Source organism: Stutzerimonas sp. S1 (genome assembly GCF_025966695.1).
GTDB lineage: Bacteria > Pseudomonadota > Gammaproteobacteria > Pseudomonadales > Pseudomonadaceae > Stutzerimonas.
Genome location: NZ_JAOEIY010000003.1, coordinates 113,296 through 224,376, shown reverse-complemented (window position 1 = coordinate 224,376; position 111,081 = coordinate 113,296). Strand labels below are relative to the sequence as shown.

General features: G+C 65.2%; 109 protein-coding genes, 8 tRNA genes and 1 riboswitch (2 of these 118 cut by a window edge). Of the genes, 48 read left to right on the top strand and 69 right to left on the bottom strand.

Features of this window, described 5'->3' with window-relative positions:
• The 3 genes in view from N8H22_RS07770 to N8H22_RS07760 are tightly spaced (each overlapping or abutting the next) and all read left to right on the top strand, a layout consistent with a single transcriptional unit that may run on beyond the window.
• Positions 1 to 448, top strand: partial view of an iron ABC transporter permease gene (locus tag N8H22_RS07770; protein ID WP_102827323.1) — the 3' portion only. The gene continues 599 nt to the left of window position 1, outside the view; the window shows 448 of its 1,047 coding nt (coding positions 600-1,047); its start codon lies beyond the left edge, outside the window; its stop codon occupies positions 446 to 448.
• Entirely contained in the window at positions 448 to 1,284 is an 837-nt protein-coding gene (locus tag N8H22_RS07765) for an ABC transporter ATP-binding protein (RefSeq protein WP_264590045.1), read from the top strand. Before N8H22_RS07770 ends, N8H22_RS07765 begins: the two co-directional genes overlap by 1 nt.
• Entirely contained in the window at positions 1,281 to 2,225 is a 945-nt protein-coding gene (locus N8H22_RS07760) for an iron-siderophore ABC transporter substrate-binding protein (protein ID WP_264590044.1), read from the top strand. The genes N8H22_RS07765 and N8H22_RS07760 overlap by 4 nt, the downstream gene beginning before the upstream one ends.
• An 825-nt stretch (positions 2,226 to 3,050) precedes the next feature.
• Here the strand turns inward: N8H22_RS07760 and N8H22_RS07755 are convergent.
• From N8H22_RS07755 to N8H22_RS07725, 7 genes are read right to left on the bottom strand one after another with little or no spacing between them, the layout of a single operon-like run.
• Positions 3,051 to 4,496, bottom strand: coding sequence for an amino acid adenylation domain-containing protein (locus tag N8H22_RS07755; RefSeq protein WP_264590043.1), 1,446 nt, complete (start codon positions 4,494 to 4,496; stop codon positions 3,051 to 3,053).
• Positions 4,483 to 9,051, bottom strand: a complete 4,569-nt coding sequence (locus tag N8H22_RS07750) for a non-ribosomal peptide synthetase (RefSeq protein ID WP_272890734.1) — start codon at positions 9,049 to 9,051, stop codon at positions 4,483 to 4,485. Before N8H22_RS07750 ends, N8H22_RS07755 begins: the two co-directional genes overlap by 14 nt.
• A gap of 10 nt (positions 9,052 to 9,061) precedes the next feature.
• Complete coding sequence (gene dhbA / locus N8H22_RS07745) at positions 9,062 to 9,826, bottom strand: 2,3-dihydro-2,3-dihydroxybenzoate dehydrogenase (RefSeq protein ID WP_346658377.1); 765 nt, start codon at positions 9,824 to 9,826, stop codon at positions 9,062 to 9,064.
• Between the two features lie 4 nt (positions 9,827 to 9,830).
• Entirely contained in the window at positions 9,831 to 12,932 is a 3,102-nt protein-coding gene (locus N8H22_RS07740) for an amino acid adenylation domain-containing protein (protein WP_264590042.1), read from the bottom strand.
• The gene (locus N8H22_RS07735) at positions 12,929 to 13,801 is read right to left on the bottom strand and encodes an isochorismatase family protein (RefSeq protein WP_264590041.1); all 873 of its coding nucleotides are present in this window, start codon (positions 13,799 to 13,801) and stop codon (positions 12,929 to 12,931) included. Before N8H22_RS07735 ends, N8H22_RS07740 begins: the two co-directional genes overlap by 4 nt.
• A 12-nt stretch (positions 13,802 to 13,813) precedes the next feature.
• Positions 13,814 to 15,439, bottom strand: a complete 1,626-nt coding sequence (locus tag N8H22_RS07730; RefSeq protein ID WP_264590040.1) for a (2,3-dihydroxybenzoyl)adenylate synthase — start codon at positions 15,437 to 15,439, stop codon at positions 13,814 to 13,816.
• The gene (locus N8H22_RS07725) at positions 15,436 to 16,608 is read right to left on the bottom strand and encodes an isochorismate synthase (RefSeq protein WP_264590039.1); all 1,173 of its coding nucleotides are present in this window, start codon (positions 16,606 to 16,608) and stop codon (positions 15,436 to 15,438) included. The genes N8H22_RS07730 and N8H22_RS07725 overlap by 4 nt, the downstream gene beginning before the upstream one ends.
• Before the next feature lie 216 nt (positions 16,609 to 16,824).
• On the opposite strand from N8H22_RS07725, the gene N8H22_RS07720 reads away from it, so the two are divergent.
• A complete protein-coding gene (locus tag N8H22_RS07720) occupies positions 16,825 to 18,378 on the top strand; it encodes a sialate O-acetylesterase (protein ID WP_264590038.1) in 1,554 nt (517 codons plus the stop codon).
• A gap of 2 nt (positions 18,379 to 18,380) precedes the next feature.
• Here N8H22_RS07720 and hda read toward each other — a convergent pair whose 3' ends face one another.
• Genes hda through N8H22_RS07705 form a run of 3 tightly spaced genes read right to left on the bottom strand, consistent with a single transcriptional unit; the run spans position 18,381 to position 21,267 of the window.
• Entirely contained in the window at positions 18,381 to 19,085 is a 705-nt protein-coding gene (hda, locus tag N8H22_RS07715) for a DnaA regulatory inactivator Hda (RefSeq protein WP_264590037.1), read from the bottom strand.
• Positions 19,082 to 20,179, bottom strand: a complete 1,098-nt coding sequence (locus N8H22_RS07710) for an AI-2E family transporter (protein WP_264590036.1) — start codon at positions 20,177 to 20,179, stop codon at positions 19,082 to 19,084. Before N8H22_RS07710 ends, hda begins: the two co-directional genes overlap by 4 nt.
• Positions 20,180 to 20,223: 44 nt before the next feature.
• On the bottom strand, positions 20,224 to 21,267 hold the full coding sequence (locus tag N8H22_RS07705; RefSeq protein ID WP_264590035.1) for a DUF2066 domain-containing protein: 1,044 nt from the start codon (positions 21,265 to 21,267) through the stop codon (positions 20,224 to 20,226).
• 372 nt (positions 21,268 to 21,639) lie between these two features.
• Between N8H22_RS07705 and purM the strand changes: the two genes are divergently transcribed.
• From purM to dapC, 5 genes are read left to right on the top strand one after another with little or no spacing between them, the layout of a single operon-like run.
• The gene (gene purM / locus N8H22_RS07700; protein WP_264590034.1) at positions 21,640 to 22,698 is read left to right on the top strand and encodes a phosphoribosylformylglycinamidine cyclo-ligase; all 1,059 of its coding nucleotides are present in this window, start codon (positions 21,640 to 21,642) and stop codon (positions 22,696 to 22,698) included.
• Positions 22,698 to 23,339, top strand: coding sequence for a phosphoribosylglycinamide formyltransferase (gene purN / locus N8H22_RS07695; RefSeq protein WP_264590033.1), 642 nt, complete (start codon positions 22,698 to 22,700; stop codon positions 23,337 to 23,339). Before purM ends, purN begins: the two co-directional genes overlap by 1 nt.
• A gap of 8 nt (positions 23,340 to 23,347) precedes the next feature.
• Complete coding sequence (locus tag N8H22_RS07690) at positions 23,348 to 24,058, top strand: DUF3108 domain-containing protein (RefSeq protein WP_264590032.1); 711 nt, start codon at positions 23,348 to 23,350, stop codon at positions 24,056 to 24,058.
• 49 nt (positions 24,059 to 24,107) lie between these two features.
• Entirely contained in the window at positions 24,108 to 24,770 is a 663-nt protein-coding gene (locus tag N8H22_RS07685; RefSeq protein ID WP_264590031.1) for a hypothetical protein, read from the top strand.
• 53 nt (positions 24,771 to 24,823) lie between these two features.
• Positions 24,824 to 26,020: a succinyldiaminopimelate transaminase gene (gene dapC, locus N8H22_RS07680; protein ID WP_264590030.1), complete on the top strand. Its 1,197-nt coding sequence runs from the start codon at positions 24,824 to 24,826 to the stop codon at positions 26,018 to 26,020.
• A 38-nt stretch (positions 26,021 to 26,058) separates the two neighbouring features.
• Here dapC and N8H22_RS07675 read toward each other — a convergent pair whose 3' ends face one another.
• Together N8H22_RS07675 and N8H22_RS07670 are read right to left on the bottom strand one after the other, a co-directional pair.
• A complete protein-coding gene (locus tag N8H22_RS07675; protein ID WP_264590029.1) occupies positions 26,059 to 26,208 on the bottom strand; it encodes a hypothetical protein in 150 nt (49 codons plus the stop codon).
• A gap of 16 nt (positions 26,209 to 26,224) precedes the next feature.
• Positions 26,225 to 26,470: a hypothetical protein gene (locus tag N8H22_RS07670; protein ID WP_264590028.1), complete on the bottom strand. Its 246-nt coding sequence runs from the start codon at positions 26,468 to 26,470 to the stop codon at positions 26,225 to 26,227.
• A 132-nt stretch (positions 26,471 to 26,602) separates the two neighbouring features.
• Here N8H22_RS07670 and N8H22_RS07665 point away from each other — a divergent pair, with 132 nt between their 5' ends.
• The 5 genes from N8H22_RS07665 (at position 26,603) to N8H22_RS07645 (ending at position 30,199) form a co-directional block, all read left to right on the top strand.
• Complete coding sequence (locus N8H22_RS07665) at positions 26,603 to 26,932, top strand: thioredoxin family protein (RefSeq protein WP_264590027.1); 330 nt, start codon at positions 26,603 to 26,605, stop codon at positions 26,930 to 26,932.
• A 138-nt stretch (positions 26,933 to 27,070) separates the two neighbouring features.
• Positions 27,071 to 27,442 carry an ArsC family reductase gene (locus N8H22_RS07660; protein WP_264590026.1) on the top strand — a complete coding sequence of 124 codons (372 nt, stop codon included), beginning with the start codon at positions 27,071 to 27,073 and terminating at the stop codon, positions 27,440 to 27,442.
• 45 nt (positions 27,443 to 27,487) lie between these two features.
• Positions 27,488 to 28,522 carry a 2,3,4,5-tetrahydropyridine-2,6-dicarboxylate N-succinyltransferase gene (gene dapD, locus N8H22_RS07655; protein ID WP_264590025.1) on the top strand — a complete coding sequence of 345 codons (1,035 nt, stop codon included), beginning with the start codon at positions 27,488 to 27,490 and terminating at the stop codon, positions 28,520 to 28,522.
• Between the two features lie 64 nt (positions 28,523 to 28,586).
• The gene (locus tag N8H22_RS07650) at positions 28,587 to 29,792 is read left to right on the top strand and encodes an aminotransferase class V-fold PLP-dependent enzyme (RefSeq protein ID WP_264590024.1); all 1,206 of its coding nucleotides are present in this window, start codon (positions 28,587 to 28,589) and stop codon (positions 29,790 to 29,792) included.
• On the top strand, positions 29,789 to 30,199 hold the full coding sequence (locus N8H22_RS07645; protein ID WP_264590023.1) for a SufE family protein: 411 nt from the start codon (positions 29,789 to 29,791) through the stop codon (positions 30,197 to 30,199). The genes N8H22_RS07650 and N8H22_RS07645 overlap by 4 nt, the downstream gene beginning before the upstream one ends.
• A gap of 17 nt (positions 30,200 to 30,216) precedes the next feature.
• Here N8H22_RS07645 and N8H22_RS07640 read toward each other — a convergent pair whose 3' ends face one another.
• From N8H22_RS07640 to N8H22_RS07630, 3 genes are all read right to left on the bottom strand, one after another.
• Complete coding sequence (locus N8H22_RS07640; RefSeq protein ID WP_264590022.1) at positions 30,217 to 31,338, bottom strand: beta-ketoacyl-ACP synthase III; 1,122 nt, start codon at positions 31,336 to 31,338, stop codon at positions 30,217 to 30,219.
• Between the two features lie 253 nt (positions 31,339 to 31,591).
• Positions 31,592 to 32,512 (bottom strand): c-type cytochrome, encoded by a 921-nt coding sequence (locus N8H22_RS07635; protein ID WP_264590021.1) that lies wholly within the window; start codon positions 32,510 to 32,512, stop codon positions 31,592 to 31,594.
• An 11-nt stretch (positions 32,513 to 32,523) separates the two neighbouring features.
• Positions 32,524 to 33,162 carry a c-type cytochrome gene (locus tag N8H22_RS07630; protein ID WP_264590020.1) on the bottom strand — a complete coding sequence of 213 codons (639 nt, stop codon included), beginning with the start codon at positions 33,160 to 33,162 and terminating at the stop codon, positions 32,524 to 32,526.
• A 262-nt stretch (positions 33,163 to 33,424) separates the two neighbouring features.
• On the opposite strand from N8H22_RS07630, the gene N8H22_RS07625 reads away from it, so the two are divergent.
• On the top strand, positions 33,425 to 33,958 hold the full coding sequence (locus tag N8H22_RS07625) for a hypothetical protein (protein WP_264590019.1): 534 nt from the start codon (positions 33,425 to 33,427) through the stop codon (positions 33,956 to 33,958).
• 1 nt (position 33,959) lies between these two features.
• Here N8H22_RS07625 and N8H22_RS07620 read toward each other — a convergent pair whose 3' ends face one another.
• Positions 33,960 to 34,172 carry a DUF3820 family protein gene (locus N8H22_RS07620; RefSeq protein WP_264590018.1) on the bottom strand — a complete coding sequence of 71 codons (213 nt, stop codon included), beginning with the start codon at positions 34,170 to 34,172 and terminating at the stop codon, positions 33,960 to 33,962.
• A 340-nt stretch (positions 34,173 to 34,512) separates the two neighbouring features.
• On the opposite strand from N8H22_RS07620, the gene N8H22_RS07615 reads away from it, so the two are divergent.
• The gene (locus tag N8H22_RS07615) at positions 34,513 to 35,865 is read left to right on the top strand and encodes a cytochrome B6 (RefSeq protein ID WP_264590209.1); all 1,353 of its coding nucleotides are present in this window, start codon (positions 34,513 to 34,515) and stop codon (positions 35,863 to 35,865) included.
• 147 nt (positions 35,866 to 36,012) lie between these two features.
• Positions 36,013 to 36,531 carry an ankyrin repeat domain-containing protein gene (locus N8H22_RS07610; protein WP_264590017.1) on the top strand — a complete coding sequence of 173 codons (519 nt, stop codon included), beginning with the start codon at positions 36,013 to 36,015 and terminating at the stop codon, positions 36,529 to 36,531.
• Positions 36,532 to 36,547: 16 nt separating this feature from the next.
• On the opposite strand, the gene N8H22_RS07605 is transcribed toward N8H22_RS07610, so the two are convergent.
• Positions 36,548 to 37,642: a diguanylate cyclase gene (locus tag N8H22_RS07605; protein ID WP_264590016.1), complete on the bottom strand. Its 1,095-nt coding sequence runs from the start codon at positions 37,640 to 37,642 to the stop codon at positions 36,548 to 36,550.
• Between the two features lie 291 nt (positions 37,643 to 37,933).
• Between N8H22_RS07605 and N8H22_RS07600 the strand changes: the two genes are divergently transcribed.
• A complete protein-coding gene (locus tag N8H22_RS07600) occupies positions 37,934 to 38,659 on the top strand; it encodes a transporter substrate-binding domain-containing protein (RefSeq protein ID WP_264590015.1) in 726 nt (241 codons plus the stop codon).
• A 9-nt stretch (positions 38,660 to 38,668) separates the two neighbouring features.
• On the opposite strand, the gene N8H22_RS07595 is transcribed toward N8H22_RS07600, so the two are convergent.
• Positions 38,669 to 39,010 (bottom strand): hypothetical protein, encoded by a 342-nt coding sequence (locus N8H22_RS07595; protein ID WP_264590014.1) that lies wholly within the window; start codon positions 39,008 to 39,010, stop codon positions 38,669 to 38,671.
• A gap of 176 nt (positions 39,011 to 39,186) precedes the next feature.
• Between N8H22_RS07595 and N8H22_RS07590 the strand changes: the two genes are divergently transcribed.
• Entirely contained in the window at positions 39,187 to 40,416 is a 1,230-nt protein-coding gene (locus N8H22_RS07590) for a dicarboxylate/amino acid:cation symporter (protein ID WP_264590013.1), read from the top strand.
• 51 nt (positions 40,417 to 40,467) lie between these two features.
• Positions 40,468 to 41,130, top strand: a complete 663-nt coding sequence (locus N8H22_RS07585) for an ion channel (RefSeq protein WP_264590012.1) — start codon at positions 40,468 to 40,470, stop codon at positions 41,128 to 41,130.
• A 38-nt stretch (positions 41,131 to 41,168) separates the two neighbouring features.
• Here N8H22_RS07585 and N8H22_RS07580 read toward each other — a convergent pair whose 3' ends face one another.
• Positions 41,169 to 43,190 carry a methyl-accepting chemotaxis protein gene (locus tag N8H22_RS07580; protein ID WP_264590011.1) on the bottom strand — a complete coding sequence of 674 codons (2,022 nt, stop codon included), beginning with the start codon at positions 43,188 to 43,190 and terminating at the stop codon, positions 41,169 to 41,171.
• Between the two features lie 65 nt (positions 43,191 to 43,255).
• Positions 43,256 to 43,453: a hypothetical protein gene (locus N8H22_RS07575; protein WP_264590010.1), complete on the bottom strand. Its 198-nt coding sequence runs from the start codon at positions 43,451 to 43,453 to the stop codon at positions 43,256 to 43,258.
• A 132-nt stretch (positions 43,454 to 43,585) separates the two neighbouring features.
• On the opposite strand from N8H22_RS07575, the gene N8H22_RS07570 reads away from it, so the two are divergent.
• From N8H22_RS07570 to modC, 5 genes are all read left to right on the top strand, one after another.
• On the top strand, positions 43,586 to 44,818 hold the full coding sequence (locus tag N8H22_RS07570; RefSeq protein WP_264590009.1) for an MFS transporter: 1,233 nt from the start codon (positions 43,586 to 43,588) through the stop codon (positions 44,816 to 44,818).
• Positions 44,819 to 45,001: 183 nt separating this feature from the next.
• Positions 45,002 to 45,808, top strand: a complete 807-nt coding sequence (locus tag N8H22_RS07565; protein ID WP_264590008.1) for a TOBE domain-containing protein — start codon at positions 45,002 to 45,004, stop codon at positions 45,806 to 45,808.
• Positions 45,809 to 45,819: 11 nt separating this feature from the next.
• Positions 45,820 to 46,572, top strand: a complete 753-nt coding sequence (gene modA, locus N8H22_RS07560) for a molybdate ABC transporter substrate-binding protein (RefSeq protein WP_264590007.1) — start codon at positions 45,820 to 45,822, stop codon at positions 46,570 to 46,572.
• A 10-nt stretch (positions 46,573 to 46,582) separates the two neighbouring features.
• Complete coding sequence (gene modB, locus N8H22_RS07555) at positions 46,583 to 47,260, top strand: molybdate ABC transporter permease subunit (RefSeq protein ID WP_264590006.1); 678 nt, start codon at positions 46,583 to 46,585, stop codon at positions 47,258 to 47,260.
• The gene (modC, locus tag N8H22_RS07550; protein ID WP_264590005.1) at positions 47,257 to 48,354 is read left to right on the top strand and encodes a molybdenum ABC transporter ATP-binding protein; all 1,098 of its coding nucleotides are present in this window, start codon (positions 47,257 to 47,259) and stop codon (positions 48,352 to 48,354) included. Before modB ends, modC begins: the two co-directional genes overlap by 4 nt.
• A 6-nt stretch (positions 48,355 to 48,360) precedes the next feature.
• Here modC and N8H22_RS07545 read toward each other — a convergent pair whose 3' ends face one another.
• Complete coding sequence (locus tag N8H22_RS07545) at positions 48,361 to 48,765, bottom strand: RidA family protein (protein WP_264590004.1); 405 nt, start codon at positions 48,763 to 48,765, stop codon at positions 48,361 to 48,363.
• Between the two features lie 142 nt (positions 48,766 to 48,907).
• Here N8H22_RS07545 and N8H22_RS07540 point away from each other — a divergent pair, with 142 nt between their 5' ends.
• Together N8H22_RS07540 and N8H22_RS07535 are read left to right on the top strand one after the other, a co-directional pair.
• Positions 48,908 to 49,825 (top strand): LysR family transcriptional regulator, encoded by a 918-nt coding sequence (locus N8H22_RS07540; RefSeq protein ID WP_264590003.1) that lies wholly within the window; start codon positions 48,908 to 48,910, stop codon positions 49,823 to 49,825.
• 177 nt (positions 49,826 to 50,002) lie between these two features.
• The gene (locus N8H22_RS07535) at positions 50,003 to 50,395 is read left to right on the top strand and encodes a GFA family protein (protein WP_264590002.1); all 393 of its coding nucleotides are present in this window, start codon (positions 50,003 to 50,005) and stop codon (positions 50,393 to 50,395) included.
• 18 nt (positions 50,396 to 50,413) lie between these two features.
• On the opposite strand, the gene N8H22_RS07530 is transcribed toward N8H22_RS07535, so the two are convergent.
• The 12 genes from N8H22_RS07530 to btuB all read right to left on the bottom strand — a co-directional run bounded on the left by N8H22_RS07530 (position 50,414) and on the right by btuB (position 61,786).
• Complete coding sequence (locus N8H22_RS07530; RefSeq protein ID WP_264590001.1) at positions 50,414 to 51,145, bottom strand: adenosylcobinamide-GDP ribazoletransferase; 732 nt, start codon at positions 51,143 to 51,145, stop codon at positions 50,414 to 50,416.
• Between the two features lie 19 nt (positions 51,146 to 51,164).
• Positions 51,165 to 51,749, bottom strand: coding sequence for an alpha-ribazole phosphatase family protein (gene cobC, locus N8H22_RS07525; protein ID WP_264590000.1), 585 nt, complete (start codon positions 51,747 to 51,749; stop codon positions 51,165 to 51,167).
• Positions 51,746 to 52,795 carry a nicotinate-nucleotide--dimethylbenzimidazole phosphoribosyltransferase gene (gene cobT, locus N8H22_RS07520; RefSeq protein ID WP_264589999.1) on the bottom strand — a complete coding sequence of 350 codons (1,050 nt, stop codon included), beginning with the start codon at positions 52,793 to 52,795 and terminating at the stop codon, positions 51,746 to 51,748. The genes cobC and cobT overlap by 4 nt, the downstream gene beginning before the upstream one ends.
• On the bottom strand, positions 52,795 to 53,313 hold the full coding sequence (gene cobU / locus N8H22_RS07515; protein WP_264589998.1) for a bifunctional adenosylcobinamide kinase/adenosylcobinamide-phosphate guanylyltransferase: 519 nt from the start codon (positions 53,311 to 53,313) through the stop codon (positions 52,795 to 52,797). The genes cobT and cobU overlap by 1 nt, the downstream gene beginning before the upstream one ends.
• A 2-nt stretch (positions 53,314 to 53,315) precedes the next feature.
• Entirely contained in the window at positions 53,316 to 54,773 is a 1,458-nt protein-coding gene (locus tag N8H22_RS07510; RefSeq protein WP_264589997.1) for a cobyric acid synthase, read from the bottom strand.
• A complete protein-coding gene (cobD, locus tag N8H22_RS07505) occupies positions 54,770 to 55,759 on the bottom strand; it encodes a threonine-phosphate decarboxylase CobD (protein ID WP_264589996.1) in 990 nt (329 codons plus the stop codon). Before cobD ends, N8H22_RS07510 begins: the two co-directional genes overlap by 4 nt.
• The gene (cbiB, locus tag N8H22_RS07500; protein WP_264589995.1) at positions 55,752 to 56,663 is read right to left on the bottom strand and encodes an adenosylcobinamide-phosphate synthase CbiB; all 912 of its coding nucleotides are present in this window, start codon (positions 56,661 to 56,663) and stop codon (positions 55,752 to 55,754) included. Before cbiB ends, cobD begins: the two co-directional genes overlap by 8 nt.
• Positions 56,660 to 57,310 (bottom strand): 5,6-dimethylbenzimidazole synthase, encoded by a 651-nt coding sequence (bluB, locus tag N8H22_RS07495; protein WP_264589994.1) that lies wholly within the window; start codon positions 57,308 to 57,310, stop codon positions 56,660 to 56,662. Before bluB ends, cbiB begins: the two co-directional genes overlap by 4 nt.
• Positions 57,307 to 58,599, bottom strand: a complete 1,293-nt coding sequence (locus N8H22_RS07490) for a cobyrinate a,c-diamide synthase (protein ID WP_264589993.1) — start codon at positions 58,597 to 58,599, stop codon at positions 57,307 to 57,309. The genes bluB and N8H22_RS07490 overlap by 4 nt, the downstream gene beginning before the upstream one ends.
• Positions 58,600 to 58,708: 109 nt before the next feature.
• Positions 58,709 to 59,320: a cob(I)yrinic acid a,c-diamide adenosyltransferase gene (gene cobO, locus N8H22_RS07485; protein ID WP_264589992.1), complete on the bottom strand. Its 612-nt coding sequence runs from the start codon at positions 59,318 to 59,320 to the stop codon at positions 58,709 to 58,711.
• Positions 59,317 to 59,886: a hypothetical protein gene (locus N8H22_RS07480; protein WP_264589991.1), complete on the bottom strand. Its 570-nt coding sequence runs from the start codon at positions 59,884 to 59,886 to the stop codon at positions 59,317 to 59,319. Before N8H22_RS07480 ends, cobO begins: the two co-directional genes overlap by 4 nt.
• A 46-nt stretch (positions 59,887 to 59,932) precedes the next feature.
• A complete protein-coding gene (gene btuB / locus N8H22_RS07475; protein ID WP_264589990.1) occupies positions 59,933 to 61,786 on the bottom strand; it encodes a TonB-dependent vitamin B12 receptor in 1,854 nt (617 codons plus the stop codon).
• A gap of 112 nt (positions 61,787 to 61,898) precedes the next feature.
• Positions 61,899 to 62,118, bottom strand: a riboswitch (cobalamin riboswitch).
• A 144-nt stretch (positions 62,119 to 62,262) separates the two neighbouring features.
• Here btuB and N8H22_RS07470 point away from each other — a divergent pair.
• The gene (locus N8H22_RS07470) at positions 62,263 to 63,066 is read left to right on the top strand and encodes a metallophosphoesterase (RefSeq protein ID WP_264589989.1); all 804 of its coding nucleotides are present in this window, start codon (positions 62,263 to 62,265) and stop codon (positions 63,064 to 63,066) included.
• Positions 63,067 to 63,081: 15 nt separating this feature from the next.
• Here N8H22_RS07470 and N8H22_RS07465 read toward each other — a convergent pair whose 3' ends face one another.
• The 13 genes from N8H22_RS07465 to ttcA all read right to left on the bottom strand — a co-directional run bounded on the left by N8H22_RS07465 (position 63,082) and on the right by ttcA (position 72,818).
• On the bottom strand, positions 63,082 to 63,600 hold the full coding sequence (locus N8H22_RS07465; protein ID WP_264589988.1) for a C40 family peptidase: 519 nt from the start codon (positions 63,598 to 63,600) through the stop codon (positions 63,082 to 63,084).
• 81 nt (positions 63,601 to 63,681) lie between these two features.
• Complete coding sequence (locus N8H22_RS07460) at positions 63,682 to 64,311, bottom strand: NlpC/P60 family protein (RefSeq protein WP_264589987.1); 630 nt, start codon at positions 64,309 to 64,311, stop codon at positions 63,682 to 63,684.
• Between the two features lie 230 nt (positions 64,312 to 64,541).
• On the bottom strand, positions 64,542 to 64,832 hold the full coding sequence (locus N8H22_RS07455) for a cyd operon YbgE family protein (protein ID WP_264589986.1): 291 nt from the start codon (positions 64,830 to 64,832) through the stop codon (positions 64,542 to 64,544).
• Positions 64,832 to 64,936 carry a cytochrome bd-I oxidase subunit CydX gene (gene cydX, locus N8H22_RS07450; RefSeq protein WP_003292563.1) on the bottom strand — a complete coding sequence of 35 codons (105 nt, stop codon included), beginning with the start codon at positions 64,934 to 64,936 and terminating at the stop codon, positions 64,832 to 64,834. Before cydX ends, N8H22_RS07455 begins: the two co-directional genes overlap by 1 nt.
• A 49-nt stretch (positions 64,937 to 64,985) precedes the next feature.
• A complete protein-coding gene (gene cydB / locus N8H22_RS07445; RefSeq protein WP_264589985.1) occupies positions 64,986 to 66,128 on the bottom strand; it encodes a cytochrome d ubiquinol oxidase subunit II in 1,143 nt (380 codons plus the stop codon).
• 10 nt (positions 66,129 to 66,138) lie between these two features.
• Positions 66,139 to 67,722 (bottom strand): cytochrome ubiquinol oxidase subunit I, encoded by a 1,584-nt coding sequence (locus N8H22_RS07440; RefSeq protein ID WP_264589984.1) that lies wholly within the window; start codon positions 67,720 to 67,722, stop codon positions 66,139 to 66,141.
• Entirely contained in the window at positions 67,719 to 67,898 is a 180-nt protein-coding gene (gene cydP, locus N8H22_RS07435; RefSeq protein ID WP_264589983.1) for a cytochrome oxidase putative small subunit CydP, read from the bottom strand. Before cydP ends, N8H22_RS07440 begins: the two co-directional genes overlap by 4 nt.
• A gap of 422 nt (positions 67,899 to 68,320) precedes the next feature.
• Positions 68,321 to 68,875: a putative natural product biosynthesis protein gene (locus tag N8H22_RS07430; protein ID WP_264589982.1), complete on the bottom strand. Its 555-nt coding sequence runs from the start codon at positions 68,873 to 68,875 to the stop codon at positions 68,321 to 68,323.
• Positions 68,876 to 68,968: 93 nt separating this feature from the next.
• The gene (locus N8H22_RS07425) at positions 68,969 to 69,340 is read right to left on the bottom strand and encodes a DUF2946 domain-containing protein (protein WP_264589981.1); all 372 of its coding nucleotides are present in this window, start codon (positions 69,338 to 69,340) and stop codon (positions 68,969 to 68,971) included.
• A gap of 58 nt (positions 69,341 to 69,398) precedes the next feature.
• Positions 69,399 to 70,070 carry a DNA-3-methyladenine glycosylase I gene (locus N8H22_RS07420; RefSeq protein ID WP_264589980.1) on the bottom strand — a complete coding sequence of 224 codons (672 nt, stop codon included), beginning with the start codon at positions 70,068 to 70,070 and terminating at the stop codon, positions 69,399 to 69,401.
• Positions 70,071 to 70,428: 358 nt separating this feature from the next.
• Positions 70,429 to 71,508 carry a 3-deoxy-7-phosphoheptulonate synthase gene (locus N8H22_RS07415; RefSeq protein ID WP_264589979.1) on the bottom strand — a complete coding sequence of 360 codons (1,080 nt, stop codon included), beginning with the start codon at positions 71,506 to 71,508 and terminating at the stop codon, positions 70,429 to 70,431.
• A 262-nt stretch (positions 71,509 to 71,770) separates the two neighbouring features.
• Positions 71,771 to 71,896, bottom strand: a complete 126-nt coding sequence (locus tag N8H22_RS07410; protein WP_264589978.1) for a hypothetical protein — start codon at positions 71,894 to 71,896, stop codon at positions 71,771 to 71,773.
• A 97-nt stretch (positions 71,897 to 71,993) separates the two neighbouring features.
• Positions 71,994 to 72,818, bottom strand: coding sequence for a tRNA 2-thiocytidine(32) synthetase TtcA (gene ttcA, locus N8H22_RS07405; RefSeq protein ID WP_264589977.1), 825 nt, complete (start codon positions 72,816 to 72,818; stop codon positions 71,994 to 71,996).
• A 132-nt stretch (positions 72,819 to 72,950) separates the two neighbouring features.
• Between ttcA and N8H22_RS07400 the strand changes: the two genes are divergently transcribed.
• The 4 genes from N8H22_RS07400 (at position 72,951) to N8H22_RS07385 (ending at position 75,644) form a co-directional block, all read left to right on the top strand.
• On the top strand, positions 72,951 to 73,544 hold the full coding sequence (locus N8H22_RS07400; protein ID WP_264589976.1) for a DNA-J related domain-containing protein: 594 nt from the start codon (positions 72,951 to 72,953) through the stop codon (positions 73,542 to 73,544).
• 141 nt (positions 73,545 to 73,685) lie between these two features.
• Entirely contained in the window at positions 73,686 to 74,285 is a 600-nt protein-coding gene (locus N8H22_RS07395; protein WP_264589975.1) for a Yip1 family protein, read from the top strand.
• Positions 74,286 to 74,435: 150 nt separating this feature from the next.
• Positions 74,436 to 75,107: a Yip1 family protein gene (locus tag N8H22_RS07390; RefSeq protein ID WP_264589974.1), complete on the top strand. Its 672-nt coding sequence runs from the start codon at positions 74,436 to 74,438 to the stop codon at positions 75,105 to 75,107.
• A 42-nt stretch (positions 75,108 to 75,149) separates the two neighbouring features.
• The gene (locus N8H22_RS07385) at positions 75,150 to 75,644 is read left to right on the top strand and encodes a SprT family zinc-dependent metalloprotease (RefSeq protein ID WP_264589973.1); all 495 of its coding nucleotides are present in this window, start codon (positions 75,150 to 75,152) and stop codon (positions 75,642 to 75,644) included.
• A 7-nt stretch (positions 75,645 to 75,651) separates the two neighbouring features.
• On the opposite strand, the gene N8H22_RS07380 is transcribed toward N8H22_RS07385, so the two are convergent.
• Complete coding sequence (locus N8H22_RS07380) at positions 75,652 to 76,836, bottom strand: MFS transporter (RefSeq protein WP_264589972.1); 1,185 nt, start codon at positions 76,834 to 76,836, stop codon at positions 75,652 to 75,654.
• 336 nt (positions 76,837 to 77,172) lie between these two features.
• Between N8H22_RS07380 and napE the strand changes: the two genes are divergently transcribed.
• The 8 genes from napE (at position 77,173) to N8H22_RS07340 (ending at position 83,234) form a co-directional block, all read left to right on the top strand.
• Positions 77,173 to 77,349: a periplasmic nitrate reductase, NapE protein gene (gene napE, locus N8H22_RS07375; protein ID WP_264589971.1), complete on the top strand. Its 177-nt coding sequence runs from the start codon at positions 77,173 to 77,175 to the stop codon at positions 77,347 to 77,349.
• Positions 77,350 to 77,422: 73 nt separating this feature from the next.
• Entirely contained in the window at positions 77,423 to 77,683 is a 261-nt protein-coding gene (locus N8H22_RS07370) for a chaperone NapD (RefSeq protein ID WP_264589970.1), read from the top strand.
• The gene (gene napA / locus N8H22_RS07365; RefSeq protein ID WP_264589969.1) at positions 77,684 to 80,188 is read left to right on the top strand and encodes a nitrate reductase catalytic subunit NapA; all 2,505 of its coding nucleotides are present in this window, start codon (positions 77,684 to 77,686) and stop codon (positions 80,186 to 80,188) included.
• Positions 80,189 to 80,199: 11 nt separating this feature from the next.
• Complete coding sequence (locus tag N8H22_RS07360) at positions 80,200 to 80,688, top strand: nitrate reductase cytochrome c-type subunit (RefSeq protein ID WP_264589968.1); 489 nt, start codon at positions 80,200 to 80,202, stop codon at positions 80,686 to 80,688.
• A gap of 10 nt (positions 80,689 to 80,698) precedes the next feature.
• The gene (locus tag N8H22_RS07355; protein ID WP_264589967.1) at positions 80,699 to 81,295 is read left to right on the top strand and encodes a cytochrome c3 family protein; all 597 of its coding nucleotides are present in this window, start codon (positions 80,699 to 80,701) and stop codon (positions 81,293 to 81,295) included.
• A 169-nt stretch (positions 81,296 to 81,464) separates the two neighbouring features.
• Positions 81,465 to 82,271, top strand: a complete 807-nt coding sequence (locus N8H22_RS07350) for a dienelactone hydrolase family protein (protein ID WP_264589966.1) — start codon at positions 81,465 to 81,467, stop codon at positions 82,269 to 82,271.
• Positions 82,272 to 82,395: 124 nt separating this feature from the next.
• Entirely contained in the window at positions 82,396 to 82,830 is a 435-nt protein-coding gene (locus N8H22_RS07345) for a hypothetical protein (RefSeq protein ID WP_264589965.1), read from the top strand.
• Entirely contained in the window at positions 82,830 to 83,234 is a 405-nt protein-coding gene (locus N8H22_RS07340) for an META domain-containing protein (protein ID WP_264590208.1), read from the top strand. Before N8H22_RS07345 ends, N8H22_RS07340 begins: the two co-directional genes overlap by 1 nt.
• 355 nt (positions 83,235 to 83,589) lie before the next feature.
• Here the strand turns inward: N8H22_RS07340 and dinB are convergent, their stop codons facing one another.
• The 8 genes from dinB to uvrB form a co-directional block, all read right to left on the bottom strand.
• Complete coding sequence (dinB, locus tag N8H22_RS07335) at positions 83,590 to 84,654, bottom strand: DNA polymerase IV (RefSeq protein ID WP_264589964.1); 1,065 nt, start codon at positions 84,652 to 84,654, stop codon at positions 83,590 to 83,592.
• Positions 84,655 to 84,780: 126 nt separating this feature from the next.
• Positions 84,781 to 85,230, bottom strand: a complete 450-nt coding sequence (locus N8H22_RS07330; RefSeq protein ID WP_264589963.1) for a thioesterase family protein — start codon at positions 85,228 to 85,230, stop codon at positions 84,781 to 84,783.
• Positions 85,231 to 85,444: 214 nt separating this feature from the next.
• Positions 85,445 to 85,520, bottom strand: a tRNA-Glu gene (locus N8H22_RS07325).
• A 42-nt stretch (positions 85,521 to 85,562) separates the two neighbouring features.
• A tRNA-Ala gene (locus N8H22_RS07320) sits at positions 85,563 to 85,638 on the bottom strand.
• Between the two features lie 45 nt (positions 85,639 to 85,683).
• Positions 85,684 to 85,759, bottom strand: a tRNA-Glu gene (locus tag N8H22_RS07315).
• 63 nt (positions 85,760 to 85,822) lie between these two features.
• A tRNA-Ala gene (locus N8H22_RS07310) sits at positions 85,823 to 85,898 on the bottom strand.
• 176 nt (positions 85,899 to 86,074) lie between these two features.
• Positions 86,075 to 87,556 (bottom strand): glutamate--tRNA ligase, encoded by a 1,482-nt coding sequence (gene gltX, locus N8H22_RS07305; protein ID WP_264589962.1) that lies wholly within the window; start codon positions 87,554 to 87,556, stop codon positions 86,075 to 86,077.
• Between the two features lie 180 nt (positions 87,557 to 87,736).
• The gene (gene uvrB, locus N8H22_RS07300) at positions 87,737 to 89,752 is read right to left on the bottom strand and encodes an excinuclease ABC subunit UvrB (protein ID WP_264589961.1); all 2,016 of its coding nucleotides are present in this window, start codon (positions 89,750 to 89,752) and stop codon (positions 87,737 to 87,739) included.
• A gap of 238 nt (positions 89,753 to 89,990) precedes the next feature.
• Here uvrB and N8H22_RS07295 point away from each other — a divergent pair, with 238 nt between their 5' ends.
• Together N8H22_RS07295 and N8H22_RS07290 are read left to right on the top strand one after the other, a co-directional pair.
• Positions 89,991 to 91,187, top strand: coding sequence for an amino acid aminotransferase (locus N8H22_RS07295; RefSeq protein ID WP_264589960.1), 1,197 nt, complete (start codon positions 89,991 to 89,993; stop codon positions 91,185 to 91,187).
• A 92-nt stretch (positions 91,188 to 91,279) separates the two neighbouring features.
• Positions 91,280 to 91,355 (top strand) — tRNA-Asn (locus N8H22_RS07290).
• A 384-nt stretch (positions 91,356 to 91,739) separates the two neighbouring features.
• On the opposite strand, the gene N8H22_RS07285 is transcribed toward N8H22_RS07290, so the two are convergent.
• From N8H22_RS07285 to N8H22_RS07270, 4 genes are all read right to left on the bottom strand, one after another.
• A complete protein-coding gene (locus N8H22_RS07285; RefSeq protein ID WP_264589959.1) occupies positions 91,740 to 92,123 on the bottom strand; it encodes a VanZ family protein in 384 nt (127 codons plus the stop codon).
• 208 nt (positions 92,124 to 92,331) lie between these two features.
• On the bottom strand, positions 92,332 to 93,087 hold the full coding sequence (locus N8H22_RS07280; RefSeq protein WP_264589958.1) for an FKBP-type peptidyl-prolyl cis-trans isomerase: 756 nt from the start codon (positions 93,085 to 93,087) through the stop codon (positions 92,332 to 92,334).
• Between the two features lie 275 nt (positions 93,088 to 93,362).
• Positions 93,363 to 93,439 (bottom strand) — tRNA-Asp (locus tag N8H22_RS07275).
• Positions 93,440 to 93,452: 13 nt separating this feature from the next.
• Positions 93,453 to 93,528 (bottom strand) — tRNA-Val (locus N8H22_RS07270).
• A gap of 213 nt (positions 93,529 to 93,741) precedes the next feature.
• On the opposite strand from N8H22_RS07270, the gene rdgC reads away from it, so the two are divergent.
• A complete protein-coding gene (gene rdgC, locus N8H22_RS07265; RefSeq protein WP_264589957.1) occupies positions 93,742 to 94,662 on the top strand; it encodes a recombination-associated protein RdgC in 921 nt (306 codons plus the stop codon).
• Between the two features lie 51 nt (positions 94,663 to 94,713).
• Here rdgC and N8H22_RS07260 read toward each other — a convergent pair whose 3' ends face one another.
• The 4 genes from N8H22_RS07260 to N8H22_RS07245 form a co-directional block, all read right to left on the bottom strand.
• A complete protein-coding gene (locus N8H22_RS07260) occupies positions 94,714 to 96,069 on the bottom strand; it encodes an MFS transporter (protein WP_264589956.1) in 1,356 nt (451 codons plus the stop codon).
• A gap of 61 nt (positions 96,070 to 96,130) precedes the next feature.
• On the bottom strand, positions 96,131 to 96,457 hold the full coding sequence (locus N8H22_RS07255; protein ID WP_264589955.1) for an AzlD domain-containing protein: 327 nt from the start codon (positions 96,455 to 96,457) through the stop codon (positions 96,131 to 96,133).
• Entirely contained in the window at positions 96,454 to 97,170 is a 717-nt protein-coding gene (locus N8H22_RS07250; RefSeq protein WP_264589954.1) for an AzlC family ABC transporter permease, read from the bottom strand. Before N8H22_RS07250 ends, N8H22_RS07255 begins: the two co-directional genes overlap by 4 nt.
• A 170-nt stretch (positions 97,171 to 97,340) precedes the next feature.
• A complete protein-coding gene (locus N8H22_RS07245; protein ID WP_264589953.1) occupies positions 97,341 to 97,901 on the bottom strand; it encodes a GNAT family protein in 561 nt (186 codons plus the stop codon).
• A gap of 289 nt (positions 97,902 to 98,190) precedes the next feature.
• On the opposite strand from N8H22_RS07245, the gene N8H22_RS07240 reads away from it, so the two are divergent.
• Both N8H22_RS07240 and N8H22_RS07235 read left to right on the top strand, forming a co-directional pair.
• Positions 98,191 to 101,655: a PAS domain-containing hybrid sensor histidine kinase/response regulator gene (locus tag N8H22_RS07240; RefSeq protein ID WP_264589952.1), complete on the top strand. Its 3,465-nt coding sequence runs from the start codon at positions 98,191 to 98,193 to the stop codon at positions 101,653 to 101,655.
• A gap of 85 nt (positions 101,656 to 101,740) precedes the next feature.
• Positions 101,741 to 102,988, top strand: coding sequence for an MgtC/SapB family protein (locus N8H22_RS07235; RefSeq protein WP_264589951.1), 1,248 nt, complete (start codon positions 101,741 to 101,743; stop codon positions 102,986 to 102,988).
• A gap of 31 nt (positions 102,989 to 103,019) precedes the next feature.
• Here N8H22_RS07235 and rmuC read toward each other — a convergent pair whose 3' ends face one another.
• Positions 103,020 to 104,492, bottom strand: coding sequence for a DNA recombination protein RmuC (gene rmuC / locus N8H22_RS07230; protein WP_264589950.1), 1,473 nt, complete (start codon positions 104,490 to 104,492; stop codon positions 103,020 to 103,022).
• Positions 104,493 to 104,543: 51 nt separating this feature from the next.
• On the bottom strand, positions 104,544 to 104,897 hold the full coding sequence (locus N8H22_RS07225) for a sel1 repeat family protein (RefSeq protein ID WP_264590207.1): 354 nt from the start codon (positions 104,895 to 104,897) through the stop codon (positions 104,544 to 104,546).
• Between the two features lie 543 nt (positions 104,898 to 105,440).
• Here N8H22_RS07225 and N8H22_RS07220 point away from each other — a divergent pair.
• The 3 genes from N8H22_RS07220 to N8H22_RS07210 are packed head-to-tail and all read left to right on the top strand — an operon-like array spanning position 105,441 to position 108,579.
• Complete coding sequence (locus N8H22_RS07220; RefSeq protein WP_264589949.1) at positions 105,441 to 107,999, top strand: YdbH domain-containing protein; 2,559 nt, start codon at positions 105,441 to 105,443, stop codon at positions 107,997 to 107,999.
• A 35-nt stretch (positions 108,000 to 108,034) separates the two neighbouring features.
• Positions 108,035 to 108,226, top strand: a complete 192-nt coding sequence (locus tag N8H22_RS07215) for a YnbE family lipoprotein (RefSeq protein WP_264589948.1) — start codon at positions 108,035 to 108,037, stop codon at positions 108,224 to 108,226.
• A gap of 8 nt (positions 108,227 to 108,234) precedes the next feature.
• On the top strand, positions 108,235 to 108,579 hold the full coding sequence (locus N8H22_RS07210) for a YdbL family protein (protein WP_264589947.1): 345 nt from the start codon (positions 108,235 to 108,237) through the stop codon (positions 108,577 to 108,579).
• Between the two features lie 125 nt (positions 108,580 to 108,704).
• Here N8H22_RS07210 and N8H22_RS07205 read toward each other — a convergent pair.
• The 4 genes from N8H22_RS07205 to dapA all read right to left on the bottom strand — a co-directional run.
• A tRNA-Ser gene (locus N8H22_RS07205) sits at positions 108,705 to 108,794 on the bottom strand.
• A 95-nt stretch (positions 108,795 to 108,889) separates the two neighbouring features.
• The gene (locus N8H22_RS07200; protein ID WP_264589946.1) at positions 108,890 to 109,759 is read right to left on the bottom strand and encodes a phosphoribosylaminoimidazolesuccinocarboxamide synthase; all 870 of its coding nucleotides are present in this window, start codon (positions 109,757 to 109,759) and stop codon (positions 108,890 to 108,892) included.
• Between the two features lie 91 nt (positions 109,760 to 109,850).
• Positions 109,851 to 110,951, bottom strand: a complete 1,101-nt coding sequence (gene bamC / locus N8H22_RS07195; RefSeq protein WP_264589945.1) for an outer membrane protein assembly factor BamC — start codon at positions 110,949 to 110,951, stop codon at positions 109,851 to 109,853.
• A gap of 17 nt (positions 110,952 to 110,968) precedes the next feature.
• Positions 110,969 to 111,081, bottom strand: partial view of a 4-hydroxy-tetrahydrodipicolinate synthase gene (gene dapA, locus N8H22_RS07190; protein ID WP_264589944.1) — the final stretch only. 766 nt of this gene lie beyond the right edge of the window; only the last 113 of its 879 coding nucleotides appear in the window; the start codon falls outside the window, past its right edge; its stop codon occupies positions 110,969 to 110,971.

Sequence of the window (111,081 nt, the reverse complement as noted above, 5' to 3'; positions counted from 1 at the left end):
CCACTTCGCCGGCATCAGCTACCAGACGGTCAATCCCATCGCAGTGCTGCTGGCGCTGCTCTGCCCGCTGCTGGCGCTGGTCAACCGGCCGCTGGCGCTGCTGCGCTTCGGTGATGCCACTGCGCAGAACCTCGGCATCCGTGTGCCGGCGATCCAGCTTGGCGTGCTTGCCCTGGCGATTCTGGTGGCGGCCCTGGGCACGGCCATCGGCGGGCCGGTGGTGTTCATCGCCATGGCCGCGCCGATCCTCGCCTCGTGGCTGGCGCGCGATAACCTCGCACCGATCTGGCTGTCGGCACTGTGCGGTGCGGTGCTGCTGCTCGGCAGCGATACGCTGGTGCGCGTGCTCGCCCAACCCGAAGAAATCCCCACCGGAATCATGACGCGCCTGCTCGGCGGCATCCTGCTGCTCGGCCTCTTGATCAAGGACAGACGAGGAGCTGACTGATGACTGCCCTGCGTGCAGAGAACCTGCATTTCGCCTATCAGGACAAGGTGGTGCTCGACGACGTGTCCTTCAGCCTGCCGCGCGGCAAGCTGATCGGCATCGTCGGCCCCAACGGCAGCGGCAAATCCACGCTGCTCAAACTGCTCGCCCGCCAGTTACCGCTGCAGCGCGGCACGGTGGAAATCCACGGCAAGCCACTGACGCACTATTCGCTCAAGGCGCTGGCCCGCGAGCTGGCCTTCCTGCCGCAACGGCCGGTGCTGGCCGAAGGCATCCGTGTCGAGCAGCTGGTGCAGTACGGCCGCCACCCGCACCAGGGCTGGTTCAACCAATGGAGCGAGGAAGACGCCCAGCAGGTCGCCCGCGCCCGCGAGGCGATGCAGCTCGACGCCATCTGGCAGCGCAGCGCCACCTCGCTCTCCGGCGGCCAGGCGCAACGGGCCTGGCTGGGGATGATCCTGGCGCAGAACACCGATCTGATCCTGCTCGACGAACCCACCAGCGCGCTGGACATCGGCCACCAGGCCGAGGTGATGGAGGCCGTGTACCGCATCGCCGCTGCCGGGCGCACGGTGCTCATCGTCATCCACGACCTGGGTATCGCCGCGCGCTATTGCGACGAGCTGATCGCCCTGGCCGACGGCCGCGTGCAGGCCATCGGCCCGGCACGGCAGGTGATGACCAAGGCGCTGGTCGACCGCCTCTACGACACCGATGTCGACATCCTCCACGCCCCCGGCGACGGCGCCCCGGTGATCGTGCCGCGCCGCCGCCAGGGCGCCGCCACACCGCAACCGCTGCGCCACGAACACCCCGAAAAGGAAGGCATGCAATGACCCTCAAGACATCCTGGAGCCTCGCCGCCGCGCTGCTCGCCGGCCTGCTCGCCCTGCCGGCCCAGGCCGACGCTCGGCAGATGACCGATGCGCTCGGCAATACCGTCACGCTGCCGGAAGCGCCCAAGCGGGTGATCACCCTCAGCGAGATCGACCTGGATACCGCGCTGACCCTCGGCGTCACCCCGGTCGGCACCATCAACGGCCGCGGCCAAGCCGCGCCGCCACGCTATCTGGACGGCAAGCTGCCGGCCGGCATCGAGGTGGTCGGCGACATCGACAACCCGAATCTGGAGACACTGCTGGAGCTGCAACCCGACCTGATCCTCACCGGCCCGGTGAAGCCGGAGCAGTTGGCGATCCTCAACGAGATCGCGCCGACGGTGATCACCTTCAACTGGGCGCGCCCCTGGCAGGAAAGCATGCAGCGCACCGCGCAGGCGCTGAACAAGGAGGCCGAGGCCAAGACCGTGCTGGAGCGCTACTGGGCGCGGGTCGAAGAGGCGCGCCAGCGCCTGCGCGAGCATCAGGGCGAGACGCTGAGCATCGTGCGCTGGAATCCCAAGGGGCCGTCGTACATGTTCAAGGATGCCTTCGCCAGCACCGTCGCCGAAGACGTCGGGCTGCGCCGCCCCGCCCACCAGCAGGACCGCGGCCACACCCATTCGATGGCGTTGAGCTTGGAGTCGCTGGAACTGCTGGATGCCGACTGGCTGGTGATCGGCACGCTGGCGACCAGCGGCGAGGCGGTCGAGGCGATGAATCAGGCCGAGCAGACGCCGGCGTTCCGCCAGCTGTCGGCCATTCAGGCGAGGCGCTTCGGTGCGGTGGACGGGTCGTTGTGGACTTCGCTTGGCGGGCCGATGGCGGCGCTGCAGGTGATCGAGGATATCGAGGCGTTGCTGGGTAAGGGGGGTGCTGAGGTGGTGGTGAAGGATTGAGGATCGAGGTGAACTCGAAGTTTGCGTCTATGGCGATTGGCGAGTCGCTTGAGAGCTTGGTTTCGCCCTGCTGGGCGAGTGCCTTTTGGCAACCGTAGGGTGGAAAACCGCGCAGCGTTTTCCACCTTGTTTGAGGTGGGTTTCGGCGCGTGTCTCTGTGTATGACGCTGCGCTTTCCTCGGCCCGGCCTACAGGTTGCGCCTTGCACGGCGCCTCACTTTTCTTTGCACGCGCAAAGAAAAGTAAGCAAAAGAAAGCGCGCCCCTGCATCCGGCCCTGCGCTGCGCGCAGGGTTCGTTCGCTCCATCGCTGCTCCAGGGGTCGGCTTACAAGGGCCATCCCTGGCCCTTTAAGCGGGGACGCCTCAGTCCTTTCGCCGCATCCATGCGGCTCAACCCCTTACGCAGCGATTCCACTCACCCTCCTGAAGGGGAATCGGGTGCGGCCTGACAGGCCGTACAAGGAAAACGCAAAGCCAAGCCCGCTTCTCGATCTTCCAGACGACTCGGACCCCGATCCCGTCAGGAGGGTCGTGTAGGGGGACGCGAGGCATGGACGCCGAGCGAGTCACGAAGGACGGGGCCGCCTAGGCAGGGATGTCCCTTCGTGACGTGCCCCCGGAGCGGCACCGGAAGGAGGGCAGTCTGGCCGCGAAGCGGTCAGACCCGGATGTCGCGTGCCCCTCTTCTTTGGTTACTTTCTTGTTGGGCCGGGCGGCGATCCGCAAGCAACAAGAAAGTGACTCGGCCGGGTGGCCGAAACCCGGGGCATCAGCACGCGCGGTAATCGCCCATAATTCCGACCGACAAGCTACAAAACACGCCCTCAAATCACCTCCAGCAACCGCTTGCGATCAATCTTCCCGCTGGCCGTCTTCGGCAAACACTCCAGCAGCACAATCCGCCCCGGCACCATGTAGTGCGGCAGACTGCGCTGCAGCTCGCGACGGATCGCTACCCGGCTCAGCGCACCGACCTCGCACAGCTCCACATAGCCCACCAGACAGGCCTCATCGCCCTCGCCATGCAGTCGGACCGCGGCGTCCTGCACGCCGGCCAGCCGACGCAGACTGGCCTCGATCTCGCCCAGCTCGATACGAAAACCGCGCAGCTTGATCTGGTCGTCACGCCGTCCGCAGTACAGGTAGACATCCTCGCCGACGCGTCGCGCCCGGTCGCCGGTGCGATACAGCCGCCTGCCGTGCCAGTTGATGAAGGCCTGCGCGGTGAGGTCGTCGCGCTGCCAGTAGCCATCGGCCAGCGACGGCCCCTCGATGCACAGCTCGCCCTCGCCGCCCGGCGCGACCGCGTGGCCGTGCTCGTCCAGCAGCCAGTGACGGTAGCCGTCCAGCGACTGGCGCAGCAGCACGCCGGCCTCTTCGAGCGGCAGTTCGATACGCGCCATCAGCGACCACACCGTGGCCTCGGTCGGTCCGTAGCAGTTCCACAGTTCGCCCACGCAGCCGCCCAGACGGGCCGCCAGCGTGGCATCCAGCGCCTCGCCGCCGCACAGCGCCCGCAGCCCGGGCCGTCCTTGCCAGCCGGCCTTGAGCAGCATGCGCCAGAACACCGGGGTGGCCTGCAGGGTGTTGAGATCGCTGCGCCGCTCGAGCACCTGCAGCAGCTCGACCGGGTCCTTGTGGGTCGGCGCGCAGATCACCTCGACATAGCCGCCGCTCCACAGCGGGCCGAGCATCTCCAGCAGCGAGATATCGAACGCCGGGGTGGTGGTGAACAGCCAGCGCGTCGCCGGGCCGATGCCCAGTCGCGCAGTCGCAGCGGCGAGGAAGTTGGCCAGCGCGGCGCGGTTGATCACCACGCCCTTGGGCCGGCCGGTGGAGCCGGAGGTGAACATCATGTAGGCCGGCAGGCGCTCGTCCTGCTCGGGCCATTCCAGCTCGCCGGCGAGGCCCGGGCGCAGCTGCCAGGTGGGCTGCGCGAACGCCACCGGCTGGTCCTGCAGCACCAGGCTCAGCTGCGCATCGCTGGCGATGCCTTGCAGCCGTTCGTGCGGAAACTCGGGTTCCAGCGGCACGAAGCACAACCCTTCGCGCAGACAGGCCAGCACGCTGGCGACCAGATCCGGCGAGCGTTGCAGGTGGATGCCGACCCGCTCACCCGCCCGCAGGCCGCACTGGCGCAGCTGCATGGCGATAGCCGCGACCCGCGCCTGCAGCTCGGCGTAGCTGAAGCTGTCGCCCAGACAGCCCAGCGCCGGGCGCACGGCGTGGCGCTGGAACTGCTCGGTGAAATGCCGCTCAAGCGTAGGCATGGCAGTCCTCCGTTTGCTCGGCCAACTCAAGCAGATTGTCCTGCAGCAGAGTCAGCAGCTGATCGTTCAGCTCGGCGCGCAGATTGCCGATCTGCCGCAGAGTCAGGCGGCCGTCGAACACGCCGCCGTGCAGGCTGATCAGCTCCGCCGAGGGATTATCCGCCGCGCTCGGCCGGCCCGGGGCGATGGGCAGTGCCTGCCAGGCGTCCGTGCCGCTCTGGTAGACGCCAAGGTAATTGAGCGCCACCGTCGGCAACGGCAGGTGCGCCCGAAAATCAGGATTGGCGCGCAGCGGCAGGTAGCCGACACCCTTGTCCGGCACTCGCCGCAGCTGTTCGGCGGCGTGGCGCAGCAGCTGCGGCCAGTCCGTTTGGTCGTGCAGCGCCAGCGGGAACATGCTGGTGAACCAGCCGACCGTGCGGCTGACATCCAGCATCGGGTCGATGGCCTCGCGGCCGTGGCCTTCGAGCATGATCCACTGCCGCTCGCCCAGCCCGAGCCCGTGCAGCGCGCGGGTCAGTGCAGCCAGCAGCAGCTCGCGCATGTCCACGGAAAAATGCCGGGCGGCCTGCTGCAGCTGGCGCGTCAGTGCCTCGCTCAGTTCCAGCTTCTGTTCACGCGGCGCGCCGCTACCCGCCCAGCCCGCCGGCGGTGCCTCGGGCATGCCGGCCAGTTCGGCACGCCAGTACGGCAGCTGCGCCTCGGCGCGACGCGCATAGGCGGCCAGTCCCTCGCCCCACTGGCGGTAGCTGCTGGTCTTGGCTGGTAGCGCCTCGCCGCGCGCGAGCCGGCGCAGGTCATCGACCAGGATGCGCCAGGACACCGCATCGATGGCCAGATGATGCACGGCGATGAACAGCCCGCGCGCACCGCCGGCGAGGTTATCGATCAACGCCCAGGCCAGGTTGCGACCCTGCGCCGGCTGCATATGCGCCTGCAGCTCGGTCAGCGCCTGCTGCAAGCCGTCCTCGCCAGGCGTTGCCGCATCCAGCCGTGCCGGTTCGCTCAACGGCAGATGCGCCAGATAGCGCTGGCCGCGCGCATCTACCGCCAGGCGCAGCGCGTCGTGATGGCGCAGCAACTGGCGCATGAAATCCATCAGCTGCGCCACCTCGATGTTGGCCGGCAGGCGCAGCACCACGCCCTGATTCCAGTGTTGCGGGCTGGCGAACGGCTGTTCGAAGAACCACTGCTGGATCGGTTGCAGGGCGAAGGCTTCGCCCTGCAGCACGCCCTGCTCGGCGCGGATCGCCACCCGTTCGCGCGGCTGGCCGAGCACGCGGCACAGGCGCCGCACAGTGCGCGCCTCGAATACTTCCCTGACCGTGCAGGCATGCCCGGCATCGCGCAGGCGGGTGGTCAGCTGGATGCTCAGGATCGAATCGCCGCCGAGGGCGAAGAAGTCGCTCTCGACCCCCAGCGGCTGCTCAAGTACGCCCTGCCAGATCGCCAGCACCGCCGCTTCCAGCTCGTCCGCCGGCGGCACCAGGACGGCGCTGTCGGCCAGTTCCACCGGCGGCAGACGCCGCAGGTCGAGCTTGCCGTTGGCGGTCAGCGGCATGCGCTCGAGCAGGATCAGCCGCACCGGCAGCATGTATTCCGGCAGGCGCCGCGCCACGTCCTGCAGGATGGCGTCGGCGTCCGGCATGGCTTCACCCGCTTTGACCGAGGCGTAGGCCACCAGCGCCTGACGCTGGCCCTGGCGGGCGACAATGACCTTGATCTGTTGCAGCGCCGGGCAGCTGATGCCCAGCTGCGCCTCGATCTCGCCGGGTTCGATGCGATAGCCGCGCAGCTTGATCTGCTCGTCGATGCGGCCGAGGTACTGGTAGTCGCCGTTGGCGAGCAGGCGCGCGCGGTCGCCGGTGTGATACAGCCGCACCGTCACGCCGGCGATCTCATGCTCGCGGAACACCGCGGCGGTGCGCTCCGGCTGGTTCAGGTAGCCGCGCGCCAGGCCCAGTCCGGCCAGGCACAGTTCGCCCGGTACGCCGACCGGGCAGAGCCTGCCGTGCGCGTCGAGTACCAGTGCCTGCATGCCGTCGATGGGCCGGCCGATGCTCGGTGTCGTGCCGGGTTCGATGCGCTTGGTCAGCGCGGTGACGGTGGCCTCGGTCGGGCCATACATGTCGATCAGGCGGAACTGCCGGCCCCAGCGCTCGGCCAGCGCCGCCGGGCAGGCCTCGCCGCCGAAGCCGACCGCCTTCATCGCCGGCAGCGGCCGCGCCGGCAGCGTCGCCAGCAGCGCGGTGGCGAAGATCATGTGGGTGGTGCGCGTGCGCTCGATTTCGTCCAGCAGGCCCTCGCCGGGGTCGGCCCAGAGCAGGCAGGCGCCATGGGTCAGCGGCAGCAGCGCGCACATGTTGCCGGCGTCGAACGACAGCGACATGCAGTCGAGCATGCGGTCGCCCGGGCCGATCTCGAGGCGACGGCCATGATCCAGCAGCAGGTTGGCCAGCGCGCCGTGCTCGACCATCACGCCCTTGGGCAGGCCGGTGGAACCGGAGGTGTAGATCACCTGCGCCAGCTGCTGCGGCTCGTCGCTGCGCGGCGGCGCCTCCGGCGACTGGGCATCCAGCTGCGCGCACAGCTCGGGGTCGTTCAGATCGACCCAGCGCAGCTCGCCCAGCGCGAACGGCGCGGCGCCGGCACCGAGCAGCAGGTCGAGCCCGGCATCGCTGACGATATGGGCGATGCGCTCGGCCGGGTAATCCGGATCCAGCGGCACATAGGCACAGCCGGCCTTCCACACCGCGAGCGCGGCGACTGCGAAGGCGTTCTCGCGCCGCGCCAGCACCCCGACCAGCGCACCCGGCCGGCAGCCCTCGGTTTGCAGCCAGTGCGCCAGCCGATTGGCCCGCGCATCCAGCTCGGCGTAGCTGATGTGGCCTGCGCCTTCATGCAGCGCCACGGCCTGCGGCTGGTGGCGCACCCAGTCCTCGAACAGCGACAGCGGCGTCAGCCCGTGCGGGTAGCCCGCCGGCAGCGCCGCCAGCCGCTCGCCGGTGGCGCGCAGCAGTTCGTCATCGAGCAGTGGCAGTTGCCAGATGTCCTGCGCGGGGTCGGCGACCACCGCCTGCAGCAGCCGCAGCAGGCGGCTGGCGTAACCCTCGACGGTGCTGCGCTCGAACAGCGCGGTGGCGTACAGCCAGTCGATGCGCACCGCATCCATCAGCTCGGTGACCTTCACCGAGATATCGGTCTTGGCCGGCAGCGCCGGAGAGGTTTCCTCCACTGCGGCGCAACCGGGGATCAGGTCGTTGAAATCGACCCGCGCCTGGTACACCAGCATGATCTGGAAGATCGGGTTGATCGCCGTATGCCGCTCCATGCCCAGCGCCTCGCCGAGCGCCTCGAAGCGGTACAGCTGATGGTCGAAGGCCTCCAGATCGTCCTGCCGGCACTGGCGCAGGTAGTCGCTGAACGATTGCTGCTCGGGCAGCTGCGTGCGCAGCACCAGGGTGTTGACGAAGAAGCCCACCAGCGCCTCGATGTCCGGGCGTTCGCGGTAGGCCAACGGGGTGCCGACGACGATGTCGCGCTCGCCGCTGTGACGCGCCAGCAGCAGCGCGAACAGCGCGTGCAGGCCGATGAACGGCGAAGCGCTGTGGCGCTGGCAGAGCTGCTTGAAGCGCGCCCACAAGCCGTTGTCGATGGTCGAGAACACCAGCGCGCCGCCACTGGTCTGCTGCGCCGGGCGCGGCCGGTCCAGCGGCAGGCTGTGCACCTCGGGAATGCCGGCCAGGCGCTCGACCCAGAACGGCTTGTACTCGGCGTGGTAGTCGCGAAACAGCGGCGAGTTGAACCAGTGCGCGTAGTCGATGAAGGTCAGCGGCGGCTCGCCCCAGTCCAGCGGCTGGCGGTTCTGATAGGCGAGAAAGGCGATCTTGAGGTCGGCGAACATGTTCTTCACTGACCAGCCATCGGAAATGATGTGGTGCTGGTTGATCAGCAGCACGTGCTCGCGCGCGCCCAGGCGCAGCAGGTGCACGCGGGTCAGCGCGCCGCTGGCGAGATCGAACGGCCGCTCGATTTCCTCGCGCACCCGTGTGGCTACTCGCGCCTCGCGGGCTGATGCCTCCAGTCCGGTGAAGTCTTCATGGACCAGGGCGAAGCCGCGATGGGCGAGGATCTGCTGCTCGCCCTTGCCCTCGGCGTTGCGCAAAAAGCGCGTGCGCAGGCTGGCGTGGCGCCGCACCAGGGCGTCGAAGGCGAACTCCAGCGCCGCCACGTCCAGCTCGCCGTTGAGGCGGAAGAACACCGGCATGTTGTACAGGTGCGAGTGCTCCTGGTACTGCTCGATGAACCACAGCCCACTCTGCGACGAGGACAGCGGGCCGATGTCGGCGTGACGTGGCTCGATGGGCGCCTCGAACGCCTGCCGTGCGCGCAGGCAGCGGACGATGGCGTCGCGATTGGCGCGGATCAGCTGACCCAGCTCGGGCGTCAGTGCCTCCTGGCTCGATTGCGAGACCAGCTGGCCCTGGGCGTTGAGTGCCAGGTGTACGCCTTGCCCGGCGAGCTGCCGGAGCAGGCCGATGATGTTGTCGTGCATCTGCTACCTCTCAGGCTGCCAGGGTGGCACCGCCGTCGACGACGATGTCCTGCAGGGTGATGTGACTGGCCAGGTCCGAGGCGAGGAACAGCACCGTATTGGCCACCTCTTCGGGCGTGGCGATCTTCTGCAGCGGAATGCCGAGCTTGAACTGCTCGGGCAGGCCGGCGATGGTCCGCGCGCGGCCGCTGTCGTCGGTCCACATGCCGCGCTGCATGGCGGTATCGGTGGAGCCCGGCGACACCAGGTTGCAGCGCACGCCGCAGGTCGCCAGCTCCAGCCCGGCGGTGCGGATCAGGCTGGTCAGCGCCGCCTTGGATGCCGCGTAGGCGGCCATCTGCATGCGCGGCACCCGGGTCGCATTGCTGCTCACCGCCACCACCGCGCCACGGCCTTGCGCGCGAAAGCGCGGCAGCAGTTCGCGCAGCAGGTAGAACGGCCCGGAGACGTTGACCCGCAGCGAGTCGTCCCAGTCGGCCAGGCTCAGCTCTTCGATCGCGCCGAGGCGCAGGATGCCGGCGACGCTGGCGAACACGTCGATGCCCTGCCCCGGCACCAGCAGCTCGGCGCAGGCCTGACGCACGGCGGCGGCATCGCCCACATCGAGCACATGGGTGCGATAGCCGTAGTCGCACTCCGGGAACGCGCGGTCCAGCCCCACCACCTCACCGCCGAGCCGGGCAAAGCCCTCGGCCACCGCGCGGCCGATGCCTTGGCCGGCGCCGGTGACCCAGATGCGCCGCCCGCGAAAATCCATCTGCTGTGTCATCTGCATGTCCTCACCAGACCAGTTCCACCTGCGCTTCCCCCTGCCGCAGCCGGCTGTCGAGGAAGCGGCAGAAATCCGCCAGACAGGGGTTGTCGAACACATCCGAAACCTTCACCGCGGTGCCGAACTCGGCGGCCAGGCGGTTGACGATCTGGATGGTCTGCAACGACTGGCCACCGAGTTCGAAGAAGTTGTCCTGCGCCTGAATGCCGCCGACGCCGAGGATCTGCTGCCAGATGGCGCTGACCCGCTGCTGGGTGGCATCGTCCAGCACCTCCGTCGTCGCACCCTGCAGGTACTCGGCCTGCAGGCGCTTGCGGTCGAGCTTGTTGCTGCCGGTGCGCGGCAGCGCGCGGTAGTGGCGGTAGTCGGTCGGCACCATCGCCGCCGGCAGTACCTGGCCCAGCGCGCGGCGAAGCGCGCGCAGGTCGTCACACGGGCCAGCGACGAAGGCCACCAGCCGGCGCAGGCCGCCACCCAGCTCGAGGCCGAGCACGCAGGCCTCGTCGACGCCGTCCAGCGCCAGCAGGCGCGCCTCCACCTCGCCGGGCTGGATGCGGTAGCCGCTGATCTTGAATTCGTTGTCCAGCCGGCCGAGGTAGACCAGCCGGCCATCGACGCGGCGCACGCGGTCGCCGGTGCGGTACACGGTTTCCTCGTGCGCACCGATGCGCAGACGGGCAAACGCCGCAGACGCGCTGTTGATATAGCCGTTGGCTAGTTGTGCACCGCACAACACCAGCTCACCCTCGGCGGCCGGGCGGTCGCCGCGTTCGAGCACCAGTGCCTGTACGGTCGCCAGCGGCAGGCCGATGGGCAGGCGTTCGGCGTTGGCATCGACCGTCTGCAGGTCGCAGCTGCTGGCGACCACCGTGGCCTCGGTCGGCCCGTAGGTGTTGATCAGCCGCAGTTGCGGCCTCGCCACCTGTTGCCAGGCTGCCAGCTGCTCGGGAAATACCGCCTCGCCGCCGATGATCACCGTCTTCAGCCCGGCTGGAATCCGCGTCTGGCCGCTGCGCAGCGCCACCACCCATTCGTTCCAGAACGCGGTCGGCAGGTCGACGATGCTGATCGCCTGCGCCTCGATTCCGTCGACGAACGTATCGATCGACTGCAGCAGCGCATCGGTACGCAGCACCAGGGTCGCGCCGGCGCTCAGGCTGACGAAGACTTCCTCGACGCTCGCATCGAAGTTGAACGGCGCGAACTGCAGCATGCGGTCGTCCGCCGTCACGCCGTAGCGCAGGCGCGCCGCCGCGCTGAAGTGATCCAGCGCGCGATGGCTGATCTCCACGCCCTTCGGCGTGCCGGTGGAGCCGGAGGTGAACATCAGATAGGCCGCCGCCTCGCCGCTGCGCGGCGCATGCCGGCGCTCATGGCTGGCGAGCTGGCCGACCAGCTGGATCGGTCCGGCGTAGCTGTCGGCCAGGCGATGCCGATAGGCCGCCTCGGTGATCACCAGCGCCAGCTCTGCGCTGGTGCAGATCAGCGTCTGCCGTTCGGCCGGCTGTTCGGCATCCAGCGGCACGTAGACGGCGCCCGCCAGCAGCACGCCGAGCTGGGCGAGGATCGCCTCGGGCGAACGCGCGAGCATGACGCCGACCCTCTCGCCGGGTTGCACGCCCTGCTCCGCCAGCGCCGCGGCGATCTCCTCGGCGCGCGCGAGCAGCGCGGCGTAGTTCAGCCTGCGCTCGCCCTGACACAGGGCGATGCGCTCCGGCTGGCGCTCGGCGTGAGCGCGGATCGCCGCCAGCACGCTGGTCACCTCGCCCAGCTGCGCCTGTTCCGCGGCCGGCGCGCTGAGGCGCTGGCGAAATCGGTAATCGGCCATCCAGGCATCGAGGACCAGGTCGCGCGGCAGCTCGGGTGCCGCCAGCCAGCGGCGCAGCAGCGCGAACAGCTCCTCCTGCAGCGCCTGCAGATGCTCGGCGCTGTAGCACGCCGGGTTGGCGTCGTAGTCCAGCTGCGGAATGCCATCGGCACCGACCTGCACTTCCAGGGTCAGGTCCTCCACCGGCCCGGCGCTGAGGTTGAGCGTGCGTGCCGCCAGCTCGCCGTAGGCCAGCGGGCGATCAAACGGCATGATGTTGATCAGCGGGCCGAACAGCCGCTGCTCGCCACCGACGCGGCCAAGGTCGCGGCGCAGCGCTTCGTAGCGGTAATGCTGATGCTTGCGGCTGGCGCGGCGCAGCTTGCCGATCGCCTTTGCAGTGGCGATCAGGCTGGCCTCGCCATCGGCCTGCAGGCACAGCGGCGCGATGTTCATCTGCATGCACGGCACGTTGAACGCCGCCGAACCGATGCGATTCATCACCATCAGCCCCAGTACCTGAGCGTCGCTGCCGCTGACCTGGCGCAGCTGGGCGCTGAGCCCGGCCAGCAGCAGATCGGCCCAGCCGATGCCGTGGGCGTCGGCGGTGGTGCTCAGCGCCTGCCACAGCGACGACGGAAAGCGCGCGCCGTGACGCACGAAGGTCGCCGAGATCGGCGCGCTGCGCTCGCTGAAGCTGACCGGCGCCGGCAGCCGCGAGAAGGTCTCCAGCCAGTAGCTGCGTGCGGCGGCGGTCTTGTTTTGCGCATCGCGCTCGGCGTCCTCGGCGAGTACATCGGCATAACGGCCGAAGCCGCAGGCGGGTGCCAGCTCTCCGCGCACGGCAGCGCTGTAGAGTTCGGCGATGCGCTGGTACAGCAGGTTGGTGCCGTAGCCATCGAGGGCGATGTGGTGCACGCAGCTGTAGAGAAAATCCTGCCCGGCCGCGCGCAGCAGGACGAAGCGGCAGGCCAGTTCGCGCTCAAGGTCGAACGGCTGGCGGATGTCGGCCATCGCCCAGTCGCGCACCCAGCTTTCGGCGTCGGCGAACGCCGGCACCTCCAGCTGCGCTACCGTCAGCGGCAGCTTGCAGGGTTCGAAGCACACCGTCTCGCCGTCGAACACATATAGCCCGCTGAGTGCCTCGCACTCGCCCACTGCCTGCTGCACGGCGGCGATCAGCAGCGGCGCCTGCACCTTGCCGGCGAAGGCGATGCACTCGGCGGTGTTGAACATGGCGCGGTCTTCGTTGAGCAGGTAGCCGTACCACAGGCCCTGCTGCGCATTGCCCAGCGGCCTCATGCGGCACCTCCGTGCTGTTGGATCTGCGCCCACCAGCCGTTGAGCGTCGGCGTCTTCGCCAGATCGGTGAAGCTCAGTTCCAGCCCCTGCTCGCGCCACTCGCTGAGCAGCGACATCACCTGGATCGAATCCAGGCCGTAGTCGAGCAGGTTCTCATCCGGGTCGAACGGCTCGTCGATCTCATCGAGCATGGCCAGCAGGCGTGCCTGCAATGCCTCGCGGGTCAGCGCCAGGCGCGGCACCCGGCCCAGTTCCAGTACCTCGCGGCATTCAATGACCCGCCCGCAGCGCGTGGCGACGTAGTTCAACGCCATCTGGTGGTCGGCCTGAGTGAAGTCGGCAATGCCATCGGCCAGCAGGAACGGCTGGATGTCGCGCATGAAGGCGTCGCAGGCAGTCATCAGGCAGCCGATGTGGCCGTAGATGCCACCGATGATCAGCTGATCACGGCCCAGCTCGCGCAGCAGGTGTTCCAGCGGCGAACGCTGGAAGGCGCTGTAACGCCATTTGACCAGCACGGTGTCGTCCGCCGCCGGTGCCAGGCCGGCAACGATGGCCTGGCGCGCCGGATACTGGGTGATGCCGGGGCCCCACATATCGTTGAGCAGCGCCCGCTCGGCGTTGGCCTGCTGCCCCGGTTGCGCGGTGTAGACCACCGGGATGCCGAGCGCCTTGCAGCGCTCGCGCACGGCGGCCAGGCGCTCGACTAGCGCGGCGACGAAGGTGCTGCCCTCGCCCCAGAAATCGCAGAAATAGTCCTGCATGTCATGGATCAGCAGCACCGCGCGCGCGGGGTCGACCGGCCACTGGACCTTGTTCACCGCCCATTCGGTTGGCAGGTTGTAGGGCGTGAGCGTGGGAATAGTCATGGAGCGAAGTCCTTATTCAGTAACGGGCAGTTGTTCGGCGAGGCGGCGGCGCAGACGGGTCTTGTCGACCTTGCCCACCGCCGTCATGGGCAGCGCCGCGACCTGCTCGATGCGGTCCGGCAGCTTGTAATCAGCGAGCCCGAGGCCACGCAGGTACTTGCGCAGGGCGACGCCCTTGAGCGTCGGCTCGCGGCTGACGATGAACGCGCAGCTCTTCTCGCCCATGCTCGGGTCCGGCATGGAAACCAGCGCGGCGTGGGTGACGGCCGGATGCGCCATCAGCAGGTTTTCCACTTCCTCGGCGGCGATCTTTTCGCCGCCGCGGTTGATCTGGTCCTTGATGCGTCCGACCACCACCAGGTAGCCGTCCGCGCGCAGCTGCACGAGATCGCCGGAGCGGTAGAAACCCTCGGCATCGAAGGCCTGGGCGTTGTGTTCCGGGCTCTGGAAATAGCCGCGGATGGTGTAGGGCCCGCGAGTCAGCAGCGCGCCGACCTGCCCCGGCGCGACCGGGCGTCCGTCGCGGTCGACCACCCTGACCTCGTCGTCCGGGCTCATCGGCCGGCCCTGGGTCAGGTAGACGTGTTCGTCGTCATCGTCCAGGCGGGTGTAGTTGACCAGCCCTTCGGCCATGCCGAAGACCTGCTGCAGACGACAGCCGAGCACCGCCGGGATGCGCCGCGCCTGCGCTTCCGGCAGTCGGGCGCCGCCGACCTGCAGCAACCGCAGCGAGGCCAGCTCCGCCTCGTGCCCGGGCGCCGCCTGCAGCCACAGCGACAGCGCCGGCGGCACCAGCGCGGCGACATTGACCTGCTGCGCGGCGATCAGCGCAAAACAGCTCGCCGGACCGGGATCGGCCGCCAGCACCACGCGGCCACCGGCGACGAACACGCCCAGCGCGCCGGGCGAGCTGAGCGGGAAGTTGTGCGCGGCCGGCAGTGCGCAGAGGTAACGGGTGTCGCGGTCGAAACCGCACAGCTCCACACTGCGCCGCACGCTGTAGTAGTAGTCGTCGTGGGTACGGGGGATCAGCTTCGGCGTGCCGGTGCTGCCGCCGGAGAGCTGGAAGAACGCCACCTCGTCGGCGGGCGTCGTCGCAAAGTCGCGTTCGACGGCCACCGGTTGCAGCCAGGCCGCCAGGCTGCGCGCTGCCTGACCGTCGGCATGCAGCAAGGCGGTGTCGATGCCGGCCAGCTGCTGCAGCTCGGCGAGAAACAGGTCGTCGTTCTGGAACAGCGGATGCAAACGGCTGGCGATCAGCAGGCGCGGACGGATCTGCTCGGCATAGGCGCGCAGTTCCAGCCGGCTGTGGCTGAACAGCGCGTTGACTGGCGCAATCCCAGCCTTGAGCAGCGCGAAGAAGACGATGTACAGCTCGGCCTGGTTGCCCAGCTGCACCAGCGCCCGGTCGCCCTGCCCGAGGCCGTGATTGGCCAGCCGCTGGGCCAGGTTGGTGGACAATGCATCCAGCTCGGCGTAGCTCAGCTCGCGCTCGCCGCAGACCACGGCGATGGCCTCCGGCTGCGTTTCGACCTGAACCGCGAGCATGTGGCTGAGCGGCTTGCCCAGCCAGTAGCCGGCCTGGCGGTAGCGCTCGGCGAATGCGTCCGGCCAGCGGGTGAACGGAATCAGGCTCACACGGCCTCCTTGTCGAGGCCGAAGGCGGCGAGCATGGTGCCGAGCTTGGTGCCGGTTTCGCGCCACTCCGCGTCCGGGCAGGACGCGCTGACCAGACCGGCGCCGGCGAACAGACGTACGCGAGTCTGCTGGATGATTCCGCAACGGATCACCACCGCCCATTCGCCATTGCCGGCGGCATCGCACCAACCGACGATGCCGCCGAACACGCCACGGTCGAATGGCTCCAGCTCGGCGATCACCTGCTTGGCGACGGCGGTGGGAAAGCCACACAGCGCCGGCGTCGGGTGCAGCCGGCAGGCCAGTTGCAAAGCCGATAACTCCTCGTTCAGCTCGCCGTCGATCGGCGTGGACAGGTGCCAAAGCTTGGCGGTCCTGAGCAGCGTCGGCGCCGACGGGATGTTCAGCGTGCGGCACAGCGGGCGCAGCTGGCGATCGAGATCGTCGATGACCAGTCGATGCTCGTGCTGGTCCTTGGCCGAATCCAGCAGTGCCCGCGCCGCCCACTCGTCCGCCAGCGGATCGAGCACGCGCTTGGCCGAGCCGGCCAACGGATTGGTGGCGAAGGCCGCCCCCTGCTTGCGCAGCAGCAACTCGGGGCTGGCGCCGATCAGTACGCCCTCGTCCGGCAGATCGACAGCGAACTGATAGGCCTCAGGATTCTGCTGGCGCAGACCCTGGAAGATCGTCTGCGCACAGGGTGGCTCGTCGAATTCCAGCTGCAACAGGCGCGACAGCACCGCCTTGTCGATTCGGCCGTCGCGCAGCATGTCCAGTGCCTGGTTCACCGCCTGGCGAAAGCCATCGTGGCCCGGCTGTTCGACGCACTGTCGTGCCGCGCCACAAGGCAGCCCGCAGATCGCGGTGGGTGGCGCAGCCGGTGGCAGGAATGCCAGATGCCGCGGCACGAAGAGCCGCGACGGCTGCTGCTTGTCGAAGGGAATCACACCAACCACGGCAGGATTCGCCAGCCCCGCCTCGCGCGCAGCGGCGAATGCCTGCCGCACGTCTCGATCGAGATCCTGGCCGTCAGCCTCAGCCGACGCCGTCACCGTGGCGAAACAGCCCGCGGCCTCGACTCCGCCCGCAGGCGAATAGAACCGGAAGCTGGGGTCAAAGATACGGCTCTGGCAGGCGCCAGAGGGAACAGCCTGAGCCCATGCGTTCACCGCGACCTCCTTAAATAATCTTAATCAGAATTATTATCGTTTGCGATCAGGGCGAGGAATTTAGTCACGCAGGACAGATGCGTCAAATTATTTCTGGGCGTTTTGCGCAGCGCATCGACATGCCAAACAGCCACCATCGAGCGATGGTGGGAGCGGCGAACTTATCTTCGCGCCGGTCGTCGAAACGGCGTCTACTACGGGGTAAACGGAGCCGAAATGCGGTCGAAAACCGGGAAAGATTCGATTGAGACCAGCGACCTTGCAACGACGGCTGTTCGCCATTCGCCAGCGGCAGTACGGCTGCGTACTGGCCTGGTTGCACTGCTGGGAATCGGCGTCGCACTGCCCGCCGCGGCGACGAATGGCCTGTCGCTGACCGAGCGCGATGCGCAGAACAAGCGCTGGAGCGCCGCGCTGGAGGCCAAACCGAATCGCCTATCGGCAGAACCAACGGCCAAGTACAACCACATCATCACTTACGGCCAGTCACTCGCCTCGGCGGCCGAGGGCTGGCCGGCGCTGTCGACGCAGCCGCGCTACGACAACCTCATGCTCGGCCAGGCCGTACGCTCGGCGACCTACAGCGGCGCCACCTTCAAAGCGGTCGGCGAGGCAGCATTCCTGCCGTTACGCGCGGTGGTGCAGCGCAAGGACGATGCTCGAGTCCTGCTCGAGCCGTCCGACATCGCCCGGCTCGATGCGCATGCGCAGGAGGAAGGCGAGTCGGTGGAAGTCGGCGCGCTGAACATGGCCCGCCACCTGTATCTACAGCAGCACGGCCGCAAGTCCGATCCGCAGCACTTGTTCGTCGCCAGCAATGCCGCGACCTCGGGCCGCTCCATCGCCCAGCTGTCCAAGACCGGCGGCACCCATGAGTACCGACGGGTGGCACAGGCGATGGACCAGGCAAAGGCACTCGCCGACGCCGAGAACGCCAGCTATGCCATCAGTGCCTTCTTCTGGATGCAGGGCGAGTTCGACTACTCGCACACCAACGGTGGGGTGAACGACAAAGCGCGCTACAAGCAGCTGCTGCGCCAACTGCGCGATGACCTCTATGCCGACACCCGTGCCATTACTGGGCAGGCGCAGATGCCGGCCTTCATCAGCTACCAGACCGACGCCAAGTCTTCGGTGAAGGACGGCTCGCTGGCGGTCGGCATGGCGCAGTGGGAACTCGCGCAGGAGGAGCCGAACTGGTTTCTCGCCGGTCCGGTGTATCCCTATGTCGACAAAGGCGTGCATCTGTCGGCGAACGGCTATCGCTGGTTCGGTCAGATGCTCGGCAAGGTCTACCATCGGGTCGTCGTCGAGCGGCGCAACTGGCAGCCGCTGGCGCCACGCCAGGCCACCTTCGCGGGTCGCGAGATCCTGCTCGACTTCCACGTGCCCGAGCCGCCGCTGCAGTTCGCCGAGCCCTACCTCGGACATGCCGCACGGCCGGTGAAGAACAAGGGCTTCATGGTCTACGACGACAAAGGCGAAGTGCCGCTGACGGCGGTGGAGATCGCCGCCGACACCATCGTCCGTCTGCGCGCCGGGCGCGAACTGGTCGGGCAGCCGCGCGTCACCTATGCCAGTTTCCAGGTCGGCGGTGCCGGCCAACTGCGCGACAGCGATGCCACGCGAGCCGACGCCAACTACGAATACCTGCCGGAACAGGGCATGCCCGACGAGGCGAACATCCCGGCGCTGGCCGGCAAGCCCTACCCGCTGCAGAACTGGAGCATCGCCTTCGAGCTACTGGCAAGCCCCGTTCAGGCGCCCTAGCGCTACCAGCCGAGGGTTTCTTTAAGGAAGGGAATGGTCAGCTTGCGCTGCGCCTGCAGCGAAGCCTGGTCGAGACGGTCGAGCAGCTCGAACAGCGCGCTCATGCTGCGCGCCCCGCGGGTGAGGATGAAGCGGCCGACGTCGTCCGGCAGATTCAGCCCGCGACGCGAGGCGCGCAGCTGCAACGCGCGCAGCTTGTCTTCATCGGACAACTGCTGCAGCTGGAATACCAGCGCCAGGCTCAGCCGCGACTTGAGGTCAGGCAACTGCACCGCCAGCTCACGCGGCGATGCATCGGCGGCCAGCAGCAGCCGTCGCCCGCCGTCGCGCAGGCGGTTGAACAGATGGAACAGCGCCTCCTCCCACACCGCATCGCCGGCCACCGCATCGAGATCGTCGAGGCAGACCAGCTCGCACTGCTCGAGGTTGTCGAGCAAGGCCGGGCCATACTCGGCGACGTCGGCCAGCGGCAGATAGACGGCCTGCTCGCCACGCTCCTCGACACGCAGACAGGCCGCCTGCAACAGGTGGCTGCGGCCGACGCCGATGCTGCCCCACAGATAGATGAGCTCATCCGACCAGCTGGCCATTGGCGAACAGAGGCGCTCGACATAGCCGAGTGCCGCGGCATTGGCGCCCGGATAGAAGTTGGCAAAGGTGGCGTCGTCACGCAGACGAACGCCGAGGGGCAGCTGGATGGGTTTCATGGCTCAGGCGGTGGTTCGGCCGCGACGGCGGCAGGCTCTGCGTAAAGGTCCGAGAGTTTATAGAGATCATGCACATGACGCAGCAGAACCATGATCACCGCCGCCACCGGCAACGCCAGCAGCACGCCGGTGAAGCCGAACAGCTGCCCGCCGGCGAGCACGGCGAAGATCACCGCCACCGGATGCAGGCCGATCCGGTCGCCCACCAGCATCGGCGTCAGCAGCATGCCCTCGAGCAACTGCCCGACAGTGAAGACCGCGGCAATGCCCAGCAGCGGGTACGGTTCCAGGCCGAACTGGAACAGCACGGCGACCAACGCTGCGCCGAAGCCGACGACGAAGCCCATGTACGGCACGATGCTCGCCAGGCCGGCAAGCACTCCGATCAGCAAACCCAGTTCCAGGCCGACCAGCATCAGACCGCTGGCGTAGATCACCGCCAGCGCGAGCATCACCAGCAGCTGGCCGCGCAGGAAGGCGCCGATCACCTCGTGGCACTCACCGATCAGCGCGACGATCATGCCCTCGCGGCGCCGCGGCAGCAGGCTGCGCAGCTTGGCCATGATCAGGTCCCAGTCGCGCAGCAGATAGAAGCTGACCACCGGCACCAGCAGCAGGTTGCCGATCCATGCCAGCAACGCGAGGCTCGAGGCCGTCGCCTGGCTGAGGATCACACCGACGATGTCGGTGGTGCTGCCCAGATGCCCGGACAATGCAGCCTTCAATTGGTCGAGGCGCCAGAAGTCCTCTTCCAGACCCAGCTGCAATTGCAGCCACGGCAGCGCCCGCTGCTGCAGCCAATCCAGCGCGAGCGGTGCCAGCTGATACAGATGCATAAGTTGCTTGCCAAGCATCGGCAGCAGTACCAGCAGAAGCAGAAGTAGCACCAGACTGAACAGACTGAAGACGGCGATCACCGCCCAGGTACGCGACAGCTTCCAGCGTTCGAGGCGATCAACCAGCGGATCGCCCAGATAAGCGAGCAGAATGCCCAGCAGAAACGGCGAGAGAATCGGTGTCAGCAGGTAGACCAGCCAGCCGCACAGCAGCAGGCCGGCAAGCCACAGCCAGCGGTTGGAGTCGGTTATCGTCATTACGCGGGGCCTTGGGTCGGGGGATTGCGAGGCGCTTCGGGGCGCTACCAGCGGTAGCGCAGCACGTTGTTACTGTGCTCCGGTTGCGCCGCCGCAGGCTGATCGGGTGGGTTCGGAACCTGGCTGGCATCGAGCGCGGCCGGCTCGGCAGTGACCTCCTGCAGATGCGCCAGCTCCAGTTGGGCACGCAGCTGTTCGCGGCTGGCGGTCAGTCGATAGACCAGACGGTCGCTCTCGACGCGCAGCAGCTTACCGCCGAGCGGCTGCAGAAGCTGCTCAAGTTCGGCGAAACGAGAAATATCCGCGCCGACCACTTCCAGCGTAAGCGTCTCGGCGGCTCCCGATGCGACGACATAACGCGGGGCCAGATACCGGCTCACCGCCAGCATCACCGCATCGGCGACAGCTGCCGGGCTGTCGCCGTCAACTTCGCCGCCGCCCTTGGCATCGTTGAGCCAGAGGTTCCAGTTCGCCTGCCAGCCGTTGTCCGTTTGGCGCGCATGCACCGCCAGCAACGCGTCGGCAGCGTAGCGTTCAGACGGCGCACGCAAGGCCTGTTCGTCGCGCGCGGCAAACACCTCGGGTGTCGCCGCGAACTGCTCTTCGAGATCGGCCAGCGGCAACCGCAACGGCAGGCCCCGGTGCTGCGCCGCGGCATGCAGCGTCGCAGCACCCTCCTGTGCATCGCCAACCAGCTGGGCGCTACCCGGCGACTCGTTAAGCCACCAGGCCAGTACGACCGGGCGATTCGCCCCCCACAGCGCCACCCCGGCCTCACGCAAACTGCGCTCGGTGGTGGCCTGATCGAAGTCCACCACGATGTGCTCGCCTTCGTAGCCATACTTGCTGACCAGTCTTTGCGGATCCTGGCGCAGTTCGGCCAGTGCCGGCTGCTTCGCACTCTCGGCATCGCCGGTCAGCCGAAGCAGCAAGGTGTCGAAGGCGCGCTGCAAGGCCTCGCCACGCGCATCGGCCTGCTGGTTCGGCACCGGCTCACGAACCTGATACAGCGTGCGCAGCGGCTCGGCGAAGAGCGGCGAGGCCGCAAGCGCGAGGCACAGGACGAGGAAACGGGAAAACGGGCGCATAGATTATTTCTCGCGGGAACGACCGATCACCGGACGGGGAACGGAGCGCTATACCTTAAACAGCCGCCAGATACCCGGCAACCAACACACTCCCGGCCTGTCGGCTGGATCACCGCCGCACGCCACGAATCTGTCGACCTCGCCACTGGCCACCGGCGGGATGGCCGCTGCGCGGCAAGCCTGATAAAATCGCGCGCTTTCCGCAGACCGGCTCCGGCCCTCTCCAGGCCCGGAACCCAGAGCCAGTCAGACGCAGCGAGCGGGGCTGCCCGCGCACGGCCATCGAGTCTGGCGCGCGGCGTGTCCTTCACTCGTTCCGGCTGGCCAATCGCACGGTCGAAACCCCGCACTCCTTTCACAGGCCCGGACTCTATGAGCAAGCAACCCTCCCTCAGCTACAAGGACGCTGGCGTCGATATCGATGCAGGCGAAGCGCTGGTCGAACGCATCAAGGGCGTGGCCAAACGCACCGCGCGCCCTGAAGTGATGGGCGGTCTGGGCGGTTTCGGCGCCCTGTGCGAAATTCCGGCCGGCTACAAGCAGCCGGTGCTGGTGTCCGGCACCGATGGCGTCGGCACCAAGCTGCGCCTGGCGCTGAACCTGAACAAGCACGACAGCATCGGCCAGGATCTGGTCGCCATGTGCGTCAACGACCTCGTCGTCTGCGGCGCCGAACCGCTGTTCTTCCTCGACTACTACGCTACCGGCAAGCTGAACGTCGACGTAGCCGCCACTGTGGTCACCGGCATCGGCGCCGGTTGCGAACTGGCCGGCTGCTCGCTGGTGGGCGGTGAAACCGCCGAGATGCCTGGCATGTACGAGGGCGAGGACTACGACCTGGCCGGTTTCTGCGTCGGCGTGGTGGAAAAATCCGAGATCATCGACGGCTCCAAGGTCGCCACTGGCGACGCACTGATCGCTCTGCCCTCCTCCGGCCCGCACTCCAACGGCTACTCGCTGATCCGTAAGATCATCGAGGTGGCCGGTGCCGATATCGAGAGCGTGCAGCTCGACGGCAAGCCGTTGGCCGACCTGCTGATGGCGCCGACCCGCATCTACGTCAAACCGCTGCTCAAGCTGATCAAGGACACCGGCGCGGTCAAGGCCATGGCCCACATCACCGGCGGCGGCCTGCTCGACAACATCCCGCGCGTGCTGCCGGAAGGCGCCCAGGCGGTGATCGACGTCGCCAGCTGGTCCCGCCCGGCGGTATTCGACTGGCTGCAGGAAAAAGGCAACGTCGACGAGCATGAGATGCATCGCGTGCTGAACTGCGGCGTCGGCATGGTCATCTGCGTCGCCCAAGATCAGGTTGAGACTGCTCTGGCCAGCCTGCGTGCCAGCGGCGAGCAGCCGTGGGTGATCGGTCAGATCGCCGAGGCTGCCGAAGGCGCGGCCCAGGTCCAGCTGAACAACCTGAAAGCCCACTGATGCCCTGCAATGTCGTCGTCCTGATCTCCGGTTCCGGCAGCAACTTGCAGGCGCTGATCGACAATCAGAGCGACAGCAACCCGGCACGTATCGGCGCGGTGATCTCCAACCGCGCCGACGCCTACGGGCTGCAACGGGCACACGCGGCCGGCATTCCCACGCAGGTCCTGTCGCACCGGGATTTCGCCGATCGTGAAGCATTCGACGCCGCGCTGATCGAGGCCATCGACGCCCACCAGCCGGACCTGGTGGTGCTGGCCGGTTTCATGCGCATCCTCACCCCCGGCTTCGTCCGCCATTACCAGGGCCGTCTGCTGAACATTCACCCCTCGCTGCTGCCCCGGCACAAAGGGCTGGATACACACAACCGCGCCCTCGCCGCGGGCGATGCCGAACATGGCTGCAGCGTGCATTTCGTCACCGAAGAGCTGGACGGCGGCCCGGTGGCGATCCAGGCGGCGATTCCGATCCATCCCGGGGAAAACGTTGAGAAGCTGACCGAGCGCGTACACCTCGAAGAGCATCGCATCTACCCACTCGCCGTCCGCTGGTTCGCCGAAGGGCGCTTGCGCCTCGGTGAACACGGCGCGATGCTGGACGGCGAAAAGCTGCCGGCTTCCGGCCATCTGATACGAACCTAGGAGAACTTATGCGTCGCGCCTTGCTGCTCGCTCTCGCCGTGCTGACCCTGCCGGTCCACGCGCTGGAGCTCAAGCCCTTCTCCGCCAGCTACACCGCCGACTGGACCCAGGTGCCGGTCAGCGGCACCGCCGAACGCAGCCTGGAGAAACTGGCGGACGGTCGCTGGCAGCTCGATTTCGAGGCCTCGATGCTGGTCGCCAGCTTCAGCGAACGCAGCACCTTCCGCGTCGAGGGCGACACCTTCCTGCCGGACAGCTACCGGCTCAAGCGCGGCGGCCTGGGCAAGGGCAAGAAGGTCAAGCACAACTTCGACTGGCAAGCCAAGCAGGTGGTCGGCAGCGACCGCGGCGATACGGTCAGCCTGCCGCTGCATCGTGGCCTGCTGGACAAGTCCACCTATCAGCTCGCCCTGCAGCACGAGGTGGCCGCGGGCAAGCAGAGCATGAGCTACCAGGTGGTCGACGGCGACGAGATCGAAACCTACGACTTCCGTGTGCTCGGCGAGGAGAAGGTCGACACCAAGGCTGGCCAGGTCGATGCGATCAAGGTCGAGCGAGTGCGCGACCCGACGCAGAGCAAGCGCGAAACCGTCCTCTGGTTCGCCAAGAACTGGAACTATCTGCTGGTGCGCCTGCACCAGGTGGAAAAAGACGGCAAGCAGTACCAGATCATGCTGCAAGAAGGCAGCGTCGACGGCCGCGCCGTCAAAGGCAACTGATCCTCGGTGCCGGCCTGCCCGGCACCACTTCTCTCCAGCCGAGAACATCATGACCGCCGCTCGCGCCCTATTGCTCGCCCTGCTCCCGCTGTTTGCCGGCTGCCAGTCCCTGTTTTCTGCCAGCACCCCGCCGCTGCCGGCCGGCGAACGCCTGCAGGGTGCGCTGACCCTGCATGATGGCCAGCTGCAATTGCGCCCCTGCAGCTCGCTCCCCCCGCTGAAGGTCAGCGATGCCACCGCTGCCGGTGATTTGAAGGAAGCAACTTCAGCACTGCTAGATGATGGCAATCCGCAGCTGTTCGCTGACGTGCGCGGTGCGCTCGACCTGCAACAGACGACGCTCGCCGTTAGCCGTGTCTACCGTCTACAGGGCGAGGGGCCAGGCTGCGCGGATGCGAACTTTCCGCGCCTGATCGTGCGTGCCAGCGGCCATGAACCGGGCTGGAGCGTGATGATCAACCGCGAAGGCCTGTTGCTCGAACGTCAGGGCGAACCAGCCGTGGCTCTACCCTATCTGGAGGAGCAGCTTCCCGAGGGTCGGCTGGCCTTCAGCAGCGAAGCCAACCAGCAGCAGCTGCAACTCTGGCTGACGCCGCAGCGCTGCCAGGACAGCGCCAGCGGCGCACTCAGCCACCTGCGTGCCCAGCTGCGGCTCGATGACGGCCGGCTCCTGCGCGGTTGCGCCTACTACGGCGGCGCCCGCAACGACTGAATCCATTCGAGGCGCGGCGAGCGCGCCTCGCGACCTGACAAAGAAACAGAATCATGAATGACGCCCTGACCCTGCTGCAGCCCTATCCCTTCGAGAAACTCCGCGGCCTGCTCGCCGGCGTGGTACCACCCGCAGACAAGCGGCCGATCGCGCTGTCGATTGGCGAACCCAAGCATCGTTCGCCGGAGTTCGTCGCCCAGGCACTGGCCGACAATCTCGACCAGTTGTCGGTCTATCCGACCACGCTGGGCATCCCCGCGTTGCGTGAAGCGATCGCCGGCTGGTGCGAACGGCGCTTCGGCCTGGCTGCAGGCGCAGTCGATCCGGCGCGCCAGGTGCTGCCGGTCAACGGCACCCGCGAGGCATTGTTCGCCTTCACCCAGACAGTGGTTAGCCGTGCCGCCGACGGTCTGGTGGTGAGTCCCAACCCGTTCTATCAGATCTACGAGGGCGCGGCGCTGCTGGCCGGGGCCACCCCGCACTACCTGCCGTGCCTGGCCGAAAACGGCTTCAATCCGGATTTCGACGCGGTGCCGAGCGAGGTCTGGCAACGCTGCCAGATCCTGTTCCTCTGCTCGCCGGGCAATCCCACCGGCGCACTGGTGCCGCTGGAAACCTTGCAAAAGCTGATCGCCCTGGCCGACGAGCATGACTTCGTGATCGCTGCCGACGAGTGTTACAGCGAACTCTATTTCGATGAGGCCAACCCGCCGGCAGGCCTGCTGACCGCCTGCGCGGCGCTCGGTCGCCATGACTACAAGCGCTGCGTGGTCTTTCACAGCCTGTCCAAGCGCTCCAACCTGCCGGGGCTGCGCTCGGGCTTCGTGGCCGGCGATGCCGATATCCTCAAGGCCTTCCTGCTCTATCGCACCTACCACGGTTGCGCGATGCCAGTGCAGACCCAGCTTGCCAGCGTAGCGGCGTGGAGCGACGAGATCCACGTGCGCGCCAACCGCGAGCTTTACCGGGCGAAGTTCGATGCGGCGCTGGAAATCCTCACGCCGGTGCTGGATGTGCAGCGCCCGGACGGCGGCTTCTACCTGTGGGCGAAGACGCCAGGGGACGATCAGGATTTCACCCGCGAGCTGTTCGCCAGCGAGCACGTCACCGTCGTACCCGGCTCCTACCTCTCGCGCGAAGTCGATGGCTTCAACCCGGGCGCCGGACGGGTGCGCATGGCACTGGTCGCCCCGCTGACCGAGTGCACCGAGGCGGCCCAGCGCATTCGCCGCTTCATCGAAAGCCGCTGAACCCTATCCCCGGGAGCAGCTGCTCCCGGGGCGCTCACTCAGTACACGCCGGGCGGAATGCTGTCCTTGCCATAGTCGCGCAGCTTCTTCAGGTTCTCCGGCTTCATGTGCTCCGGCAGATCGGCCTTGCGCTGTTCATCGTCAGGCTCGTGGCGGTCGTGCTCGCTCTGCTTGTCTCGCTCGCTCATGCCTACCTCCTTCGCCTCAGTTGGCGTGCTCTTCCCAGATCAGCTCACCGTCCTCATTGACCTCGCGCACCTTGTTCAGCGCAGCCTCGGCCGCCGTCTCCGCTTCGGAGAACAGATCGAATCGACGGCCAGCAGCGACCTTGAAGATATGCAGGTGCTCATCGGCGCCCCGCCGCTTGACGGCGATAATCGCCTCATAGGCATCCTCTGCCGGGACCGCCGAAGACAGCGCCTCGAAGTGTTCGAAATGTTTGCGTGCCATGGATTCCCCTTGTCGTTACGGTTGTCACCAATGGACAACAGCGCCCTGGTAAAAGGTCGCAGGTCCAGCCTGAACCAGCCCCCGGGGCAGGAACTCTGAACACCATCCACTCACCACCGCGGGAGAAGCCTGATGGCCATGAACGAACATTACGCCGCGACCGAACCCAGCCGCGCGGAAGTCGATGCCCTCGCGGGCACGACCCTGCTCGAATTCGGCACACCCTGGTGCGGCCATTGCCGCGCCGCTCAGCCGCATCTGGCAGCCGTGCTGGCCGAACGCCCCGGCATCCGCCACCTGAAGATCGAGGACGGACCCGGCAAGCCGCTCGGGCGCTCATTCCGCGTCAAGCTATGGCCGACGCTGATCCTGCTGCAGCAGGGTGTCGAAATCGCCCGTCTGGTTCGCCCGACGGATGCCGAGACCATCGAACAGGCACTGGGCGAGGCCGGCAGGGTCTGACTACGCTGTCGTAAGCATAGCCACGCCACGTGGCCTGCGCCGGCAAGCGCACCGATGCGCGCGGTAACGCCGCCGACACGTGACGGCCGAGCGTGGCATAATCCGCGACCCGGTTTTGCAGGAGTTTGGAGAGTCGTTATGCCCGATGACATCAAGGGAATGTGCCTTTACGGCATCAAGGCCTGCGACACGATGAAGAAGGCCCGTAGCTGGCTCGACGAACATGACGTGAATTACACCTTCCATGATTACAAGAGCGCCGGCATCGACCGCGCTCGCCTGGAAGCCTGGTGTGCTGAACACGGCTGGCAGACGGTGCTCAACCGCGCCGGCACAACCTTCCGCAAACTGGAAGACGCGCAGAAAGCCGATCTCGACCAGACCAAGGCCATCGAACTGATGCTGGCCCAGCCGTCGATGATCAAACGTCCCGTGCTCGATCTGGGCAACCGGACCCTGATCGGTTTCAAGCCGGACCTCTACGCCGCCGCCTTGGCGATCTCGAACTGATAGCGGTCCGTCAGCACGGACCGTAACACCACAAAGGATTCTCTTATGTCTACCACCCTCTTCAGCCTGGCCTTCGGTGTCGGCACTCAGAACCGCCAGGGCGACTGGCTGGAAGTCTTCTATTCGCTGCCACTGCTGCAGCCGGCGGGTGAACTGGTCGCCGCGATCAGCCCGATCCTGGGTTACACCGGTGGCAACCAGGCCATCGCCATCACCATTAACCAGGCCGCCGAGCTGGCCGATGCGGTCAAGCCGCTCGACGCCGCGCAGCACGCCCTGCTCACCCGTCTGGCCGAGAGCCAGCGCCCGCTGGTCGTGACCCTGCTGGCCGAAGACGCTGCGCCGACCTCGACCCCCGAAGCCTATCTCAAGCTGCACCTGCTCTCGCACCGCCTGGTCAAGCCGCACGGTCTGAACCTGTCCGGCATCTTCCCACTGCTGCCCAACGTCGCCTGGACCAGCCAGGGTGCGATTGACCTCGCCGAACTGAGCGAGCGCCAGCTGGAAGCGCGCCTGAAGGGCGACCTGCTGGAGGTGTTCTCGGTGGACAAGTTCCCGAAAATGACCGACTACGTGGTCCCGACCGGTGTACGCATCGCCGATAGCGCCCGCGTGCGCCTGGGCGCCTATGTCGGCGAAGGCACCACGGTGATGCACGAAGGCTTCATCAACTTCAATGCTGGCACCGCCGGCCCCGGGATGATCGAAGGCCGCGTGTCGGCCGGCGTGTTCGTCGGCAAGGGCTCGGACCTCGGCGGCGGCTGCTCGACGATGGGCACCCTGTCCGGCGGCGGCAACATCGTGATTTCCGTGGGCGAAGGCTGCCTGATCGGCGCCAATGCCGGCATCGGTATCCCGCTGGGCGACCGCAACACCGTCGAATCCGGTCTGTACATCACCGCCGGGACCAAGGTCAGCCTGCTCGACGAGAACAGCCAGCTGGTGCAGGTGGTCAAGGCACGCGATCTGGCCGGTCAGCCGGACCTGCTGTTCCGCCGCAACTCGCAGACCGGCGCGGTGGAGTGCAAGACCCACAAGTCGGCGATCGAGCTGAACGAAGCACTGCACGCGCACAACTGAGCGCCGACCAGGATTACCGGCGCGCTTGGCGCCCGGTAATCCGCGCATCACGCCGAGGCCAGACATGATTTTGCATTCCCCCTGGCGTGCCGACTTCCCGGCCCTGGCCGTGCTCGAAGCCCAGGGCCAGACCTATCTCGACAGCGCCGCCACCGCGCAGAAGCCGCAGGCGCTGATCGACGCGCTGACCGGTTACTACACCTGCGGCGCCGCCAACGTGCACCGCGCCCAGCACCAGCCGGCCGAACGCGCCACGCACGCCTTCGAGGACGCGCGGGTCAAGGCTGCGCGGTGGTTAAACGCCGCCGGCCCGACCGAGATCGTCTTTACCCGCGGCGCCACCGAGGCGCTGAACCTGCTGGCCTACGGGCTGGAGCATCTGCTGCAGGCCGGCGACGAGATCGTCATCAGTGCACTGGAGCACCATGCCAATCTGCTGCCCTGGCAGCAGCTCGCTCTGCGTCGGGGTGCCCGCCTGGTGGTGCTGCCGCTGGATGCGCAAGGCCTTATCGACCTGCCGGCCGCTACGGCACTGATCGGCCCGCGCACCCGCCTGCTCGCGGTAAGCCAGCTATCCAACGTGCTGGGCAGCTGGCAGCCGCTGCAGGCGCTGCTGGCGCTGGCCAGGGCGCAGGGCGCGCTGACCATCGTCGACGGCGCGCAGGGCGTGGTGCACGGTCGCCACGACCTGCAGGCGCTCGCCTGCGATTTCTACGTGATGTCCAGCCACAAGCTCTACGGGCCGGACGGCGTCGGCGTGCTCTATGGCCGTGGCGAGTCGTTGCTGCAGCTCAGGCACTGGCAGTTCGGCGGTGAGATGGTGCGCGTCGCCGAATACCACAGCGCCGAATTCCACGCGGCGCCGCTCGGCTTCGAAGCGGGCACCCCGCCGATCGCTGGAGTGATCGGCCTGGGCGCCAGCCTGGATTACCTCGCCGGGCTGGACGCAGCAGCGATCGAGGCGCACGAAGTGGCGCTACACCGCGACCTGCTCGACGGCCTGCGCCAGCGCAAAGGCGTGCGCTTGCTTGGCGCGCCCAGCGTCGCGCTCGCCAGCTTCGTCGTCGATGGCGTACACCATTCCGACCTGGCGCACCTGCTCACCGAGCAGGGCATCGCCGTGCGCAGCGGCAATCACTGCGCGATGCCGCTGATGAAGGAACTGGGCCTCACCGGCGCGATTCGCGTCTCGCTCGGCCTGTACAACGACGGCGGCGACCTGCAGCGCTTCTTCGAGGCGCTGGATCGCAGCCTGGAGCTGTTGCGATGAGCGCCCTGCCCCCGCGCGCCGAACAGGCGCTCGCCGCCTTCGGCGCCGCGCCGGGCTGGGAGCAGCGTGCACGCCTGCTGATGCAATGGGGCGAACAGCTGGAACCGCTTGCCGACAGCGAGCGCTGCGAGGCGAATCGTGTCCATGGCTGCGAAAGTCAGGTCTGGCTGGTCGGCGAGCAGCGCGACGGCCGCTGGCATTTCCGCGCCAGCAGCGATGCACGCCTGTTACGCGGCCTGCTGGCGGTGCTGCTGGCCCGCGTCGATGGACTGGATGGCGGCGAACTGGCGCGCGTGGACCCGAGTGAGTGGTTCAGCCAGCTCGGGCTGGCGCGTCAGCTGTCACCGTCGCGCAGCAACGGCATGCATGCCGTGCTGCAGCGGACGCGCGAGCTGACGGCCGGCTGAAGCCGCCGTCGGCAAACTCAGCGTTTGCGCAGGATCACGCTGCCGATCGAGTAACCGGCACCGAACGAGCTGAGCACCCCGAGGCTACCGCTGGGCAGGTCATCCTGGTGCTTGTGGAAGGCGATCACCGAACCGGCCGAGCTGGTGTTGGCGTAGGTATCGAGAATCACCGGCGCTTCCTGCTCGGTGGCATCGCGGCCCAGCAGCCGGCGCACGATCAGGTGGTTCATGTTGAGGTTGGCCTGGTGCAGCCAGAAGCGCTTGACCGACTCCACGGCGATACCGTTTTCCTGCAGGTGCGCGCCGATCAGCTCGGCGACCATCGGGCAGACTTCCTTGAACACCTTGCGGCCTTCCTGGATGAACAGCTTGTCCGCGTCGTCCTTGTGCTCTTCGGCAGCGCGGTTGAGGAAGCCGAAGTTGTTGCGGATGTTGTTGGAAAACTCGGTCACCAGCTTGGTGCTGACCACATCCCACTGGTGTTCGGAGATCGCCAGATCGGCACGCTCGATGATCACCGCGGTGCAGGCGTCGCCGAAGATGAAATGACTGTCACGGTCGCGGAAGTTCATGTGGCCGGTGCAGATTTCCGGGTTGACCATCAGGATCGCCCGCGCCTGACCGAGCTTGACGCTGTTCACCGCGTTCTGGATGCCAAAGGTCGCCGAGGAGCAGGCCACGTTCATGTCGAAGCCGAAGCCCTTGATGCCCAGCGCGGCCTGCACTTCGATGGCGATGGCCGGATACGGCCGCTGCAGGTTGGAACAGGCGACGATCACGCCATCGATATCGGCGGCGGTCTTGCCGGCCCGCGCCAACGCCTCTTCGGCAGCCTTGACCGACATTTCGCAGAGGATCGACCACTCGTCGTTGCTGCGCTCGGGAATGCGCGGAACCATGCGCTCGGGATCGAGAATACCGGCCTTGTCGGTGACGTAACGGCTCTTGATGCCCGAGGCCTTTTCGATGAAGGCAACGCTCGACTCGGGCAGCGCCTGGACCTCACCGGCAGCGATGGCACCCGCATGCTCGCTGTTGAAGCGCTGCACGTACGCATTGAACGACGCCACCAGCTCTTCGTTAGAGATGCTGTTGGCAGGGGTATAAAGGCCGGTACCGCTGATGACGACGTCGTACACAGTCGCTCCTCTTGAATATTGACTGATCGTTTCTCGAACGTTCGGAGCGGCGTCGGCCAAGGCCGAGCGAGGCATTCCCAGCGCCCGTTTTTATGACGGCTATTGTGCACGAAAAGCGTAAAGATTCCGCAACCTGGCTGCGAAAGCGAAGGCAAAACCGGGCTTTAACCGCCAATTATTCGTGACCATTCAGTCGCAAAATAAAGAAGGCGCCGTTCGGCGCCCTCTTTATGTATAGCCCATCAGATCGGATTCACTTGATCCCTTGGCCCAGCAGCACGCCATTCACCTTTACGCCATAGAGGTTCACGCCATCGTTGGCGTGGTACTTCTCGCGCGTTTTCTCGATCGAACCATCGATCAGGCGCGGATCCTGCGGCCGCTCGTGGCTGTTCATGAACGCTGCGACGTTCCAGGCCTGCTCGGCGGTCAGCGACCCGCCCTTGCCCAACGGCATGCTTTCTTTGATGAATGCGGCGGCGGTATTGATGCGGTGCATGCCCGCACCCCAGTTGAACGAATCCTTGCCCCACAGCGGCGGGAACACGTAATTGGCACCGGCCTTCTGACCCTCGCCGTCGGCGCCGTGGCACACCGCACACTGCGAGGCATAGACCTCCTTGCCCTTGGCGATGTCGTAACCGCCCTTGGGTTGCGGCACCTCAGGATAGGCACGACCGGGTAGCTCCTGGCCCGTTGGTGCTCCTGTGGACAGCCAGTAGGAGTAGGCAGTCAGCGCATTGATGACGTGGCTGTCGGCTGCCGGCGGCTTGCCGTTCATACTGAACTGGAAGCAGCCCTGCACCCGTTCGGCGAAGCTGTTGACCTTGTTGTTCTTCTTCCGGTACGCCGGGTACATCGGGTAGGCGCCCCAGAGCGGCGCTGAGTTAGCCTTGCGGCCTTGATCGAGGTGGCAGTTGGTGCAGTTCATACCGTTACCGACGTAGTCGGCAGCGTACTTTTGCGTGTCGATGAAGATGGCGCGACCGTCACGCACCAATTCACCGAAAGCATTGTCCGGCAGATCCCGCTCCTGCGGCGGCTGGAAATATTGATCAGCCACGTCTTTCTTGGCGCTCGGGACGAGCTGCGACTGGTCATCCATCTTGACCTCGGCGGCCTGCAGCGGCGCCACGACAGCCAGGGCCAGGAGTGCTGGCATAAAGGTTTTCATCGGCAGCCTCCTCATTGCTGGCTCAGATTGGCGAAGTATTCCGATACCGCCTGGATCTCGGCGTCGGTCAGCGAGCGGGCGATATGGCCCATCAGATCATTCGGGTCGTTCTTGCGTGTGCCCTGACGCCATGCCTGGAGTTGGCCACTGAGGTATTGCGCGGGCTGACCGGCCAAGGCCGGGAAGCTGTCGCCCACGCCGACACCGCTGGGCCCATGACAGGACACGCACTCCGGAATGTTGCGTGCCCAGGCGCCACGCAAAGCCAGTTCGGCCCCGATGCCATCGGCCTTCTCGACGCGCGTGACCTGCGGCACATCGGCCGCTGGCATGGCGGCGAGCATATCGGTCACCGCGCGAATCTCTTCATCGCTCAGCGCCGCAATGACCGGTTGCATCACCGGCGCGCTGCGCTGGCCGCTGCGGATATCGTCGAGCTGCTTGCGCATGTACTCGGCGGAAAGCCCCGCCAGGCGAGGGAAGCCGCCAGCAGCCATGCCTTCGCCGTTGGCGCCGTGACACATCACGCAAGCCATTGCGGCGGGATTAGCGCCGCCCTGGGTATAGATCTTCTGTCCGTCGGCCGCCTGCACCTGCATCGCCAGCATCAGTGCACAGGCGCCGGCCAGCGACCCGCGGGGAAATTTCATGCAGAACCTCATCAGTCTTCTTGGTTTTATATGGCTGCCGGGGCGCAACGCTCTTCGTCATCAGCCGCCTGCGGCAGTCTGTCGCAGCATGGTGAAGCTAACATAGGCAAGGTCCTACAGAAAGTAACGGAATAAGCTTAGAAGCATCGCGCATATACCCCAACCCCATATACCCCCCACAGCATCGACCAGGCATTTCTGTATCGGTCGACGGTTCCCGCCTCGGGTATCCTTGCCGCCCCCATCCGGCAGGATCGCCCACATGAATGACCAACTTGTAGAACTGCTCCGCCTGATAGGCTCGGGCTGCATGAGCGAAGACGAGATCGCACGTATTGCCAGTGAGGCTGCCCAGGCCTATGCCGACCCGGAAGCCTTCCTGCAGGCCAATCCGGACATCAATTACGACGACAGCTTCCCGATCCCGCTGGGCGAATGGGTAGTGGTCGGCAGTCTGCCGGACACCGTACTGTTCCAGGCCGACGACTACGAGGAACTGTTCGCCCGCATAGTCAGCTCCTTCGGTCCGGAGGTGACCTTCGTACTGAAGGCCAAGCAACTGGCCAAGACCGAACCGCTGAAGGCGTTGAACCGCATCCAGGTGCAACTGAGCAGCCTCTATCCCGAGAAAGGCGGCTACGTGCTGCTGGATTTCAGCGAACCGCTGGACGACGAGTTGCAGGCGGTGCTGGTCTACACCTGCGATGTCGAACGTGCGCTGCAGCTGGCGGTGGAGATCGGCATCTATGCCGCGCCTGCGCTCGAAGCCCTGCGTGCTGAACAGGCGTGCGACTGAGCTAACGGCGGCGCAGTGGTTCGAGCAGCGGCGACAGGCCGTTATGGTCGATTTCCTGCATCAGCGCCAGCAGGCGGCCGATGTCACCGGGCGGAAAACCGACCCGCGCGAACCAGTTGAGATAGTCGCCGGGCAGGTCGGCGATCAATCGGCCTTTGTACTTGCCGTAAGGCATCGTCTGGGTCACCAGACGGTCCAGATCTTCGGGTTTCATCGGCGTGCTGCAAGCGGATGGGCGGCCGATACTGCCACATCCGCCCCGGCCGGCGTAGCGTTCGATGGCCATTGGCCTTTTACCGATTGCGCATAACGGCCCCTGCAAGGCCGCACGCGACTGATAAGGCATCGTGCCAGCTTCCGCCGCGATGCCCGCCGCAGGCGCTTCCCACTCTCCGGCGGCTGGTTCCTCGCTTTCTATCAATAGCCCCGATAGCTTTTGACTATTTTCGCCGATCCCCAGGTTGACCTAGGCCTTACAACGGCTCGCTCGCCAATAACCGGAGATCAGCAAGATGACTGCATCACTCATGCGTGGCTGCCTGGCCACGCTGGCCATGAGCCTGGCGCTGCCAGGCGCCCAGGCCACCGAAACAAACGACGTCCCCACCAGCTACTCGCCTGTGGTAATCAAGGAGCGCTTCGACGCGATCATGCAGCGCATGTCGGCCGACAAGGCCGGCATCATGGACAGACACATGGCGTTGCTCAAGCAGCGTTACGACCTGAGCGACAAGCCGGCCGAAGGCCAGACCATGACGCGCGGCAAGCCGATCCAGAGCGGCGTGCGGGTCAAACTGGCGGATGGCAAAAGCTGGGATGAGCTGGTCAGCCTGAGCCCCGAACAGATTCGCCAGCAAAAGCTCTTCCCACTCGGTTTCATGCCGCTGCCGCATCCCAATCACCCCGAAGGCGGCATGGTCTTCCCGCAGTTCCACATCGACGAAGTGAAGAAGATCGAGAACCGCGATCTCACCCGCTTCGATCTGGATTTCGACCTGCCCGACCATTTCCTCCCCGAATTTCCAGCGCCGATCTTCCTCACCACCCGCCCGGACCTGGGCGATGTCTCCCAGGGCAAGCTGGTCAACATCCGTAACTACTTCGAACTGTTCAACGGCATCCTCAATCCCAAGCAGCTCGAGGGCCTGCGCCTGTTGGTCACCACCTTTCCGCAGCAGCAGTTCAACGCCACCGACGATCGCCGCAGCGAGCATCCGCACCCCGGCGTCGCCTGCCTGGATTGCCACGCCAACGGCCACACGAATGCCGCGACTCACCTCGCCGGCGACGTACGCCCGCAGAAGTTCCGCCATCGCATCGACACCCCGACCCTGCGCGGCGTGAACATCCAGCAGATCTTCGGCTCGCAGCGTGCGCTCAAGACGGTGGAGGACTTCACCGAGTTCGAGCAGCGCGCGGCGTACTTCGACGGCGATATCGTCCTGGCGGCGAAGAAAGGTGTGAACGTGCTCGAACGCGGCAGTCAGGTGCATTTCATGGGCGAATTCCAGGCACTGCTGGACTTCCCACCAGCGCCCAAGCTTAACGTCGAGGGTCGTCTCGACCCGACCAAGGCCAGCGAGCAGGAGCTGCGCGGCGAGCAGATCTTCCATGGCAAGGGCGCCTGCGCCGGCTGCCATGTGCCGCCCTACTATACCGACCACCTGATGCACGACCTGAAGACCGAGCGCTTCTACGAGCCGCAGGAGTACCACGGCGTAATGGCGGTCGGTGACGGGCCGATCAAGACCTTCCCCTTGCGCGGCATCAAAGAGTCGCCGCCGTACCTGCATGACGGCCGCCTGCTGACCCTGGAGGACACCGTGGAGTTCTTCAACCTGGTGCTGCAGCGCAAGCTGAATCAGCAGGAAAAGGCCGACCTGGTGGCCTTTCTGCGGACACTCTGACCCTGCGGTAATCCGGCGCCCGGATGGGCGTCGGATACAGTCTGGCTATTCCCGGCATAGGCAGAGACCGCTGGCACGCGCCGCTCACGCAACAGACAATGACCGCCGACGCGATGAGCCTTCAGAGCCGCAACCGAGGAGTCGAACATGCAAGCGCCCAAGCCAACCCCCGAACTGGACGACGCCACCCTGGCCTTCGCCGAGCAGGTGTTCGACAGCGCCCGCAACGGCGACAGCGCGCGACTGGGCGAACTGCTTGCCCAGGGCCTGCCCGCCAACCTGCGCAACCATGCCGGCGACAGCCTGCTGATGCTCGCCAGCTATCACGGGCACATCGACGCGACCCGCCTGTTGCTCGAACACGGTGCCGATCCGCAGCTGCGCAACCATCGTGGTCATACCCCGTTGGCCGGTGCAGCCTTCAAGGGCAACCTGCCGATGATTGAACTGCTGCTCGCACACGGTGCGGACGTTGAAGGCACCTGCGCCGATGGCAAGACCGCGCTGACCATGGCCGCCATGTTCAACCACTGCGACATCATCGAACAGCTGCTCGCCCACGGCGCTGATCCGCAGGCGCGCGACGTCAACGGGGCCACGCCACTCGCCGCCGCGGCACTGATGGGGGCCACCGACAGTCAGGCACTGCTGAGCCGGCTCTCCTAGCGGAACAGTGCCTGCCTCACTCGGCCAACGGCTCGGCGGCATGTTCGAGATCCCACTGATCCCTGGCGACTACCACCCGGTCGCGACCGAGCCGCTTGGCTTCATACAACGCACGATCGGCTTCCTCGAGCCAGACCAGCGGGCTGTCCATGCGCGGGTCGAAGCCGGCCAGCCCGATGCTCAGACTGGCGCTGAGTGCCGGCGCATAGGGAAAGTCCAACCGGGCGATCTCGCCGCGCAGGCGCTCCATGACATCCCAGGCCATCTCTGTCTTCACCCCCGGCAACACCACACAGAACTCGTCGCCACCGTAGCGCCCCGGCATGTCCTCCGCGCGCAGGTGGCGGCGCATGCAGTCGCCCACCTGACGTAGCACTTCATCGCCGATCAGATGGCCGTGGCGGTCGTTGATGCCCTTGAAGTGATCGAGATCGACCAGCGCCAGAGTCGCGGATTTGCCCTGCGCACGGCAGTCGTCGAACGCCAGCTGCAACAGGTCGCCCCAGTAGCCGCGATTGAATAGCCCGGTGAGGCTGTCGGTACGACTCAGCGCGTGCAGGGCCTGCTTGTTCTGCGCCAGCTGGATCGCCAGGCGATACAGCACCATGCCGATGGTCAGCGGATGCACGATCAGCATCGGAATGCAGGCATAGAGCTGGGTCTGTGTGGTGTGCGGATTGAACTGCAGCCCCAGCAGCGCGGCCGACACCAGCATGCCGGCGAACTGCAGCAACACTCCCTTGACGACGAAGCGGGCGCCGCCGGTGGCAGTGTTGTTCATTGCCAGCATCGACAGCAGCATTACCGTCGGCAACACGTTGAACGCGATGGTGGCGATCCAGAAACCGCCCATCAGCGAATCGAACAACACGTGCCGGCGCTCGGCAGCGATGGGCGAACGTGCCCGCCGTGACAGCAGCAGCGCAACCAGCGGCCAGACGAAGCAGAACGCCATGAGCAGGCCCCACACCCACAGCGGTGTGGCCGGTGCCTCGCGCAGCACGCCCGCCACGCAGAAGAAGCCGACCGCCAGGCCGATGGCGCGTGGATAGAACGCCCGTCTGGCGAAGGACAGTCCCGCCTTGGCGTTCGAAGAGCGAGAATCCGACATCCGGCACCGCCATTTACAATTCGATACGTGCAATATAGCCGTTAGCCATCACGTGCTGGCCTAGCGCTTCGGTACATATTTGTCCGCGACGAACAGTGCCCACGGCGTTGCACGAGGCTGGAGCAACCTGCCGGCAATGGAGCGGCAGCGCTCCATTGCTCGCGGTCGCATCCCCGGTGGCGGCGCAACCGCTGGCATTCCCGCTCAGGCGAACTGCGTTTATCCTCCCCCGCCCTCGCTGCGCACCGGCTGCCGCTGCACGAGAGCCCGGATCATCGTGAAGGATCACCTATGCACCTGCTGCCCCTCGTTCTGTCGCTGTTCTGCGCCGCCAGTGCCGCCGAACCTCAGCCGCTTCGCTTCGCGGTGAGCGAAAGCGTTGCCATGCCCCTGATGGAAATCGACAACGGCGAGGCCAGGCGCGGCATCCTCTTCGACCTGCACCAGCGCATCGCCGAGCGGCTGCAACGCCCCTTGCAACAGCGGGTGGTGCCGCGTTTGCGCCTGCGTCAGCTGATGGATGCCGGCAAGGTGGACGTCAGTTGCTACGTCAATCCGGCCTGGCTGGCTGGCAGCGATCGGCGCTATCTGTGGACCGTGCCATTCATGACGCACCGCGACCTTCTGGTCGGCCACACGCCTCGTCCGGAGCCGCAGCTGGCGCACCTGAAAGGCGAGCGGATCGGTACGGTGCTGGGCTATAGCTATCCGGCGCTGGAGCCGCTGTTTCGCAGCGGCGAGCTGCGCCGCGACGACGGCCGGCGGCAGGAATGGGTGCTGGCCAAGCTCGCCAGCCGACGCTATCGCTACGCGCTCAGCAACGAACTGTCACTGCACTGGTTCAACCGTCAGCGCCCCGTTGCCAGCCGCCTCTGGGCCTTCGATGAGATCGACAGCTACCCGGTTTCCTGTGTGGTACGTGACGATCCGGCAGTACCTGGCCGGCAGGTGCTGCGGGCCATGCGGCAGATGCAGCAGGCGGGCGAGTTCGAGACGATCCTGGCACGCTACCGCTAGGCGCGCGCCCTACTCGCCGCCCATGCGCCGGAGCGATTCCAGGCGCAACGCCAGGTGCTGTTCCAACTCGCTGAGCCGGCCTTGCAGGCGCTGCCGTTCGGCTTCCCGTTCAGGATCGGCCCCGCAGCCAGCGAGCTGCTCACGCAAGTGCGCGCGCTGTTGCAGCAAGTCGATTTCCCGCGGCGGCACGCCGGCGCTTTTCAGCACGCTGAACGGCATGCGCAGCCCTGCCGGAGTCTGCAGCCAGCCTTCGTCGATCACCAATGGCTCGCCCTTGCCGCGTACCGTGCGCTGCCAGACGGCGATATCGCGGGCGATCCGTCGCTCGATGTCCTGTTCCAGATCACTCATGAGCCACTCCCGTTCACCGTTGTCCGAGCCGGGGAAAGAGCCACCACCGGCACGGATCCGTCAGCGCCGCCTCGACGGCAGTATGATGCGCGTCAGAACTTTTCGTTCTGACCTACATTCTCTTTAGCAACAGCACCGCGGCTATCCGCCGCCATCCGCGCAACAGGAGACATCGCTTGCCCAGCTCCAATCTTCAGATACTCATCGCGGCCTGCCTGGGCATCGCCATCGGCTGGCTGACCGGCGCGCTCCCGGAGCAGTCGAGCCTGCGCGAAGAGGTGCTGTACGCCAGCGGCCTGCTCGCAAGCATCTTCGTCGGCCTGCTGAAGATGGTACTGATACCGCTGGTGTTCACCTCCATCGCCGTCGGCGTCGCCAACCTGCAGGCGCACAAGCAGGTCCATCGTGTATGGCTGAGCACGCTGGTCTACTTCACGCTGACCACCGGCATCGCCATGCTGATCGCGTTGATCGCAGCCAATCTCGTCAAGCCTGGCGCCGGCCTTTCCATCGAACTGTTCGCCGCCAAGATGGAAGGCTTCGAAGCCGCGCAGCTGACTTTGCCGGAATTTTTCCAGCACTTCTTTGCCAATCTTTTCCAGAACCCCTTTGCCGCCTTCGCCAACAACAACATCCTCGCGGTGGTCGTGTTCGCCATGTTCATCGGCGTCGCGCTGGTGGCCGGTGGCGAGCGTTATCGGAACATCCTGCAGCTGCTGCAGGAGTTTCTCGACATGCTGCTGCGCATCGTCAGCTGGATCATGCGCCTGGCGCCACTGGGCATTCTCGCACTGCTGATCAAGCTGGTGGCCGAACAGGACATCTCGCTGCTCAGCGCGGTAGGCGGCTTCATCGTGCTGGTGTTTGCCACCACGTTGTTCCACGGCATCGTGGTGTTGCCCGGCATCCTCTTCCTGACTACCGGCCGCTCGCCGCTGTGGCTGTGGCGCGGCGCCCGCGAAGCCGTGATCACCGCTTTCGCCACCAGTTCCAGCGCGGCCACGCTGCCGGTGTCCATTCGCTGCGCGGAAGAGAATCTCAAGGTCGACAAGCGCTTCGCCGGCTTCGTCCTGCCGCTCGGCGCCACCATGAACATGGACGGTACCGCGCTGTATGAGGCCGCCGCCGCACTGTTCGTCGCCAACCTGGTCGGCATCGAGCTGAGCCTGGCGCAACAGGGCGTGGTGTTCTTCACCGCGATGATCGCCTCCACCGGCGCACCGGGCATTCCCAGCGCCGGCATGGTGACCATGGTCATGGTGCTGCAGGCCGTCGGGTTGCCGGCCGAGGCCGTCGCCATCCTGCTGCCGATCGACCGCCTGCTGGATACCGTGCGCACCGCCGTGAATGTCGAGGGCGATATCGTCGGCAGCGTGGTGGTGCAACGCTTCAGCGGCGATCACTGAGCACCGGCGTACGCCCGCGGCAAACCGCAAATCTGGATGAGCCTGACGGTCATGACGAGTTACCACCCGCTCCGCTACATCGTGCAGTACCCGTCCGCCGGACTGTTGCTCATCCAGCTGCTGGGCCTCGTGCTCTACCCGTTCATGGAAGACCTGCCGGAGCGGCGCGCCGTGTTCGGTGCGTTCGGTGCCATCGTGCTGGTCGCGGCACTGCGCATGGTGCGACGCGGCCCGACGCTGCACGGGCTGGCATTCACCCTTGCCGCAGTGATCGTCGCACTGAGCATCATCGGTGTGTTCGTCGAGGAGCCGAGACTCGACCTCTGGCTTTTCACCCTGGAGGCAGGTTTCTATTTCTACGCGACCGCCAGCCTGATCAGCTACATGACCGAAGACCAGCGGGCCACCACCGACGAACTGTTCGCCGTGGGCGCCACTTTCACCCTGCTGGCCTGGGCATTTGCCTATACCTTCATGGCCTGCCAACTGCTCTATCCCGGCAGCTTTACCGGAGCGATCGATCCGCAGGCGCCGCGCAGCTGGATGGAGCTGCTGTTTCTGAGCATCACGGTACTGTCCGGCGTCGGCATCGGCGACATCCTGCCCATGCTGCCCCTGGCGCGCGGCTTGGTGCTGCTCGAGGCAATCGCCGGGGTCATGTACATCGCGCTGGTGGTGTCGCGCCTGATCGGCCTGACCATCGTGCGCCGCTGAAGCGCTGTGCCGGTCCTGCCGACCGGCACAGCGTTGTGTCAGCTGGCCTTGAAGCGACTGACGTTATCCAGCAGCGTGCCGGCCAGATCACTCAGGCGACTAGCGGTGTGATGGTTGCTACCGACCGCCTCGCCGTTCTCCTCAGCCATGCGCGCAATGGTGGTGACCTGCTGGGCGATCTCGGCTGATGCGGCGCTCTGCTCGCGCAGCGCGTTGGAGATTTCCGCCACGGTGGACAACACCTGATTGGCCGCCTCGCGGATGCCACCCATCGCCTCGCCGGCACGCTGGGCGCGTGCCACGCCCTCGTTGACCCGTACCACGCCCTGTTCCATGCCCTGCACCGCGCCTTCGGTGCCCTGCTGGATGGCCTCGACCATCTGCGCAATTTCCTTGGTGGAATTGGCGGTCCGCTCGGCCAGCTTGCGCACCTCGTCGGCGACCACCGCGAAGCCGCGCCCCTGCTCGCCGGCGCGCGCCGCCTCGATCGCCGCATTGAGTGCCAACAGGTTGGTTTGCGCGGCGATATCGCCGATCACTCCGACGATCGCCGAGATCTGCCCGGAGCGCTCGCCCAGCTCAGCCACCGTGCGCGCCGAAGTCCCCACCGACACCGCGATCTGGCTGATCTCCTCGACCACCGCCGCGACGATCTCGCCGCCATGCCGCGACAGTTCGCCGGAGCGATGCGCCAGCGCATCGGCCTCACCAGCATTGCGCGCGATGCTCTCGATGCCCACGGTCATCTGCTCAACCGCCGCCGCCATGCTCGATGCCGCATCGCTCTGGCACTGCGAGGCGACATGGATCTGCCCGGAGGCAGTCACCAGGCTGCGCGCTGAATCGGCGACGTGGTCGGAATTGTCCTTGATGCTGCCGATCAGGTGCCGCATGGCATCGGCCATGTCGTTGAAACTGCCGGCGACGTAGCGCAGCTCGTCGCGCGCGGCCAGCTGGATATGGGTGGTGAGGTCACCGGCGGCGAGCTTCTCGCTGCCCTCGCGCAGGCGGCGAATGCTGGTCATCACCGACAGGTAGGCGCCCACCGAGAGATAGCCGATCACGCCAAGCACCACCGCCAGCACGGCGATGTTGAGATACAGCACCTGCCGGGCGTCGGCGATGCGCTGGTTGAGCAGCTGGTCGAGGGTCGGCAGCAACACGTCGTGCATCTGGCTGTAGCCGATGGCGATCGCCTCGGTGGCCATGTCGAAGAACTGCACGGACGTTGTGCTGGTGAAATCGCCGTGGAAGACCACACCCTGCACGACCTGATCGATCTTCTGGCTGCGCTCGTCCATCGCGGCGACCGCCTGGGTCAGCTGGCTGCGCGTTTCCGGACGCAGCGCGATCACCTTGTCCAGGCTTTCGCGCATGTTGCGCGCGGCCGTCTTGATCTCTTCGCTGAGCACGATCAGCGCGGTGCGCCGCTGGTCGTCGACGTTGCCCTGGGCGAGCGCCGCCGCACCGCTGCCACGCAGCTGGCCAAGCCGTTCGATCAGGCTGGGCATGTGGTTCAACGCGGCAGACATTAGATAGAAGGTTTCCGCCTCGGGATCGAAGGTCAGACCGTAGGCATCGGCCAGCTGAGTCTGGAAGCTCAGCAGATCGGCGATCAGCGCGGTATGTGCCTGGAAGTTGCGGGCCTGGGTCCAGCTCAGGCCGTCACGCCGGATTTCCGCCCAGGCGCTGGCGATGTCCTGCCACTGACGCAGCGCACGCTTGTCCTCGGCCAGGGTGCGGTTGAGCAGCGCCAGCGCGCCCTCGATATCCGCCTCGCGCTCACTGCGACGGCTGGCCAGTGAAGCGTTGCCGCCCAGCAGCATCGACGACATGCCACGGTGCTGCTGGGTCAGCTCCACCAGCTTGGCCATCGGCCGCGACAGCGCGGAGGCGACCAGCTCATTCTCCGAACGCTCGATGGTGTGGTTGAGCTGGCCGGCGAGCGTCAGCATCAGGCTGGCGAAGGCGAGAAACACCAGCAGCCCGAGCAGGCCGAACTTGATCGGATAACTGAGCCGATTCATCAGTGACTCGGCGGGCAGGAAGAGCATTTTCATGGGGAGGTCCTAGGCGATTCGCAGGATCTGCACGAAGCCGCTCGACCTCTCGTCAGAATCAAGCGCTACGCCTGTCTGTCGTGAGCCACCGGCAACTGCAGAACATCCAGTTTCAGGTCGCAAAATACGGAGGTGACCAGCCGGTCTCCCTGATCAGAATCAAGGATGGCCGGCAAATGATGGCAGCGAGCCATACCGCCTGTCCGATAGGTCAGAAAATGCACTGCCAGCACCGCTGGAATGCGACCATCCAGCGTTTTCACCCGATTGCGCCGAACTCCTGCGCGCCCATGCAATCCATTCAGCCTGAGCCAGCGGCAAGCACTGCATTCCGGGCTTTACCGGTACGCCCGCCGGTGAATAATGCCGGCCCCTTCCCATTCCTCGAGGTGACCATGACGGCGCAAGCCACCGCAACGACGCCAGCCCTTTCCGCGCGCGCCGTCCTGCTGATCGAACTGGCGCTGGCCATGGGTGGTTTCGCCATCGGCACCGGCGAGTTCGCCATCATGGGTCTGATGCCCGAGGTGGCCCGCGGCCTGGCCATCAGCGAGCCGCAGGTCGGCCATGTGATCAGCACCTACGCGCTCGGCGTGGTGGTCGGTGCGCCGCTGCTGGCGATCCTCGGTTCGCGGCTGTTCCGCCGCCATCTGCTGTTGCTGCTGATGGGCTTCTTCGCCCTGGGCAACTTCGCCAGCGCCCTGGCGCCGGACTATCACACGCTGATGGCCTTCCGCTTCGTCACCGGCCTGCCGCACGGTGCCTACTTCGGTGTGGCGATGCTGGTGGCTGCCTCGATGGTCGCACCGGACAAGCGCGCCCAGGCCGTGGCCCGCGTACTGATGGGCCTGACGGTGGCGATCCTGATCGGCAATCCGATCGCTACCTGGCTCGGCCAATGGCTGAGCTGGCGCTACGCCTTCGCCCTCGTCGGCGCGATCGCGTTGCTCACCGTGCTACTGGTGGCACTGTTCCTGCCGCTCAATCAGGACGAGCCGCGCAACAGTCCGCTGCACGAGATCCGCGCATTCCATCGGCCGCAGGTCTGGCTGGCCCTGGCGATCAGCTCGATCGGTTTCGCCGGCATGTTCTGCGTGTTCAGCTACATGGCCCCGACGCTGCTGGAAGTCACCCGCGTCAATGCCGGCTGGATTCCCTTTGCCCTCGCCGCGTTCGGCCTCGGCGGCATCATCGGCAACATGGCCGGCGGCTGGCTGTTCGACCGCCTGCGCTTTCAGGCCGTCGCCTGGCTGTTGCTGTGGAGCGCGCTGGTGCTGCTGGTATTCCCGCTAGCGGCGCATTCGACGTGGACGATCTTTCCGGCGGTATTCGCGGTGGGCACCATGGTTTCGCTGTCACCGGCTCTGCAGACCCATCTGATGGACGTCGCCACGGATGCCCAGACGCTTGCCGCAGCCTCCAACCACGCCGCCTTCAACATCGCCAACGCCCTCGGCCCCTGGCTCGGCGGGCTGGCGATCAGCGCCGGTTTCGGCTGGACCTCCACAGGCTACATCGGCGCAGCGACTGCACTCGGCGGCCTGCTGGTGTTCGCCTGGGCCTGGAAGCTCCAGACGAACGCACAAACGAGCGGCGAACCGCACACGCCGTGTTGCGGCGGAGCGTAACGCGGCCGACGACGCTGCCCCACGCTAGCGCCGGCTGACGGGTATACCTCCGCAGCGCTATATACAAAACGATATAGCGCATTCCAGAATGCCACCTTTCCCAGTAGCCGCGGATCACCCATGAGCCGTTCTTCAGGTGGCACAGGAGCGAACCGGCGACCAGCCGGTTCGACGGAGCAAACGATGAGCGATGCACAGCTGCCCCTGCGGGTGGACGGCCAGCTGTGGTTCAACCGCGGCGAGAAGGGCTATCTGGGCGGCAAGCGCATCGACCTGCTGGAGCAGATCGAGGCCACCGGTTCCATCAGCCGCGCCGCCAAGGCGATCAAGCTGAGCTACAAAGCGGCCTGGGATGCGGTGGACGCCATGAACAACCTGTCCGAGCGACCGCTGGTGATCTGCTCGGCCGGTGGCGCTCAGGGCGGCGGCACACGCCTGACTGACTTCGGCCGGGAGATGCTGCATGTCTGGCGGCGCATGCAGGCCGAGTACGAGCGCTTCCTTGCCCAGATCGCCGAAGGCATCGAGGGTTTCGACGACATCGACCGGCTGCTGAGGGCCATCGCCATGAAGACCAGCGCGCGCAACCAGTTCCGTGGCCGCATCACCGCTGTCAGCAAGGGCGCCGTCAATGGCAGCCTGAGCCTGGACATCGGCGCCGGCCAGACCATCACCGCCTCCCTGACCAACGACAGCATCGACGAGCTGCAGCTTGAGGTCGGCAAGACCGCCATCGCGCTGATCAAGGCCAGCTTCGTGCTGCTCTCGCCCGACCCGCAGGTGAAGGTCAGCGCACGCAACCGCCTCACCGGCACCATCAGCGCGCTGCTGCCCGGCGCGGTGAACAGCGAGGTCAAGCTGCTGCTGCCGGGCGAGCGCACCCTCGGCGCGGTGATCACCAAAGAAAGCGTCGAAGAACTCGGCCTGGCGGTCGGCCAGCCCTGCACGGCGCTGATCAAGGCGTCTCACGTCATCATCGCCATCGATTGAAAGGAGTCGACATGCACCCCATCCGCCGCTTCTACAGCGCCCTGCTGCTCTGCCTACCGCTGACCGCCGTCGCCGACGACGTGCAGGTGGCGGTTGCCGCCAACTTCACCGCGCCGATGCAGAAGATCGCCGCTGCCTTTGCCCGCGACACCGGCCACCGCGCCGTGCTGGCCTTCGGCGCCACCGGCAAGTTCTACGCGCAGATCAACAATGGCGCGCCGTTCGACGTGCTGCTGGCCGCCGACGACCAGACCCCGCAGCGCCTCGAAAGCGAGGGCCAGGGCGTGGCTGGCAGCCGCTTCACCTATGCGATCGGCAGCCTGGTGCTGTGGTCACCGCGTGCGGACTACGTCGACCCCCAGGGTCGCATCCTGGCCGAAGGCGACTTCCGCCACCTGGCCGTGGCCAACCCCAAGACCGCACCCTATGGCGCCGCTGCGCTGCAGACGCTGGAACGCCTGGGCCTGCGCGAGCGCCTGCAACCGCGCTTCGTGCAGGGTGAGAACATCGCGCAGACTCACCAGTTCGTTGCCAGCGGCAACGCCGAGCTGGGCTTCGTCGCCCTCTCGCAGGTGAGCGAAGGGGGCCGCATCGCCCAGGGCTCGGCCTGGATCGTACCGGCTGACCAGCATGCGCCGATCCGCCAGGACGCTCAGCTGCTCGAGCACGGCAAGGACAACCCGGCGGCGCAGGCGCTGCTCGACTACCTCAAGGGCGAAACCGCCCAAGCGGTGATCCGCGATTACGGCTACGCCGTGGAATGAGGCACTGACGATGCTCGACGGCGCCGACCTCGCGGCAATCTGGCTGACCATCAAGCTGGCCAGCGTCACCACCGTGCTGCTGTTGCTGCTCGGCACGCCACTGGCCTGGTGGCTGGCGCGCACGCGCTCGAAGTGGCGCGGACCGATCGGTGCGGTGGTGGCGCTGCCACTGGTGCTGCCGCCGACGGTGCTGGGTTTCTACCTGCTGGTAGCGATGGGGCCAAACGGTCTGGTCGGCCAGCTGACCCAGAGCCTCGGTCTGGGCCTGCTGCCGTTCAGCTTCGCCGGCCTGGTGGTGGGTTCGGTGCTCTACTCCATGCCTTTCGTCGTGCAGCCGTTACAGAACGCCTTCGAGGCCATCGGCGAACGTCCGCTGGAAGCCGCCGCGACCCTGCGCGCGAGTCCCTTGGACTGCTTCTTCAGCGTCGTGCTGCCGCTGGCGCGACCGGGCTTCGTCACCGCCAGCATCCTCGGCTTCGCGCATACGGTCGGCGAATTCGGCATGGTGCTGATGATCGGCGGCAACATCCCGGAAAAGACCCGCGTGGTGTCGGTGCAGATCTACGACCATGTCGAGGCCATGGAGTACGCCCAGGCGCACTGGCTGGCCGGCGGCATGCTGCTGTTCTCCTTCCTCGTGCTGCTGGTGCTGTACGGCAGCCGTATTCGACAAGGATGGCGCGGATGAGCCGGACGGAAAACGACAACGGGATTCACGCGCGCTTTCGCCTGGACTATGCCGACTTCACTTTGGACGTCGATCTGCAGCTACCCGGCCGCGGCGTCACCGCCCTGTTCGGCCACTCCGGCTCGGGGAAAACCACCTGTCTGCGCTGCATCGCCGGCCTGGAGCGCACCGGCCAGGGGCGACTGCAGATCAACGGCGAATGCTGGCAGGACAGCGCCCGCGGCCTGTTCGTACCACCACACCGGCGCGCCATTGGCTATGTATTCCAAGAGGCCAACCTGTTCGCCCACCTGTCGGTGCGCCGCAATCTGCAGTTCGGCATGCGCCGCGTAGCGGCTGCCGAGCGCCGCGTGGACTGGAACCACATCGTGCAACTGCTGGGCATCGAGCACCTGCTCGAACGCATGCCCGAACGGCTGTCCGGCGGCGAGCGCCAGCGTGTCGGCGTCGCCCGCGCACTGCTCACCAGTCCGCGCCTGCTGCTGATGGACGAACCGCTGGCGGCGCTGGATCTCAAGCGCAAGAACGAAATACTGCCCTACCTGGAACGCCTGCACGACGAGCTGGATATTCCGGTGCTCTATGTCAGCCATTCACCCGACGAGGTGGCGCGGCTGGCCGATCATGTGGTGCTGCTGGAACAGGGCCGCGCCATCGCTCAGGGCGAACTGCGCGAGACGCTGGCGCGTCTGGACCTGCCCACCGCCTTCAGCGACGACGCCGGCGTGGTGGTCGAGGCGGAGATTGCCGAGCATGACCAGGATTACCACCTGACCCGATTGACCTTTCCCGGCGGCGAGGTGCTGGTTTCGCTGCGTTCCGAAGCACCGGGCCAGCGGCTGCGCTTTCGCGTGCATGCGCGCGATGTCAGCCTGGCGCTGGAGCGCGCCTCCGGCAGCAGCATCACCAACCTGCTGCCTGCCCGCGTCGAGGCCATCGTCGCCGCCGATACACCGGCGCATGTGCTGGTCCGCCTGGACGCCGGCGGCACGCCCTTGCTGGCGCGCATCACGCGCCGCTCGGCGGATCAACTGGCCATCGCGCCGGGCCAGGCACTATGGGCGCAGATCAAGACGGTGGCCCTGCTGGGCTGAGCCGGGTCAACCCTCGGCCGACTCCGGCAGTTTGGCAATCACCTTGATCTCGAACTGGAAGCCGTAAAGCCAGGTCACGCCAACAGCGGTCAGCGTCGGATGCGGCGCTTCGCCCCAATACTCCGGCACCACCTTCCAGATTCGCTCGAACGTCGCCGCAGGGTCGACGAGGAACACCGTCACGTCGATCACGTCGTCGAACGTGCAGCCTGCCGCCGCCAGGATCGCTTGCAGGTTGTCGAAGGCGCGGCGGACCTGCGCTTCCAGCTCGGGCTCGGGCGAGCCGTCCTCGCGGCTGCCCACCTGACCGGAAACGAACAGCAAGCCGTTGGCGCGGATCGCCGGCGAATAGCGATTGCGTTCATAGAGCGCCTGGCGCCCAGGCGGAAAAACGACGTCACGCTTGACCATGAGTTACCTCCATCGCTGGGCCGATGCCGACCCGTTATCGAACGAGGAAGCACTGTAGGAGCGCCTGCCGTGGGGATAAACTCGCAGCTCCAACCAACACTGTTCGTAAAACCCAAACAATCACCCAACAGCGGAAGCAGAAATGGATCGTTTCGACGCGATGCGGGCATTCGCTCGTGTAGTGGAAACCGGCAGCTTCACCAAGGCGGCGCAAACCTTGCACATGAGCAAGACCAGCGTGACGCAACTGGTGCAGCAGCTGGAGGCCCGGCTGCGCGTCAGGCTGCTCAACCGCACCACACGCAAGGTCAACGTCACCGCCGACGGCGCTGCCTACTACGAGCGCGTGGTGCGCCTGCTGGCCGACCTGGACGACGCCGAGACCAGCCTGTCCAGCGCAGCGGCGTTGCCCCGGGGCCGCTTGCGGGTGGATGTGCCCAGCCCGCTGGCACGCATGATTCTGGTTCCGGCATTGCCGGCCTTCCACGCGAAGTACCCCGACATCCAGCTCGACATGGGCGTAAGCGACCGCACCGTCGACCTGATCGGCGAAAACGTGGATTGCGTCGTGCGCGGCGGTGAGATCACCGACCAGTCGCTGATCGCCCGGCACGTCGGCGACCTGCAGCTTGGCGTCTACGCCGCGCCAAGCTACCTGGAGCGCGCCGGCGCGCCGGCACACCCGCGGGACCTGAAAGACTCGCATCACCGCATCGTGGGCTTCCTGTGGGCACGCTTCGGCAAGGCCTTCCCGTACGCCATGCACTGCAACGGCGAATCGATCAAAGTGCTGGGGCGCTACGTGCTGGCGGTCGACGACGGCAACGCCTATCTCGCCGCTGGTCTGGCCGGTCTGGGGATCCTCTGGCTACCGGACTACATGGCTACGCCCCATCGGGCGCGCGGCGAGCTGATGCCCCTGTTCGAGGACTGGCAACTAGAGCCGATGCCTCTGTATGTGGCTTTCCCTCCGAACCGGCATGTCAGCGCAAAACTGCGCGTGTTCATCGACTGGATCGCCGAACTGATGGCGGAACATGCGCCGGTCATCGCGCCATGAGCGGCAATCCGCACGCAGGCGCGGCGGCAGCCGGCGGGCCCGCGAGATCGTTCAGCTTGCGATGTTCACCACCAGCGTCATGACCGGCTCACGGCAGACCGCGCACGCGCGAGACTTGCGTTCTCGACGCGACAAGCCAAGGCTGGTGCATCAACTCAACCCTAGAGGAGACGCAGCATGGAGCGATTCACCGGCGGTTGCCTGTGCGGCAACGTGCGCATTGTGGCGTCGGGCCGCCCGTACCGGGTCGGTCTATGTCACTGTCTCGACTGCCGCAAGCATCATGGGGCGCTCTTTCATGCGTCGGCGATTTTCCCGGAGGATGCGGTAACCATCACCGGCGAAACACGCGACTATGCCGGGCGATTCTTCTGTCCCCGCTGCGGTTCCTCGGTCTTCGCCCGCACGGGTGACGAGATTGAGGTGAATCTGGGCGCCCTGGATGCCCCGGATCAGCTGACGCCCACCTACGAAAGCTGGATCATCCGCCGCGAGTCCTGGTTGCCTCCGTTCCCGCTCGCCCGACACTACGAGCGCGATCGTGACGCCACCGGTCGCTTCGAGGAGTAGCTCGGCGCCAGCGAAGCGCTACAGCGTCAGCGCCAGCCCTACCAACACCGCGCATTCGAGCAGCTCGAGCAACGCGCCGGCCGTATCGCCGGTGGTGCCGCCGAGGCGACGCAACATGGCGCGACGCAGGACAAGGAAAGTCAGCACCGCCAGCACCAGCGCGCTCAGCCCGGTCATGCCGTACAGCAGGCAGCCTGCGGCGACCAATGCCAGCACTCCGCGCGCCCACGAGCGCGGCAGATTCGCCGCCAGTGCCTGGCCGAGCCCGTTGGCGCGCACATAGTCGGTACCGAGAAACAGCGCCAGTAACGCTGCGCGCCCCAGCAGCGGCGCCAGCAGCAACGCCGAATACTGCTGGGCCTGCAGCAGCGCCAGCAATGCAGCGAACTTCAACAGCAGCACCAGCACCAGCACCACCACGGCAACCGGGCCGCTGCGCGGGTCCTTCATGATGGCCAGCGTGCGCTCGCGGTCACCGAAGCCGCCCAGCCAGGCGTCGGCGCTGTCGGCCAGGCCATCGAGATGCAGCGCACCGGTTAAACCTACCCACAGCGTCAGCAACAGTGCGGCCTGCAGCAAGGGCGCCGCGCCATCCAGCAGCAGCGCGGCCAGACAAAGCGACGCCCCCAGCAACAGACCTACCGTCGGGTAATGCAGCAGTGAGCGGCCCTGCTGTTCCGGCGTCGGCATTGCGGGCAGCCGGATCGGCAGGCTGGTGAGAAACTGCGCGGCGATCAGGAAAGGCAACATGAGCGTTCCACGATTGGATTCAGGACGTGCAGCCGGCGGCGCCAACCGCACCAGGCCGTGAAACGCGCAGCGGCAGCAGTTCGCCGTGGGCGACTACCACCTCGAGCAAGCGTTCGCGCGGCAATCCCCGCTGCCGCGCCAGCAACAGCCGCATGACACCGGCATGCCCCACCACCAGCAGGCGCTGGCGCGCGAAGCGCCGTTGCAGCCGCTGCAGCGCGGCCAGCACCCGTTGCTCGAAGTGCAACAAGGGCTCGCCGCCCGGCGGGGTGTAACCGTAGGGATCGGCCCAGAAACGACCCAGGGCGTCGGCGTCGACCTGCATCAGCTCGGCGGCGCTGCGCCCTTCCCACTCACCGAAATGCAGCTCCCGCAGGTCGGCGTCCAGATACAGCGGCAGCCTGCTTCGCTCGGCAAGATCCCGCGCGAAGGCCGCGCAGCGCTGCAAGGGCGAGCTGACCAGTACGTCCCAGGGTCCGGCGCCTGCCACCGCATCACGCATCTGCTGCCAGCCGCGGGGGGTCAGCGCATCGTCGAGGCTGCCGCGAAAACCGCCGCCGCGTTCGGTTTCACCGTGGCGCAGCAGGTCGATGCGCGCCGTCATGCCAGCCGGTCCGAAACGGCTGCCTCGGCGAAGGTCGCCATCTCGTTGTGCAGTGCGCAGGCCTGCTGCAGCAGCGGCACCGCCAGCGCCGCACCGCTGCCCTCGCCCAGACGCAGGCCAAGGTCGAGCAGCGGTGCGGCGTCGAGCGCCTGCAGCACGGCCAGATGTCCCGGCTCGGCGGAGCGATGGGCGAAGATCAGCCACGGACGGCACGCCGGATTCAGGCGCACCGCACAAAGCGCGGCGGCGCTGCAGATGAAGCCGTCTACCAATACCGCAATACCCAGTTGCGCACAGGCGAGATAGGCCCCCGTCAGCGCGGCCACTTCGAAGCCACCGAGGCGGCGCAAGGTTTCCAGCGGCCCGCTGCAATGCCCGCCATGCAGGCGCAGCGCCTGTTGGATCACTTCCAGCTTGTGGCGCACGCCGCCATGGTCCAGACCGGTACCGGGGCCGACCAGCATCAGCGGCGAGCGCGGCAGCAATGCCGCGGCGAGCGCACTGGCGCTGCTGGTGTTGCCGATGCCCATCTCGCCACCGATGAACAACTGGGCCGCGCGACCTGCCGCCCGCCGTGCACTGTCGCGTCCAGCGGCCAGCGCCAGGCGCAACTGCTCATCGCTCATCGCCGCTTCGCGCGCGAAATTGGCGGTGCCCGGGCCGAGCCGCAGATGACTGACCCCGTCCAGCTGCAGCGGCTCGACGGTACCGAGATCAATCACTTCCAGCGGCGCGTCCAGCCGCCGCGCCAGCACGCTCAGCGCCGCGCCACCTCGCACGAAATTGCGCAGCATCTCGCCCGTCACCGACTGCGGGTAGGCCGAGACGCCCTCCGCCACCACGCCGTGATCGCCGGCGAACACGCTGACGTGTACACGCTCGACCTGCGGCCGCGCACAGCCCTGCAGCGCCGCCAGTTGCACCGCCAGATGCTCCAGCTGCCCGAGCGCGCCCTGCGGCTTGGTCAGCTGTGCCTGGCGTTGCAGGGCCTGCTCGCGGGACAGCTCGTCCAGCGGCCGGCAGGGTCCATTCCACCAATCGTGCATCACTGCACTCCCTTCAAGGTCATGGGCAGCCCGGCGACCATGAAGGTCACCCGCTGTGCCCGTTCGGCCACGGCCTGGTGCAACCAGCCGGCCTCGTCCACATAGCGCCGGGTCAGCTCACCCAGCGGCACCACACCGAGGCCGGTTTCGTTGCTGACCAGGATGATTCGCCCCGGCAGTTCGCCCAGGCATTCGAGGAAGGCATCGCGCTCCTCGGCCAACCGTGCATGGTCGTCCAGCATCAGCAGGTTGGTCAGCCAGAGCGTCAGGCAGTCGACCAGCAGGCAGCGCCCCGCCGCCGCCTGTTTGCGCAGTACCCGCGCCAGCTGCAGCGGCTCCTCGACCAGCGCCCAGTGCGCAGGGCGACGCTCACGGTGATGGACGATGCGCTCGGCCATCTCGTGATCCAGTGCCCGGCTGGTGGCGATATAGGTGACCGGAAGGCCGCTTTCGGCAGCCAGACGCTCGGCAAAGCGGCTCTTGCCCGAGCGGGCGCCGCCAAGAATCAGTTCGAGCATGTTCAGCCTTCCAGTCCGCAGAGTTGGCGCAGCCGCGCGGTGTCCAGATGCGCCTCGACCAGATCGGCCAGACGCTCGATGTCGCGCTCGCGCAGCGCGTGGTAGTCGATGCGCTCCACCGCCGCGAGCCCCGCCCAGCCCAATAGCGCGGCGCAGGCATCGGGACCTTCGAACAGGCCGTGCAGATAAGTGCCGAGAATCTGGCCATCGGCGCTGATGGCGCCGTCGCCGCGCCCGTCGTCCAGCTGTACGGCTGGCTGCTCGAGTGCCGGGCCACTGCTGACCCCCGCATGGATCTCGTAACCACTCACCGCGGCACCGTCCAGCCGCAGCCGGCCGGTGACGTTGCGCAGCTGCTTGTCGGCCTCGAGCGTGGTGGCGAAGTCCAGCAGACCAAGCCCGGTGCTTTCGCCCGCTGCGCCTTCCAGCCCGAGCGGGTCAGCGATGCGCGTGCCGAGCATCTGCAGGCCGCCGCAGATGCCGAGCAGCTTGCCGCCGTAGCGCAGGTGCCGATGGATCGCCGCTTCCCAGCCATTGGCACGCAGCCAGGCGAGATCGGCACGCACGCTTTTCGAGCCAGGCAGGATGATCAGATCGGCGGCGGGGATCGCCTGCCCGGGGCCGACGAATTGCAGATCGACCTGCGGGTGCAGGCGCAGCGGGTCGAAGTCGGTGTGGTTGCTGATGCGCGGCAGCACCGGCACCACCACCTTCAGTACGTCGCCGGTCGTGCTGGCCTGGCGCAGGTCGATGGCATCCTCGGCCTCCAGATGGAAATCCATCAGGTACGGCAGCACGCCCAGCACCGGCTTGCCGGTGCGCTGCTCCAGCCAGTCGAGGCCGGGCTGCAACAGCGCGATATCGCCGCGAAAACGGTTGATGACGAAGCCCTGCACCCGTGCCTGCTCGCTTTCGGAGAGCAAGGCCAGGGTGCCGACCAGATGGGCGAACACGCCGCCCCGGTCGATGTCGGCGATCAGGATCACCGGGCAGTCCACCGCCTCGGCGAAGCCCATGTTGGCGATGTCGCCGGCGCGCAGGTTGATCTCGGCGGGCGAGCCGGCGCCCTCGACCATCACCACGCGATACGCCGCGGACAGCCGCCGGTGCGAGTCGAGCACCGCCTGCAGCGCCACGCGCTTGTAGTCGTGGTAGGCGGCCGCATCCATGCTGGTCACCGCGCGGCCGTGGATGATCACCTGGGCGCCGATGTCGCTGTTGGGCTTCAAGAGCACCGGATTCATATCGGTGTGCGGCGCAAGGTTCGCCGCCTGCGCCTGCACCGCCTGGGCCCGGCCGATCTCGCCGCCATCGGCGGTCACCGCGCTGTTGAGCGCCATGTTCTGCGGCTTGAACGGCACGACGGCAACGCCCTGGCGAGCCAGCCAGCGGCACAGCGCGGTCACCAGCGTGCTCTTGCCGGCGTCGGACGTAGTGCCCTGCACCATCAGTGTGGTCATGGATGTTGCTCCCGGAACGATTGCAGCGCCTGTTCCAGCCGCGTCCAGCCCTCCGCACCCGGCAGACCGAAGCGCACGCTGGAAGGTTGTTCGAACAGGCGCGTGAGAATGCCGCGACGGGCGAGGAAATCGTGCAGCGACGGCGCATCGGCGCTGACCCACCACTGGAACAGTGCGCAGCCGCCCAGTGGCGCCAGATCATGCCGGCGCAGCAGGTCAGCCAGGCGCTGGCCATCAGCGTGCAGAGACTCACGCTGATGCTGCTGCCCCGCCCGATCGGCCAGCAGGGTCGCACCGAGCAGGCGCGTCGGACCATTGACCGTCCACGGTCCGAGCAGCTCGGCCAGCGCCCGCAGCAAGCCGGCGTGGGCGAGGACGAAGCCCAGCCGCGCGCCCGCCAGCCCGAAGAACTTGCCGAACGAACGCAGCACGATCAGCCCGGGCAGCTGGCTGTGCCCGGCCAGGCTGTACTGGGGCGTGCAGTCCATGAAGGCTTCGTCCACCACCAGCCAGCCACCGCAGGCCGCCAGTGCGGCGTGCCACTCGAGCAGGCGCCGCGGCGCGATCAGCTGGCCGGTCGGGTTGTTGGGGTTGACCACCACCAGCACGTCGAGCTGATCGAGCGCCTGCGGCACGCCGGCCTCGCTCAGTTCCAGCAGTTGGTGCCCTTCTCGGCGCCAGGCCTCGGCATGCTCGGCGTAACAGGGCGAGACGACGCCAACCCGCGCCCGCCGGCGCAAACGCGGCAGTGCCTGGATCGCCGCCTGCGAGCCGGCTACGGCGAGCAGGTCGCGGGCGCCGTAGTAATCCCGCGCCGCCGCCTCCAGGCCGTCATCGGACTCCGGCAAGCGCGCCCAGGCGCTGAGCGGAATCGCCGGCAATGCCAAAGGATGAGGCGCGACACCGGTGGACAGGTCGAGCCAGTCGGCCAACGCAATACCGTAATGCTGCGCCGCGGCGCGCAGACGTCCACCGTGCTCAAGCATGTAGCCAGGCTCCTACCAGTAGAGCCAGCAGCCAGACGCCGACGCCCGCCCAGACCAGATCCAGGGCGCGCTCGATATCCCGCGCCTGCGGCGGCTTGCCCTGGCCGAGCCGCGGCCGCGCGTGCAGCTCGCCCTGATAGATCGCCGGCCCGCCCAGCTCCACGCCCAACGCACCGGCGCCGGCGGCCATCACCGGACCGGCGTTGGGGCTGTCCCACCGTGGCGCCTGGGTGCGCCAGCAATGCAACGCGTAGCGGGTTCGCCCAAGCAGCGCATAGGTCAGCGCCACCAGCCGCGCCGGCACGAAGTTGAGCACGTCGTCGATGCGCGCCGCGGCCCAACCGAAGCGTTCGAAACGTGCATTGCGATAACCCCACATGGCATCCAGCGTATTGCTCAGGCGATATAGCACCACGCCCGGCGCGCCGGCGACGGCAAACCAGAACAGCGCGGCGAACACCGCATCGCTACCGTTCTCCAGCACCGACTCGGTGGCGGCACGGGCCACGCCCTGTTCGTCCAACTGCGTGGTGTCGCGGCTGACGATGCAGCCGACGCGTTTGCGCGCTTCGGCCAAGTCATTGCGCCACAGCGACTGCGCTACCGGCAGCGCGTGCTCGCCGAGGCTGCGCAGGCCCAGCGCCAGATAGAGCAGCACGATCTCCACCAGCCAACCGATGCCCGGCAGCAGGCTGAGCAGCCAGGCGATCCCCGTCAGCGGCAGTACCGCCAGCGCCCAGGCGGTCACGCCGTGGCTACGCCAGCCGCGGCCCTGCGGGCCGTTGAAATGCCGTTCCACGCGGTCAGCCAGGCGACCGAAAGCCACCAGCGGGTGCGCGCGCTTCGGCTCTCCGAACAGTGCATCCAGCACAACGCCGGCCAGACAGCTCAACACCATGCTCATGAGCGTTCATCCCAAGCGTTCTCGAACACCAGTTCGTGCAGTGGCCGCGGCTGCGTCCAGCCTTGCAGTGCCAGCATCGGTGCCGGATAGAATTCGTGCACTGGACCCAGGCAGAGGAGCGCCACCGGCTTGGCACCGTCCGGCATGCCGAGCAGGGTCGCCAGCGCCGCCGGATCGAACAGTGACACCCAGCCCATGCCCAGCCCTTCCGCCCGCGCCGCGAGCCAGAGGTTCTGGATCGCGCAGGCCAGCGAGGCGAGGTCCATTTCCGGCAGCGTACGACGGCCAAAGACGTGCCGCTCACGGCCATCCATCAACGCGGCAACCAGCAGTTCGGCGCAGTCATTAATACCCTCGACCTTGAGCCGCATGAACTCGGCGGAACGCTCGCCGAGCGCCACAGCCGTGCGCTGACGTTCCTCGCCGACCAGCTCGGCGATGGCCGTGCGCAACTCGGCGCGGGTAATGCGGATAAAGCGCCAGGGCTGCATCAGCCCGACGCTGGGGGCCTGGTGCGCGGCGTTGAGCAGTCTCGACAACAGCTCCGGCGCCACCTCGCCACCGGCGAAATGGCGCATGTCGCGGCGCTCACCGATGGCGCGGTAGACCGCGGCGCGCTCCTCGGCGCTGAAGGCGTGCGCGCTCATGGCTTGAACAGCGCCGCGGCCGCCGCCGGATCGGACGGCAGGTAGAAGTGGATATAGGACGCCGTCAGTCGCCCATCTCGGAAGACCGCTTCGGCCGTGCGCTTGTAGTTCGGGCACACGCCGCGAGCCACAGGCTCGAGTGGCGACTCCAGCGCGGAATGATGGAAGGTGTGGCCGCGCAGCCGCCCTTCCGGCAGCTCGACTTCCTGCAGCGCCAGGGCGGTCAGGCGCTTCTGCATGCGCGCCTCGCCGGGCAGCAGGCCGAGCATGTCGCCGCGCTCGCCCGCCGCATCGGTGAGCCCGTCGAGCAGGTAAAGCATGCCGCCGCACTCGGCGAGGATCGGCTTGCCGGCGGCATGATGCGCGCGGATCGCCTCGGCCATTGGCGCGTTGCGCGACAACGCACGCAGATGCAGTTCGGGATAGCCGCCTGGCAGATAGAGGCTGTCCACCGCTGGCAGCCGAGCGAAGCCCAGCGGTGAGAAGAACAGCAGCTCGGCGCCCAGCGCCTGCAGCAGGTCGAGATTGGCCTGATAGACAAAGGCGAAGGCGGCATCACGCGCCACGCCGATGCGTACGCCCGCCAGCAACGGCTCGAGTGGTGCGCCGCTCGGCGCAACGAACGTGACTGCGGGAGGCAGCTCGGTGTCCGCACTCTGCGCCAGGGAGTCGGCCGCAGCGTTCAGGCGGGCGTCCAGATCAGCCAGTTCCTCGGCCTGCACCAGCCCCAGGTGCCGGCTTGGCAGCTCCACCTCGGCGCTGCGCGGCAAGGCACCGTACCAGCGGATCGCCTCTGGCAGGCTGTCGCGCAGGATCTCGCCGTGTCGCGCACTGCCGACCCGGTTGGCCAGCACGCCGGCGAACGGCAGGTCCGGCTGGAAGCTCTTCAGACCGTGGGCCAGCGCGCCGAAGGTCTGCGCCATGGCCGAGCCATCGATCACCGTCAGCACCGGCACGCCGAAGCGCCGCGCCAGATCGGCCGCCGAGGGCCCACCATCGAACAGGCCCATCACGCCTTCGATGAGGATCAGGTCGGCCTCGCCCGCCGCTTCCCAGAGCAGACGCCGCGATTCGTCCTCGCCGACCATCCACAGATCGAGCTGATAGGCCGGCCGCCCGCTGGCACGCGCGAGGATCATCGGGTCGAGAAAGTCCGGTCCACACTTGAACACCCGCACGCGCTTGCCCTGCCGAGCATGCAACCGCGCCAGCGCGGCGGTGACGGTGGTCTTGCCCTGGCCGGAAGCCGGCGCAGCAATCAACAGCGCCGGGCAGTTTCTGTCATTCATCGCAGCCTCCCGTCATCGTAGGGTGGATGACGCTTCACCCATCCACCGATACAGCCGGTGGCGGATGAAAAAGGCGTCATCCACTCTACACGTCCCATGAGCGCCAGCATCAGAACTCGACGCCTTTCTGCGCCTTCACGCCCGCCTTGAACGCGTGCTTGATCAGGCCCATCTCGGTGACGGTGTCCGCCGCCTCGATCAGACCCGCCGGGGCGCCGCGACCGGTGACTACCACGTGCTGCAGCAGCGGTCGCGACTCGATGTCGGCGAGCACCGGCGCCAGCTCCAGATAGCCGTACTTCAGCGCGATGTTCAGTTCGTCGAGCACCACCAGGCCGATCTCGGGATCGGCCAGCAGCCCGGCCGCGACCGCCCAGGCTTCGCGGGCTTTGGCGATATCGCGCTGGCGATCCTGAGTTTCCCAGGTGAAGCCCTCGCCCATCACGTGGTAGCGAACCTCGCCCGGAAAGCGCCGGAAGAACGCCTCCTCGCCGGTGCTGGCCGCGCCCTTGATGAACTGCACCACGCCGACCTTGATGCCATGGCCGAGCGCGCGCGCGACCATGCCGAAGGCCGAACTGCTCTTGCCCTTGCCGTTGCCGGTGTGCACCAGCAGCAGGCCGTACTCGTCCTGCGCCTCGGCGATCTTCTCGTCGATCAGCGCCTTCTTGCGCTGCATGCGCGCCTTATGGCGATCATCGCGCTCGGTCGATTCGCTCATGCGCGGGCCTCGTCACGCTGCCCGCCCCAGGCACGCAGGCCGACAAACAGCAGCGCGGCGACGCCGACATACAGCGCCAGGGTCGACAGATAACGCGGGTAATAGGTGGCGATGCGCTCGGCCAGCAGCGCCAGCGTCGGCTCGGGATAGCGCCCGGAGAAATAGAGGAAGCCCCCGCCGGAGAACAGGTAGCAGACGAAGGCACTGGCCATCACGCACAGCGCCAGCGTCGCCAGGCTGCTGAACTGGTCACGATGCAGGCGGGCGTAGAGTCGGCCGCCCAGCCACAGCGAGCCGTAGGCCGGCACCAGCATCCAGTAGGCCGGCGACATGCACCAGTCGCTCACGCCGGCCCACTGGATGGCGGCGAAATCCAGCAGCGAGGCTTCGAGGAATAACGCCGGAAACACCCACTTGGGCCGCACGAGCACGCCGGCGAGGAAGAACACCGCCCAGGACGCGCTGGGCAGGTTGACGCTGGCGAAGTGCTGTCCGCGGGTCATGGCCAGCAGCGCGGCAAGCGCGAGGCCGACCAGCAGCTGGTATCTCGGGGCAAGCTTGATCATTGCAGTCTCCTTCTGTGGGCGCAGGCGACATGCCCGCGCCGCGGTCTTACAGCGCCTGGTAGCGCACGCTCAGGTAAGCGGCCTGGCCGGGCTGGTTGTAGCCCTCGGCGGTCTCAAAATCGGCGTCCAGCAGGTTGGCGACGCGCGCCTGCAGGCGCCACTCCGGGGTGATGCGGTACTCGCCACGCAAATCGAGGGTGGCGTAGCCGGACAGCTCGCTGGTGTTGGCCAGGTCGTCGTAGCGCTGCCCCTCGGCGTGCAGGCTGGCGCCGATGCTGAAGGCACCGAGCCGGCGATCGACGTCGAGGTTGAACAGCTGCTTGGCCCGGCGCGCCAGTTCGTTGCCGCGGTTGGCGCCGGCGGAGCGGTTCTCCGGCTCCAGCAGGCTGTAGTTGGCGTTCCAGTCCCAGCCGAACAATTGGCTGCCGAGCACCAGCTCGACCCCGCGGATACACGCTTCCTGCACGTTGGCCGGCGCGGAAATGCTGGCGTCATAGGCGATGAGGTCATCGACTACGCTGCGATAGGCATTCACCGCCCAGTGGCCCCAGCCATGCTGCCCGGCAAGGCCGACCTCGAGGCTCTCGGAGGTTTCCGCATCCAGCGCCGGATTGCCGTAGTCGGGGAAGTACAGCTCGTTGAAGGTCGGCGCCTTGAATGCCGTGCCGTAGCTGATGGTGCCGCGCAGCCAGTCGGTCAGCGCATAGCCGTAGCCGATGTTGCCGGTGTCGTGCTGGCCGAACTGCTCGTTGTCGTCACGTCGCAGCGACAGCTGCCAGTCATGGCGGCCGACCTCGGCCAGGTACTGGGTGAAGTAGCCGTCGTTGTCACGGGCATCCTCGGCATAGGCGGTGCTGCCGTTGACCTCGTCGCGCTGATGATCGGCGCCCAGGGTTAGGGTATGCCCGGCGGCCAGCTCGATATCGTTCTGCCAGCCGAACGTGTCGCGACGGCTGTCGAAGCGCGAGTAGAACCGCCCGTCCTGATAGGTATCGGATTTGTCCTCGCTGCGCCCGGCCTGCAGCGTCACCAGCCAGGGCGCAAGTACACTGAAGCGCGCACGGGTGCCGAAGACCTTCGACTCGCCATCGGCATTGGCGCCGAAGCCGGCAGTGCGTGTGCGATTGACGCTGTCGTAGTCGTTATGGGATTTGGCCTGCAGCAGGTTGGCGCCCAGCTCCAGACCGTTGTCGAAGCGGTAGCCGGCGCTCAGCGTCGCGGACAGGTTGCGATAGCCATCGGCATCGCCCTCGTAGCCGCTCGCATCCATCGGTTTGACGTTGATGCCGTCGGTGTCCGAGCCGCTGACGCCCAGGCTGTACCAGCCACGACCGTCGCCGCCGGAAACGCCGGCGCTGCCCGTGTAGGTGTCATGGGTGCCATAGCCGGCCGAGAAGAACGGCTTGACGCCCTGCCCCCGCCCCTTGCGGGTGAAGATCTGGATCACCCCGCCGATGGCTTCCGAGCCGTACAAGCTGGAACGTGGGCCGCGCACGACTTCGATGCGCTCGATCAGCTCCAGCGGCAGATCCTGCAGTGCCGCGCCGCCAGCGGTCACCGAACCGATCTTGATGCCGTCGATCATCACCAGCACGTGGTCGGACTCGGTACCGCGCATGAACAGCGAGGTGGATTTGCCGGGCCCACCGTTGTTGCTCAGTGATACGCCCGGTACCTGCTTGAGCAGTTCGGGCAATGAAGTCGCCTGGCTGCGCTCGATGCGCTCGCGATCGAGCACCGTCACCGCGGCCAGGCTCTGCTGGGCTGTCTGCGCGGTGCGAGTAGCGGTCACCACCTGCTCTTGCAGATCCAGCGGGGCGGCGGCCAGTTGGCCAATGGAAAAGGGGAAACTGCCGAGCAGCGCATAGGCCGCTGGCGTGAAACGGGGCTTGCCAGTCAAGGTTCAGGTCTCCGCCGTGCCCACCCGCACGACTGAAAGTCGATAGAGGCAGACGGAGATCGCAAAGGGAGTGCGGATGCAGGCAACCACACCCCGTTCAGCGCCCGCCGCACTGCCGTGGAATGCGACAGGCCGGTCTCCGGGCTTGCGAGCGGACGCGTTGGCATCCCGAAACCGCACCTTCCCATGCATCGACAGCACAGTGGCTTTCGCGGGTTCTTGTCTCGCCTACCGTTGCGGGGGCAGCGCCGGAATCTTCGTGAGAATGGACCGGCTTCCCTGTTTCACCCATCTGGCACAAGGCCAGGGGCACCTGAGGCGTCGCGGAGGTTAGTCCAAGCCCGGACCTCACGCAACCACGAGGTTGTCGCAGCACCCTGCAATCTGCGCTTGCATCTCGTCGCTTGGAACGGCGGACGGCGAAAGGCTTCGAATGCAACAATGCCAGCAAACAGCCAGGACCTTCAGCCACGCCCATGACCAGCATCGTGCAGATCTCCGACACCCATTTCGGCACCGAACAACCCGCCGTGGTCCAGGCGCTGGAAGAGCATGTACGCGAGCATCGCGCCGATCTGCTGGTGTTCTCCGGCGATATCACCCAGCGCGCCCGCCGCGGCCAGTTCGCCAGTGCCGCAGCCTTCGTCCGCCGACTGGAGGCCGATGGCGTGGGCAATACACTGGTGATCCCGGGCAATCACGACATTCCGCTGTACAACGTCTTCGCCCGCCTGTTCACCCCCTACGGCAATTACCGTCGGCATTTCGGTGACGAACTGGAACCGGTTTTCGAGAACGAGCAGATGCTGGTGATCGGACTCAACACCACCCATCCGCGCCGGCACAAGGACGGCGTGGTGACGGGGCGGCAAGTGGAACGGGTGGCGCAGCGGCTGGCCGATGGCGACCCTCGCAAGATTCGCATCGTGGTGGCCCACCAGCCGTTCGGCGCGATGGTGCCGAGCGATCTGCGCAACCTGCAGCACGGCGCCGAGGCGGCCCTGCAGCGCTGGGCCGAGCACGGGCTGGATCTGGTCATGGGCGGGCACATTCATCTGCCCTACGTGCTGCCGTTGTCCAGGCAATATCCCGGGCTCGCTCGCGAGATCTGGATGGTGCAGGCCGGCACCACGCTCTCGACCCGTCTGCGTGGCACTTCGCCCAACTCATTCAACCGGCTGAAGCTGCACCCGGGCGACGAGAAGAAGGTCTGCGTCGAGCGTTGGGATCTGTCGGACGGGCGCTTCGTGCTGGGCTCGCACTTCAACCTGGGCTGGTGAAGCCTTGGCCGACGCTCAAGGGTTGCGCGCCAGGCGTTCGCTGTCGAGAACGCGCTTGGCACCGAGATAGGTCTTTTGCCAGTAGCGATTGGCCAGACTGTCGAGACGAACCGTGCCGCCGGAGGATGGCGCATGGACGAAGCGCCCTTCGCCGACGTAGATAGCGGCATGGCTGACCCGGCGCCCGCCGTCGGTGGCAAAGAACAGCAGATCGCCGGCCTGCAGGGCGTCGCGCCCGACGTTGGCGGCACGCATCCGGCTCATTTCCACGGTAGTTCGCGGTAATGCCACACCTGCCGCGCCACGGTAGACATAGCCGATCAGACCGCTGCAATCGAAACCGCTATCCGGGGTGTTGCCACCGTAGCGGTACGGCGTGCCGACCAGGCCCAGAGCGCTGAACAGCACGTCTTCGGCAACCGGCGACGCGGTGTGTACGGCTGGGGCGGAAATATCGGGAGGGGGTGTGCGACCGGCACAGGCAGCCAGCAATGCAGTCAGCAGAAGCAGCGAAAGGCGAGCCGGAAAGGGCATGGCAGAGCGTTCCTGACGGTCGAGCTGTCACTCTGCCGGCACGCGGGATATTAAGCAACCCCGCGGCACAGGACCCATCGATCAGCGATGGGTGGTGGTCGGTTCAACGGAGGCCAGCGCCAGCACCCGCTTGGCTTCCATATAGCTGGCGCGCCAGTACTTGTCGTCCAGGCTGTCTACCCGTACCCCGCCGCTGCGGCTGCTGGAGGCATGGATGAACTGGTCGTCGCCGATATAGATGCCGGCGTGGCTGACCCGTCCGCGACCCCGGTTGTTGAAGAACACCACATCGCCGGGCACCAGCTCCTCGCGTTTGACCACGGGTGCGTCGAGGTCGATCAGCTCACGCGTAGAGCGCGGCAGTTCGAGGCCGGCTTCCTTGCGGAACAAGAAGCCGACGAAGCCGCTGCAGTCGAAACCGGTCTTGACCGAGCTGCCACCGTAACGGTACGGCGTGCCGACCAGAGTGAATCCGCGTTCCAGAATGCTGTCGGCCAGTTGCGGCAGCTGGTAATCGTGCCCATCGGTGAGTTCGGCCAGCGACTCTTCCTCGCTCTTGTCGAGGGCGGCGAAATCGAATTCTGCGAGCGGATGCTGCTGCGTCAGATGCAGCGAAATAGCCTGCTGCTCGTTCTGGATGGACTGCCCGGCACAAGCCGTCAGCAGGGCGATAAGTGCAAGAGGCACGAGGGGTGCGAGGCGTTGGCGCATGAGCACGACCGTGTCGGTGATTCCAAAGTGCCGGCGACTATGCCCTCTATCTCCCTGATGATCAAATTTAATCGGACGAAATGTGACGGATTGACTGCGGCAAAACGTCTGCGACCCTTTTTTCAGTCAAGGCCGGCTCTGCCTGGTGGTTAGACGCTGGCGACGCAGTCGAAGATGGCGCCGAGCACGTCGTCATCCCCTGTGCGGATGAGTCACCGCAATGCCCGCTCTTAGCGCTGTGCCTGCCACAGGATCAGATAGCCCAGCCCCAGCAGCGGCCAGCCGAGCAGTGGGTGGAATAACAGACGCCACACCCAGAGCTGCGGGACGAACCCGACTCCGTGCACGAAGCCGATGGAGATCCCCCACATCACCAACATCAGCTGCGGATGGCTGTAACCACCCTGCCCGTCCAGCATCGCGGCCGGATGGATGAGCAACACCAGCGCCAGTGGGCTGGCCAGCAGCAGCGACAGTACGCGGCTGGCCGGCCGGTAGAACCCGTTGGCAACCGCGCTCATCACGGCTCGGCGTCCAGATCCTGCGTGGCCTCCAGCCACAGCGCGTTGATGATGCCGAAGCTGCAGGCCAGCAGCACACCGAGAATCCAGGTGAAGTACCACATAGTCGTTTCTCCTTGGGGCGAAGCGGGCGCAGACGGCCCGCTTGCTCATTCAGTACAGGCCGTGAGGGTTGGCTTCGATGGTCTTCTGATTGATCCGGCCCCACATGCGGATGTAGCTCCACAGCGTGTAGCAGAGAATCAGCGGCACGAAGATGCAGGCCACGACGAACATGATGCCCAGGGTCTTGTGGCTCGACACCGCGTCCCACATGGTCAGACTCGACGCGGGATCGAAGCTCGACGGAAAGACGAAGGGGAACAGCGCGAAGCCCGCAGTGCAGATACTGCCGACGATCATCAGGCTGGTGCCGAGAAAGCTCACCCCGCCACTGTTGCGACTGGAACCAAGCAGTGCCAGCAGCGCACCGACGATGCCGGCGACCGGCGCAATCAGCATGATCGGATAGCGGCTGTAGTTGCCCAGCCAACCGGCGTTGTCCTGCGCCACCTGCTTATCCAGCAACGGATTGAGCGCCGCCCCCGGATCGGTGACCGACAGCTGGGTGAAGCCCTGCACGCCCAGCGCCAGCCACAGCCCGGCGGCGACGAAGCCGATCAGGAACACCAGCGCACACAAACGGGTCGCCAGGCGCGAACGCTCGGCCAGCGCACCGTCGGTACGCAGCATCAGCCAGGCACCGCCGTGGGCGCTGAGCATGCTCAGGCTGACGATCCCGCACAGCAAGGCGAAGGGATTGAGCAGTGCAAAAAACGAACCGTGGTAGGTGGAGCGCATCAGCTCGTCGAGCTGGAACGGCAGGCCGAGGAACAGGTTGCCGAAGGCCACGCCGAACACCAGCGCCGGCACCGCGCCGCCGACGAACAGCGCCCAGTCCCAGGCACTACGCCAGCGCGGGTCTTCCACCTTGCTGCGGTAGTCGAAGCCCACCGGCCGGCAGAACAGCGCGAACAGCACCAGCAGCATTGCCCAGTACAGCCCGGAGAACGCCACCGCATAGACCATCGGCCAGGCGGCGAACAACGCACCGCCAGCGGTGATGAACCACACCTGGTTGCCATCCCAGTGGGGGGCGATGGTGTTGATCGCGGCGCGCCGCTCGTTGTCGGTTTTGCCGACGAAGGGCATCAGCGCCATGGCGCCCATGTCGAAGCCATCGGTCAGGGCAAAGCCGATCAGCAGCACGCCGATCAACACCCACCAGACCAGCTTGAGTACTTCGTAATCGAACATGGTGGTTTCCTCAGGCTTGCGACGGGACGTGAGCCGCTGCGGCCGCGCCCCGTTCGAAGTGATAACGACCGGTGTGCAGGCTGCTCGGGCCGAGCCGCGCGAAGCGGATCATCAGGAACATCTCCACCACCAGCAGCAGGCTGTAGAACGCTACCAGCGCGATCAACGAACCCCAGATATCCCCCGCGGCCAGCGTCGAGGTGGACAAGTGGGTCGGCAGCACCTCGGCAATCGACCAGGGCTGACGACCATGCTCGGCGACGTACCAGCCGGTCTGCGCGGCGATCCAGGGCAGCGGAAGGCTGAACAGGGCGAACTTCAGCAACCAAGGCTTGTTCTCCGCATTGCGCTTGATCGATGCCCAACTGGCCAGGGCGAACAGCACGAGCATGAGGAAGCCCGAGGCGACCATGGCGCGGAAGGTCCAGAACAGGCTGAACACGTCAGGAATGGTGTCCAGCGCGGCGAGCTTGATCTGCTCCTCGCTGGCATCGACCACATCCGCCGTGTACTTCTTCAGCAACAGGCCATAGCCCAGATCCTGCTTGACCTCGTTGAAGGCGGCGATGGCTTCGGGCGACTTGTCGCCGCCACGCAGCACCTGCAGCCGCTCATAGGCGAGCATGCCGTTACGGATGCGCACCTCATGCTCGGCGATCAGCTGCTTGATGCCCTTGACCTCCTCGTCCACCGAACGGGTGGCGATCAGCCCCAACGCATAGGGGATCTTCACCTCGTAGTCGGTGCGCATCTCCTCCTGATTAGGCATGCCGAACAGGGTGAAACCTGCGGGCGCCGGATGGGTTTCCCATTCGGCCTCGATGGCGGCCAGCTTGACCTTCTGCACGTCGCCGATCTCGTAGCCGGACTCGTCACCGAGAATGATCACCGAGATGGTCGAGGCCAGGCCGAATACCGCGGCGATGGCGAACGAGCGGCGGGCGAAGCCCAGGTCACGCTTCTTCAGCAGGTAATAGCTGGAGATGGCGAGGACGAAGATCGCCCCGGTGACATAACCGGCCGACACGGTGTGCACGAACTTCACCTGTGCCACCGGGTTGAACAACAGCGCACCGAAGTCCACCAGCTCCATGCGCATGGTCTCGAAGTTGAACTCCGAACCGACCGGATTCTGCATCCAGCCATTGGCGATCAGGATCCATAGCGCCGACAGGTTCGAGCCCAACGCCACCAGCCAGGTGACCGCCAGGTGCTGGACCTTGCTCAGCCGATCCCAGCCGAAGAAGAACAGGCCGATGAAGGTCGATTCGAGGAAGAACGCCATCAGCCCTTCGATGGCCAGCGGCGCGCCGAAGATGTCGCCGACGTAGTGGCTGTAGTAGGCCCAGTTGGTACCGAACTGAAACTCCATGGTCAGCCCGGTGGTGACGCCCAGGGCGAAGTTGATGCCGAACAGCTTGCCCCAGAACTTGACCATGTCCTGATAGACCTGCTTGCCGGTCATGACGTAGACCGACTCCATGATGGCAAGCAGGAAGGCCAGACCCAGGGTCAGCGGCACGAAGAGAAAGTGATACATCGCCGTCATGGCGAATTGCAGGCGTGATAGATCTACAACGCTTTCCGAGATCATCTCGGCCCTCCCTCGGGATTCGTATCCCGTTTATCAAGCAGATGCTCGGCGACCCGCGCCGAGCCGTTTTCGGGAATGCTGGGCGCATCGAACCAGATGTTTTTTATTGTTATGAGGATTGCGAGCTTGACCAGCAGCACCAGCACGATGTCCCGCCGCAGCGATGACTTGAACATGCCCTTCTCCCTGCCCACGCTTTGTTTGCAGCCTGCCGCGGCCAAAGCTGCAGCAGGTGCGATTGAAGGTCCCCCTTGGGGTGGGGACCCGATCCGCACATCGCTGCGCGGCTCAATCGCTCGTCTCGAACCCACCCGTGGAAACTGCTCGGGCCCGTGACGAGATTAGTCTCCGCCCTCATCGCGGCGGACCACAACTGCGACAGTCTGCCCCAGCCCTGTGCAGTTCTGGCGACATTCGCCGCTTCGCTTATCCAGCGTAGTTGCTTCAGCGCCCTTTGCGCGCGGCTATCTCGCGCCAGTACCAGGCAAGGCGGCATCCAAGACCGGCTGAAGCGTCTTGGCGCTTCGCCAGGCAAACGGCCATCACAGACCGAAGCCGGCATACGGCGCGCACGCATCACTGCGGCAGGCTGTCGCATTCAGGGCACCCTCAGCCAGCGCCGAAAGCCATTGGCGCCTGTGCTGGACAAGGGACTCCAGGCGAAATCCCATGGCGCGGACGGCAGCTCCTCGTCCTCGACCGGCAGTGCGCGCGAGGCCCGACGCACGCGCGCCTTCCAGTCGAACACCGGCACAGCGCCGCCTTGCCAGCCAAGCACGATGCCGAGCGCCGGGCTGTCGTCACAGTCGACCCAACGCGCTGCGGCCGCCAGCATCATCGCCTCGATATCGTCAGCGTCGATCAGTTCGCGGTACCCCGACGCCAGCAGCCAGCGACAGACGCTGAGGTGGAACGTCCAGTTCAGCGCCAGCTGGCGCCGATAGGCCCAGGTCATGAAGTCGCGAAAGATCTTCAGGCCGTCCGGCGGGTCCAGCTTGAGCAGTCGCGGGCAGACATCGAACAGCGCGTGCCAATAGGGCAAAAGCTTGGCATCCAGATGCACGAAGCTGCGAGCGTTGCTGGGATAGTCCGGGAACGGCAGCCAATGGCTGGCGCGGCTCTCGGCACGGGTGAATTTTTCCATCATGGTCATGGCGAAGCCCCCAGGATTGAGCGTGCTGCGGCGTAGCCGGCAGCGTTGCGATCCGGCGTACGGCCGGATGACGTCAATGCAAAGAGGGAAACTTCAGGGAGCGCGTGGATTCAGCGATGGCCAATGCAGGCGCGGCGTGGTGCGCTCATGAGCGGCAACAGGGCGCGCCGCGGCAGATCGACCGCCCAGCCAGGCCAGGCCGAGCAGCAGCACGATACCGACCAGTACGGAACTGCACAGCGGACAGTCGAACGGCTGGGCAGTTGAATGGGAGAAGTCGCCACCGAGGGAGCCGGCCTTGCCGGATGCCGCATCACCATCGTCCGTCAGGCAGAACACGCCCTGCCCCATCGCCAGCTCGAAGCCGACGTGCGAGGCATGCTGCAGCGTGCAGGCGAAGGCGTTGATCAACAGGCTGGCCAGGAGTAGCCAGCCGATCACGCGCGATTTCTTGACGATGGTCATGTTTCGACTTTATCACCGCCGCCTCAGCTCCAAGCTGTGCCAAACCGTCGCAGCGGGCTCAGTGATTGACGGTGAACGCCAGCATTGCCGAGAGCTGGCACAGCGGCCGCCCGCTTTCACTCTGCCACTGGTTGAACACGGCCTGCACCGCGGCCTGATCGCGCTGACTGCTGGGCACCTTGTCGATGATTTCCTGCGCCTTGAGCGCAGCGACCACATCGTTGCTGGGGACGAAGGTGTCCTTGCCGGCCATGCGCAGCAGACGCGGCGCCGACAAACCGCCGAGCTGACTGCCATGCTTGGCCAGGTAACGCCACAGACCGACGATGTCGCTGCTCGGCCAGTCCGCCAGCAGGTTGCCGAAGCTGCCCTTCTCCCGCGCGACGTCGAGCACGAACTGTGCATTGCGCGGCACGCTCTTGAGCTTGCCCAGATGGCGGATCAGGCGGGTGTCCTGCATTAGCCGCTCGATATGCTCACCGCCCATCAACACCACCTTTTGCGGATCGAAGCCGAAGAAAGCCTGCTCGAACGCCGGCCACTTGGCATCTACCAGGCTGTGTTTCAGGCCGGCGCGAAAGATGCGCAGGCTGATCAGCGAGAGGTAGCGATCATCGGGCACCGCGCGTAGCTCGTCAGCAGTGCGCGGCTGCGGCAGGCGCGCCTCCAGCGCGGCGGCCGAGCCGAAGCGGTTGAGGCAGTATTCGTGCAGCCATTTGTAGTCATGCATCGTTGGTATCCGGTGGCGACGGCAGCGGCACAGGGTGCCGGTGACGAGCCGGCCTCGCAAGCCCGCCGCCAGGTGGCTCTATCCGAGCGGCGCCCGGCCGGACAGACGGCGCACCAACCAACGCTCGGTGAATGTTCGCGAGCAAGACTGCTCCCACAGATATGGCTGCCGTAGGGTGGAACATCGCGCGGTGTTTTCCACTATGGATGGTGTCCGTGCTCCCGCGTCTCCGCCTCGAACGCAGACCGTCGCCCCACTGCTGCGTACCCGCGAGAGCACGGACAGGATCGGGCCCAGCGGTGGATGGCTTCGTCCAGCCACCCTACGCAAGTTTTTCCAGCGCCAACCGTGGCGGCAGTCAGCCTCGCAGGCGCTCGGCTGCGGTGCGCAGCAACCGTTCGGTCGCAGTCCAGCCCAGGCAACCGTCGGTGATCGACACGCCATAACGCAACTCGCCGCCCAGCGACTGGCAGCCATCGAACAGATGACTCTCCAGCATCACGCCGCGCAGGCTCGAATCGCCAGCCAGGCGCTGCTCGATCACCGACGCCAGCACCGCGGGCTGACGCAACGGATCCTTGCCGCTGTTGGCATGACTGCAGTCGACCATGATTCGTGGAGCGATGCCGTTCTTCTCCAGCGCCCGACGCGCAGCAGCGACGCTTTGTGCATCGTAGTTGGGTGCGCCGTGTCCACCGCGCAGCACCAGATGGGTGTCCGGGTTGCCGTGAGTTTCCAGCAGGGCCGGATGGCCCAGATCATCCATGCCGAAATGCCGGTGCGGATGCGCCGCCGAGCGCATGGCGTCGCAGGCGACACCCAGGCTGCCATCGGTGCCGTTCTTGAAGCCCACCGGCAGGTCCAGACCACTGACCAGCTCGCGATGGATCTGCGACTCGCTGGTGCGCGCACCAATCGCAGCCCAGCCGAGCAGGTCGTCGAAGTAACCGGCGGCCAGCGGCTGCAGCAGCTCCGTGGCGATCGGCAAGCCGGCTTCGAGGATATCGAGCATCAAACGACGCGCCAGATGCAGCCCTTCGGCCATGTCGCTGCGGCCATCCAGATGCGGATCGTAGACCAGCCCCTTCCAGCCAACGGTGGTACGGGGTTTTTCCACATAGGCGCGCATCACCAGCAGCAGCTGATCGCTCACCTGCGGCGCGAGCTCGGCCAGGCGCGCGGCATACTCCAGCGCTGCAATCGGGTCATGGAGAGAACAGGGTCCGACGACCACCAGCAAACGCGGATCGCGACCATCGAGCACCGCACGGATGGCGTTGCGATCGGTACGGATGCGTTCGGCGAGCGCGTCGTTCAAGGGCAGACGCTGGCGCAATACGGCGGGGCTGGGCAGCGGCTGGGCACTGCGGCGGGCGGAAGCGGCCACAGAGGCGGCCGGGGTTTGACTGGCAAGTGCGGCGGTAACGGAAGCATTCATGATCTGGCGGTCCTTAGCCGGCGCGGCGATTGTGCCGCGACGGCGCTAGCGAAGTGTTCGTTGCAGAGGTATCAGGGCGGCGTTGAAGCGGCTAAATCGCCAGTCATAGCGGTAATAACGGTCGGTGCGGTAAGCGGTCATGGTGTGTTCCTCGTTGCGTTGGGCCTTGCGGCCGAAAAGAAAAAACCCCGGTCGGGTGGCCGACCGGGGTTTCGAAAACTGCTCTGGTGGCGACCCTGCTTGCTAGGGCGCCTGTGGGGTATCAGGCGCGCCAGTGGCTAAACCAATACCCAAAGTAATAACCAGCAGCCACGCTCACCTGGCCACGCAGCAGCGCGATGCGCGCGGCACCGGCATTGAGGGGCAAGGAAACGAGGCTGAGGGACATGCTGTTCTCCAGAAGATGGTCGAACCTTACTCCTCCCCAGACGCTCGTTTCAACCGGCACGGTGGAGAAGCAGCGGGGTCGGCGACGGCGCACCTGGCTACAGACTCATGACATCGACGAAGCGCGGCGTGGCGCTGTCATCGATACGCAAGCTCTTGAAGTCGAACAGGTTGCGGTCGGCCAGCTGTGACGGCACCACGTTCTGCAGCGCACGGAACATGATCTCGATGCGCCCCGGCGACTTGCGCTCCCATTCCTGCAGCATTTCCTTGACCACCTGCCGCTGTAGGTTCTCCTGCGAACCACAGAGGTTGCACGGGATGATCGGGAACGCCTTCATCTTCGAGTAGGCCTCGATATCCGCCTCGTTGCAGTAGGCCAGCGGACGGATCACCACGTTGCGACCATCGTCCGAAAGCAGCTTGGGCGGCATGGCCTTCAGCGTGCCACCGTAGAACATGTTGAGGAAGAAGGTTTCCAGAATGTCGTCACGGTGATGACCGAGCGCCATCTTGGTCGCACCGATCTCGTCGGCAAAGGTGTAGAGCGTGCCGCGACGCAGACGCGAGCACAGCGAGCAGGTGGTCTTGCCTTCCGGGATCTTCTCCTTGACCACCGAGTAGGTGTCCTTCTCGATGATGTGATACTCGACGCCGATGGACTTCAGGTACTCGGGCAAGACGTGCTCGGGGAAGCCTGGCTGCTTCTGATCCATGTTGACGGCCACCACCTCGAACTTGATCGGCGCGACCTTCTGCAGATAGAGCAGCACGTCGAGCATGGTGTAGCTGTCCTTGCCACCGGACAGGCAGACCATGACCTTGTCGCCATCCTCGATCATGTTGAAGTCGGTGACCGCCTCGCCGGCCAGGCGGCGCAGGCGCTTCTGCAGTTTGTTCTGGTTGACCGAAAGGGTGCCCATGCTGAAAGTCCGGAGGAATGCGAAAGCCGCGCATTTTACGCGCAAAGCGCGCCCCGCCCCAGCCCATCCGGCACTCGCCGAGTGTGAACCGACCCAAGACCGAACGCGCCGGTGCCGTGCTAGGCTCCATGCATGGACGACCTCTCCCCTGCGATGGACCTGCCCGAGCACCTGCTCATCCTCCTGCGCGAGCAACCGCAAGGCTTCAGCGAATACCAGCTGATCCAGCGGCTCAAGCAGCGTCACTGCACGCACATCCCGAACCTGCCACTGACCGACAAGCTGGTGCTATTTCGCACCCATTTCCTGCTGTTCAATGCACTCTACCAACTGCGCGACCAACTCTGGGCCGAAGCACGCGGCCATGTGCACATCAGTCCGCTGAACATCCGATTGCAGCCCTACGCTTCCGGCCCCGACGCACTGATCGAAGAGGATCCGCTGCGCGCCTATTACCTGGATCTGCGCAATCTGCGCGATACCGACGAGGCTGACGTGGAGCGCTTGCTGGCGAGCTTCTGGACGCGCATGCAGGGCAGTGACGACAAGCGCGCCGCACTCGAACTGTTCGAACTGGACCGCAGCAACCAGCCGCTGGATCTGCAGATCATCAAGCAGCGCTACCGCCAGCTGGTAAGCCTGCACCATCCCGACCGGGGCGGCAGCACGCAGCGGCTGCAGTCGATCAACCTGGCGATGGAAATTCTGCAGCGCTATTACCGCTAACCGCATAGCTTCGATTAACTCTAAAGCCCCCGCTGCATTCGGCCTCCGCGTTCCTATACTGCGTCATAAGGTCGCACGCAGCCGTCTCTCATGACGACCCGCCAGGCGAAGCGACCCTCCAACATCAGAGGAGACGCTGGCATGATCAATCACGTTTGGGGCCTGTTCACCCATCCCGGTCAGGAGTGGCGTGAAATCCGTGGCGAGGAAGAAACCATCGGCCACATGTATCTGAGCCATGTGCTGCTGTTGGCCGCGATTCCCGCCATCTCCGCATACATCGGTGCCACCCAGGTCGGCTGGAGCATCAATGGTGGCGAGCCGGTAAAACTCACTGAAGCGAGCTGCATGCAGCTAGCGATTCTCTCCTACCTGGCCATGCTCGCTGGCGTCGCGGTCATGGGTGGCTTCATCCACTGGATGGCCCGCACCTACGATGCCAGCCCGACGCTCACCCAGTGCATCGTCTTCGCCGCCTACACCGCGACGCCGCTGTTCATTGGCGGTCTGGCAGGGCTGTATCCGCATGTGTGGCTGTTCATGCTGGTCGGCACCGCAGCCGTCTGCTACACCGCCTACCTGCTCTATGTCGGATTGCCGAAGTTCATGAACATCCCCGATGACGAGGGCTTCATGTTCTCCAGCTCGGTGCTGGCGGTCGGTCTGGTCGTGCTGGTGGCGATCATCGCGCTATCGGTGATCACCTGGGGCATGGGTGTCGGGCCGGTTTACGTGCGCTGACCGCTCGCTCTGCCGCAACGGGCCGCCTTTTCTGGCGGCCCTTTCGTTCCCGCCGGGGAAACCCTTCGCGACATCTGCCTCTCTACATGCATAACGCCGCCGTAGCCCGCCCGCTACGGCCAGCTTTCCATGGCAGATGGAGACCTCGGTATGACCCCGCACCTTTTCACCCTGCTGACCCGTCCTGATCAGGCGTGGAGCGATATCCGCCGCGATGAGGAGAAGCACAGCACCAACTATCTGTTGCACCTGTTGCTGTTCGCCCTGCTGCCGGCCGTGTGCATGTTCATCGGTACGCGTTACGTCGGCTGGAGCCTGGTCGAGGATGAACGTATCCGACTCGATACGCGCAGCGCCCTGCAGCTGAGCGTGCTGATCTACGCGACCATCATTCTCGGAACCTTCGTCATGGGCTTCTTCCTGCGCTGGATGTCGCGCTCGTTCGATGCCCGCCCGACCTTCAACCAGTGCGTCGGCTTCATCGCCTACGTCATCAGCCCGTTCTTCCTCGCCGGACTTGGTGCGCTCTATCCGACGCGCTGGATCGCCATCGCCGTGCTGGTGGCCGCTGGCGTCTACGCCACCTACCTGCTGCTCGTCGGGCTGCCGAAGTTCATGCGCATCGACAGTCGCAACAGCTTCCTCTACGGCGCCTGCACCTGGGGCGTGGGCTTGCTGGTGCTGGTCAATCTCAAGGTCCCGATGATTCTGCTCTGGATGCTGGTGCTCGACCCGACTTACGAGCGCGACGTACTGCAGGATCAGAGCTACGGCATCGGCGCGGAGCGCGCTCAGCAGGAGCCAGGCGGCCTGCAGCGCTGAGCCGCGCTTTGGCATAATGCGCCACTCTTTGTGGAGCACCCCATGCCCGAGCGACTCTATGCCCGCGTCGAAGCCTGTTACCTGCAGGCCGAGGCCTTCTTCAAACAGCGCTTCGAACGACCGCAGGTGAGTTTCAAACTACGCGGGCAGAAAGCGGGAGTGGCGCACCTGCATGACAACCTGCTGCGATTCAATCCCCAGCTGTATCGGGAGAACCGCGAGCATTTTCTCGAGCAGACCGTCGCGCACGAGGTTGCGCACCTGATCGCGCACCGGATGTTCGGCCCGCGCATCCAGCCCCACGGCGAGGAATGGCAGCTGATCATGCAGGGCGTGTACGAGCTGGCGCCGGAGCGCTGCCACACTTACGCGATAGAGCGCCGGCCGCGCACTCGCTACGTCTACCGCTGCCAGTGCATCGAGCGGGATTTTCCATTCAGTGCCCAGCGCCACTCACTGGTACGCAAAGGCCGGCGCTACTTCTGTCGCAGCTGCAAGGCCACCCTGGTGTTCACCGGGGAGCAGCGCGTCGAGTAACCGCCCGTCAGAGGCTGCGCGCGCGCCAGCCGGCGAGCACGAACAGCGCGGCGAGCACCGCCATCAGCGGCAGCCAGCCGGCGTGCTCCCAGACGTAGCCGGCGACGTAGCCCACCAGGCTCGACCCCAGATAATAGGCGCACAGATAGAGCGCCGAAGCCTGCGCCTTGGCGCCCTTGGCGTGGTACCCGACCTGACCGCTGGCCACCGCATGTGCGGCGAAGAAGCCGAGAGTGAACAGCCCAAGGCCGGTGACGATCGCCGTCAGCCATGGCATGGCACATAGCGCCACCCCGCCCAGCATCAGCGCTACCCCACCCTGCAGCACCCGCCGCGCGCCGAAGCGTGGCACCAGCCTGCCGGCCCAACCGGCACTGAAAATACCAGCCAGATAGACGATGAACAGCATGCCGATCACTGTCGAGGACAAACCGAAGGGCGCGCCGGCCAGACGAAAACCGATGTAGTTGAACAGTGCGACGAAACCGCCCATCAGCAGGAACGCTTGCAGGAACAGCGTGCGCAGCTGCGGATTGCGCAGATGCTCACGGAAGTTGCCAAGCAGCACCGGCAGTGACAGCGGCTGTGCCTTGAAATGCCGCGACGCCGGCAACAGCCAGACGAACAGCCCCAGCGCCAGCAGCCCCAGGCCGGCAATTCCGCCGAGCGCCAGCTGCCAGCCGCCCAGATCGCTCAACAGACCGGATAGCAGACGCCCCAACAAACCGCCCAGCGCCGTGCCACCGATGTACAGCCCCATCGCCGCCGGCAGCGAACCGGGATCGAACTCCTCGCCGACATACGCCATGGCCAGCGCCGGCAATCCGCTCAGGGCCAACCCAAGCAGGGCCCGCAGGACCAGCAGCAGTCCCCAGGAATCCACCAGTACGCAGGCCAGCCCGAGCAGACTGGCCAGGCCCAACGCCGCGGCCATCACCGGCTTGCGCCCCCAGCTTTCCGCCAGAGCCCCGGATACCAGCAGACACAACGCCAGCGACAGCGTAGTCAGCGACAGCGCGAGACTGCTGCTGGCCGCCGACACGGAAAAATGCGCCGCCAGCAGTGGCAACAATGGCTGCACGCAATAGAGCATGGCGAAGGTGGCGAAGCCGGCACAGAACAGCGCCAGCGTCGCCCGCCGATACGCAGTTGTGCCTTGGCGGAAATGACTGGTGGAACTGGAAGAGGTCATTGCCGTTCCTGATAAGAGGGTCAGAAAAAGCCGCGCAGGCTACCACAGAGTGTGACTGCCTGGTCCGGATATACGAGTACCATGGCAATGCTGTTACCAGATATGACCGCATCACCCAGCCAAATCCCTCCGGGCATTTTGCGAAGATAGCCGCCCGTTCGTCGAAAAATCGCTGCACTGACGTGCTACTCCCATCCGCCCAACCTCCTGAATCACGGGGACTGGCGTCGCTGCCGCAGCTGTTCTGCCCGGTACGCGGTCGCCGGCGAGGAAACCCGGATTGCCATACGGGGGTCACTGACTAGACTCCCTTGCACGTCAGTTCGGAGTATGAAAATGACAACAACACCCGACACCCCTGACTCACCGCGCTCGAGCAAGCGCGAAGAAACCCGCCTGTTCATCTTCCTCATCGTCTTCCTGTTCCCGCTGCTGAGCGTGGCGCTGGTCAGTGGCTACGGTTTCATCGTCTGGATCACGCAAATGTTCTTCGGCCCGCCGGGACCGGCGTGATCGCTACCGCTGCACCGTCCTCCCCTCGAAGGGGCACCGCCCCGTTGTAATCGACCAGCTGGAACCCGTACCGATGGACCACACCCTGCACATCGCCAGCCTGCTGGTGCATTGCCGCCCCGAGTTGCTGCCGGCGGTCAAGGCCAACCTGCGCCGGCTGCCAAGTCTCGAACTGCATCAGGAGAGTGCCGCCGGCAAACTCGTGGTGGTGCTCGAGGCCGAGCATGAAAGCTTCATCCTCGACGCCCTCGAGCAGATCCAGCATCTGCCCGGGGTACTCAATGCCGCGCTGATCTACCACGAAGAACTCCTCAGCCTCGAAGGAGAAGCCTGAATGAGCATGACCCGTCGTCAATTCGCCAAGGCCAACGCGGCAGCCATCGCCGCTACCGTCGCCGGCATGCCGATCGCCACCAGCGCGGCCAACCTCGTCACCGAAGCGGACGCCACCAATCTGAACTGGAACAAGGCGCCCTGCCGTTTCTGCGGCACCGGCTGCAGTGTGATGGTGGCCACCCGCGAGAACCGCGTGGTGGCCACCCACGGCGACGTCAAGGCCGAGGTCAACCGCGGCATCAACTGCGTCAAGGGCTACTTCCTGTCGAAGATCATGTACGGCAGCGACCGCCTGACCCAGCCCCTGCTGCGCATGAAGGACGGCAAGTTCGACAAGCAGGGCGAGTTCCAGCCGATCAGCTGGGAACAGGCGTTCGACATCATGGAGGAGAAGTACAAGGCCGCGCTCAAGGCCGGCGGCCCGGAAGCCATCGGCATGTTCGGCTCCGGCCAGTGGACGATCTGGGAAGGCTACGCCGCCAACAAGCTGATGAAGGCAGGCTTCCGCTCCAATAACATCGACCCCAACGCGCGGCACTGCATGGCCTCGGCGGCGTTCGGCTTCATGCGCACCTTCGGCATGGACGAACCGATGGGCTGCTACGACGACATCGAAGTGGCCGACGCCTTCGTGCTCTGGGGCTCGAACATGGCCGAGATGCACCCGGTGCTGTGGACGCGGGTCACCGATCGGCGCCTGAGCGCGCCGCATGTGAAGGTGGCGGTGATGTCGACCTTCGAGCATCGCAGCTTCGAACTCGCCGACATCCCGATGGTGTTCAACCCGCAGACCGACCTGGTGATCCTCAACTACATCGCCAACCACATCATCCAGAGCGGCGCGGTGAACAAGGACTTCATCGACAAGCACACCCGCTTCGCCAAGGGCGCGCAGAACATCGGCTACGGACTGCGCCCCACCGACCCGCGCGAGCTGAAGGCGGAGAACGCCAAGGTCGCCAACACCTGGAGCGACATCAGCTTCGAGGACTACGCCGAATTCCTCAAACCCTACACCTTGGAACACGCCGCGCAGGAATCCGGCGTGCCGGCCGAGCGCCTGCGCGCTCTCGCCGAGCTGTACGCCGACCCGAAGACCAAGGTCATGTCGTTCTGGACCATGGGGTTCAACCAGCACACCCGCGGCGTCTGGGCGAACAACATGATCTACAACATCCACCTGCTCACCGGAAAGATCAGCGAGCCGGGTAACAGCCCCTTCTCGCTCACCGGCCAGCCATCGGCGTGCGGCACCGCGCGCGAAGTCGGCACCTTCTCCCATCGGCTGCCGGCGGACATGGCGGTGACCAATCCCAAGCACCGCGCCACCGCCGAGAAGATCTGGAAGCTGCCGGCCGGCACCATTCAGGAAAAACCCGGCTTCCACGCGGTGGAACAGAGCCGCATGCTCAAGGACGGCAAGCTCAAGGTGTACTGGACGCAGGTGACCAATAACATCCAGGCCGGCCCCAACACCATGCAGGAAACGCTGCCGGGCTGGCGTAACCCGGAAACCTTCGTCATCGTTTCCGACGTCTATCCGACCGTTTCCGCGCAGGCCGCCGACCTGATCCTGCCAAGTGCCATGTGGGTGGAAAAAGAAGGCGCCTACGGCAACGCCGAGCGCCGTACGCAGTTCTGGCATCAGCTGGTGGATGCGCCCGGCGAGGCACGCTCGGACCTGTGGCAGCTGGTGGAATTCTCCAAGCGCTTCAGCGTCGACGAGGTCTGGCCCGCAGAACTGCTGGCCAGGGCACCGGACCTCAAGGGCAAGACGCTGTTCGACGTGCTGTTCAGGAACGGCAAGGTCGATCGCTTCCCCAGCTCGGACATCGCCGAGGGCTTTCGCAACCGCGAGGCCGAGGCGTTCGGCTTCTACCTGCAGAAGGGCCTGTTCGAGGAATACGCCGAGTTCGGTCGCGGCCACGGCCATGACCTGGCGCCGTTCGATACCTATCACGAGGAACGTGGCCTGCGTTGGCCGGTGGTCGACGGCAAGGAAACCCGCTGGCGCTATCGCGAAGGCCACGATCCCTACGTCGAGAAAGGCAGCGGCGTGCAGTTCTACGGCTACCCGGACAAGAAGGCGATCATCTTCGCCCTGCCTTACGAGGTGCCCGCCGAGGTACCGGATGACGACTATCCGTTCTGGCTCAGCACCGGCCGCGTACTGGAACACTGGCACACCGGCAGCATGACCCAGCGGGTCGACGAGCTGCACAAGGCGGTGCCCGACGCGCTCGTCTACATGCACCCGGAGGACGCGCGCAAGCTCAACGCCCGCCGCGGCAGCGTGGTGAAAGTGATCAGCCGGCGCGGCGAGATGCAGGCGCGGGTCGAAACGCGCGGGCGCAACAAGCCGCCGCAGGGACTGATCTTCGTGCCGTTCTTCGACGCCAACAAGCTGATCAACAAGGTCACCCTCGACGCCACCGACCCGATCTCCAAGCAGACCGATTACAAGAAATGCGCCGTCAAGATCGAAGTGGTCAGCATCGCCTGAGGAGAGTCGCCATGAAATTTCGTCTACTGCCGCTGACTCTGCTCGCGGTGTTCGGCCTCGCCATTGCCGCCGAAAATCAATATCCGCTGGATGCGCCTGCTCCGGACGGACGCCGTCCGGGCGGCACCCTCACCCAGGAGTTCACCCCGCCGCCCCTGCACGACGAGGAGAACAAGGACGTGCGCCGCGAACGCAACTACCCCGAGCAGCCGCCGACGATTCCGCACACCATCCGCGGCTATCACGTCGACAAGAACGCCAACAAATGCCTGTCCTGCCACAGCCGGGAGAACAGCGCGCGGACCCAGGCGCCGATGATCAGCATTACCCACTACACCAATCGCGATAGCCAGACTCTGGCTGCCGTGGCCCCGCGACGCTACTTCTGCACCCAGTGCCACGTGCCGCAGCAGGATGTGAAACCGCTGGTGGAAAACGACTTCAAGAACATCGACGAGTTGCTGTACCGGGAAACCTCACAACCTGGCAACGCACAGTGAGGGGCCGCCGATGAAGTCGATACTGTCGTTTCTCAAGCGTTACTGGAATGTCCTGCGCCGCCCGAGCGTGCATTACAGCCTCGGCGCTCTGGCGCTGGGCGGGTTCATCGCCGGCATCGTGTTCTGGGGCGGTTTCAACACCGCGCTGGAAGCCACCAACACCGAGGCGTTCTGCATCTCCTGCCACGAGATGGAGGACAACGTCTACGTGGAGATCAAGGACACCATTCACTACAGCAACCGCTCCGGCGTTCGCGCCACCTGTCCCGACTGTCATGTGCCGCACGAATGGACGGACAAGATCGCGCGCAAGATGCAAGCCTCCAAGGAGGTCTGGGGCAAAATCTTCGGCACCATCAATACCCGCGAGAAGTTTCTCGGCATGCGCCGCGAGCTGGCCGAGCACGAGTGGGCGCGGCTGAAGGCCAACGATTCGCTGGAATGCCGCAACTGCCACAACTTCGATTACATGGACTTCACCCGCCAGAGCCCGCGCGCGGCCAAGTTTCACTCCACCGCGCTGGCCAATGGCGAAGCCACCTGCATCGATTGCCACAAGGGCATCGCCCACAAGCTGCCGGACATGCGCGGCGTTCCGGGCTGGTAACAGGCAACTCGCGCTCTGCAGCCGGCGGCAAATGCCGGCTGCAGAGTGCTGCATCGGACGATCGTTGGGCAGGCCGCGGCCCGAACCAGAGCGCTGTCGACAGGTCGAACAACCGCTATGCTTCCGCCAGAGCCTTTCGTCCCATCCTGCCTGTCAAGGAGCCCCACCCATGCGCTACTGCCTGCTCGGCCTGCTGATGGCCGCCAGCGTCGCCGCCCACGCTGAAATTCAGACCCGGGAAATCCCCTACCAGGCCGCCGACGGCAGCAAGATGATCGGCTACTTCGCCTATGACGACGCCGTCGAGGGCGCACGTCCGGGCATCGTCGTCGTCCATGAGTGGTGGGGGCTGAACGACTACGCCAAGCGCCGCGCCCGTGACCTTGCCGAACTCGGCTACAGCGCGCTCGCCATCGACATGTACGGCGAGGGCAAGAACACCGAACACCCGAAGGACGCCATGGCGTTCATGCAGGCCGCGCTGAAGGATGCCGACGCCGCCAAAAATCGCTTCAACGCCGGCCTCGACCTGCTCAAGGCACAACCGCAGACCGACGCCGCCAAACTCGGCGCAGTGGGCTACTGCTTCGGCGGCAAGGTCGTGCTGGACATGGCGCGCCAAGGGGTCCCGCTGGAAGGCGTGGTCAGCTTCCACGGCGCCCTCGCCACCCAGACTCGCGCCGTCCCCGGCAGCGTCAAGGCACGCGTGCTGGTCGAACATGGCAGCGAGGACAGCATGATCAGCACCGACGACATCGCCGCGCTGAACGTGGAAATGGTCAAGGCCGGCGCCGACTATCAGTTCGTCAGCCTGCCCGGCGCCAAGCACGGCTTCAGCAATCCAGACGCCGACGCGCAGCAGAAGAACGGCCTTGACCTTGCCTACCAAAAGACAGCTGACGAACGCTCCTGGGCAGACATGCAGCGCTTCTTCGAGGAAACCTTCGCCAAGCCGCGCAACCATCTGGCGCAATGACCCGGGGCAGTGACTCGCCAGCTTCGGTTGCGCCTGCCGGCTCGCCACTCGGCGTCACGCCTGACGCCGGACGGCAGAGCGCCGTGCTAGCATTGCCGGCATATTTTTCCGCCGATCCCGAGTCATGGCCGAACACGATTTCCGCTACACCCTGCTCAACCCCGCGCACACCCTCACCGAATGCCGCGCGCTAGCGCCGGGCCGCTACCAGGTCACCGGCAATGGCGGCTCGATTCGCACCGGCGACGTGCTGATCGTCACCCTCAAAGGCAGCCGCGATTTGTCCCAGCGGCTGACGGTCGACAAGGTTCGCCACCTGATCACCCCACCCGGACAATGGGTAGCGGTCGCCACAGGCCCGGTGTTCCGTGAGTTGGCCATCCTCAACTGGCAGGTCGACTGCGACGGCTGCGGCAAGCGCCTCGATTTCGAGTTCGCCGTGGATGCGGCGCTGGGCGAGCAAGCCCGCGAGCCCGCGGCGCAAGCACGCATCGCCGAACTCGGCTGGCATGAGCGCGACGGCGGTCACTACTGCCCCGCCTGCCAGGAGGCCCGATGATCAACCCACACGTATTGCCTGCCGCCCTACTCGCCCTAGGCCTCGCGGGCTGCGCCGTCGAGCCTTTGCAATTGCAGAAGGACGTCACCTACATCGCCGAATGGATCGGCGACGACCCGGTAATCGGTCGCACGCCCGTCTCGCTCACACTCAGCGACGGCCGCGCCTACGGCAATGCCGGGTGCAACCACTGGTTTGGCAGCTACGAACTCGACGGCCAGCAGATCCGCTTCAGTAACCTGGGCAGTACTCGCAAACTGTGCGCCGAGGAGATCATGGATCAGGAGCAGCATTTTCTCGACATCCTCTCACGGGTCGAACGCTGGGACGTCTCCAATATCGATCAGCTGCGCCTGTGGCCCAATGACGGGTCGGCCGTTCGCTTCTGGCCGGAGCAGGGCTAGCCGCGCCAAAGCTGCGCAAACTGGCGCTCCATGCACCGCTTTCACGCACCCGCCGACAGCGCAGGCAGTGACGCGGCATGCCAAGGCCATCCGACTCGCACTGCACAAGCGCCGCACAAGGATGAATTGGCGCGGTTGAGCCGCCGCGACTGGTCATCCGCCGATAATCATCAATCCACTTCGCGAAACTGGCACAGGCAGTGCATAGACTCTATCAGCCAGTTTCGGGGACCTTGGTACAGGCAGGCCGGGGCTCCCCTCTTTTATTCCTGATACAAAAGGGCCGCTCGATTGAGCGGCCCTTTTTGCTGCTGCAGACCCGAGTCGCCAGCGCAATCGTTATCAGGCTCGTAACTCAGAACAGGCTCAGCTGCTGGAAGCCCGCACGCAAGTCAACCAGCCGCACCCCGACGCCGATCAACCTGACCGGCCGGGCCCCACGAGCGAAGGCGCTGGCAAGCAGATCGGCATAGTCATCCAGCGCCAATCCGGCCCCCGCCTGCTCGAGGGTGGTCTGGGTGAAATCATGGAATTTCAGCTTAACGAACGGCTTACCCGGTCGATATCCGTCATCCAGCCGCGCCATGCGCCGCTCGAGCTGTTCAAGCAGCTCCGGCAGTTGCGCGCGGCAAGCCGCGAGGTCTGGCAGATCCTGATCGTAGGTCTGCTCGACACTGACTGACTGCCGCCGGCTTTCCACCTGCACGGCTCGCTCATCGATGCCTCGCGCCAGTCCCCAGAGTCGCTCGCCGAATGCGCCGAACTCACGTACGAGCGCCAGCTTGTCCCACTCGCGCAGATCGCCGCAGCTGCGGATACCAAGCCGCGAAAGCTTCTCAGCGGTGACGCGGCCAACCCCGTGCAGCCGGTTCACCGGCAACACCCTGACGAAATCGTCTACCTCACCCGGCGTGATGACGAACAATCCGTCCGGCTTCTTCCAGTCACTGGCGATCTTGGCGAGAAACTTGTTCGGCGCCACCCCCGCGGAAACGGTGATGCGCAACTGCTGCCAGACCCGCCGACGAATATCCTGGGCGATCCGCGTCGCGCTACCGGAAAAATGTTCGCAGGCGGAAACGTCGAGAAAGGCCTCGTCCAGCGACAACGGCTCGATCAGGTCGGTATAGGTGCGAAAGATCGTGTGAATTTCCCGCGAAACTTCCTTGTAGACGTCCATTCGTGGACGCAGGATCAGCAGATCCGGACAGAGCTTGAGCGCATGAGCCGAGGCCATCGCCGAGCGCACGCCATAGGCGCGCGCCTCGTAGTTGCAGGTCGCAATCACCCCGCGCCGATCGGGCGCGCCGCCGACCGCCACCGGCCGGTTGGCCAATGCCGGGTCGTCGCGCATCTCGATGGCGGCATAGAAACAGTCGCAATCGATATGGATGATCTTGCGGGGTTTGTTCTGGCTCACGGGAATCGAGCTACCGTCGCTGGGGCGATCGCCAAAGTCGAGCCGCCGCCATCGATCAGTCTTTTAGCCAGGCAGGCGACCGCGCACATGATACGGGCGCGGCCACCCGCCGAGCGAGCGCTGCCGTCATAGCCCGAGCGGGTAAGGCTCGACCAGCGCCTTGCCGTAGCCCTCGACGAATTCGGCAGGCATCCGCTTCGGCTTGCCGCTGGACAGCTCGATGCACACGAAGGTCGTTTGCGCCCGCAGCAGAGTCGCAGCATCGGCCGGTCGCGTGAGCTGAAAATGGCGCTTCATCTTAAGCCGCTGGTCGGATTCGACGATCCAGGTTGCCAGACGTAGCTGGTCGCCTTCGTATGCAGCCGCGAGATAGTCGATCTCGTGACGCAACACCGCCATCGCCCGATCCAGCCGGCGGTAGTCCTCCAGCGCAAGGCCGAGGCTGCGCGAGTGCTGCCAGGCGCAGCTTTCCAGCCAGGATACATAGACTGCATTGTTGGCATGACCGAGCTCGTCGATATGCTCGGCACGGACATCGACGTCGATGATGAATGCATCCGCCAGATCCCAACTCATGATTGCTCCCTCGCGTTAACCGGCACGATGCGCGTATTGAAAGCCTAACCGGCCGCTGCCGTCACGCCGCAAGAGCAGCGCTATAGGACAGCATTCAGCAGGGCGAAGTTTGCAGAGCGATTACGCCAGCCTCAGACCGCACTTTCCCGAGCGCAAAAACAAAAGGGCCATCTCCTGAGAGATGACCCCTGGATGCCCAAGACGGGCAAGAAAATGGCGTCCCCTAGGGGACTCGAACCCCTGTTACCGCCGTGAAAGGGCGGTGTCCTAGGCCACTAGACGAAGGGGACGAAACCTTCGACGACTCCGGCTTTGCGAAATCGCTGGCAATTTGGTGGAGCTAGACGGGATCGAACCGTCGACCTCTTGCATGCCATGCAAGCGCTCTCCCAGCTGAGCTATAGCCCCAGATTTATCGTCTCTCGACGCGCAATGACGAACATCGCTGAATAGTGGCGTCCCCTAGGGGACTCGAACCCCTGTTACCGCCGTGAAAGGGCGGTGTCCTAGGCCACTAGACGAAGGGGACGCAAACCCTTCTTTACGCGCCCCGTCAGCTGACGAGCCGGTGGCAAATGCTGTTCTTCGAGATTGGTGGAGCTAGACGGGATCGAACCGTCGACCTCTTGCATGCCATGCAAGCGCTCTCCCAGCTGAGCTATAGCCCCATCTCGAGGACGGGGCGCATATTAGGGGCGCCCCCTGGCAGTGTCAACATTAATTTCGACCGCCCCTAAATTTTTTGGCATTAGGAACAATTACTTACCGCCGACGAATGGCGGACGCGAAGCTGATCCCCGGCGCTGCCCTAACAGCGAGGTAGCCTATCGCCCCGTCGCCCCGATCAGACGATCGTCGCCAGCAGCTTTTCCCACTCCTTATTTTCCTTCTTCGACGTGCCTCCCAGCAGCTCCAACGCATTGCGCAGGCGGAAACGCGTCAGGTCCGGCCCCAGAATTTCCATAGCGTCGAGCACCGATACCGAGCTGGCCTGCCCGCTGATGGCAGCGAACATCAGCGGCATAACATCACGCAGCTTGAGACCGAGGTGCTCCGCCACCTGAGTGATGCAGCCGGTGATACGTTCCTTCTCCCAGTGCCGCAGCGCTTCCAGCTTCCACAGGATCAGCTGTAGCACCTGACGCACCTGGGCTTCATCCAGCTTCTTGTGCACGAACAGCGTCGGATCGAGCGTCAGCCCGCCGGAGAAGAAGAAGCTGGCCAACGGTGCAATCTGACTGAAGGTTTCCACACGCTGTTGCACGTGCGGGGCGATCTTCATCAGGTAATCGGGGTTGAACGCCCACTTCTGCACTTCGGCGGCGAAGCGCTCCACCGGCAGCTCACGCAGCCACTGGCCGTTCAGCCAGGAGAGCTTTTCCAGGTCGAAGATCGGCCCGCCCAGCGACACACGGGCGATGTCGAAGTTGGCAATCATCTCGTCGAGGGTGAACTTCTCGCGCTCGTCCGGCATCGACCAGCCCATGCGGCCCAGGTAGTTGAGCATCGCCTGCGGGAGGAAGCCCATGCGCTGGTAGAAGGTGATCGAGGTCGGGTTCTTGCGCTTGGAAAGCTTGCTCTTGTCCGGGTTGCGCAGCAGCGGCATGTAGCAGTTCACCGGCGCTTCCCAACCGAAGTACTCGTACAGCTTGAGCAACTTGGGCGCGGACGGCAGCCATTCCTCGCCGCGCAGCACGTGAGTGATGCCCATCAGGTGGTCATCGACCACGTTGGCCAGGAAGTAGGTGGGCAGGCCGTCGGCCTTCATCAGCACCTGCATGTCGATGCGATCCCAGCCGATCTCCACCTCGCCGCGCAGCATGTCCTTGACCACGCAGACGCCTTCGCTCGGCACCTTCATGCGCACCACGTGCGACTCGCCAGCGGCGACGCGACGCTGCGCCTCTTCCGGCGCGATGTGCATGCAGTGACCGTCGTAGCGCGGGGTTTCCTTGTTGGCCATCTGCTCGGCGCGCACCGCATCCAGGCGCTCGGCGGAGCAGAAGCACGGGAAGGCGTGACCCTTGGCGACCAGCTCATCCGAATACTGTTTGTAGATTGCGCCCCGCTCGCTCTGCCGATACGGACCATGCGGACCACCGACATCCGGACCTTCGTTCCACTCGATGCCCAGCCAGCGCAACGCGTCATAGATCTGCTGCTCGGATTCGCGGGTCGAACGCACCTGGTCGGTGTCCTCGATGCGCAGGATGAACTGACCGCCGTGCTGGCGGGCGAAGCAGAGATTGAACAGGGCGATGTAGGCGGTTCCAACGTGAGGATCACCGGTGGGAGATGGCGCGATACGGGTGCGAACGGTGGTCATGAATGCTCTCGGACGAAAAGGACGAACGGAAATCGAAGGGGGCGAATGTTAACAGGCACGGCGCGGCAGGCTCCAGCCAGGCGCCGTTGTCGGCCAACGACCGGTGGTAGACCTCCTCTCATGGCGCTCAGACTGCTGACGTGCACCAGCTGGCAGGTATAGGCAGATCAAAGGCTCTGCCTATACCTGCAGCAACCGCTCGCGCAACTTGTGGATTTCGTCGCGCGCCTCGGCAGCCGCCTCGAACTCGAGATCGCGCGCCAGCATCAGCATCTTCTCTTCCAGCTGACGGATGCGCTTGGTGATCTCGCTCGGCGAACGCAGCTCGCTCTCGTAGCGCGCACTCTCCTCGGCTGCCTTGGCCTCGCTGCGCCGTCTCTTGCTGCGCGAGCCCGGCACGGTGGCGCCTTCGAGAATGTCCTGCACATCCTTCTTGACGCCCTTGGGTACGATGCCGTGCGCCTCGTTGAAGGCGAGCTGCTTGTTGCGACGGCGTTCGGTTTCGTCGATGGCACGCCGCATCGAGCCGGTGATGTTGTCGGCGTACAGGATGGCACGGCCGTTGAGGTTACGCGCGGCGCGGCCGATGGTCTGGATCAGCGAACGCTCCGAGCGCAGGAAGCCTTCCTTGTCGGCATCGAGGATCGCCACCAGCGACACCTCGGGCATATCCAGGCCCTCACGCAGCAGGTTGATGCCCACCAGCACGTCGAAGGTACCCAGCCGCAGATCGCGGATGATCTCAACCCGCTCCACGGTATCGATATCCGAGTGCAGGTAGCGCACTCGCACGTCGTGATCGCCGAGATAGTCGGTCAGGTCTTCGGCCATGCGCTTGGTCAGCGTGGTGACCAGCACCCGTTCTTCCTTGGCCGCGCACTTGCGGATCTCCGACAGCAGGTCGTCGACCTGGGTCAGCGCCGGGCGCACCTCGATCTGTGGGTCAACCAGTCCGGTCGGGCGCACTACCTGCTCGACCACCCGCCCGGAATGTTCAGCCTCGTAGGGCCCCGGGGTGGCGGAAACGAAGATGGTCTGCGGACAAATCGCCTCCCACTCATCGAAACGCATCGGCCGATTGTCCAGCGCCGATGGCAGGCGGAAGCCGTATTCCACCAGGGTTTCCTTGCGCGAACGGTCACCCTTGTACATCGCCCCGACCTGCGGCACCGAGACGTGGGATTCGTCGATCACCAGCAGCGCATCGGCCGGCAGGTAGTCGAACAATGTAGGTGGCGGTTCACCCGCCTCGCGGCCAGACAGATAGCGCGAGTAGTTCTCGATGCCGTTGCAGTAACCCAGCTCCATGATCATTTCCAGATCGAAGCGGGTGCGCTGCTCCAGGCGCTGCGCCTCCACCAGTTTGTTCTGGCTGCGCAGGTAGTCCAGCCGCTCGCGCAGCTCATCCTTGATCTTCTCGATGGCGTCGAGCAAGGTCTCGCGCGGGGTCACGTAATGGCTCTTGGGATAGAAGGTAAAACGCGGCAGCTTGCGGATCACCTCACCTGTCAGCGGATCGAAGGCGGACAGGCTCTCCACCTCGTCATCGAACAGCTCGATGCGCACCGCCTCGAGATCCGATTCCGCCGGAAACACATCGATCACGTCGCCGCGCACGCGGAAGGTGGCGCGGGCGAAGTCCATGTCGTTGCGGGTGTATTGCAGGCCGGTCAGCCGGCGCAGCAGCTCGCGCTGGTCGAGCCGATCACCGCGATCCACGTGCAGCACCATCTTCAGATAGGACTGCGGATCACCGAGGCCGTAGATGCACGAGACGGTAGTGACGATGATGGCATCCGGCCGTTCCAGCAGCGCCTTGGTCGCCGACAGGCGCATCTGTTCGATGTGGTCGTTGATCGACGCGTCCTTCTCGATGAAGGTATCCGAGGAAGGAACATAGGCTTCGGGCTGGTAGTAGTCGTAGTAGGAAACGAAGTACTCCACCGCGTTGTGCGGAAAGAACGCCTTGAACTCGCCATAGAGCTGCGCGGCGAGCGTCTTGTTCGGTGCCAGCACCAGGGTCGGGCGCTGCACATGGGCAATGACGTTGGCGATGCTGAAGGTCTTGCCGGAGCCGGTCACACCCAGCAGTGTCTGGTGCGACAGCCCCGCCTCGATCCCCTCGATCATCTGCCGAATGGCCTCCGGCTGATCGCCGGCCGGCTTGAAACGGGTGACCAGTTCGAATCGGGACATATCGTCACTCTCTCTTGCATGAAGCATGGATGCCGCGCACCCGCACCGGTTTCAAGCCAGCGCGCAAGCGCTGCGCCAGCTTTACGAACGAAGCGCCAAGCAGCGCGGAAAAACGCCCATTAGCATATCGCGACGGGCGAGCATGATCGCTATACTATCGCCCCGTTTGCGCACCTCCCTCTGCGCCGAAGCGAGGGTGGTGCATCTCCCCCACCTCTTCTCTTCAGAGCCCCCCACCATGAGTTTGTTCTCTGCCGTCGAAATGGCGCCGCGCGATCCGATCCTCGGCCTCAATGAAGCCTTCAATGCCGACACGCGGCCGAACAAGGTCAATCTGGGTGTCGGCGTCTACTACAACGAAGAGGGTCGCATTCCGCTGCTGCGCGCCGTCGCCGAGGCTGAGCAGGCGCGTATCGCGGCGCATGCTCCGCGCGGTTATCTGCCGATCGAAGGCATCGCTGCCTATGATTCAGCCGTACAGAAGTTGCTGTTCGGTAACGACTCGGCGCTGCTCGCCGAAGGCCGCGTGGTCACTGCCCAGGCTCTCGGCGGAACTGGCGCACTGAAGGTCGGGGCCGACTTCCTCAAGCGTCTATTACCCGACGCCGTCGTAGCCATCAGCAATCCGAGCTGGGAGAACCACCGCGCACTGTTCGAGTCCGCCGGCTTCCCGGTACAGAACTACAGCTATTACGACGCCGCCACCCACGGCATCGATCGCGCCGGCATGCTGCAGGACCTGAAGGACCTGCCACCCCGCTCGATCGTCGTGCTGCACGCCTGCTGCCACAATCCGACCGGCGTGGATCTGGACATTGCCGACTGGAAGCAGGTCATCGAGGTACTGCAGGAGAAGGACCACGTTCCCTTCGTCGACATCGCCTACCAGGGTTTTGGCGACGGCATCGAGGAGGACGCAGCGGCAGTGCGACTGTTCGCCGAGACGGGCATGACCTTCTTTGTTTCCAGCTCGTTCTCCAAGTCCTTCTCGCTCTATGGCGAACGGGTTGGCGCGCTTTCGATGGTCACCCAAAGCCGCGACGAGTCCGCGCGCGTACTATCGCAGGTCAAACGCGTCATTCGCACCAACTACTCCAACCCGCCGACCCATGGCGCGACCATTGTCGCCTCGGTGCTCAACAGTCCGGAACTGCGTGCCATGTGGGAGGCAGAACTCGGCGAGATGCGCAGCCGTATTCGTGAGATGCGCCTGAGCATGGTCGACCAGCTGGCCGCCAAAGGCGCCAAGAAGGATTTCAGCTTCGTCGCCAGCCAGCGCGGCATGTTCTCCTACTCGGGACTGAGCGCTGAGCAGGTCGAGCGCCTGCGCGTCGAGTTCGGCGTCTACGCCATCAGTACCGGCCGCATCTGCGCCGCCGCACTGAACCGTAACAACCTGGACATCGTGACCAACGCCATCGTCCAGGTGCTGTGATACGGCTCACCGGCAGTGCGCTGCCGCTGAGCTTCACTACTGCCTGAAGGGGTTGACTTCTCCTTTCCAAACAGTAGGATACGCACCGTTGTTCCGCGATAGCTCAGTCGGTAGAGCAAATGACTGTTAATCATTGGGTCCCTGGTTCGAGTCCAGGTCGCGGAGCCAAATTCTAAAGCCTCGGTTCATACCGGGGCTTTTTTATGGCCAACGGACTCTCACCAGGGACTACGTCCCAGGTTATTCGGCCTACGGCCTCACCCCTGCGGGGCCGCGCTGAAGCGCGTTCTGCTGGCGCAGTCGAGTCCAGGTCGCGGAGCCAGATTCTAAAGCCTCGGTTCATACCGGGGCTTTTTTATGCCTAGCGGACGCTTACCCCTTACCAGAGACCGTGCGCTGCCATTCAATCCGGCCTTACCGCCCGGAGGCCACGCTGAAGCGCGCCCTGCTGATGCAGTCGAGCCCGGTTCGCGGGATCAGAGTCAGCCTCGATTCACTTGATGAATCGGCAGACACTGCCACACACTCCCGCCCCCAATCCCTGCCCGCGGATCACGCGCCAGGCGCGACAACCTCGTCGACGAGCAGACTGTCCTGCCGGCGACGCAGCCACGCCCGCACCGGCATCGAAGCCATCCAGCCACACAACACACCCAGCATATTGGCGAGCATGTCACCCATCGACGGAGTGCGATGCGGCAACATGCCCTGCCCGATCTCGATTGTCAGCGCCGCGACGACGCTGATCAGCAGCGTCCAAACGAAATGCATACGCGGAAATGCCAGGCGCAACGTGAAAGCAAACGCCGCAAAGCCGAGCAGGTGGTGCAGCTTGTCCTGCTGATCGAATAGCTGGGGAACCGGTTCCGGTCGCAGACCGCTCGCCAGGATAACCACCAGCACGAGCAGAAAAGGTAGTACGCGCAAAAACTGCATAGTTACGAGAAATCTCTCTTCAAAACAGCGCTCACACGCCTAGGCTTCAACAATAGGGCCAGCAGGCAAAATGCCGGCGCTTCGAAACAGACCGCGCACACGCGCCTTAGGTCAACTCACCGCGCGCTACCCGACCAACGTGGAGCAGCCACACTGCGCCCCACAAACAAAAACGCCCCACGAGGGGGCGTTTGCACAGCCAGCGCGATCACTCGTTCGCCGCGTCGTCCGCAGCGCTGTCGACAGGGGCGGCCGGCTGCGCCGACTCGTCACCCTTGATGCCCAGCAGCTCGAGCTCGAACACCAGCACCGAATTGGCCGGAATCAAAGGACTCGGGCTCTGCTCGCCATAAGCAAGCTCGCTCGGGATGTAGAGCTTGTACTTCTCGCCAACATGCATCAGCTGCAGGCCTTCGACCCAGCCCGGAATCACACCGCCGACTGGCAGATCGATAGGACTGCCACGCTTGATGGAACTATCGAAAACCGTGCCATCGGTCAGACTACCCTCGTAGTGCACGGTGACGATGTCATCGGCCGTCGGCTGCGCGCCCTCGGCCGCCTTGACGACTTCGTACTGCAGACCGGACTCGGTCGTTTTCACGCCTTCACGCTTGGCGTTCTCCTCGAGGAATTTCTTGCCGGACTCAACAGCCTTGGCATTCATTTCCTCCATGCGCTCTTCCGAGCGCTTCTGCAGGAAGGCAAAGGCCTCCATCAGCTGCTCATCAGTCAGCTTCTGCTCCTGCTTGCCGATGGCATCCTCAATACCCTGCGCCACAGCTTTGGAGTCGAGATCATCCATTCCTTCCTGCGCCAGGCTCTTGCCCATGTTCAGGCCGATCCCATAGGACGCCTTCTGCGCCGGAGTTTCCAGCTTGACACTGGTCTGCGAGTCGCAGCCAGCCAGAACCAGGCCAACCAGGGCGACCGCGGATGCCAAATGATGATGTCTCAGTCTCATGCTGTTTCCTTTTACTCTGGCAGGGACAGGCCCCGAAAAGACGTCGAGCTTAGCAGGCACGCGCAAACACTGGCTACCGCGCCACCCGGCAAGGACCGTAAAGAGATTGCAAAGAAGGAAGTACGCAACACTCTCGATGCCAACCGCACCAAACAAGAATGCAGCGAGGAAAGCGCAGCGATAACCACGAGCGAAAAAACGCAGACATAAAAAAGCGGCCTTAAAGGCCGCTTTTTCAGTGCTCCAGGGCGTTCAGTGGACCCGTGAAGCGAATATGGCGCAGCGGACGGGACTCGAACCCGCGACCCCCGGCGTGACAGGCCGGTATTCTAACCGACTGAACTACCGCTGCGCTTAACCTCGAGTGGTGGGTGATGACGGGATCGAACCGCCGACCCTCTGCTTGTAAGGCAGATGCTCTCCCAGCTGAGCTAATCACCCGTTTGCTCTCGAAGTGGGGCGCATTCTAGAGAGGGTTCCCGACCTTGGCAACCCCTTACTGAAAAAAAAATTGCAGAAGTTCCAAAGACTTAGGAAAACCCTCGGTTTCGGGTCGTTTTTCTCTTTTCCGCCGGGATGACCAACCGCCAGGGTTGGCCTGCGATCCTTGGAAAGGAATAATGCACGCTTTGCTTTCCGGAGAGTCACCCCGCCATGTGGTTTCGTAACCTGCTCGTTTACCGTCTCACCCAGAATGTTCCTTTCGATGCCGAGACGCTCGAAGCTGCACTGGCCGCCAAACCCGCCCGCCCTTGTGCCAGCCAGGAGCTGAGCACCTACGGCTTCGTCGCGCCGTTCGGCAAAGGCGAGGATGCGCCGCTGGTACACTCCAGCCAAGGTTTCCTGTTGATCGCCACGCGCAAGGAGGAACGCATCCTTCCCGGCAGCGTGGTCAAGGATGCACTGAAGGAAAAGGTCGACGAGATCGAAGCCGAGCAGATGCGCAAGGTCTACAAGAAGGAACGCGACCAGATCAAGGACGAGATCATCCAGGCCTTCCTGCCGCGCGCCTTCATCCGCAAGTCTGGCACCTTCGCCGCGATCGACGCCGAGCGCGGGCTGATCCTGGTCAACTCGGCTAGCCCAAAGAAGGCCGAAGACCTGCTGTCCACCCTGCGTGAGGCCATCGGTTCGCTGCCGGTGCGCCCGTTGACGGTGAAGATCGCGCCCAGCGCCACGCTCACCGACTGGGTCAAGGCGCAGAAGGCAGCGGATGATTTCTTCGTGCTCGACGAATGCGAACTGCGCGATACCCACGAAGACGGCGGTACGGTGCGCTGCAAACGCCAGGACCTGACCAGCGACGAGATCCAGCAACACCTCGAAGCCGGCAAACAGGTCACCCAGCTGTCGCTGGCCTGGCAGGACAAGCTGTCCTTCGTGCTCGACGACAAGACGGTGATCAAGCGCCTGCGCTTCGAGGAACTGCTACAGGATCAGGCCGAGCAGGACGGCGGCGATGATGCCCTGGCTCAGCAGGACGCCAGCTTCCTGCTGATGATGATGACCTTCCGCGAGTTCCTGCCGGCGCTGTTCGACGCGCTGGGCGGCGAAGAAATCCCCCAGGGTATCTGACCCCATGCCGCTGGGCGCCCGAGCGGCGCCTGGCCATTGTTCCAGACGGCGCTAGCGGATCCGCAGGCGCAACGCCAACGCCCCCCCCAGCGACTCACCGAGCGACCAGATCAGAAAGCGCTCGATGAACTCCGGCACAGCCAGGAACAGCGCACCGGTGACCAGCATGCTCAGCAGCGAAACGCTGAGGAACAGTTGCGGGATCGTCAGCTGCAGCAGCACGAGGAGGACGATGGCAACCAGTGCCGACGCGACCATGAACAGCGCATTCAGAATGTTGTTCGCCGCCACCACTCGCGAGCGCTCATGAACCACGCTGCGCGACTGGATCAGCGCGTACAGCGGCACGATGTACAGCCCGCCGAACATGCCCAGGCCGAGAATATCCAGCAGGATCCACCACACCTGCGGCTCGGCCAGCAGCATCAGCCAGTCCTGTGTCTGCGCGGCACCGGGAAAGCCCGTCGAATGCCACCACAGCAGCAGGCCGCACACGCTCAGACCGATCGCTCCGAAGGGCACCAGGCCGATTTCCACGTGGTGTCGTGACAACCGCTCACACAATAGCGAACCCAGCGCGATGCCTACGGAAAACAGCGTGAGAATCAGCGTGACCACACTCTCGTCGCCGTGCAGCAGCTCCTTGGCGAACGCCGGAATCTGCGTCAGGTAGGTCGCGCCAAGGAACCAGAACCAGGAGTTGCCGATCATTGCCCGCGACACCGCCTTCTGCTGGCCAAGTCCGAGTTGCATGACCCGCCACGACTGGCGCAGCACATTCCAGTCGAGTCGCAGTTCCGGCAGTGCCGCTGACGCCCGTGGGATGCCAAGGCTGGCGAGATAACCGGCCAGTGCCAGCAGCACCACACTGAACGACACCAGGCTGACGTAATGCTCGCTGGACATCAGCATGCCGGCACCGATAGTGCCACCGAGAATCGCCAGGAAGGTGCCCATTTCCACCAGAGCGTTGCCGCCGACCAGTTCGTCCTCGCTGAGCTGCTGCGGCAGGATCGAATACTTGACCGGCCCGAACAGCGCCGACTGCGTCCCCATGCAAAACAGCACCAGCAGCAACAACGGCAGATGGCCTAGCAGCAGACCGAACGCCCCGGCAAGCATGATCAGGATTTCGGCAAACTTGACCCGACGAATCAGCCAGGCCTTTTCGAACTTCTCGCCAAACTGCCCGCCGAGCGCCGAGAACAGGAAGAACGGCAGGATGAACAGCAGCGCGCACAGGTTGATCAGCAAACTTTTTTCGGCGCTCCCGCCCAGCTTGAACAGGATCGCCAGAATCAGCGCCTGCTTGAATACGTTGTCATTGAACGCACCGAGCAGCTGAGTCAGGAAGAACGGCAGGAAGCGCCGCTTGCCAAGCAGGGTGAACTGCGAATGCGGGGTCATCGAGGGCGTCATGCTCCGTTGCCGAATAATGGGATCGCCGCAGCAGGTTTCATGCGGCGACTCACGGTGCCAGCTGGCCGAAAGCCCAGCGCAACAGGAAGAAGCACAACAGGCCGCCGGCAATGGTGGCCAGCAGGTTGCGCGTCAGCGTGGCGACCACGATCGCCAGGACGCCGGCCAACAAATAGGCGTTTCGCCAGTGCAGCGCCCACTCCCCCTCCGGCATCAGCATGCCCGGCACCACGATGGCGGTCAGCACCGCCACCGGCACATAGTGCAGGCCCTGCTCCACCAATCGTGGAAAACGCAGGTCGGGCCAGGCGAAAAAGCTGTAACGGGTCAGGAAGGTAATGGCGAGCATGCCGAGAATGAGCAACCAGGTGGTCATACCGAGGCCTCCAGCCGTGCGGCCCTCTCGGCACGCCGTTCCAGCCAGACTCCCACCACGATGCCCGCCAGCGCGGCGGCGATCAGGCCGAGCTTGTACGGCAGTTCCCAGGTCAACAGCGCGACAATACCGGCGATAACCGCCGAGGCGACCTGCGGACGGGTTTTCATCATCGGCACCGCAATGCCGATGAAAGTGGCGATCATGGCGAAATCCAGCCCCCAGCTCGCCACATCCGGCACCGCCTGCCCGAACAGCACGCCAAGCAGCGTCGACAGCTGCCAATTGAGGTACATCGTCAGTGCCGCACCGAGGAAGAACCAATGCTTATGCGGCGAGGCGTCGTCGCGGGCGTAGCGGTGCTGCACCACGGCGAAGGCCTCATCGGTCAGCCAGAACGCCAGCGGTGCACGCCAGCGACCGGGCAGGTGGCGGACGAAAGGCTGCAATGCGGCGCTGTAGAGGGCGTGCCGCAGGTTGACCACAAAGGTAGTGAGCAGCACCACCGCTGCGCCAACGCCGCCGCTGATGAGCGTAACCGCGATGAACTGCGCCGAACCGGCAAATACCAACGCCGACATCCCCATGGTCTGCCAGCCGGACAAACCGGCAGCGACCGCCAGGGTGCCGAAGATGATGCCGAAGGGAATCGCGCCGAGCACCAACGGCAGGATGTCGCGGCAACCGTGGAAGAACTCTTGCGAGCGGGACATCGGATCTCCTATGCAGACCGGCACAATAGCCAAACGGCGCCCCGTCAGTCTGGCGGAGCGTAGCAACCTTAACGGGACAGTTGGATGACCGGACAGCGCCGGCAAAGCCTCGAACCTTACTCCAACTTCGGCGCGCAGGCGACGCCGGCCGCACCGGGCAGGTTAACGGCTCAGCCAGCGGCCAGTTGCTGCCGGATCGCCGGCCATTCTTGGTCGGTAATGCTATAGAGCACCGTATCGTCGAGGCGCCCGTCAGCCAGCCGGCGATGGTTGCGCAGCAGCCCCTCACGCCGGCCGCCGAGCTTCTCGATCGCCCGTTGCGAGCGCAGGTTGCTCGCCGCCGTTTTCAGCTGCAGGCGCACCAGCTGCCACTCCTCGAACGCATGACGCAACAACAGGAATTTGATCGAGGCATTCAGTCCGCTGCCGTGCTCAGACTGGTCGATCCAAGTCCAGCCGAGCTCGGCGGCCGGCAGAGTGGGCAGGAAATCGGCAAAACGAGTGGTGCCGACGATCCGCTCAGCCAGGCGCAGGGTGAATACCACCGCTCTCCCCTCACGCTGCTCGGCCAGCGCGTGGCGGTACCAGTCTGGACGCAGCGGCCCGTTCAGGTAGATCAGCTCGTCGCGATTCGTCGCCGCCAAAGCCACCAGGGCGGGAATATCGGCGTCGACCAGCGGCTCCAGACGCAACGCCCCGCGTTGGAGGGTGACAGGACGTGGCATAAACATTTTTTTCTCCCGGAGATGGCAGGCTGACGTAGGCCAGGCCGACTCAGACAACAATGCGACAGCACGTGCACCGCAGCATGCCCGCAACAGGGCGGCGATGCTGCCGTCAGGCCCGTGCTAGACCCATGCGACCTTGGTCGCAAGGCGCGACACGCGCTGTGCGAATGCTGCGAAACTTTGCCGATCAATCATACTAATAGCGCGGCACCCTCCAGCCTCCCTTCTCCGCCGTCCCTCGCAGGAACCGTCGGCGCTGGCCTGCCGTCACCTTTCAACGCTCGGAGTTTGCATGACCCTGTCTGGCGGGCTGATCGCACTGGTCGCCCTCGTCTACATGACCATCCTGTTTGCCATTGCGTTCTATGGCGATCGCAACCGCGAATCGATGTCGCCGCGCATGCGCGCCTGGGTCTACAGCCTTTCGATGGCGGTTTACTGCACGAGCTGGACCTTCTTCGGCGCGGTGGGGCAGGCGGCCGAGCAATTGTGGGCGTTCCTGCCAATCTATCTCGGCCCGATCCTGCTACTGCTGTTCGCACCACACGTGATCCAGAAGATGATCATGATCAGCAAGCAGGAGAACATCACCTCGATCGCCGACTTCATTGCCGCCCGCTATGGCAAGTCGCAGTTGCTGGCGATCGTGGTGACGCTGTTTTGCTTGGTCGGCGTGGTGCCCTATATCGCCCTGCAGCTCAAAGGCATCGTGCTCGGGGTCAATCTGCTGATCGGCACCAACATCGAAGCCACCGGTACCGGCACCGGTGACACCGCGCTGATCGTCTCCATCGTACTGGCGCTGTTCACCATCCTCTTCGGCACCCGCAATCTGGATGTCACCGAGCATCATCGCGGCATGGTGCTGGCAATCGCCTTCGAGTCGCTGATCAAGCTGCTGGCGTTTCTCGCCGTCGGCGCCTTCGTCACGTTCGGCCTGTTCGACGGCTTCGGCGATCTGTTCAACCGGGCGCACGATACGCCGAAACTGGCCAGCTACTGGGCGGAAACGGTCAACTGGCCATCGATGCTGGTGCAGACCGTCGTCGCGATGATGGCCATCGTCTGTCTGCCACGGCAGTTCCATGTCGGGGTGGTGGAGAACATCGAACCACGCGACTTCCGTCTGGCGCGCTGGGTGTTTCCGCTGTATCTGGTATTGGCTGCGGTATTCGTGGTACCGATCGCCTTGGCCGGGCAGGTGCTGCTGCCCGCCGGTGTCACGCCCGACTCCTTCGTCATCAGCCTGCCGCTGGCCGAACAGAACCCTGGACTGGCCCTGCTGGCCTTCATCGGCGGCGCATCGGCGGCCACCGGCATGGTCATCGTCGCCAGCGTGGCGCTGTCGACCATGGTGTCCAACGATATGCTGCTGCCCTGGCTGCTGCGTCGGCAGGAAACCGAACAGCCGTTCGAAGCCTTCCGCCACTGGATGCTCTCGGTGCGCCGCATCAGCATCATCGCCATCCTGCTACTGGCCTACGTCAGCTATCGCTTGCTCGGTTCCACGGCCAGCCTGGCCACCATCGGCCAGATCGCCTTCGCCGCGATCACCCAGCTGGCGCCGGCGATGGTCGGTGCACTGTACTGGAAGCAGGCCAATCGCCGCGGCGTGTTCGCCGGTCTCGCCGCCGGCGCCGCAGTCTGGTTCTACACGCTGATCCTGCCGCTGCTCGGCTGGCCGCTGGAGATGTTTCCAGGCCTGGAATGGATGTACAGCGGTTCCATCGGTTTCGGCATCAGCGCCTTGACCCTGGGCGTGACGCTGTCGCTGGCCGGCAACTTCACCCTGTTCTTCTGGGTCTCGATCCTCACCCAGACACGCGTGGCCGAGCACTGGCAGGCGAGCCGTTTCATCGGCCAGGAAATCACTTCGCCGAGCAGCAGCCGCCGGCTGCTCGCGGTGCAGGTCGAAGACCTTCTGACGCTCGCCTCGCGCTTCGTCGGCAAGGAACGCGCCGAAAGCAGCTTCCAGCGCTTTGCGCGCCGGCATGGTCAGGACCTTGCGCGACGCCAGCAGGCCGACGGTCAGTGGATCGCGCACACCGAACGCCTGCTCGCCGGTGTGCTCGGCGCCTCCTCCACCCGAGCGGTGGTCAAGGCCGCCCTGGAAGGGCGCGACATGCAGGTCGACGACGTGGTGCGTATCGTCGGCGAAGCCTCAGAGGTGCTGCAGTTCAACCGGGCGCTGCTGCAGGGCGCGATCGAGAACATCACCCAGGGCATCAGCGTGGTCGATCAGTCACTGCGCCTGGTGGCGTGGAACCACCGCTACCTCGAGCTATTCGAGTATCCCGAGGGGCTGGTGTACATCGGCCGCCCCATCGCCGACATCATCCGCTACAACGCCGAGCGCGGCCTGTGCGGCCCAGGCGATCCCGACACCCACGTAGCCAAGCGCCTGTACTGGATGCGTCAGGGCCGCGCGCATACGTCCGAACGGCTGTTCCCCAACGGCCGGGTGGTCGAGCTGATCGGCAATCCGATGCCCGGCGGCGGTTTCGTCATGAGCTTCAGCGATATCACCGCCTACCGCGAGGCCGAGCGCGCGCTGAAGGATGCCAACGAGGGCCTCGAGCAGCGCGTCAGCGAGCGGACCCAGGAGCTGTCGCAACTGAACAAGGCGCTGAGCGAAGCCAAGAGCGTCGCCGAAGCGGCCAACCAGTCGAAGACGCGTTTCCTCGCCGCAGTCAGCCACGACCTGATGCAGCCGCTCAATGCCGCTCGCCTGTTTTCCGCTGCGCTTTCCCACCAACAGGATGCGTTGCCCAAGGAAGCGCAGGAACTGGTGCGCCACCTCGACAGCTCGCTGCGCTCGGCGGAAGACCTGATCACCGACCTGCTCGACATCTCACGCCTGGAAAGCGGACGCATCACCCCGGATCGCAATGCGTTCCCGCTGGCTTCGCTGTTCGATACCCTGGCCACCGAGTTCACCGTCCTGGCGCGAGAACAGGGCGTGGATTTCCGCGTGCACGGCAGCAAGCTGCGCATCGACAGTGATATCCGTCTGTTACGCCGGGTGCTGCAGAACTTCCTCACCAACGCCTTCCGTTATGCCAAAGGGCGCGTAGTGCTCGGCGTGCGGCGGCAGGGCAAGCACCTGCGCCTGGAAGTCTGGGATCGCGGCCCGGGCATCCCCAAGGACAAGCTGAAGGTGATCTTCGAGGAATTCAAACGTCTGGACAGCCATCAGACCCGCGCCGAGAAAGGCCTTGGCCTGGGGCTGGCGATCGCCGACGGCCTCTGCCATGTACTCCATCACCCGCTGGAGGTTCGTTCATGGCCCGGTGTGGGCAGTGTGTTCAGCGTCACCGTACCGATCGCACGCGCCAGCAATGTGCGCCAGGTGAAGGGGCCGGGCGAGGTCCAGCACAGCGCGCTGACCGGCACCCAGGTGCTGTGCATCGACAACGAGGAGAGCATCCTGATCGGCATGAACAGCCTGCTGTCGCGCTGGGGTTGCCAGGTATGGACCGCCCGCGATCGCGCCGAATGCGAAAATCTGCTGGCCGAGGACATCCGTCCGCAGCTGGTGCTGGTCGACTATCACCTGGACGACGGCCAGACTGGCACCGAGCTGATGGCTTGGCTGCGCACCCGCCTCGGCGAGCCGATACCCGGCGTGGTCATCAGCGCCGACGCGCGCCCCGAACTGGTGGCGGCCATTCATGCCGCCGGTCTTGATTTCCTCGCCAAACCAGTCAAGCCGGCAGCGCTGCGCGCCCTGATGAGCCGTCACCTGACGCTCAACTGACGCGCAGGCTTGCCTGCCGCGCAAGCCTTCCTCGCGCTGCCGCGGTTACACTGCTGGCTATATGGAAGTACAACCTGGTGTGCGCATGAGCCTCGAACTCCTTCTCAATCTCGCCAGCGCACTCGGCGTCGGCCTGCTGATCGGCATCGAGCGTGGCTGGACCAGCCGTGATCACTCCAGCGGTCAGCGTGTCGCTGGCCTGCGCACCTTCGCGCTCGGCGGCCTGCTGGGCGGTCTGGCCGCACTCAGCGTGGCACATTTTGGCGCCACGGCCTGGGTCGCCATGTTCGGCATGTTCGCCCTGCTGGTGATCGTCGGTTATCTGATCGACGCCCAACGTAGCGGCGATCACGGCATGACCACCGAGGTCGCACTGCTGCTGACATTCCTGCTCGGCAGCCTGGCGGTGGCCGAGAGCCGGTTGCTGGCAGCCTCCTGCGCCATCGTGGTGGCTTTGCTGCTGAGCCTGAAAGCGCGTCTGCATGGCGCCCTGCGACGGCTCAACGAGGCGGAGCTGGGCGGCGCCCTGAAACTGCTGTTCATCTCCGTGGTGCTGTTGCCGGCGCTGCCCAATCAGGGTTATGGCCCCTGGCAGGCGCTCAATCCGTACACCACCTGGATGATGGTGGTGCTGATCGCCGGAATCGGCTTTGCCGCCTATGTAGCAATTCGCCTGCTTGGCACTCGTCACGGACTGCTGGTGACGGCCCTGCTGGGCGGCATGGTTTCCTCCACCGCGATGACGCTGACGCTGGCCAGGCTGGACACGCCCAAGCTGCGCATGGCCCTGGCGGCCGGACTGCTGGCGACCTCGGCACTGATGTTCCCGCGGGTGCTGCTGGAGGTCGGCCTGGTCAATGCGGCGCTGCTGCCGACGTTGCTCGCCCCCATGCTGACGGCTGGCGCAATCTATGCGGGCGGTGCGCTGTTCTATTACCTGCGCGCTGCCCAGCAGCCGGAGATGCACGCCGACCCCCCACTGAAAAATCCCTTCGAGCTCGGCCCGGCATTGCGCTTCGCCGCGCTGCTGGTCGCGATCCTGGTCTTGGTCGAAGCGGCGCGCCGCTGGCTGGGTGATGTCGGAATCATCCTGGTAGCGCTGCTCTCAGGGATGACCGATGTGGATGCGATTACGTTGTCGCTCGCCAACAGCGCTCACGCCGAACTCGACGCGCAGATCGCGGTACGCGGCATATTCCTCGCAGCCCTGAGCAACAGTCTGATCAAAGCCGTGCTGATCGGTATGGTGGGAGGCCGCGAGCTGGCCCTGCGCACCGTGCCGGTGATGCTGGGCGGACTGCTGAGCGGCCTGGCGGTGCTGTTGTTGCGCTGACCCGCGCCGGCGCTCAGCAACAACTCGCAGGCTACTCCCCCGTTTCTCCCAGCGGTTCGGCGCCGGCGCGCTCCAGCCAGTCGGCGGGCAACCGCTTGCTGGCCCGCGCACCGAGCGATTTGAGCTGTTCGGCACGGCCGATCAGATTGCCACGACCATCGGTGAGCTTGTTACGGGCGGCGAGATAGGCCCGGTCGAGCTGCTGCAGGCGACTACCGACCTCGTCCAGATCCTGCAGGAATGCGGCGAACTTGTCGTAAAGCGCCCCAGCCTTTTCGGCGATCTCCCGCGCATTCTGGCTCTGCCGTTCCTGTCGCCAGAGACTGTCGATCACGCGCAGAGTCGCCAGCAACGTCGTCGGGCTGACGATCACGATATGCCGCCCGTAGGCGTCCTGAAACAGCTCCGGATCGGCCTGCAGCGCGGCAGCGAAGGCGGCCTCGATCGGCACGAACAACAGCACGAAGTCCAGGCTCTGCAGCCCGTCCAGCCGCTGGTAGTCCTTCAGCGACAGCCCCTTGAGGTGATTGCGCAGCGACTGCACATGCTGCTTGAGCGCCAGCGCACGACTGCCCTCGTCTTCCGCACAGGTCAGCGCCTGATAGGCGGTCAGACTGACTTTGGCATCCACCACCACCTGCTTGTCGCCCGGCAGCTGGATCAATACGTCCGGCTGGAACCGTTCACCATCGGCGCTCTTCAGGCTGACCTGGGTGTGGTATTCACGCCCCTTCTCCAGTCCGGCATGCTCCAGTACCCGCTCGAGCACCAGCTCGCCCCAGTTGCCCTGGGTCTTTTGCCCCTGCAGCGCGCGGGTCAGGTTGGTTGCCTCGTCGCCGAGGCGCTGGTTGAGCTGCTGGAGGCGTTCCAGCTCGCGCGCCAGCGAGAAACGCTCGCGCGCCTCGCTTTGGTAACTCTCCTCGACGCGCTTCTCGAACGTCTGGATACGCTCCTTTAATGGATCGAGCAGCTGGCCGAGTCGCTCGTGGCTGGTCTCAGCGAAACGCTGTTCGCGCTCGTCGAAGATCTTGCCGGCCAGCTCGGCGAATTGCGCACGCAGCTCGTCACGCGCGGCCTGCAGATCCTGCAGGCGCTGCTGATGCGCAGTCTGCTGCTCGCGCAGCTCGGCGGTCGCGGCGGCATGTGCGGCGCTCAGACGACGCAGTTCGGCCTGTTGCGCCTCACGTTCGGCCTGCAGTTCGTCGATGCTGTCCCGATCCTCACCACGCTGCGTCTGCAGCCATTGTGCTTCACGACGTAGCGCGGCGAGTTCCGCCTGCTGTGCGGCCTTGATGTCCTGCAACTCGACCAACTCCAGACGACTGGCTTCCAGCTGAGCACCCAGGCCTTCCTGCGCGAGCACAGCCTGTGCGTGTCGCTCTTCGAGCAGGACCTGGTCGGCCTCACGCAAGGCAAGGCGCCTGTGCAGCTGTAGCGCGAACGCAGCCAGCGTCACGCAAATGAGCGCCAGCCCGGCGAGCAGGTAACTAGGATCGATGGACATGAAGGGCTCCGGCGAAATTGCCGGGCAGTATAGCGAGCGCCTGGAAGGCGGTCAGGCCTGACGCGACAGCCGCTGGAGGAAGCGCGCAGCCTCCTGAGAGCCCTGCGCCGCGGCCTGCTCCAGCCAGAGCCGCGCCTTGGCCGGCTCGCTGTGCTGCGGCAGGCTGTAGAGACGGCCGAGCTCCAGCTGAGCCTGGCAATCACCGGCCCGCGCCGCCTGTCGCAGCAGCTCAAAGCCGATGCGACGATCGCGCTGGCTGTCGCAGTCACGGCAGAGCAATCGTCCCAGCCGGCTCTGCGCCTCGACCACACCCTCGCGAGCCGGCTGCTTGAGCAGGCGCCCGGCAATTCGCTTGACCCCTGCTGCACGGCCCAGGTGTTCGCTGTCGAGCAACCAGACGGCCATGCGCACCGGTAAACGAGGGGAATCAGCAGCAGAGGTGGTAGAACGCATTCTCATGGATCGAGGACAGCGATTGGGATAAGGGCGCGCACTCTACTCCTTTTTTCCAAGAGTGAAAGTCTTGTCAAAGCCCACAAAACGCGTTCTAGCGCACACTAGAATTTCATCCACAGATCCTGTGGATAAGTCAGTGGACAATCAGCGAACAAGTTTCTCGAAGCCCGATGATTCGGGGGTTCCGGTTAAACTGGCGGTTTTTTCACCAGCAGAATAATTCCTTTATTTTCAATAAGTTAAAGAAAAACCCTGATACCACGCGGGTTTGCGACAGTTTGTCATAAGTGCTTGACAAAGAACGCCCGCAAATGTGCACAAGTTTGGCGCACAACGCTGCAACCGCCTTGGCTCAAGGGTTTTCGCCAGAATTAGCAGTGCTTCGGCGGAACTTTCTGCAGCGAATCGAGTCGCATGTTCTTCCGCGTGAACACCACGTCCAGTGCGTAACTACGGCTATGCTGTGCGCTCGAAACGAGCATGGATTCGGCAATGAGCAAACGGCGGACTTCTTGGCTGTGGCTGTCGCTAGGCCTGCTGGTGATAGTCGGCACAATCGTTGCCTACGCACTGCATCGTTGGGACCGATTTACCCTGGAGCAAGGCATCAGCGAGCTTCATTGGCGCGGTCTAGCGTTCTCCCGCGACGGGTTGTCACTACGGCAGCTGGCGTATAAACAGCGATCCGCCGACGGAACCCTCATCACCCTGCGCGCGGAGGATCTGTCGTTGCGCCTGGCCGGGCTGCTCCGGGGCCTACGGCCGCAGTCGGTAGAGATTGCCAGACTCGAACTCCACTGGAGCGCCAGCCCACAGCCTCCTGTCGTCCCCCATTCGTCCACCGCTCCCACAATCTGGCCAAGCCTGCAGCGCTGGGCAGGCTGGCTACCTCAGCAGCTGACCATTCATGAAACGGTGCTGCAAATCCCCTGCACCACGGGAACCTGTCATGAGCGTGGCTCGCTGTCCGTGCAACGAACCGGCGCCGGCCTGCTACCTCTGCATGGGGAGGTGAACCTAACGCATGCCGACCATCGGGCATCGCTGAGAGCCGAGGCGATGCCCGATGGGGCCGACGTGCTATTGAACCTGCGGCTTTTGCTCGACGGCGAGCAACGCCTTAGCCTGGACAGCCGAGCAGCAACTAGCGACGAGGCCAAGCAATGGCGCGGCACGCTCGCCGTGAACGGCCTCCCCGAGGCACCGTGGGTGCTGGACTGGCTAGGGCAGTGGTTCGCGCACGACGCCGACAGTCTCGCCAATCTGCCGACCGACATGCGTATCGGTGCCGGCTGGGCACTTACCCTGCCGGCTAGGGTGCCGCTCGACTGGCGCCAGCTCGTCGGCGAACTGCAACTTTCCGCCGATCTGCCGCTGTTCTGGCCGCTGCCCGGCATGGGAGAAGTGCAAGGCCGGCTCAATCTCAGCGCAAATACAGGTACCGGCACCTGGCTGCCGACGGCACTCACAGCGGACTTGCAGATTCGCCCGGCCGCCGCAGTACTCGCGACCATTCCCACAGGACTACATCCAGACACGCTCTCCGTCAGGATCACCCCAGGAGCGAGCAGCGCGGCTGCCGATCAGCTGCCGCTGCAGTTACAGCTGCGTGGTGACGGCCCCAGCCAGACATCGCTCCAGGCGCAGCTGCTGGTTAACAGCACCGATCAACCCGGCATAACCGTGGAGGACGCCGTGCTGCAGCTGACCAGCGCTCGCGTCACCCTGGCAGAACTCGACCTGCAGGGCCTGCACGGCAATCTGCGCTTCAGCGGGCGCATCGATCCAGCGCAATTCGAGCTGAGTCTCGGCGACGCCGAGATCGCCCTCGAGCGTTTGCACGCCGGGACCGTGCTGGCGGACCAGCTCGTCGCCGAACTGGACGGGATGCAGCTACAGGGACAGATGGCCGCCCCCGGCACGCCACAGCTGCACGCCCACGGCCCTACCAAATTGACTGCCGCAAGCCTGCAACAGCCAAAGCTGATCACCCAGGGCTGGCATTGGAACGGTCAGGTCGATTTAGACAATGCTCGCCTGACCGCCAGCGGGCCGCTGAGCAACCGCTCCGGGCTGTCGCTTACCGTCGACCTCGAAAATGCCTGGAATGGCGCGTTACAAGTCAAGGGCAAGCTGCCCGAGCTGTTCTTGCGGTCCGGCAACCCGCTTGCCCGCACGCTGGCCGATTGGCCCACCTTATTGCAGCTCGACAGCGGCCGCCTGCAGGCAGAAGGCCGGCTGCTCCTTCCCAACACAACCGCAGCGCTTTCCGCCACGCTGGCGCTGACCGGAAAGGGTTTAGCCGGCATCTACGACCGCGCCGAACTGAGCGGTCTGGACACCAAAGCCAAACTGACGATTAACGGCGAGCTCCTGAGCCTGGACCTGAGCGAACTCAAACTGCTGCGGGCCAACCCTGGCTTCGAACTCGGCCCACTACTGCTGCGTGGCGCCTATCAAGCGAAGCTCGCACGGCCGTCGCAAGGCAAGCTGAGCTGGCAGCTGGCCGAAACGCGGGTCTTTGACGGTCGTCTATGGCTGCTCCCCGGCACCCTCGACCTCGCTGAATCTCACCAGCCTTTGCAGGCGCGCCTCCAAAGCGTGCAACTACCCGCCCTGCTTGCGGCCTATCCCACCGAAGGACTCAGCGGCACGGGCAGCATCGACGGTACACTGCAACTGCAGTACACGCCCGCCGGACTGACCATTGATGCCGGCAACCTCGCGGCGCGTGAGCCGGGCGGCGTTCTACGTTTCCGTTCACCGAAGATCGACGCACTCGGGCAGACGAACCCAGCAATGAAGCTGGTGGCCGACGCCCTGCACGACTTCCACTACGACCTACTGTCGAGCGATGTCCGCTATGATGAAAACGGTAAGCTGCGACTAGGGCTGCGTCTGCACGGCAGCAACCCGACCCTGGAAGGCGGGCGACCGATCAACTTCTCGATCAACCTCGAGGAAGACATCCCCGCCCTGCTGACCAGCCTGCAGCTGAGCGATCGCGTGAGCGAAACCATACAGCGACGAGTGCGAGAGCGCCTGCAATGAGACTTCACCTCGCCACCGATACAGGAGACACCGCCATGCGGTTGCACCGCCCGCTTACCATCCTGGTTCTGACCGTACTCACCAGCGCCTGTACGCCGCGAGTCGAGCTGGCCGTGCCAAACGAGCCGATCAACATCAATCTGAACGTGAAGATTGAGCACGAAATCTACATCAAGGTGGACAAGCAGCTCGATTCGATCATCAACGAAGACAGCGGACTGTTCTGAGGAAGCCAATGAAAACCTACCTGAAACTGGCAAGCCTGCTGCTGGCGCTCTGCATGGCGCTGCCCGCTGCCGCTCTCACCCTCAACGAAGCCATGACCGCCCTAGGCTCTGCCAAGGCCAGCGGCCAGCTTGGCGAGAAGCCCGACGGTTACCTCGGGGTGATCAAGCCAGGCGGTCAGGCGGAAGAGATCGCCAGCCAGATCAACCAGGCCCGACGCGCCGAGTATCATCGCGTCGCTCAGCAGAACGGCATCAGCGTCGACAATGTCGAAGCCATCGCCGGCAAGAAGGCCCTGGAGAAAACCCCGCGCGGACAATACATCCAGCTCAACGGAACCTGGGTCAAGAAGTAAGGCGGTGACCGCAGCCCCGCAGCAACGAGCACCGCCACGGGGCTGGCGCGCCAGCTGACATTAATGGCTCGTAGAAAACACGAAAGCCCCTGTTCATATGAAACAGGGGCTTTCGTTTAACTGTATGGCGGAGAGATAGGGATTTGAACCCTAGGTACCCGCGAGGGTACAACGGATTTCGAATCCGTCCCGTTCGGCCACTCCGGCATCTCTCCAGCGGCGCGCATGATAGCAGCTCAACGTCGTTTGTCGACCCCCCCGCCGCAATAGATTTTTCAATCGCTTACAGGGGTTGCCGCGCGCCCTCGAGTCAGGCGGTCAGCCGGGTTAGCGCTTCGCGATACTTGTCGGCGGTTTTCTGCGCAACCTCCATCGGAACAGGTGGCGCCGGCGGCTCCTTGTTCCAGCCGGTGGACTCGAGCCAGTCACGGACGAACTGCTTGTCGAAGCTCGGCGGATTACTGCCTTCGACGTAGCTATCCGCCGGCCAGAAGCGGCTGGAATCAGGGGTCAGCACTTCATCCATCAGCGTCAAGGTGCCATCTTCGTCGAGTCCGAATTCGAACTTGGTGTCGGCGATGATGATGCCGCGAGTAGCCGCGTACTCGACCGCAGCACTGTAGAGCGCAATGGAAACATCACGGACCTTGGCCGCCAGCTCCTTGCCGATGATCGTCTCGCATTGCTCGAAGGAGATGTTCTCGTCATGGTCGCCGACAGCAGCCTTGGTCGACGGAGTGAAGATCGGCTGCGGCAGCTTGGCCGCCTCCTTCAACCCGGCCGGCAACGCAATGCCGCAGACGGTGCCGCTCTTCTGGTATTCCTTCCAGCCGGAGCCGACGATGTATCCACGCACGATGGCTTCCACCGCAATCGGCTTGAGGCGCTTGGCGACTACCGCGCGCCCCTCGACCAGTGGCAGTTCGGCAGCCGACACCACGTCCTCGACCTTGTCGCCGGTGAAATGATTGGGCACCAGGTCCTTGAGCTTGTCGAACCAGAAGTTGGAGATCGCCGTAAGGATCTTGCCCTTTTCCGGAATCGGCTCGGCGAGAATCACGTCGAACGCCGAGAGGCGATCAGTGGCGACCATGAGCATGCGTTTTTCGTCGATCTCGTAGAGATCGCGAACCTTGCCCGAATAGATCTTCTTCAGACTCAGGACGGTGGGGGTGGTCATATGAAAAATTCCGCGGTTAGCAGGTCATCAAAACAAAACAGGCGAAACCTGAGTTTCGCCTATTGGATTAGTACGAGGCTGCCGCTTGCGCTCAGCCCAGGTTGTCCTTGATCAGCGAAAGCACGCGGCGGGCAACATCAGCCGGGGCGACAGTGTCGACGCTCTTGTCCAGCGTCACCAGAATCTTGTCGCCCGCGCGGGTCAGGCGTACCTGATAGCGCTCGGCGCGCGCCTCGATGTCATCCTTATCCGCCGCGCCACCAAACAGTCGGCTGAAGAAACCGGGCTTTTCTTGCGGGTCCCTGGCACCTTCGGCGAGGTTGACGTAATACACGCCGAGACTGCGATCAAGGTCATCGACTCGCACGTCGCCAGCCTGCAATGCCCGACCAACGCTCGACCAGGCGCGATCGAAGTCGGTATCCAGCTGCAATACCGGATTGCCGCTGCCGTCGTTGCTGAGTGTGACGCGGCTCGGCGCATCAAAGTCGCGTTCGGCCAGCAGCGACACGGTGCCGCCTTGCTCGGCACCGCTGCTTAGCTTGGCCTGCAGCTCATCAAGCAGTACCCGGTCTAGCTCCTTGTTGGTGGACGTTTGCGGCCAGGCGACGTCCGCGCTGCTGTCGACAGGTCGCAGCACACTCAGCACGAAGATCTCACTAGTGCTGGGCTGTACGCCGGGCTCGATACGCACGCGCACCTTGGCTTCGCCATCCTGCAGGCCGAGATTGCGCGCCAGCGCGGGGTCGAGTTGATCGCCTCGCTGCCAGGCGGTGCTGAACTCCCCGGTCTGCGGGCGTTCTTCGCCGATGCTGAAGCCGGCTTCGACAAAGAACTGCCGTGTCGCAGCCCACACTTGCGCAGGACTACGCAGTGCCACCAGCCAACGGGCGCTCTCGGAGCTCTGAACACTGAAGTCGCTGACTTCCGCCGCCACTTGCAGCCGCTGCGGGCGAGGCACCTCATACTCGCCAGAAACGGTGGAATCGGCGACCTGCCGCGGAATCGGCAACAGCGGGTCGAGCGGGCGAATATCACCCTCGACCGGAACCTGCATCGGAGCGACCTGCCGCGCCGAAAGATAGTCGCTGCCGCGATCGCGGAAGTATCCATCTTCGCCCCACAGCCAGCCGCAGCCGCTGGTGACAGAGATGGTCAGGGCTAATGTGGAAAGTCCGGCCAGTCGCTTCATGCGTATTCCTTAATCGTTCAAACCAGTACGCCGGTTTGGCGCATCGCCTGGCGCAGCGGTTCATGGCAGCTCTCGCTCAACCACGTCAGCGGCAGGCGGATACCATTGCCCATCAGGCCCATCTCGTGGA

Bases quoted from the DNA above. Each gene is read 5' to 3' on its own strand.
- N8H22_RS07545 (WP_264590004.1), bottom strand. From the start codon at position 48,765: ATGGTCAAGCGTGACGTCGTTTTTCCGCCTGGGCGCCAGGCGCTCTAT.
- ttcA (WP_264589977.1), bottom strand. From the start codon at position 72,818: ATGGGCACCCTTTCGGTCAACCAGAACAAACTGCAGAAGCGCCTGCGC.
- cydP (WP_264589983.1), bottom strand. From the start codon at position 67,898: ATGTTCAAGTCATCGCTGCGGCGGGACATCGTGCTGGTGCTGCTGGTC.
- N8H22_RS07280 (WP_264589958.1), bottom strand. From the start codon at position 93,087: ATGAGACTGAGACATCATCATTTGGCATCCGCGGTCGCCCTGGTTGGC.
- cobD (WP_264589996.1), bottom strand. From the start codon at position 55,759: ATGCTTGAGCACGGTGGACGTCTGCGCGCCGCGGCGCAGCATTACGGT.
- rmuC (WP_264589950.1), bottom strand. From the start codon at position 104,492: ATGTCCATCGATCCTAGTTACCTGCTCGCCGGGCTGGCGCTCATTTGC.
- N8H22_RS07330 (WP_264589963.1), bottom strand. From the start codon at position 85,230: ATGAGTTGGGATCTGGCGGATGCATTCATCATCGACGTCGATGTCCGT.
- dhbA (WP_346658377.1), bottom strand. From the start codon at position 9,826: ATGCAGATGACACAGCAGATGGATTTTCGCGGGCGGCGCATCTGGGTC.
- N8H22_RS07200 (WP_264589946.1), bottom strand. From the start codon at position 109,759: ATGACCACCCCCACCGTCCTGAGTCTGAAGAAGATCTATTCGGGCAAG.
- N8H22_RS07440 (WP_264589984.1), bottom strand. From the start codon at position 67,722: ATGATCTCGGAAAGCGTTGTAGATCTATCACGCCTGCAATTCGCCATG.
- N8H22_RS07610 (WP_264590017.1), top strand. From the start codon at position 36,013: ATGCAAGCGCCCAAGCCAACCCCCGAACTGGACGACGCCACCCTGGCC.
- N8H22_RS07425 (WP_264589981.1), bottom strand. From the start codon at position 69,340: ATGACCATCGTCAAGAAATCGCGCGTGATCGGCTGGCTACTCCTGGCC.
- cobT (WP_264589999.1), bottom strand. From the start codon at position 52,795: ATGCACGATTGGTGGAATGGACCCTGCCGGCCGCTGGACGAGCTGTCC.
- N8H22_RS07685 (WP_264590031.1), top strand. From the start codon at position 24,108: ATGACCGCCGCTCGCGCCCTATTGCTCGCCCTGCTCCCGCTGTTTGCC.
- N8H22_RS07395 (WP_264589975.1), top strand. From the start codon at position 73,686: ATGATCAATCACGTTTGGGGCCTGTTCACCCATCCCGGTCAGGAGTGG.
- N8H22_RS07620 (WP_264590018.1), bottom strand. From the start codon at position 34,172: ATGAAACCCGAAGATCTGGACCGTCTGGTGACCCAGACGATGCCTTAC.
- N8H22_RS07720 (WP_264590038.1), top strand. From the start codon at position 16,825: ATGCGGTCGAAAACCGGGAAAGATTCGATTGAGACCAGCGACCTTGCA.
- N8H22_RS07510 (WP_264589997.1), bottom strand. From the start codon at position 54,773: ATGACCACACTGATGGTGCAGGGCACTACGTCCGACGCCGGCAAGAGC.
- uvrB (WP_264589961.1), bottom strand. From the start codon at position 89,752: ATGTCCCGATTCGAACTGGTCACCCGTTTCAAGCCGGCCGGCGATCAG.
- N8H22_RS07670 (WP_264590028.1), bottom strand. From the start codon at position 26,470: ATGGCACGCAAACATTTCGAACACTTCGAGGCGCTGTCTTCGGCGGTC.
- N8H22_RS07535 (WP_264590002.1), top strand. From the start codon at position 50,003: ATGGAGCGATTCACCGGCGGTTGCCTGTGCGGCAACGTGCGCATTGTG.
- N8H22_RS07645 (WP_264590023.1), top strand. From the start codon at position 29,789: ATGAGCGCCCTGCCCCCGCGCGCCGAACAGGCGCTCGCCGCCTTCGGC.
- N8H22_RS07705 (WP_264590035.1), bottom strand. From the start codon at position 21,267: ATGCGCCCGTTTTCCCGTTTCCTCGTCCTGTGCCTCGCGCTTGCGGCC.
- N8H22_RS07225 (WP_264590207.1), bottom strand. From the start codon at position 104,897: ATGGCCGTCTGGTTGCTCGACAGCGAACACCTGGGCCGTGCAGCAGGG.
- N8H22_RS07240 (WP_264589952.1), top strand. From the start codon at position 98,191: ATGACCCTGTCTGGCGGGCTGATCGCACTGGTCGCCCTCGTCTACATG.
- N8H22_RS07625 (WP_264590019.1), top strand. From the start codon at position 33,425: ATGAATGACCAACTTGTAGAACTGCTCCGCCTGATAGGCTCGGGCTGC.
- cobU (WP_264589998.1), bottom strand. From the start codon at position 53,313: ATGCTCGAACTGATTCTTGGCGGCGCCCGCTCGGGCAAGAGCCGCTTT.
- N8H22_RS07215 (WP_264589948.1), top strand. From the start codon at position 108,035: ATGCGGTTGCACCGCCCGCTTACCATCCTGGTTCTGACCGTACTCACC.
- N8H22_RS07255 (WP_264589955.1), bottom strand. From the start codon at position 96,457: ATGACCACCTGGTTGCTCATTCTCGGCATGCTCGCCATTACCTTCCTG.
- N8H22_RS07455 (WP_264589986.1), bottom strand. From the start codon at position 64,832: ATGAGCGCGGTTGCCAACGGGTTCTACCGGCCGGCCAGCCGCGTACTG.
- dapC (WP_264590030.1), top strand. From the start codon at position 24,824: ATGAATGACGCCCTGACCCTGCTGCAGCCCTATCCCTTCGAGAAACTC.
- N8H22_RS07480 (WP_264589991.1), bottom strand. From the start codon at position 59,886: ATGATCAAGCTTGCCCCGAGATACCAGCTGCTGGTCGGCCTCGCGCTT.
- gltX (WP_264589962.1), bottom strand. From the start codon at position 87,556: ATGACCACCGTTCGCACCCGTATCGCGCCATCTCCCACCGGTGATCCT.
- N8H22_RS07235 (WP_264589951.1), top strand. From the start codon at position 101,741: ATGAGCCTCGAACTCCTTCTCAATCTCGCCAGCGCACTCGGCGTCGGC.
- modA (WP_264590007.1), top strand. From the start codon at position 45,820: ATGCACCCCATCCGCCGCTTCTACAGCGCCCTGCTGCTCTGCCTACCG.
- napE (WP_264589971.1), top strand. From the start codon at position 77,173: ATGACAACAACACCCGACACCCCTGACTCACCGCGCTCGAGCAAGCGC.
- N8H22_RS07210 (WP_264589947.1), top strand. From the start codon at position 108,235: ATGAAAACCTACCTGAAACTGGCAAGCCTGCTGCTGGCGCTCTGCATG.
- N8H22_RS07430 (WP_264589982.1), bottom strand. From the start codon at position 68,875: ATGACCATGATGGAAAAATTCACCCGTGCCGAGAGCCGCGCCAGCCAT.
- modB (WP_264590006.1), top strand. From the start codon at position 46,583: ATGCTCGACGGCGCCGACCTCGCGGCAATCTGGCTGACCATCAAGCTG.
- N8H22_RS07380 (WP_264589972.1), bottom strand. From the start codon at position 76,836: ATGACCTCTTCCAGTTCCACCAGTCATTTCCGCCAAGGCACAACTGCG.
- N8H22_RS07540 (WP_264590003.1), top strand. From the start codon at position 48,908: ATGGATCGTTTCGACGCGATGCGGGCATTCGCTCGTGTAGTGGAAACC.
- N8H22_RS07605 (WP_264590016.1), bottom strand. From the start codon at position 37,642: ATGTCGGATTCTCGCTCTTCGAACGCCAAGGCGGGACTGTCCTTCGCC.
- N8H22_RS07710 (WP_264590036.1), bottom strand. From the start codon at position 20,179: ATGACGATAACCGACTCCAACCGCTGGCTGTGGCTTGCCGGCCTGCTG.
- bluB (WP_264589994.1), bottom strand. From the start codon at position 57,310: ATGAGCGCGCACGCCTTCAGCGCCGAGGAGCGCGCCGCGGTCTACCGC.
- N8H22_RS07370 (WP_264589970.1), top strand. From the start codon at position 77,423: ATGGACCACACCCTGCACATCGCCAGCCTGCTGGTGCATTGCCGCCCC.
- N8H22_RS07675 (WP_264590029.1), bottom strand. From the start codon at position 26,208: ATGAGCGAGCGAGACAAGCAGAGCGAGCACGACCGCCACGAGCCTGAC.
- hda (WP_264590037.1), bottom strand. From the start codon at position 19,085: ATGAAACCCATCCAGCTGCCCCTCGGCGTTCGTCTGCGTGACGACGCC.
- N8H22_RS07385 (WP_264589973.1), top strand. From the start codon at position 75,150: ATGCCCGAGCGACTCTATGCCCGCGTCGAAGCCTGTTACCTGCAGGCC.
- N8H22_RS07580 (WP_264590011.1), bottom strand. From the start codon at position 43,190: ATGAAAATGCTCTTCCTGCCCGCCGAGTCACTGATGAATCGGCTCAGT.
- N8H22_RS07735 (WP_264590041.1), bottom strand. From the start codon at position 13,801: ATGACTATTCCCACGCTCACGCCCTACAACCTGCCAACCGAATGGGCG.
- N8H22_RS07250 (WP_264589954.1), bottom strand. From the start codon at position 97,170: ATGTCCCGCTCGCAAGAGTTCTTCCACGGTTGCCGCGACATCCTGCCG.
- N8H22_RS07415 (WP_264589979.1), bottom strand. From the start codon at position 71,508: ATGAATGCTTCCGTTACCGCCGCACTTGCCAGTCAAACCCCGGCCGCC.
- N8H22_RS07600 (WP_264590015.1), top strand. From the start codon at position 37,934: ATGCACCTGCTGCCCCTCGTTCTGTCGCTGTTCTGCGCCGCCAGTGCC.
- napA (WP_264589969.1), top strand. From the start codon at position 77,684: ATGAGCATGACCCGTCGTCAATTCGCCAAGGCCAACGCGGCAGCCATC.
- N8H22_RS07595 (WP_264590014.1), bottom strand. From the start codon at position 39,010: ATGAGTGATCTGGAACAGGACATCGAGCGACGGATCGCCCGCGATATC.
- modC (WP_264590005.1), top strand. From the start codon at position 47,257: ATGAGCCGGACGGAAAACGACAACGGGATTCACGCGCGCTTTCGCCTG.
- N8H22_RS07635 (WP_264590021.1), bottom strand. From the start codon at position 32,512: ATGAAAACCTTTATGCCAGCACTCCTGGCCCTGGCTGTCGTGGCGCCG.
- N8H22_RS07760 (WP_264590044.1), top strand. From the start codon at position 1,281: ATGACCCTCAAGACATCCTGGAGCCTCGCCGCCGCGCTGCTCGCCGGC.
- N8H22_RS07355 (WP_264589967.1), top strand. From the start codon at position 80,699: ATGAAGTCGATACTGTCGTTTCTCAAGCGTTACTGGAATGTCCTGCGC.
- N8H22_RS07390 (WP_264589974.1), top strand. From the start codon at position 74,436: ATGACCCCGCACCTTTTCACCCTGCTGACCCGTCCTGATCAGGCGTGG.
- rdgC (WP_264589957.1), top strand. From the start codon at position 93,742: ATGTGGTTTCGTAACCTGCTCGTTTACCGTCTCACCCAGAATGTTCCT.
- N8H22_RS07360 (WP_264589968.1), top strand. From the start codon at position 80,200: ATGAAATTTCGTCTACTGCCGCTGACTCTGCTCGCGGTGTTCGGCCTC.
- N8H22_RS07410 (WP_264589978.1), bottom strand. From the start codon at position 71,896: ATGTCCCTCAGCCTCGTTTCCTTGCCCCTCAATGCCGGTGCCGCGCGC.
- N8H22_RS07565 (WP_264590008.1), top strand. From the start codon at position 45,002: ATGAGCGATGCACAGCTGCCCCTGCGGGTGGACGGCCAGCTGTGGTTC.
- bamC (WP_264589945.1), bottom strand. From the start codon at position 110,951: ATGAAGCGACTGGCCGGACTTTCCACATTAGCCCTGACCATCTCTGTC.
- N8H22_RS07260 (WP_264589956.1), bottom strand. From the start codon at position 96,069: ATGACCCCGCATTCGCAGTTCACCCTGCTTGGCAAGCGGCGCTTCCTG.
- cydB (WP_264589985.1), bottom strand. From the start codon at position 66,128: ATGTTCGATTACGAAGTACTCAAGCTGGTCTGGTGGGTGTTGATCGGC.
- N8H22_RS07420 (WP_264589980.1), bottom strand. From the start codon at position 70,070: ATGCATGACTACAAATGGCTGCACGAATACTGCCTCAACCGCTTCGGC.
- N8H22_RS07660 (WP_264590026.1), top strand. From the start codon at position 27,071: ATGCCCGATGACATCAAGGGAATGTGCCTTTACGGCATCAAGGCCTGC.
- N8H22_RS07530 (WP_264590001.1), bottom strand. From the start codon at position 51,145: ATGTTGCCTTTCCTGATCGCCGCGCAGTTTCTCACCAGCCTGCCGATC.
- N8H22_RS07460 (WP_264589987.1), bottom strand. From the start codon at position 64,311: ATGCGCCAACGCCTCGCACCCCTCGTGCCTCTTGCACTTATCGCCCTG.
- N8H22_RS07470 (WP_264589989.1), top strand. From the start codon at position 62,263: ATGACCAGCATCGTGCAGATCTCCGACACCCATTTCGGCACCGAACAA.
- N8H22_RS07755 (WP_264590043.1), bottom strand. From the start codon at position 4,496: ATGCCTACGCTTGAGCGGCATTTCACCGAGCAGTTCCAGCGCCACGCC.
- cobC (WP_264590000.1), bottom strand. From the start codon at position 51,749: ATGACGGCGCGCATCGACCTGCTGCGCCACGGTGAAACCGAACGCGGC.
- purN (WP_264590033.1), top strand. From the start codon at position 22,698: ATGCCCTGCAATGTCGTCGTCCTGATCTCCGGTTCCGGCAGCAACTTG.
- N8H22_RS07765 (WP_264590045.1), top strand. From the start codon at position 448: ATGACTGCCCTGCGTGCAGAGAACCTGCATTTCGCCTATCAGGACAAG.
- N8H22_RS07245 (WP_264589953.1), bottom strand. From the start codon at position 97,901: ATGTTTATGCCACGTCCTGTCACCCTCCAACGCGGGGCGTTGCGTCTG.
- purM (WP_264590034.1), top strand. From the start codon at position 21,640: ATGAGCAAGCAACCCTCCCTCAGCTACAAGGACGCTGGCGTCGATATC.
- N8H22_RS07690 (WP_264590032.1), top strand. From the start codon at position 23,348: ATGCGTCGCGCCTTGCTGCTCGCTCTCGCCGTGCTGACCCTGCCGGTC.
- N8H22_RS07465 (WP_264589988.1), bottom strand. From the start codon at position 63,600: ATGCCCTTTCCGGCTCGCCTTTCGCTGCTTCTGCTGACTGCATTGCTG.
- N8H22_RS07740 (WP_264590042.1), bottom strand. From the start codon at position 12,932: ATGAGGCCGCTGGGCAATGCGCAGCAGGGCCTGTGGTACGGCTACCTG.
- N8H22_RS07490 (WP_264589993.1), bottom strand. From the start codon at position 58,599: ATGAATGACAGAAACTGCCCGGCGCTGTTGATTGCTGCGCCGGCTTCC.
- N8H22_RS07650 (WP_264590024.1), top strand. From the start codon at position 28,587: ATGATTTTGCATTCCCCCTGGCGTGCCGACTTCCCGGCCCTGGCCGTG.
- N8H22_RS07585 (WP_264590012.1), top strand. From the start codon at position 40,468: ATGACGAGTTACCACCCGCTCCGCTACATCGTGCAGTACCCGTCCGCC.
- cbiB (WP_264589995.1), bottom strand. From the start codon at position 56,663: ATGAGCATGGTGTTGAGCTGTCTGGCCGGCGTTGTGCTGGATGCACTG.
- N8H22_RS07750 (WP_272890734.1), bottom strand. From the start codon at position 9,051: ATGCACGACAACATCATCGGCCTGCTCCGGCAGCTCGCCGGGCAAGGC.
- N8H22_RS07630 (WP_264590020.1), bottom strand. From the start codon at position 33,162: ATGAAATTTCCCCGCGGGTCGCTGGCCGGCGCCTGTGCACTGATGCTG.
- N8H22_RS07570 (WP_264590009.1), top strand. From the start codon at position 43,586: ATGACGGCGCAAGCCACCGCAACGACGCCAGCCCTTTCCGCGCGCGCC.
- N8H22_RS07220 (WP_264589949.1), top strand. From the start codon at position 105,441: ATGAGCAAACGGCGGACTTCTTGGCTGTGGCTGTCGCTAGGCCTGCTG.
- cydX (WP_003292563.1), bottom strand. From the start codon at position 64,936: ATGTGGTACTTCACCTGGATTCTCGGTGTGCTGCTGGCCTGCAGCTTC.
- N8H22_RS07345 (WP_264589965.1), top strand. From the start codon at position 82,396: ATGGCCGAACACGATTTCCGCTACACCCTGCTCAACCCCGCGCACACC.
- cobO (WP_264589992.1), bottom strand. From the start codon at position 59,320: ATGAGCGAATCGACCGAGCGCGATGATCGCCATAAGGCGCGCATGCAG.
- N8H22_RS07400 (WP_264589976.1), top strand. From the start codon at position 72,951: ATGGACGACCTCTCCCCTGCGATGGACCTGCCCGAGCACCTGCTCATC.
- N8H22_RS07615 (WP_264590209.1), top strand. From the start codon at position 34,513: ATGAGCCTGGCGCTGCCAGGCGCCCAGGCCACCGAAACAAACGACGTC.
- N8H22_RS07285 (WP_264589959.1), bottom strand. From the start codon at position 92,123: ATGCAGTTTTTGCGCGTACTACCTTTTCTGCTCGTGCTGGTGGTTATC.
- N8H22_RS07350 (WP_264589966.1), top strand. From the start codon at position 81,465: ATGCGCTACTGCCTGCTCGGCCTGCTGATGGCCGCCAGCGTCGCCGCC.
- dapD (WP_264590025.1), top strand. From the start codon at position 27,488: ATGTCTACCACCCTCTTCAGCCTGGCCTTCGGTGTCGGCACTCAGAAC.
- N8H22_RS07665 (WP_264590027.1), top strand. From the start codon at position 26,603: ATGGCCATGAACGAACATTACGCCGCGACCGAACCCAGCCGCGCGGAA.
- N8H22_RS07295 (WP_264589960.1), top strand. From the start codon at position 89,991: ATGAGTTTGTTCTCTGCCGTCGAAATGGCGCCGCGCGATCCGATCCTC.